This is a genomic window from Arthrobacter sp. M71 S08 (assembly GCF_059089725.1).
Genome location: NZ_JBNHEY010000002.1, coordinates 170,891 through 284,744, shown reverse-complemented (window position 1 = coordinate 284,744; position 113,854 = coordinate 170,891). Strand labels below are relative to the sequence as shown.

The following is a 113,854-nucleotide window of genomic DNA, read 5'->3' as shown; positions in this document are numbered from 1 at the left end:
TTCCACTTTAGGTCCCCCGGCGGAGCGCTCAAAGTTCGATGCCCGATATTCGCTGGTCGATGCGGTCCATCAGGCAAGGAGCCGGCGCAGGCGGGTCTCATCGATTGTCCAGAAGTCGCGTTGGACTCCATCGAGAAGTAGAACGGGTACCTCTTCCGAGAATCGCTCGAGCAACTCGGCGTGGGCGGTGATGGATTCCTCCCGCCAGCTGACGCCAAGGTCGCCGGTGACGCGAGCAACTGTCTCCCGGGCTGCTTCGCACAGGTGGCAGTCGGGCCTGGTCACCAACACGAGGCCGGAGGTCCAGTCCCCCGCCGGCGGCTGGGTCTGCTCATTCATGATCTCCTAAGCCTACTGGCCGCGGGCCGGGCGCAGAGCGAAGCGAAGTGTGGGAGCTAAGGAGGGGTTACGGGCGCGGGCGGGCGCATCGGGTGCCAAGCAGTGATTAGACTCGTGCTATGTCCGCAGCCAGCCTCCGACCCGTCGTCATACCGGGGTCCGCCACGGAGTCCTTGCCGGTTGAAGCGGCATCGCTGGGCGGTCCGACTGGAGAAGCGGCCTTTTTCGACGTCGACAACACCATGATGCGCGGCGCCAGCCTCTTCCATGTGGCCCGCAAGATGTACCAGCGGCGCGCTTTCACCCTGCGCTTCGCTGCAGGGCTGGCGTGGAAGCAACTTCGCTTTACCATGCGCGGCGAGAACATGACTGACATTCATGCGGTGCGGGACGCCGCGCTCGCCTTCGCCATCGGCATTGCCCACGAGGACATCCTGGCCCTCGGCGAAGAGGTCTACGACGAAATGATCGCTTCGAAGATCTGGCCGGGAGCGCGTGCCCTGGCGGAGCAGCATCTTCGGAATGGGCGCCGCGTCTGGCTGGTCACGGGCACCCCGGTGGAGGTGGCCAGTGTCATAGCCAATCGCTTGGGACTTACGGGGGCGCTCGGCACCGTGGGAGAAGTATTTGAGGGTCTCTACACCGGCAAACTGGTGGGCGAGTTCCTTCACGGCCCGGCAAAGGCTACGGTCGTTCGCGAACTGGCCGGGAACGAAGGTCTGGACCTGTCTCGCTGCTGGGCGTACAGCGATTCATACAATGACATCCCACTGCTCAGCCTTGTGGGCCACCCGGTAGCAATCAACCCGGACCGTCGCCTCCGCAAGCACGCCCGTGACGCAAACTGGCCCATCTACGATTTCCGAAGCGGCCGTCGTGCAGCCACCCTTGGTCTGAAGGCAGCAACCGGAGCGGGGGCCGTCTACGGTCTGTGGCGCGGCTTCACCAGGATGAGGGGCTAGCCCTTAAATGCAAAACCGGTCCGCCTGACTGGCGGACCGGATGCGATGCTACTTTTTGTTGCGGCGCTGGTGGCGGGTCTTGCGAAGCAGTTTGCGGTGCTTCTTCTTCGCCATCCGCTTGCGGCGCTTTTTGATTACTGAACCCATAAAGTCCTCACAAACTATTGATTCCGGTTCCGGACAACCTCTACCGCATCAACTGCGACAGGGACGCTCGAATCTGACAAAAGACGTACATCGCGATGACGTACATCATGCGGCCGTGCGAACGGCCGCCTACGCAAAACGCTTCTTAACAGAGTACCCGCTCAAACCGGCCTTCCTGACCGGCCTCAGCCGGTACCCCTAGCCGGTACCCGACTCGCCCTCCACCGTAGCGGAGCGCAGGTACTGCTGCACCGCGGATTCAGGCACCCGGTATGAGCGCCCGAACTGGACGGCCGGCATATCCCCCGAGTGCACCAACCGGTACACGGTCATCTTCGATACCCGCATTACTTTCGCGACCTCCGCGACCGTCAGGAAGCGCACGTCGGAAAAGTTGCTCCCGCTCGTCATCTCACCACTGTCCTTATTCTCTGGAGCTAACCCTGAGATGGCGTCCACCGAGAACAGATGGGACGCCGGACGGCGTGTCGCCTTGAGACCGTAGGATTATCCGTCTAGGGAGATACTCTAGTGGGTGGTGTGACCAAAGTGAAAGCTGAGGCCGGTCACGATTGGCCAACACTACGACGGCGGCGCGCTCCCCTCGCCAGATCACCCAGCACCGAAGCCGTGACGCCCCATCCCATGCACCCATCGGTGACGCTCTGGCCGAAAACAAGCTCGCCGCGGGCGCTCACATCAAGCTTCTGTGCCCCCTCGACGAGGAAACTCTCCAGCATGACGCCGGCGATCCTGTCCGTGTCTGCCACGGCGTCTGCCAGCTCCCGTGCGACCTCCGCCTGCCGCCTGTGATCCTTGCCGCTGTTCGCGTGGCTCGCATCGACGATCAGCTTCTCGTTCAGACCCGCCGCTGCCAGTCTGGCTGATGCGTTCGCCACGTCACCGGGGCCGTAGTTCGGACCGTCGGACCCGCCTCGCAGGATCAGGTGTGTGTCGGGGTTTCCGGTGGTCGAGACGAGGGCTGCCCGTCCGTCGTCGTCGACGCCGAGGAAAGCCTGCGGCGCACCGGCGGCAGCGCACGCATCCAGTGCCACAGTGATACCGCCGTCGGTGCCGTTCTTGAATCCCACCGGCATGGACAGGCCGGAGGACAGCTGCCGATGGACCTGGCTCTCCGTGGTCCGTGCGCCGATCGCGCCCCAGCTGACCAGATCCGCAATGTACTGGGGGCTGATCGGCTCAAGGAACTCCGTGCCCAGCGGAAGGCCGAGGGCTGCGACATCGTGGAGGAATCCCCGGGCGGCACGCAGGCCGGCGGCGATATCGTGGCTGCCATCGAGGTGGGGGTCATTGATAAGCCCCTTCCAGCCCACAGTGGTTCGGGGCTTCTCGAAATAGGCCCGCATGACCACCAGCAGATCCTCACGGTGCATCTGGGCAGCATCGGCAAGTAGTCGGGCGTACTCGAGGCAGGCATCGGTGTCATGGATGGAACATGGGCCGACGATGACGAGGAGGCGGTCGTCGACTCCATTGAGTACGGCCCTGATCTCTTCACGTGAACGGCGAACAGAATCAGCAATCTCGTCGGTGCCTGGCAGCTCGGCAATCAATGCGGCCGGCGTCGGCAGCGGTTCAATCCCGCGGACGTTGACGTTGGAGGATGCTGTGGCGAGGGTTTTCATGGGTCCCGGCTTTCGAAGAAGGTTCTTCGGCGGGACTGTCCTGCAGAACCCGCCGTGGAAACGACGAAGGGCAGGAAGCGTGTCCTGCCCTGTTGGCTCTGAAGGTGTTGGTCAGCGTACTAGGCCGCGGGCTCCTCCAGAGCCAAGGCAAAATACGCATACCAACGGGTTGTCATGGGAATGAGCGTAGCGGTCGCGCTGCGGATCACCAAACGCCGGTGCCCCATTGTGCCCGCGGAGACGTCATACAGCCTGCGGCAACAGCTACTCCTTGCGGCGTCGCAGCTTGGGAAATTGGGACAGGAGGTCCGCGGCACGCTCAGCAGCCCTGCCCACTGTTCGCCCGAACGGCTGCGTACCATCGGGTTGGGCCAGGGCCGGAGTCACGGGGACGAGTTCTCCGAGGTCGGGTTCAACGACGGCCGGCGCCAGAGACGAAGTGACCTGCGGAACGGTCAACTGGAACTCAGCGAGCCAGGAAGCGACGTCCTGCAACGGTTCCGGATCGAGGGAGTAGAAGCGCTTTTGACCCTGCGCCCGCATGGTCACAAGCCCTGCTTCCCGCAGTACTTTGAGGTGCTTGGAAACCGTGGGCTGACTGACCTCTAACTCCAGAACCAACTCGCCAACCGCTTTGTCCCCGTCTCGCAGCGATGTCAGAATCTGACGGCGAGTGGCTTCGGCGATGACGGCGAACACATCATCCATGACCATCCCATTACCATAACCGTATATATCGAAAGCGGCATCCCTCGATGCTCGGGGAGTTCAGTCGAACCAGGGATCCAGTCCGTGGAGGGGGAAAACAGCCTTGCGTGTCGCCATGACCGAACGATCCAGATTCTCATTGGGGTCGAACCCGGCTTCCCACGACTGCCACCACGTGTCGGAGCCGTCGCCCATCAATTCGGGCGCATTGCGGCCGAAGCGCTCGACGACGTAGGACCGCCAGGGGGCGGGCACCGGCGTCGTCAGGGTGATGTCGGCACCGGCGGCTACGGCCGTAAGGAGGGTCCACGAGCGCGGGACCACCGACGTTATGTTGTATCCGCCGCCACCCGTGGCGATCCAGCGTGCTTCGCAATACCGTGAGGCGAGCTCCCGGACGGCGACGGCGGCCGCGTGCTGGGCATCCACGGTGATCCGCAGGTTGGTGAGCGGGTCCTCCACATGGCTGTCGCAGCCGTGCTGACTCACGATCACCTCGGGTTCGAATGCGGCGGTCAACTGCGGCACCACCGCATGAAAGGCACGCAGGAAACCCGAATCGCCCGTGGTTGTGGGCAAGGCGACGTTGACTGAATACCCGGACGCCGCCGGTCCGCCGATCTCGTTCGAGAAACCGGTCCCGGGGAAGAGGCTGATGCCGGTCTCGTGAATGGAGATGGTCATGACGCGCTTGTCGTCCCAGAAGATCTCCTGGGTGCCGTCTCCATGGTGGGCATCGACGTCCAGATACAGGACGCGCTTCACGCCGCCGTCCAGCAACCGCTGCACCGCGGCGGCCGCGTCGTTATAGATGCAGAACCCGCTGGCCCTGGCGCGGCCGGCGTGGTGCAGTCCCCCGCCGAAGTTCACCGCGTGCTGAGCTTCGCCGGAGAGAATCGCATCGGCTGCGGCGAGGGAACCGCCAACCAACCGGGCGCTGGCGGAGTGCATGCCTGCGAAGGCCGGGGTGTCGTCTGTTCCGAACCCTGCCGCTCCGTCGGCGGCGTCCGGGTCGGCGTCGGCTGCCTTGACCGCCCGTATGTAATCGGCGTCATGCACCGTGAGCAGGCTGGCGTCGTCGGCCACCTGCGGCGCCTCGACTGCGACCTGCGGAAGATCGAAGAGACCAACTGCCCGGACAAGCCGCGCAGTAAGGTCAAGCCGCTGCGGGTTCATCGGGTGATGGGCGCCGAAGTTATACGCGAGCATGGAGTCGTCCCACACCACCTTGGTTGCAAAGGCAGTTGCACAGGCGGGATCGGAGATACTGGCCACTCCTGCAGGCTACGCGATCCGCGCCGCTCCTGCCCACAGTCCTTGGCCGGAAGTGATTTACTACTCGGAGGACTGTCAGCGGTAACCCACCTGAATCGGAGCGGAACAGCAAGGATGGCACGAGAACACCCCTCGTGGTTGGGAGGGGACGAAAAGGTCCGCCTGCGATTGTTCGGCAGGGCGCGTGACTTCATCGACGGCATCGTCAACAGTTCTCCCGCACGGGTTTCCCTGCTGGTCTTCTTCGTAGTCGTACTGATCTTCACCGCGCTGCTGAGCCTGCCCTTCGCAACACAAACGGGCCAGGTGGCGCCTCTCCACGATGCTCTATTCACCGCGGTTTCCGCGGTGTGTGTCGTCGGATTGACCGTCGTGAGCACCCCGGACTACTGGTCTTTCTTCGGCCAGGTGATCATCCTGATCGCCATCTTCGTCGGAGGCCTTGGCACAATCACCCTCGCCTCACTGCTGGCTCTGGTCGTGAGCAAGCGCCTTGGCGTGCGGGGAAAGCTCCTGGCGCAATCTGCCCTGAACAACGCGAGCCTGCTGGGCGAGGTAGGCACCCTGTTGCGGATCGTCATCACTACCTCTGTCGTGATGGAACTTGTCCTGGCGCTGGCGCTGATACCTCGGTTCATCATTCTTGGCGAACCGTTCTGGGAGGCCGTGTGGCACGGGAGTTTCTATGCCATCTCCGCCTTCAACAACGCGGGATTCGTTATCCACTCCGACGGCCTGCTCTCGTACGGCACGGACCTCTGGGTCCTGACGCCGATCATGGTCGGCGTCTTCGTCGGCAGCCTCGGGTTCCCTGCGATTCTCATCCTGGTGCAGTACCGCCACCATGTGCAGAAGTGGACTCTGCATACGAAACTGACCGTCAACGTCTCAGTGATCCTGCTCGTCATAGGAGCGGCACTGTGGGCAGCAATGGAATGGACCAATCAAGACACGATTGGGACCTCAAGCGCGAGCGACAAGATGATCCACTCCGTTTTCGCATCGATCATGACCCGCTCCGGTGGATTCAATACGGTGGACCAAAGCCTCATGGAGCCGACGACGATGCTCCTGACGGACGCGCTCATGTTCGCCGGTGGTGGGTCGGCGTCGACAGCGGGCGGTATCAAGGTGACGACCATCGCCGTGATGTTCCTGGCAATCGTTGCAGAAGCCCGCGGCGATTCTGATGTCAGCGTCTACGGCCGGAAGATCCCGCAGGGTGCCATGCGGGTGGCTATTTCCGTCATTTTCACGGGTGCCACCATTGTCCTCGTTGGGACCGGCCTCATCCTGTGGATCTCGGGAGTAGAGCTGAACCGGGTACTCTTCGAGGTGATCTCGGCATTTGCCACCTGCGGTCTTAGCACCAACCTCAGCGCTGAACTCCCGCCAGAGGGCAAGTACGTTCTGTCAGCCCTCATGTTCGCCGGTCGCCTCGGAACCATCACCGTTGCTTCCGCGCTCGCCCTGCGCCAGCGCAGTACGCTCTACCACTACCCGGAAGAGAGGCCCATCATTGGCTGAAAAACCAGCACACAACGCGCCCGTGCTCGTGATTGGACTCGGACGTTTCGGTTCCGCCACCGCGGCACAGCTCGTGAAGCAGGGGCGCGAGGTTCTCGCAATCGAGAAGGACCAGGAACTGGTCCAGAAGTGGTCCGGAACCCTGACCCACGTGGTGCAGGCTGACGCCACAAACATTGATGCCCTCCGCCAGCTCGGCGCGCAGGAGTTCCCCGCCGCCGTCGTCGGGGTTGGCACCTCGATCGAGGCGAGTGTCCTCATCACTGCGAACCTTGTGGACCTCAATATTGACAACCTGTGGGTCAAGGCCATCACCCCGTCGCACGGCAAGATCCTCAAACGCATCGGTGCGAATCACGTTATCTACCCCGAGGCGGACGCCGGCCAGCGGGCCGCCCACCTGGTGGGCGGCCGGATGCTGGACTTCATCGAATTCGACGACGGCTTCGCCATCGTGAAGATGTTCCCGCCGAAGGAGACCCAGGGCTTCACCCTCGGCGAGTCAGCGGTGCGTTCGAAGTACGGCGTCACGGTGGTCGGCGTGAAGTCACCGGGCGAGGACTTCACCTATGCACGGCCTGACACCAAGGTCACGAGCCGCGACATGCTCATCGTTTCCGGGCACGTGGATCTCCTCGAACGGTTCGCCGCGCGGCCTTGAGAAGGGTTATCCGCCGAGCTCGCGCGTGATCGCAGCGGCACGTTCCGCCGCTGCACGTGCCCCGGCAGCGACTATGTCGGGCAGTCCCTGCTCGTCGAAGGTCGCAATGGCGCGCTCGGTCGTACCGTTAGGGCTCGTGACAGCCTTGCGCAGGGCGGTTGCGTCGGCACCGTCCTCCGCGAGCATGAATCCGGCGCCCGCGACTGTGCGGGTGGCCAACAGTTTCGCGAGCTCCTCGTCGAGGCCAAGCTTCATCCCGGCGGCGGCCATCGCTTCGGCGAGGTAGAACGCATATGCCGGGCCCGAACCGCTCACCGCCGAGAGCGCGTCGACCTGCTCCTCCGGGATTTCGACGACGGTGCCCGCGGCACTCAGGATAGTGCGCGCCTGATCCATCAGCTCTGAGGTCGCGTTGCTTCCCGCAGAGATGGACAGCACCCCGCGGCCGAGGCTGGAGGGCGTATTGGGCATGCAGCGGATGACGGGCTGACCCTCGGGCAGGGCTGCCTCGAGCATGTCGATCGAGATGGCGGCCGCAACGCTGATTACGACGGTTCCAGGCTTCAGCGCGGGTGAAATTTCCCGGGCAAGGTCGAGGATTCCGACCGGCTTCACCCCCAACAGCACGACGTCGGCTTCAGCCGCCGCTGTACGGTTGGCGCCCGGATCTTCAGTGGAGGATAGAACGGACACCCCGTGCCGTTTTGAGAGATTCGCAGCCTTCTCAGGATCCCGCACGGTAGCTGTGACCTGCGCCGAAGGTAACCCGGCAGCCAGCAGGCCGGTGAGGATCGCGCCGTTCATGGAGCCGCAGCCGAGGAACGAAATGTGCTGTGGAATGTTGATAGCCATCGGCCCATCGTGTCATGGCTGAACGATTCCCAGCATCCTCACAGGTGTTTTCTTGGGTGCACTTTCACGAAATAGCAGTACAGTCGTTATTACCTCATGTAGGTGCGAGTGATGAGGCCGGGCTCTCCCTGGCTCGGTCAGTGCCGGTGAGCCGCAGCAGTGTTTTCCCCCAATCACGCTGACGGCTCGCCGGCACTTCTTTTGCCGTCTCAAACATGGTCCAGCGGCCGCCGGCTAGCCGCTCAGGGCGCTCCCAGACGCACGTGCCCTACCCCGACGGACGGCATGGGCTCTTCCGCCTCGAACATGAGCGTGTCGAAGCGCCGCAGGATCAGTCCTTCGCGCAGAGCCCATGGGCAGATGTCCATTTCCTTCACATTGAAGACCTCGAAGGCTGCCTCCGCGACCAGCGCCCCGGCGAGCACCTGACGCGCACGCAGCTCGGAGACGCCGTCGAGGTTGGCCCGTTCCGCGACGGACATCGCCTCCAGCCGTTTCGCCCACAGGGCGAGGTCCCGGAGTCGAAGCGTGCGGCGGACAAACGGCCCGGCCGCCGATGGCGCCGCCCCCGCGATGCGCGCCAGGGAACGAAAGGTCTTAGACGTCCCGGCAACGAGGTGCGGGTCTCCAAGGCCGGTGAAGCTGCCGACGGATTCCTTGAGCGTCTGACGGATGTAACGGCGCAATTTTTTTACGTCGCGGGGCGCCGGCGGATCGCCGGTAAGCCATTCCCGGGTGAGTCGGCCCGCGCCGAGAGGCACAGAGCGCGCGACCTCGGGGAGTTCATCGTGCCCCATGGCCATTTCGAATGAGCCCCCACCGATATCCAGGTTGAGGATGGACCCGGTGCTCCAGCCGTACCAGCGCCGCACCGCCTGGAACGTCATGGCGGCTTCTTCGTCTCCGGTGAGCTCCTGCAGGGCCACCGAGGTTTCAGTCTCCACACGCCTCAGGACTTCCTCACCGTTCCCGGCTTCCCGAATTGCCGAGGTACAGAAACCGAGGAAATCCTCGGCGCGATGATCGGAGGCGAAGGCGCGGGCCTGACGGATGAAGCCGACCAGCTCCTGCTGGCCTTTATCACTAATTCTGCCCTCGGAATCGAGGAAGCTCACCAACTGAAGTGGCCTTTTATGGGACGCGTAGGGCACCGGCCGTGCCCCGGGGTGCGCATCCACCAGAAGGAGATGCACCGTATTGGATCCGATATCAAGGACGCCTAGCCGCATGATCCCATTATGTCGCGCGCCGGTTCGACAGACTCAATCGACCGGCAGGTCACCCCGGAACGGGCTACCTACTTCCGGGCGGTGGCCTTACGTTTGGCCGGCGCGCGACCGCCTGACTTGCGGGGCGCCGGGCCCTTTGCGCGCTTTTCAGCCAGCAGCGCCACGGCGGTTTCGCGGGTCAGTTCCTCGATCGCAGTAGACCGCGGGACGGTGATGTTCGTGACGCCGTCCGTAATGTACGGACCAAAACGGCCTTCCTTGACCACGATCGGCTTCTCGGACACGGGGTCGTCACCGAACTCCGCGAGCGGCGGGGTTGCGGTCCGTCCGCCACGCTGCTTGGGCTGGGAGTAAATCTCCAGCGCCTGTTCCAGCGTGATAGTGAAGATTTCCTCTTCCGAGCCGATCGAGCGAGAGTCCGAGCCCTTTTTCAGGTATGGCCCGAAACGCCCGTTCTGGACCGTAATCTCGTTGCCTTCAGCATCCTTGCCCAGGACGCGGGGAAGGTTCATGAGTTTCAGTGCATCCTCAAGGGTGACCGTTTCCACGGACATCGACTTGAACAGGGATCCGGTACGAGGTTTCACCTTCACAGGCTTCTTGGGCGGCTTGGGCTTGCCGTTCTTGTAGTACTCAATCGGCTGGTTCGCCAGGTCCTCGGCCGTGGGCTCCGGGATGATCTCGATGACGTAGGGACCGTAGCGCCCATCGCGAGCCACGATGTCCCGCCCGGTCTCCGGGTCAGTTCCCAACACGCGTTCCTCGGACGCGGGGCTGTTCATCAGCTCCACGGCTTTCTCGGCCGTCAGTTCGTCCGGCGCAAGATCTTCAGGCACGTTGGCACGCTGGGGCTCGGTGCCTTCCGGTGCGTCCTCCGGCAACGGCTTCTCCAGGTAGGGCCCGAATTTACCGACGCGCAGGACGATGCCATCCGCGATTTCCACCGAGTTGATGCGGCGGGCATCGATCTCGCCGAGGTCATTGACGATGGTGCTCAGTCCGGTTTCCTTGCCATCACCATAGTAGAAGTGGTTGAGCCACTGAACGCGGCTCTCCTCGCCGCGTGCGATGCGGTCGAGGTCTTCCTCGAGCTCGGCGGTGAAGTCGTAGTCGACGTAGTCGTGGAAATGCTCCTCCAGCAGGCGGACCACGGAGAACGCGATCCAGCTTGGAACGAGGGCCTGGCCGCGTGTGCGGACGTAACCCCGGTCCATGATCGTGGAAATGGTGGCGGCATACGTAGAGGGCCGCCCGATTCCACGTTCTTCCAGCACCTTGACCAACGAGGCTTCGGTGTAGCGCGGCGGTGGTGAGGTCTCGTGGCCGATCGGTTCAATGGAGTCGGCGCCCAGGGCGTCACCGGCGGCGAGGTTCGGCAACCGCCCGCCCTGTCCGGACTGATCGGCTCCGCCTGCGGCGTCATCCTCGTCGCGGGAGGCGTCCCGGCCCTCCTCATAAGCGGCCATGAAGCCGCGGAAGGTGATGACCGTACCGGAGGCCGAGAACTCGGCGTCCTTCCCGTCAGGCGTGCGCGCTCCGAGGCGGACCGACGCCGTCGAACCCTTGGCGTCTGCCATCTGGGAGGCGACTGTGCGCTTCCAGATCAGTTCATAGAGCCGGAACTCGTCTCCGTGGAGTTCCTTGGCTACCTGCGCCGGTGTGCGGAAGGAGTCGCCCGCGGGGCGGATAGCCTCGTGTGCTTCCTGCGCGTTCTTCGACTTTCCCTTGTAGACGCGGCGTGCGTCAGGGACATACTCGGCGCCATACAGTTCGGAGGCCTGACGGCGGGCAGCGTTGATCGCCTGATCGCTCAGCGCCGGCGAATCCGTACGCATATACGTGATGTAGCCGTTCTCGTACAGGCGCTGGGCAACCTGCATGGTCACGCGGGAGGAGTAGCGCAGCTTGCGGGCGGCTTCCTGCTGCAGCGTCGAGGTGGTGAACGGTGCGGCCGGACGGCGTGTGTACGGCTTCGTGTCGACGGAGCGGACCTCGAAGGCCGCCTGCTGCAGGCCTTCGGCCAGACTCCTTGCGGCTGCCTCGTCAAGGAGGGCAACGCTCTGCGACTTCAGCTGACCGAGGTCGCTGAAGTCCTTGCCGGTTGCCACGCGGGTTCCGTCAACGGAGACGAGCTTCGCGCTGAAGGACTCGCCCTTCGTAGCATCTTCCGGCGAAAAGGTGCCGGTGAGGTCCCAGTACGACGCCGCGCGGAAAGCCATGCGCTCACGCTCACGTTCGACAACCAGCCGCGTGGCGACGGACTGGACGCGTCCGGCCGAAAGTCCACGCGCAACCTTGCGCCACAGGACGGGTGAGATTTCGTAGCCGTACAGGCGGTCGAGGATGCGCCGGGTTTCCTGTGCGTCCACCATGGGGATGTCAAGGTCGCGCAGTTCTTCCATTGCGCGCTGGATGGCTTCCCTCGTGATTTCCGGGAAGGTCAACCGGTACACGGGCACCTTCGGCTTCAGCACCTCAAGGAGGTGCCACGCAATGGCCTCACCCTCCCTGTCACCGTCAGTTGCCAGGTAAAGTTCGGTGGCGTCCTTGAGCGCAGCCTTGAGCTCCGCGACACGCTTCTTCTTGTCCGTCGACACGACGTAGTACGGCTCGAAATCATTCTCGATGTCCACGGCGAATTTGCCGAGCGAACTCTTCTTCAGCTCGGCGGGCAGATCCGAAGGCTGGGGAAGGTCGCGAATATGGCCCATCGATGCGGTGACCTCGAAGCCTTCACCGAGGTAGCCCGCAATCGTCTTGCTCTTGGCCGGAGACTCGACGATTACGAGTTTCTTGCCGGGCTTCTTGTCCGTTGCCTTAGCTGGCACTTCACTCCTCGATACAGGTGCTTCTTAAACAGCAGAACAACCGCTCATTCTGAGCTCAATATTTGTATTGGTGGGCGTCCTGCCCTTCACAGTATGCGGTATGCCTACCTGCACTAGGGTAACGGCTTGACCGGAGGCACCTCGTCACGGGGAATCCCACTGTGCATAATCCGACCACATCGAACCCGCCCCCGGACGGTCGCATCAGCGGCCGTTGGACACCGAAACCGGGACCAGGAAACCATCCGCGACCAGGTTTCGCACCTCCGCCAGCAGTGCGACCTGGAATTCTTCGTCGTCGCGGTCCAACAGCGCCGCGAGGGCACCGGTGATCTGGCCGGCGGTGAGGTCGCCGTCGCACGCGGAAATGAAACCGGCCAGCTCCGTGCTGAGCAGGGTGGTGCGGCGGAAACCGGCGCCCTGCCGCAGCAGGATAACGCCCGGGTGCTCGGCTCCGGGGCGTTGATGCCGCTCCTCGGTGACGTCGTCGGCGACGAGCAGATGCTCGGCTGACAGATCCTGGCAGGCACCGAGCCAGTCGTGTCGCGCGACTGCCGTGCTGACGTGCGGACCGATGGGTTGCTCAAGGTCGTAGGTGATCTCTTCGAAGCGGCGAAGGGTCGCCGGGTTGTCGGAGTTCCGTAACCACACCATGCCGAAACCGACGTGCTCGACTGAACGGGATGCGAAGTCGGCCAGGTAGGTGCTGAAACGCTCCGCGAAGCGGGCCGGGTTCCGGTTCTCAGCGGCGTCACGGAGCCACGTCTCTGCGTAATGGGTGGGCGTGACCTGCTCGCGTTGGATCACCCAGGCGTCGGCGGTGTCCGGCAGCCACCCCGCAACCCGGGTTTCCCAGGATTGCCCTTCCGGGACTTCCCAGTTTCCGAGAAGCTGCGCGGTCCCACCCGGTGACAGGACCGCCGGTATGGCGTGGAGAAGGGAGGAGACGATGTCGTCGCCTGCGAGGCCGCCGTCGCGGTAGGTGAACTGATCCTGAGCCGTCTCACCGGCGCTGCGCGGGGTGATCACAAACGGCGGGTTGGACACGACCTGGTCGAACGTCTCCCCCATCACCGGCTCCAGCAGGCTCCCAAGACGCAGCGAGACGCGGGCCTCAAGGTTCGCCGGATCGATCCCGAGCGCCGAGGCATTCAGCAGCAGGTTGAACCTGGTGATTGCGAGCGCACGTTCGGAGATGTCGGTGGCCGTGACGTGCCGGGCATGGGCGAGCAGGTGGAAGGTCTGGATTCCGCAGCCGGTGCCCAGGTCCAGTGCCCGATCCACCGGAGCGCGCACCGCGAACTGGGCGAGGGTCAGCGACGCCCGGCCGATTCCGAGCACGTGATCGGTTCGAAGCACTCCCGGCCGGACGTGGGAGCCGAGGTCCGATGTCACCCACACGTCACCGCCGGTGTCCGACGAATAGGGGCGGAGGTCCACCGAGGCGCAAAGGCCGCCGTCGTACTCCTCCATCAGTCCCAGCGCGAGCAGACCGGCGGTACCGACCGAAGGGAGCGCGCCGTCAATCGACGCGGCGGACACCGTCTCACCAAGCAGGAAAACAAGCACGACGGCGGCCAGACGGCTTTGGGGGCCGGTGTTCCCCGCCGCACGGGCAGCGAGGAGGGCAGGCACCGCCTGGTCGCGTTCGAGCGCTGCGTAGGCGTCGGCACCGACCAGATTCGCGACGCCGTCGACGGTGTAGTCCGCCGTCCGAAGGTCCGCGGCGAGACGGTTCAGCAGGTCCTGGTCGTCGCTTCGCGGGGCGTCGGGGACAGCGGCAAGGTTTATCACTGGGCAAGTTTATTGGCGAACGGTCGGTCCGGTTTGCCTGGCCTCCTCGCCGTCCACTTTCTCGGTCGAAAACGACGACGCCGCCCGATCATCGCGCGAAGGCGAACGTTTCGCTCGAAAATGTCCTCGCGTACCATGGACCCATGCACGCAAATCAGCGATTTATCAGCCCCGGCCGCCTGTCGGCCGTGAGGGCTCTGCGCTGCGCGTCTAATTCCAGCTAGGTCCACACGGTGTCCGCGGCCGGGGTTCTCTCTTACGAACTCTTCCCCGACACTTTCCGAAGGACCAGCCATGTATCTCACCATTCCGCAGCTCACGTCCGCCCTGTCTGTCCGCGATCTCACTGACCCCGGACAGGGTCCGCATGCGATGCAGGAACTGCTCGCCGGCGTCGTCACCCGGTTGACGCAGGTCTGGAGCATTCCCGCCACCGTGCACCGGACCACTCCCCTCGTTGCAACGGCAGACAACTATGACCGCCTGGGCTACGCGCCCGACGACGTCACCCGGGACGCGCGCTACTCGCGCCATGCCAGTCCCACCGTCATGCTCCGAAGCCACACTTCCGCGGGAGTCCCCGCGGTGCTGGATTCGCTCGCTCCGATCCGGGACCCGTATGACCGGCTTCATGTCCTCCCCGGGCTGGTCTACCGCCGCGACGCGGTGGACCGCACCCACGTCGGCACTCCACATCAGGTAGACCTCTGGCGGTTGAAGGCCCGCGGCCTGCTCAATGAGGAGGACCTGCACAGCATGGCCGCGGCCGTCGTGGAAGCGGTGCTGCCCGGCGCCCGCTGGCGTGCGGTGCCGGCCACCCATACCTACACCTCGCACGGCATGCAGGTCGATGTCGAGACACCCGCCGGGTGGCTGGAACTGGCGGAATGCGGCCTGGTGCGCGCCGGTATTCTCCGCAACTCCGGCCTGGATCCCCGGCGCTGGAGCGGCCTCGCGCTCGGGATGGGACTGGACCGGGCTCTCATGCTGCGCAAGGGCGTGGATGACATCAGGCTGCTGCGCTCGCCCGATCCCCGTGTCTCGGTGCAGATGCTCGACCTGGAGCCGTGGCGTCCGGTGTCGCTTATGCCTGCCGTCCGGCGGGACCTCTCCGTGCTGTGTGGGCCCGATGCGGATGAGGAGACACTCGGGGACGCCGCCCGGGAAGCGCTCGGGATGGACGCCGACGTCCTGCAGTCGCTTGTGATCCGCACGCGGACGCCGGTGGAGCGGTTGCCGGCCGCCGCCGTCGTACGTCTTCAGGCCCAGCAGGGACAGGTGAACCTGCTGGTCCGACTCACGCTGCAGGCACTGGACCGCACGCTGACTGACGCCGAGGCGAACGTGCTGCGGGACCGTGTGTACCTCGCACTCCATGAGGGGCCGGTCCTCGAGCTGACCGGCTGAGGTCAGGCGGCGCCGACCGCGGTGGCTTCGGCCTCGTCCGATTCGCACCCCTGCGGGCAGCGCAGTTTGGCGGGATCTGCGGCACAGTCCGCGCAGTACAGGGTGAGATTGCGGCAGCTCAGGTTCGAGCAGTTCTCGAACTTGTTGGTGGGCGCGGAGCAGCGCACGCACTTGCCGATCGTCTTCGCGTCCTTGGTGAACTCGACGTGCATGCGCTTGTCGAATACGTATAGTGAGCCTTCCCAGAGGCCTGAATCGCCGTACGTCTCGCCGTAGCGCACAATGCCGCCCTGCAACTGGTACACCTCGTTGAATCCGCGGTTGACCATCAGGCTGGAGAGCACCTCGCAGCGGATGCCGCCGGTGCAGTAGGTGACCACGGGCTTGTCCTTCAGGTGGTCGTACTTCCCGGATTCGAGCTCACTCACAAAGTCATGGGTGGTGTTCACATCCGGGACGATCGCATTCCGGAACTTCCCGATCTGCGCTTCCAGGGCGTTGCGGCCGTCGAAGAAGACGACGTCGTCGCCGCGTTCATTGACCAACTGGTGCAGTTGCTCCGGCTTGAGATGTGTACCCCCGCCGACGACCCCGTTCTCATCAACCTTCAGCTCACCGGGCGCGCCGAAGGACACGATCTCCTCGCGGACCTTGATGCTGAGCCGCGGGAAGTCCTCGGCGCCGCCCTCCGACCATTTGATATCCATCTTCTTGAAGGCGGGGTACTCGCGCGTTGCCTTCACGTACTGCTTGACGGCGTTCAGCTCCCCGCCGACAGTGCCGTTGATGCCGTCCTTGGAGATGAGGATGCGTCCGCGTAGCCCCAGCTTCTCGCACAGGGCGCGCTGCCACAGCCGGATGGCTTCGGGATCGGGCAACGGAGTGAACGCGTAATACAGAACAATTCGGTTCATTGACACGCATTAAAGGGTACCGGCGCGCACGCGTCAGGTCTCAAATCGGCAACCTCTTGGCTTAGCTATGTTCAACCGGCCTGCCCGCCACTATCGTTCAGGCATGGGAGCCGCTCTTTCTGAAGAACTCGTCCGCACGTGGGTTTCCGGCTGGGCTAAATGCCGGGGCTATAAGACCCAGGACAACGGCCGCAGCATGTCCGTTCTTCTCGCCGACCAGCAGGACGACCTGGAGACCATCGTCTACGAGCCCACCATTGGTGAGTACCTCGAACTCGCCAATCAGACCCGCGAGGATTCCTCCCGTGTGCTCACCGTCGTCACGAACCGCATGCACGACCTCATCAATGCGTCCTCTCCCCTTCACATGCGTATCACCGACTATCAGCAGGCCCTGATGTGCGCGGACATGGATGGACAGGACGTGGAAGACCCGCGTCATCCGGACGACGCGTTCAAACTCGAGCACATCCGGGAGGCGGACTGCCGACGCGTATCGGTGACGGTGAACGGCGAAGAGGTGGCACGGGGTTCGGTGGCCAAACAGGATGCTCACGCAGTCTATGACCGCATCATCACTGACCCGGACTACCGCCGACGGGGCCTGGGCAGTTTCGTGATGCGCGCACTGACAGCCGCGATCCTCGAAGACGAGGTGGAAACGGGGCTGCTGATGGCATCCGAAGACGGACGCCACCTGTACCAGTACCTGGGCTGGACGTATCTGGCTGATGCCTTCGTGATCCGTCGCTGACCCTCGGTAGCTGGGCGGCGAAAGCCGGGCTGATTTGTGCCGGGGTGACAAAATAGCCGAGTGGCTGCCCATGATTCCCTGATTCCGCTTCTTGGCGGCGTGGATCCTGAGCAGCTTGTTCATGTCCGGCATCTCCCCGCCCGTGACGCGGTGTACAGCGCCTGGCCGGAGTGGGTCCATCCCGATGTGGTGGAGGCGTACCGGGGACGGGGAATCCAGGAGCCGTGGAAGCACCAGAGCGCTGCCGCGGATGCCGCTCACGCAGGCTCGAACGTCGTCATTGCCACGGGCACTGCGTCCGGGAAGTCCCTCAGCTACCAACTGCCTGTCCTCGATGCAATCCACCGTTCCGCACTGGCGGAGAAGATCTCGCTTGAGCCGACCGGCGCCGTCGCGCTGTATCTTTCCCCGACGAAAGCGCTGGCTGCGGATCAGCTTTCCGCCATCTCCTCCCTCGGGCTGGCTACCGTCCGCGCAGACACGTACGACGGCGACACCGACCCGGGCGCGCGACGCTGGATCCGCGACCACGCCAATCTGGTACTGGCGAACCCGGACATGCTCCACTACGGGATCCTTCCGAATCACGCCTGGTGGGCGCGGTTCTTCCGGCGTCTCACCTACGTGATCGTGGATGAAGCGCACAGCTACCGCGGCGTCTTCGGATCGCACGTTGCCAACCTGCTGCGAAGGCTGCGCCGCGTGTGCGCGTACTACGGCGCGGAACCGGTGTTCATCGGGGCGTCCGCGACCTCCGCTGCGCCGGCGGAGTCCTTCGGGAAGCTCATCGGCGCCCCGGTCAGTGCTTTCACCGAGGACACGTCGCCGCACGGGTCGACGACGGTGGCCTTCTGGGAGCCGCAGCTGACCGATCTTCGGGGCGAGAACGGCGCCCGGCAGCGCAGGACAGTCATTGCTGAGACGTCCGATCTGTTGGCAAACCTCGTGTCGGCGCAGGTTCGGACGATCGCCTTCATCAAGTCCCGGCGGGGCGCGGAAAGCATCGCCGCGAACACCAAGCGGCTGCTCAGTGAGGTGGATGCGAAGCTGCCGCAGCGTGTTGCGGCCTACCGATCGGGATACCTGCCCGAGGAGCGCCGTCAGCTGGAGGCGGCGCTGCGTTCGGGCCGGCTGCTGGGGGTCGCGAGCACGTCCGCGCTGGAGCTTGGGATCGACATTTCCGGCTTGGACGCGGTTCTGGTGGCTGGCTGGCCCGGCACCCGTGCGTCGCTGCTGCAGCAGATCGGACGGGCGGGACGTTCCGGCCAGGACGCGCTTGCCGCCTTCGTTGCCAGTGATGATCCTCTGGACACCTACCTGGTCCATCACCCGGAGTCGGTGTTTGATGTTGGGGTCGAGGCAACGGTGTTCGATCCCGCCAATCCCTATGTCCTTGGACCGCATCTGTGCGCAGCCGCCGCAGAGCTGCCGCTGACAGTCGAGGACCTGCCGCTCTTCGGCGAGACCGCACCGGCGCTGCTGGATCAGCTGGTGGATCAGGGGTTGCTGCGCCACCGCCCTGCAGGCTGGTTCTGGACACATCCCCAGGGCGCTGCCGGCATGGTCAACCTGCGCGCCGACGGCGGTGGACCAATCAACATCATCGAGAGCGACACCGGGACCGTACTCGGGACCATGGACTCACCGCAGAGCCACTATCAGGCGCACACCGGTGCTGTGTACGTGCACCAGGGCCAGAGCTACGTTGTGGATGAACTGAACGAGCAGGATCATTGCGCGATGGTGACACGTTCCAACCCCGACTACTACACGCAGGCACGGGACGTCACGCAGATTGAGGTGATCTCCGAGCAGCGCAACGTGCCGTGGGGTCCTATCCGCGTGTGCTTCGGGGAGGTGAAGGTAACCACCCAGGTGATTTCCTTCCAGCGGAAGGCCTTTGTCTCCAACGAAATCCTTGGCGAGGAGCCGCTGGATCTCGGGGCACGTGATCTCTTCACGAAAAGCGTGTGGTTCGAGTGCGACAACCAGCTGCTTGAGCGCAGCGGCATCACAGCTGCGGATCTTCCGGGCGCGCTTCACGCCGCTGAACACGCAGCCATCGGTCTGCTGCCGCTGGTTGCGTCGAGCGACCGATGGGACATCGGCGGGGTTTCGACGGCGCTGCACGCTGACACCGGGCTGCCCACGATCTTCGTGTATGACGGCCATCCCGGTGGTGCCGGCTTCTCCGAGCGGGGTTTCGAGGCTGCGAAAACGTGGCTCAGAGCAACGGCGGAAGCGATACGGGCGTGTGAGTGCGATGCCGGCTGCCCCTCCTGCGTTCAGTCGCCCAAGTGCGGCAACCGCAACAACCCCCTGAGCAAGGCCGGCGCTCTCGCCCTGCTCGACATGCTGCTGGCGCAGGCTCCGGACGGTGAGCCCGCGCCAGGCAATGGCATGCTCGACGTGTAATCCTCCTTTCAATCAGGGAACGGACGGCGGTGGGCCTGCTCGTGCCCGCCCCGAGGCCGGGGGCAGCGCCGGGATGGAGTCCACCTCGGTGCGAACCCGGACTATGTTTCCGGATTCTCCTTCAACCGAGCACCCGATGAGCCGGGCGTCGTGATGCCGGGCTACCTCCGCGGCCACCACGCACGGACTCCCATCGCGGAGCCCGCGCGCGGCATCGGCCGCCGCGAGGGCTGACAGGTCTGCTGCCGTCGCCGCCCTTGATGCCGCTACCGACGCTTGGGCAAACAGGATGACAACCGAGAGCAGCAGCAGCGCGGCCATCGCGACGCCGGCCATCAACGTTGTGCCGGCCCCCCTTTCCCGGCCGGGATAGCAGCAAGTCATTTCTGCTCCGGTACGGCAACTGCGCTAGCCGAGAGGTCGACGTCGAACAGTTCCAGCACGGGCACAGTGGTCGATACGGTCACCGTGTTGAGGGTGTCCCCGGCCAGAACAGCGATGTGCGCCTCTTCTCCGGCGATACGGCGGACAGTCGCCTCAACGACGGCGGTCGTCTCGCCTCGCATGACTTCACGGGCCCCCGCCCTTGCGGCTTCCTCGATGCGCAGCTGGGACAGCCCGACTGCCGCAGCAGCGAGGACAACCGCCAACAGTGCAACCACCGCCGGAAATGCCACTGCCACCTCCGCTGTCACGGCTCCGCCCTCGGCAGGGTTCCTCCCCTGCGATCCTGTCCGCCGCACGGACGTCAGCCGAAGCTGAGGGCGTTGGTGATCAGCGACATGAGCATGCCGCGGATCTCCCCGCTCGACAGTACGGCGACGAGCAGTGCGGCGAAGCCGACGGCAGCCAGCGTTGCGATCGCATACTCGGCGGTGGCCAGGCCTGCCTCTGATCGCATGAGCCCGGACCTCATGCGGCCGGATGAGATCGTCTCGGGCCTCAGGGAGGTCACAGTCGCCAGTGGCGGTTCCTGGACCGGGGATTCCTGCCGGTCCTCGAAGGCGGTTGTTGCTGCGGTGGTGGGACGTGTCATGACAACTCCTTGGGTGATCGCTCTTGTCGGTACTTCCGGGCTGCCGGGACAGCGTGTGCCGTTCCGGCCGAGCCGCATCGGCGGCTGTTTCGAGTGTTTCGCGAGGTCGGACTTCGGGTGGATGGAGAGGACGGTAAGTGGACAAACGCAGGCATTCCCGTGGGCTGTGGAGCACCAGACGTAACGGAGGCGTTCTGTTGCAGAGTTCGTCCCGACGCAAAGCGTCAGGTGAAGGCGGGAAACAGACCGACCAGGATTGGGATGACGCCAAGGCACACGAATGCCGGCAAAGAACACAGGCCCAGCGGCACGACCAGGCGGACTCCGAGGGCGGCAGCGCGCTGCTCCGCTTCCCGGTTCCGCCTGCGCCTGAACTGTGCGGCCTGCGCGGTGACGACGGCGGCGGACGGTGCTCCTGTTGTTCCGGCGAATCGCAGGGCAAGCCCGAGTTCATGGGCGGCCTGGGCGCTTCCGCTGGAAGGGACCGCTGCCCAGGCCACCTCCCAGGACGCGCCGAGGTCCAGTGCTGTTTTGACTGCGGTCAGGGCCGCGCTGACCGGCGGTGAGGATGAGCGCGCGAGGACATCGAGCCCGCGGTCCAGTGGTGATCCGACGGCGAGCATGGCTGCCATGAGATCCATCATCAGCGCCGGATCGTGGAGCCCTTCCTGTTCAATCCCGGCGGGATCGCTCTGCATACCGGCTGACCATCGATGCCCGAGCGGGGGTGAGCGGTGAAGCAGCCAGCAGCCGGCCCAGAGTAGCGCCGCCACCAGTACACCCGTCATGCGGGTTCGCCTGCGGCTGCCCGAACGAGTCGGCTGGACCAGATTCTGCCTGCCACCATGAGTACGAACCCGGCGCATAGCGCTGCGCTGCCCGGCACGGAACCGAGGAGGACCGCGAGCGGGTCGACCCCGATCAGGTAGCCGACTGCCAGTCCGAACAATGGCAGCCAGGAGAGAAGCCGGACGGTGGCACGGGGACCTGCGAGCGCGGTGTCGCGGGCAGCATCAGAGTCCAACTGGGACTCGCGTTGCACCGCATAACGGGCAAGGACGGCTGCCAGGGGCGCCCCGCTGCGCTCGACAACCTCCTGGCAGGCCGCCAGATCCTGCCAGAGCGTCCTCAATGCAGGATCACGGGTGCGGGACGCAGCGTCGCGCAAGACCTCCGGGACGCTGAGGCCAAGCTGCGCAGCCTGGTGCGCCGACTGGAGCGTCGGCCTGATTGCAACCGAGAACCCTGATCCTGTATTGCCGTGAACACCTAACGCATCACCCCACAGCTGCGCGGGCGTCCGTCCGGCTTGAAGAAGGCCTGTCAGCTGGTGCACGAACAGGGGAATCTCATGTGGGTCAGTCTTCGGACCTTTCTTCCGGAGGGAACTCCGGGTGAGCGCAATAAAACCCCGACGCCGCGTCGCCGGGATAGGCACCGGGCGGCGCGGCAGTGCGAGGACCCAGCTGGCGACGAAGAGCAATCCGGCTACGATTGCGCCGCTCACGTCAGCGGCCCCGGTCAAGCTTCGCCGCCAGCGTCTCCCACGCCGGTCCACGGTCCGACGTGCCACCGTTTCGTGTCAGGGCTGCCCGCACCACCAGGTCACCGCCCGGGGTCATTTCGACAACACCGATCTCCGAAACGGTCCGTCCGGCTCCGGCGCGGATGACATGGACGACGACGTCGAGCGCATTGGCTGCCTGCAGCGCCAACGGTCCCGCCTCCATGCCGGCAAGGGCTGCGAGCGCCGACAGCCGGGCAGGGACACTCGTGGCCGAGTTCGCGTGAATCGTCCCGCCCGCGCCGTCGTGGCCGGTATTCATTGCTGCCAGCAGTTCACGCACCTCGGCGCCGCGGCATTCACCGACGATGAGCCGGTCGGGTCTCATCCTGAGGGCCTGCCGGACCAGTTCGGCGAGGTCCACCGACCCGTTGCCTTCCACATTGCCGTGCCTGCTCTGGAGCCCAATGACATGGGGATGGGCGGGACTGAGCTCAGCGGAGTCCTCGACCGTGACCAACCGCTCATCGGGTCCACTCTGCGACAACAGGGCGGCGAGCAGGGTGGTTTTCCCGGTGCCCGTGGCGCCGCTGATAAGGAAGTTCAGCCGCTTCCCCACGATCCCGCGCAGGGCCGCGGCCATCTGGTGGTCCAGCGCGCCCGAGGCCACCAGTTCGTCGAAGGAGAAGTGGCGTTGCCGCTGGATGCGAATGGACAGGATCGTCCCGGCCGTGGAGAGCGGCGGCAGAACTGCATGCACCCGGAAACGGTCCAGACGCACGTCCACGCACGGATTGCCGTCGTCCAATCGGCGCCCGCCGGCGGCGATGAGCCGGGCGGCGAGTGCACGCACTTCCGCGTCGCTCGGGAAGGTGAGGTCGGTGCGCTGCAGGCCGGTGCCGTCGTCCACCCAGACGGCGCTCGGACCGTTAACAAGAATGTCCGTCACCGCCGGATCCTCCGCGAAGCGCTGTAACGGACCGAGCCCCTGTAGTTCAGCGCGGACGCGGTCCAGGGTGCGGAAGGCTCCCTCGGAGCCGAGTAGGCGTCCGGTGGACTGCACGGCGGCGGCAAGTCGTGCTCCCGTAACCGGTGCAGACTCGCTCAGCACGGCATCCCGAACCTGTGCGACCATGGCCGCATCCGAGGGCTGAGTGGTTTGACGGAGCCGGCGCGTCCTGACTTCTCGATTCATGCGGCCACCTTCAGCGTTTCGGGCAGCACAGCGTCGAAGACGGAACGCCCGAACGAGCGGACGGCCCGGTGACGTGCCAGTTCCAGGACCCTCCCCTGGTTTTCGCTGGCCGCAGCGGCGCGAAGGTGAGGCAGGTACCCGGCGCCCGGCACGCCGACGGCATCTGCAACCCTGCCGGGGTCAAGATTCGGACCAAGCGGACCCCGAATGACGGCCCGGACGGGAAGCGGCTGGAGCTGCGTTACCAGAGACCGGGCGGCCGAGATTGCCCGGACACGACCAGGAACCACAAGAAGGATGCTGTCGCAGTAGGGAAGCAGTGACCCATCCGCTGACCAGCCGCGCGCAACATCAACCACCGTGAGTTCGAATGCGGACCGCGCCGCCTCCATGATCGGGGGTACCGCGGCGGATGCCAGGACGCCTGGAGCCGGTGGTTCGGTGCCCATCGACAGTAGTGAGAACCCGTCCATCGACGGCAGTGCGTGAACCAGCTGGTCCGGGTTCAAAGTACCGCGAACCTCACCGAGGTCCGGCCACCGCACGCCGGAACGCCCTTCGCCGCCGAGGGCCAGTTCCAGACCGCCGCCGAACGGGTCACCGTCGACGAGCAGCAGGTGCAGGTTCCGCGCTGCCGCACATGCGGCAAGCCACACGCTGATGGTGCTTGCGCCTACTCCCCCGGCCGCACCCAGCACTCCGACGACGGTTCCCTCATCCCGGGCCCGCTGCAGCATGCCGAGATGTTCGGCCAACCAGCCGGAAGCCTGTGGCAGGATGGCTACTCGATCGGCATTGCACCGCGCAGCCGCCGTCCACGCATCTGCTTCCTCGCCATCGAGGCCGACCACGATGACCGCACACCCCGCGACAGCGTGCCTCGCGCTGTCGCTGTCCAGCAGCATGACGGCGGGGCGCATCGCCAGGGCGTCACTGACCGAGGCAGCGCCGGCCAGTGTCAAACCCGCGGCTACCGCAACCCTCGCCACCTCGTCGCGAATGCGTTGCGAGGAGCTGACCAGCACGACGGCGGCCGAATCTGCGGCCGGAATCCAGGAAGACATAGAGCAAGCCTGCGCCCAGGAGACGCCACGCCACGGGCGTGCACTGCGTATGTGGATATCTTCAGCAGAAGTGCAGGAAGGGTCGGCGCCTCCGGTGGGCAACAATAGGAGTCGTGTACATCGTCCTCGCGCCGCCATCGAATGCGCAGCGCATCAGCGGAGCGGACGGTGCGCAGGTAGCGTTCCTGCCGGTGGACCCGACGGGAGCCCCGACCCCGGACCCCGTCGTCGTTCCGGCAGACCGGCAGGCCGAGACGGTCCGCGAGCTGCAGCGTCCCGAAACCCGGTGGGTCTGGGACAGCACCCGGGCCTGGTATCCCGGCCTGCTCGCCGCCGGTATCAGTGTTGAGCGCTGCCATGACATCGCGCTCAGCCGCGAGATCATGCGCCACTCCCCGGACTGCGCCGAGACCGACTACGGAAGCCACCTGCAGTCACGGCCGGACGAGGCCGAGGACGCGAATCCCGGCCGTGCCCTGCCGCCCGTGGCGCCGTCACCGCTACAGGGCAGCCTGTTCGAGGCCGTTCAACCCGCCGCCGGCGCCGATGTACTCGAGGTCGCGGAGGAATTCACGGCGCAGCAGCACGCGCTCAGGAGCAGCCGCCGTCCGGCCCAACTGGCCCTGCTGCTGGCGGCCGAGTCCGCCGGCACCCTGATCGCGGCGGAGATGGAGTTCCACGGGATCCCGTGGCGCGCAGACATACACAACGACCTGCTTGAATCGCAGCTCGGACTCCGCCCGAGGGAAGGCCATCGCCCGGCTGAACTTGAACGGCTTACCGGTGAGCTCCGCGCAGCCCTCGACAATCCGCGTTTCAACCCCGACTCCCCGCAGGAGCTCCTGCGCGCACTTCACCGGGCGGGCATCGAGGTGTCGTCCACGCGGTCATGGGAGCTCCAGCGCCACAATCACCCCGCAATCGCACCGCTGCTGCAGTACAAGAAGCTCTCGCGGCTCCTCACCGCGAACGGCTGGTCCTGGCTGGACACCTGGGTGCGCGACGGCCGGTTCCGGCCCGAGTACGTGGTGGGCGGCAGCATGTCCGGGCGGTGGGCTTCACGCGGCGGTGGTGCTCTGCAGATCCCCCATCAGGTGCGCGACGCCGTCCGGGCGGACCCCGGCAACGTGCTCATCGTCGCGGATGCCGCGCAGCTGGAACCACGGGTGCTGGCCGCGCTCGGCCGGGATTCTGCCCTTGCGTCAGCCGGACGCGGCCTCGACCTCTACCAGGGAATCGCCGACCAGGGATTCGGCGGTGACCGTGCCAAGGCGAAGGTCGCGATGCTCGGCGCGATGTACGGCGCAACCACCGGCGAATCCGGCCGCCTCATGCCGCAGCTCACGCGCACCTACCCGCAGGCAATCTCCGTGGTGGAGGCGGCGGCACGAACGGGCGAGGCGGGCGGCGTCGTCGCAAGCTTCCTCGGTCGCGGCTGCCCACCGCCGTCGGACCGGTGGCTCGCTGCGCAACGCACCAGCAGCGCGGCAGAACAGCAGCGCGCTGACTCCCTCGCGCGTTCACGCGGCCGCTTCACACGCAACTTCGTTGTCCAGGCAACTGCGGCGGAATGGGCGCTGTGCTGGCTGGCCGAATTACGACGCCGGCTGCGCGCCGACTCTGCCGTCTTCGCCCGTGCGCACATCGTCTTCTTCCTGCACGACGAGGTGATGCTGCATGTGCCGCGTGAACTCGCCGACCAGGTGTCCGCCATGGTCACCGAGGCAGCCCGCTCCGCGGCGCGGCTGATGTTCGGCGAGATCCCGGTGGAGTTCCCGGTGAGCGTTGTTGTGGTGGACTCCTACGCTGAAGCGAAGTAGCTGATGCCGGCTAGATGGGCGCGTCGCGTTCCCTGGTCTCATCCCAGGGCTGCGTCCAGCCCAACCCGTCGAAAAGCCTCGAAAGCAGCAGACCCGTGAAGCCCCAGATCGTGATCCCGTCGATGGTGAAGGCCGGTGTGCTGTGTGTTCGTCCATTCCGTCTAACCACCGAAGTGAAGCGCACATCCGGTGAGAGCAGCTCAGCGACCGGCGCACGGAAGACGTGTGAGGATTCGGCGTGGTCCACCACGCGTACCGGCGTAGGCGAGGCCCACCACGCGAGCACCGGAGTCACCAGGTAATTGCTGACCGGGAGGCTGACCTCCGGTAGGGCACCAAGGATCTCGACGCCGGCGGGGTCAAGCCCAGTCTCCTCCTCCGCCTCGCGCAACGCTGCCGCGGCGGGATCGGCGTCGCCGTCGTCAATCCTCCCACCGGGGAAGGCCACCTGGCCGGGATGGCTGCGCAATGTTCCGGCGCGTGTCACGAACAGGACGTCGAGATCGTCGGGCACTGCGGTGGAGTGGATCCTGGCCGGCCGATCATCAAGGTGCCCGAAGAGAATGAGGACGGCCGCGGGCCTGGCAGTTGCGATGTCCATGCCCCGCAGCTGCCAGGACTCGGTGGTCTCCGCACCCGGACCGATGGGCGTCGACCGCTGGGCGAAAGCCTTCAACTCGGCGTAGGCGCTCATGGGCTCAGCGTGAACCCGGCGGCCAGGAGCTCGGCACGCGAGGCGCCCTCCCGCATACGGCGGTGGAGCTCCTCGCGGCCCGGGGCTAGCTCGTACTTGAGCAACTTTTGTGCCTTCTCCGGGTCGACCTCCCCCTCGCCGTAGGAGGGGCAGAGCGCCGCCACCGGGCACGCGCCGCAGGCCGGTTTCTTGGCATGACAGATGCGGCGTCCGTGGAAGATCACCCGATGCGAGAGCATGGTCCAGTCTTTCCGCTCGAACAGAGCAGCGACGTCGAACTCCACCTTTACCGGGTCATCTTCCATGGTCCACCCGAAGCGGCGGGACAGCCGTCCGAAGTGCGTGTCAACGGAAATGCCGGGTACTCCGAAGGCGTTCGCGAGCACCACGTTGGCAGTCTTGCGACCTACACCGGGGAGGGTGACCAGGTCCTCCAGACGGCCGGGCACCTCACCGTCGAAGTCGTCGACGATCCTGGTGGCGAGCGCCAGCAGGCTCCGTGACTTCGCCCTGAAGAACCCGGTGGGACGGATCAGGTCCTGTAGTTCGTCTTCGGGTGCTTCGGCGAGACTGCGTGCATCGGGATAGCGTGCGAACAGCGCCGGCGTGGTCAGGTTGACCCGGACATCCGTGGTCTGCGCCGACAGGACGGTTGCAACCAGCAGTTCGAAGGGGTTGCGGAAGTCGAGTTCGGCGACAGCGTAGGGATAGGTGTCGGCGAGTTCGCGATGGATCCTGCGCGCGCGGCGTTTCAGAGCGATAGGCGATACGTCCACGCTGACCCGTCTTCCTTTTCGTTCCCGCCGACCCGTTCCGTGGGGCTAGCCCTCGGTGGGAGCGCGCTCGATGTTCCGCAGGTCCCGCATCACACCGATACGGCCCGTGCGCTTGTCCTGAACCAGGAATTCGTGTCCGCGGTCCTCAATACCGACTTCCCAGTCGCCTGGCTGCAGGACAAACAGCGGTGCTCCCGTCTGCTCGTCGACCACTGAACGCGGTGTTCCGACGGCGAACCAGAAGGCTTCAAGCACGGGCTCGTCGTCATCGGCGTCCCGGGTAGCCGAAATCGATTCCGTACGCGGGTGTGCCGCCTGCTCCTCAGTATGTGCAGCCTGCTGGGCTGACTTCTGGGCGGTGTTCATCCCGGACGACTGCTCAACCTTGGGCTGAGCCATGGTAGCGGCAGGGCCGGCGGACTCGGCGGGAGCGTCCGCGCTGGTTTCAACCGGCCCGGCCTCCGCCTGAGCGGCGCCGGCGCTGGGCTGCGCGGCCGTTGCCTCGGCAGGGGTGGGCTGCACGGCCGTCGCCCCACCGGGGGCAGGTTGCGCTTCGCGGGTCTCTTTCTGCGCCGGAGCGGTCTCGGACTGCGGTGCACCGTCTTCATGCTGCTGCTCGGCGGCGGGGCTCTTCGAAGCACCTGCTCCCTGACCTGCCGCACCTGCCGCGTAGCCCGCGACGGCGTAACCGGCACTGTAGCCTGTGCTGCTCGGACCGCTCGTGACGGCTGCATCGGACGAGTGCGAACTGTTCCAGCCAGTGACCGTTTCTGCGGGGACCGGCTTGGGCGGGCGGGGCCTGGCCGGCAACACCTCGCGGGCGATTCGGTGCGCAGACGAGGACGGACGCCCGGCGAAGTCGGGCTTGAAGACCCCAAGGTGGGGGCCGCCGACCGTGGCGACGAAGAACACTACCGAGCCGAGCAGCGCAACGAATTGGCCGATACCGAACGTAGTGACCGTCTGCAGGAAGAAGAAGGCAGTGGCAAACGCCGCGGTCACGGAGGCGAACTGGTCCACGGACAGCGAACCGACGCGCAGGCCTTTCGCGCCGAGCCTGCGGCCCACCAGCAACGCCAGTGCGGTCACCGGCAGGAGAATTCCGATACCGAGGAAAAACAGGGAGAACGTGCGCCAGAGATTGACGCCGTCCACAAAGGGCAGGATGGTGCCGACAAATATCACCAGCACAGAGACGCCGATGACTGTCTCGCGAAGGGTGAAGGGCCCGGCTACAGCCTCCGGCCCGGTGTGCGCGGCGGACGTGGAGGCATCAACAGGTGTCTCGGACCGGCCGGATTGCTGCACAGGCGAGCTATGCGCGGTACCTGCGCCGCCGTCGTACTGGCGCTGTTCGGTCATGTCTGGATTCTCCGTTTCGAAACGGCGGCGCGTGCCGCAGTCAGGGTGCCGAGGGCGTTGCGCCTGATTCGGATTTCTTTGACAACCCTAGTCAACGCCCACTTCCTTTCATATCAATGATGGGACATGTCGGCGTCGTGCGCTCACCGCTCACCGCAGAATCAGTGCCTTTCGCATCTGTCTTGTGACCACTGGCACACCGTTCGGGGGACGGCGCTACTAATGTGGGACACAGCACATTCGCGGGCCGTTGAAGTCTGTTCAAGTCCGCCTGAAGCACCGATTGGCTAAGGGGTTCACAATGTCTGAAGACACCCAGATTCACGCGGGTGACGCATTCGAAAATCTGCTGCATGAGGAACGTCGTTTCCCGCCGAGCGAGTATTTCAAGGCCAGTGCAATCGCCACGGCCGACCTGTACGAGCAGGGTAAGGAAGGCCCGGAGTTCTGGGCCAAACAGGCACGTGAACTTCTGACCTGGCACGAGGATTTCTCGCAGGCCCTCGACTGGTCGGAAGCCCCCTTCGCCAAGTGGTTCGTCGGAGGGAAGGTCAATGCGGCCTACAACGCGCTGGACCGTCATGTGGAGCAGGGCCGCGGTGACCGGGTTGCCATCCACTTCGAGGGCGAGCCCGGCGACACCCGCACGTACACCTACGCCGAACTCACCACGGCAGTGAAGAAGGCCGCCAACGCTTTCGAGTCCCTGGGCGTCGCCAAGGGCGACCGCGTAGCCGTTTACCTGCCCATGATCCCCGAAGCCGTGATCACCATGCTGGCCTGTGCACGCATCGGGGCCGTCCACTCCGTGGTCTTCGGCGGGTTCTCGGCCGAAGCCCTCCGCAGCCGGATTGACGACGCGGAAGCAAAGCTGGTGGTCACCTCCGACGGCACGTACCGCCGCGGCAAGCCAAGCGCCCTGAAGCCCGCCGTGGACGGCGCCCTGGAGCGTCCCGGGCACACCGTGGAGAACGTGGTTGTGGTCAAGCGCAACGGTGAACCGGTCGAATGGGCCGAAGGCCGCGACGTGTGGTGGGACGACGTCGTTGGACCGGCTTCCGAAGAGCACACCGCCGAGGGACACGATTCCGAGCATCCGCTCTTCATCCTCTACACCTCGGGCACCACCGGAAAGCCGAAGGGCATCCTGCACACCACCGGCGGTTACCTGACCCAGACGGCGTTCACCCAGAAGAACACCTTCGACCTGCACCCCGAGACGGACGTTTTCTGGTGCACCGCGGACATCGGCTGGGTGACCGGCCACAGCTACGTCGCGTACTCCCCGCTGGTCAACGGCGCCACCCAGCTCATGTACGAGGGCACTCCGGACACCCCTCACCAGGGCCGCTGGTGGGAGCTGGTCGAGAAGTACAAGGTCTCGATCCTGTACACCGCGCCCACAGCCATCCGTACCTTCATGAAGTGGGGCCGCGACATCCCCGCGAAGTTTGACCTTTCCTCCATCCGTGTTCTCGGTTCGGTCGGTGAGCCCATCAACCCTGAAGCCTGGATGTGGTACCGGGAAATCATCGGCGGCAACGGAGGACGCTCGGAAACCCGCGCACCAATCGTCGACACCTGGTGGCAGACCGAAACCGGCGCGCACATGATCGCACCGCTGCCCGGTGTCACGGCGTGCAAGCCGGGATCCGCGCAGGTCCCCATGCCCGGCATCGCTGTGGATGTCGTGGATGAGATGGGCCAGTCCGTTCCCAACGGGTCCGGCGGCTATCTGGTGATCCGTGAGCCCTGGCCGGCGATGCTCCGCGGCATCTGGGGTGACCCGGAGCGGTTCAAGGACACCTACTGGTCCCGGTTCGACAACATGTATTTCGCGGGCGACGGTGCCAAGCGCGACGAAGACGGTGACATCTGGCTGCTCGGCCGGGTGGACGACGTCATGAACGTCTCCGGACACCGCCTGTCAACAACGGAAATCGAGTCGGCGCTGGTGAGCCACCCGTCGGTGGCGGAGGCCGCCGTCGTCGGTGCATCGGATGAGACCACCGGTGAAGCGGTGGTTGCCTTCGTGATCCTGCGCGGCTCAGCGGTTCAGGACGACGACGTCGTCACCACTCTGCGCAACCACGTCGCCAAGGAGATCGGACCGATCGCCAAGCCGCGCAACATCCTGGTGGTTCCGGAGCTGCCCAAGACGCGCTCGGGCAAGATCATGCGCCGCCTGCTCAAGGACGTTGCGGAGGGCCGCGAGGTGGGCGATGCCACCACGCTGTCCGATCCGACGATCATGCAGCAGATCGCAGCGTCACTGCGTAAATAAGGTTCTGCCGGGATCCCTGTCGCCCGGCAGCCGCTCGATTCGAAGCGGCAGCCGGGCGACAGCACTGTGAGCTGGGTCAACCAGGCCTGTGACGTTGCCGGAAAATGCTGGCCGGGCGGGGTGGGCGGCGAGGACAATTTCGAAGCGTGTCCACCTCTACCGCATCCCGCCCGACGCCGGCCGTCCGCCCCGGAATGGCACGGAAGACCGCTGCCGCGTCCTTCGTGGGAACATCCCTTGAGTCCTACGACTTCTATGTTTTCGGCACCGCCGCCGCACTTGTCTTCAACGAAGTTTTCTTCACCTCGCAGGACCCGCTCGCCGGGACCCTGTCGGCGTTCCTGATCTTCGCGATGGGTTTCGTCGCCCGACCGCTCGGGGCCATCCTGTTCGGCCACCTCGGTGACAGGATCGGCCGGAAGAAAACCCTAATCTGGACCATCCTGCTCATGGGCCTCGCCACAGGCTCCGTGGGACTTCTTCCGGACTACAGCGTCATCGGCGTGTGGGCGCCCATCATCCTGACCGTCCTGCGCCTGCTCCAGGGTCTGTCGCTGGGAGGCGAGTGGGGCGGATCGATCCTGATCGCCACAGAACACGCGAGCGACCGCAAACGTGCGCTGTACGCGGCCATCCCCCAGTTGGGTTCCCCGGTGGGCACCATGCTGATCTCGCTGATCTTCCTCATCCTGGCGGTGACCGTTCCGGATGTCATGACCACCTGGGGTTGGCGCATCCCGTTCCTGCTCGCCTTCCCGTTCCTCGCAGTTGCGCTCTACCTTCGGCTGGCGATCGACGAGACGCCGGTCTTCCGGACCACGAAGAAGGTGCGCGTACCGCTGCTGAGCGTGCTGCAGTCCCAGCCGGTCGCCGTCGTTGTGGCCACGGCGTCGGCTGTCCTCGGCATCGGCTCCTACTTCCTCATGGTTTCCTACACGCAGGCATACGGGACGGAGCGGCTGGGCCTGTCTGAAGCAACGGTGCTGAACGCCGCACTCATCGGTTCGCTGCTCCAGCTTGCGACCATTCCGGCGTTCGGCTGGCTGGCCATGAAGATCGGTTCGGCGAAGGTCGTGGCGGGCGGTGCGGTTGGGACCGCGCTGATCAGCTTCCCGCTGTACTGGGTCATCAGCATTGCGGACGCTCCCCTGTACGTCGCGACGATCCTGCTCGGCGGCATCCTGCCGACCGCCAGCTGGGCCGCTCTCGGAGGACTCATGGCCGACCTCTTCGAACCGAGCACGAGCTTCACTGCCCTGTCCTTCTCCTACAGCATCGCCGCGATCGTCGCCGGTTTCGCACCGTCAATCACCCAGGCATTCGGCGAGGCGACGGACGGCGCGTGGTGGCATCCCGGCGTCGTGCTGGCGCTCATGAGCCTCGTGACGGTTGCCGGTGCGACAGCGGCGGTGCGCCTGCGCCGACCGGTGCCGGCGCGGGCCTGACAGCCGGCGAACGCGGCCGGGCGGATCCCCGGCATCGGGCATAGTTAAGCCATGGCGACCACTACCCTGCTGATCCTCAACGGCCCGAACCTGAACCTGCTTGGCACCCGCGAGCCGGACGTGTACGGATCACACACGCTCGACGACGTGGAGGAGCTCTGCGCCTCGGCCGCCGGCGCGCACGGGTGGGCCGTCAACTGCAGGCAGTCCAATCACGAGGGCGAGCTGGTTGACGCCATCCAGTGTGCGCCGGGAACGGCGGACGGCATCATTATCAACGCCGCTGCCTACACCCACACCTCGGTTGCGCTGCGGGATGCGATCAGCGCAGTAAACCTGCCCACCGTCGAGGTGCACATCAGCAACGTGCACCAGCGGGAGGAGTTCCGGCATCACTCCTATTTGTCGGCAGTGGTGGATGCCGTCATCGTGGGGGCGGGCGTGGACGGTTACCGGCTGGCCATTGACCACCTTGTGCGGAAACTGACGCGGCACGACCTGATGACCGGCGGTTATGAGGCACGATAGACCTATGACCGAAATCACCTCAATCGACAGTGTCGTCGATGGCGCCGAAAACGCTCCCATGCTTCAGGTGAAGAACCTGGCAGTCAGCTTCCGCACCACGTACGGCGAGGTATCCGCCGTCGAGGAAGCCAGCTTCACTCTGCACCGGGGAAAGACGCTGGCGATCGTGGGCGAGTCAGGTTCGGGGAAGTCGACGACGGCGATGGCCTGCATCGGCCTGCTGCCCGGCAATGGTCGGGTCACCCGCGGCAGCATCCTGTTCGAGGGCCGGGATCTGGTCCCTCTCCCCGAATCGGCGATGCGCACCATCCGGGGCCGCGCGATCGGCCTGGTACCGCAGGATCCCATGTCCAACCTCAACCCGGTGGCCAAGATCGGCACGCAGGTGGCCGAGACGCTGATGGTCCATGGTCTGGCGAACAAGAAAAACGTCAAGGAGCGCGTGGTTGAGGTGCTGTCTGCGGCAGGCCTGCCTGATGCCGCCGACCGCGCGAAGCAGTACCCGCACGAGTTCTCCGGCGGCATGCGTCAGCGCGCACTGATCGCCATCGGTCTTGCGTGCCGTCCGCGCCTGCTGATCGCCGATGAGCCCACCAGTGCCCTCGACGTCACGGTCCAGCGCACCATCCTGGACCAGATCGACACCATGACGGAGCAGCTTGGAACCTCGGTCCTGCTCATCACTCACGACCTGGGTCTCGCAGCAGAACGCGCGTCGGAGCTCGTGGTGATGCACCGCGGCCGCGTGGTGGAGACCGGGCCCGCGGCGCAGCTCCTCAACGACCCCCAGCATCCCTACACGCGGTCTCTGGTCCGGGCTGCGCCGAGCGTAGCGGCCGTCCGACTGCGCCCCGGCGCCTATCACGAGGACGCCGCGAAGCGGACAGCCGCGGCTCAGGCCGCCTTCCAGGAGCATCAGGCGGACGCCGACTCGGTCGAGGAAGCGGCTCCGACGGACAACATCGTCGAGATCCGTGACCTGACCAAGATCTACAAGCGACGCGGCAGTTCCGAAGATTTCTACGCGGCGAAGAACGTCACGCTGGACATCCCACGTGGGCAGACTGTTGCTATCGTCGGCGAATCCGGTTCCGGCAAGACAACGACGGCGCGGATGCTCCTCAAGCTCATCGAACCTACCTCCGGCACCATGACCTTCGACGGCATGGACGTGGCAACCCTCGACAAGGCGCAACTCGATGACTTCCGGCAGCGTGTACAGCCCGTGTTCCAGGACCCGTACTCGTCGCTAAACCCGATGTTCACCATCGAGCGCATCGTGGAAGAGCCGCTCAACGCGTACAAGCGTGGTTCAAAGAAGGAGCGGTCAGCCCGGGTTCGGGAGCTGATGGACCAGGTGGCCCTGCCCCACAACGCCCTGCGGCGCTACCCGTCGGAGCTCTCCGGCGGTCAACGCCAGCGCGTCGCCATCGCCCGCGCCCTGGCGTTGAAGCCAGAACTGATCGTGTGCGATGAGCCCGTCTCAGCCCTTGATGTGCTGGTCCAGGCGCAGATCCTCAAGCTTCTCGGCGACCTGCAGTCAGAGATGGGCCTGAGCTACCTGTTCATCTCCCACGACCTCGCCGTGGTCCGGCTCATCTCGGACTATGTGTGCGTGATGAAGGACGGCGAGCTGGTCGAAGCGGCGAGCTCGGAGGAAGTGTTCCAGAACCCCCGCCATCCCTACACGCGGAAGTTGCTGGCCTCCATCCCGGGCAACGAACTCAACATCGCCTGATCCCGCCCGGATCAGCCACGGTACGACGACGGCCGGTCACCCTTCCTTGAGAAGGTGACCGGCCGTCGTCGTACCGTTCAGGGCGCAGGGGCTACTTTTGCCGGGTCTTCGGGTCCAGTGCCTCGCGCAGCGACTCTCCCAACAGGGTGAACCCGAGTGCGGTGATGGCGATGCACGCACCGGGCAGGAATGCCAGTGACGGGGACGACGCCAACTCCGCCTGCGCGTAGGTCAGCATGCGGCCCCACTCAGCTGTCTGCGGGAGCCCGCCGCCGAGCCCCAGGAAGGACAAGGCGGCAGCGTCGATGACGGCTGTGGCGAGGGACAGCGTCGCCTGCACAATCACCGGACCGACGCTGTTGGGCAGCAGGTGGCTCATCGTGATGGTGCGCTTGCTCAGGCCGAGCGTCTGCGCGGCGAGAATGTAATCCGACCCGCGCTGCGAGAGCATGGAGGACCGGAGCAAGCGTGCGAAGATCGGCAGCTGTGAAACACCAATCGCGATCATCACCGCGTACGGCCCCTGCCCCAGGATCGCCGCGATGCTCACAGCGAGCAGCAGGTTCGGGACCGACAGCAGGATGTCCACAAAGCGCATGATGAGGCTGTCCACCCAACCGCCCAGGCCGCCGGCCAGCAGCCCGAGCAGCATTCCACCGGCCAGGCCGATCGCGGTTGAGATGACACCGATCAGCAACGAGGCCTGCGCACCCCAGATCAGTTTGCTGAGCACATCGCCGCCGAACCGGTCGAGCCCCAGCGGATACTCCGGGAGCTCACCGGGCCCCGGAATGTTGATGGGTGTGATCTGGGTCCGGCCGGGCAGCGATTCCCCCCCGTATGGCGCCAGGAAGGGCGCCAGTGCCGCGACCAGCAGGAAAAGGCCGATGATGACGGCGCCGGTGATGGCTTGCGGGTTCCGGCGCAGCCTGTGGAATGCGTCTTTCCACAGACCGGTTCCGCCGCCTTCGCTGAGGGTCGGCTCCGTTGTGGACGGCGCGGCTTCTCCGCCTGCTGCTGCGGGGGGCAAAATGTTGCTCATTGCACACGCACCCTTGGATCGATGATGGTGTAGGAGATGTCAACGAGGAGGTTGATCAGCGCGTACAGGATGGCGATGAAGATGATGAAGCCCTGCAGCACCGGGTAGTCGAGCTCGAAGATCGCGTCCCGAAGAAAACGTCCGATGCCGTTGAACGCAAACACGGTCTCCGTAAGGACCGCACCTGAGATAAGGAGACCGGTCTGCAGACCGATCGTCGTCACAACGGGCAGCATGGCGTTGCGCAGGATGAAGCGGCTGCGGATGGTTTTCTCCATCAAGCCCTTTGCGCGTGCCGTCCGCACATAGTCAGCGTTCTGCACTTCGAGCACCGAAGCACGCGTGATGCGCACGATGATGGCCAGTGGAATGGTTCCGAGGGCCAGCCCCGGAAGGATCAGATGCTGGAAGGCGTCCCACGCGGCGTCGAACTCTCCCGTGAGGATGCCGTCCAGGACGTAGAAGTCCGTGAAATGGGTGGCATTGATCCGGGGATTCTGTCGTCCGTCCGGCGGCAGGATGGGCCACTGGATGGCAAACAGGTACTTCAGGATGAAGGCTAGGAAGAACACCGGGATGGTGATGCCGATCAGGCTGAGGACCACAGAACCGTGATCCAGGAACCGCCCGTAATGGCGTGCCGCGAGGTAGCCCAGCGGGATACCGATGCCGATCGCGAAGATCAGCGCGACGATGCTCAGTTCGATGGTTGCCGGAAAGCGGGTGGCGAACTCGGCGAGGACCGGCCGTCCGGTGATGATCGACGTACCGAAATCACCCTGCAGCAGCTTTCCCATGTAGGTGAAGTACTGCAGGATGAGCGGCTGATCGAACCCGTACAGTTCGTTGACCCGGGCGACCGCTTCGGGGGTTGCCCGCTCGCCCAGCAGAGCTGTGGCGGGACCGCCCGGCAGTGCCCTCACCCAGAGGAAAAGCAGGACGGAGAGTCCAAACAGGGTGGGAACCAGCAGGGCGAGACGTTTACCAATGACGCGAAGCACGGTGTCCTTTCAACAGTGCGGTACCGAAGCGAACGAGTGCAGACAAAAGCGGTGGGACCAGTGCTACCGGCCCCACCGCCAATGTAGTTACTCGTTCAGCTCGATCATGTTGAAGACTTCGTCATTGACCGGGCTCGCCGGGTAGGACTCCACCCTCGGAGCGAAGGCCAGCGACGGCGCCGGGTGGGCCAGCGGGATCGCCGGGTTGAACTCCGCGATCTGCTGGTTGATCTCCTCGTACATTTCGGTCTGTTCCTCGCGATCCGTCATGCCGCGGGCCTCGTCCAGTGCTTCGAAGAGTTCGGGGTTGTCGAAACCGAACTCCATCTTTTCCTGGCCGAAGAAGACGCCGATGAAGTTGTCGGTGTCGTTGTAGTCACCGGTCCAGCCGAGCAGGTGCAGGCCGTGGTTCTCCGTGCCCTGGATGCGGTCGAGGTAGTCAGGCGTCCAGACATCGGGCGCCGGAGTAACGGTGATGCCTACTTCTTCCAGCTGGGCACTGATGTTGGTGAAGACCTGCTCAGGGGTCGGCATGTAGGGGCGGGAAACGTCCGTCGGGTAGTTGAACTGGACCTCGAACCCGTCCGAGTATCCCGCTTCAGCGAGCAGTTCCTTCGCACGCTCAGGGTCATACTCATACGTGGTGACGTCCTCGTTGTACCCGTCCACGACGTCCGGGATGAACTGGGTGGCCAGCTGCGTGCCCTCGGGAAGCGTCTGATCGATCAGCGCCTGCTTGTCGATTGCGTGGTGGATCGCCTGGCGTACCAGTGGATCGCTCAGTTCTTCGACGGCGTGGTTGATGCCGAGGTAGAGGATGGTGAACGGATCGCGCGGAACGATCTTGTAGCCGGCTTCTTCAAGGACCGGGATATCGGCGGGTGACACGAGGTCGAAGCCGTCGATGGTTCCGGCCTGCAGGGCCTGCGTACGTGCCTGCGGGTCGTCAATGATCCGGAAGATCACTGTCCGGACATCGCCCTGCTCGCCCCAGTACTCCTCGTACGCGGAAACCGTCAGGTCCTCGCCCACGTTCCAGGAATCGAACTTGAACGGTCCGGTGCCCACGGGGTTCCCCTGCGCGTACTCGCTCAGCTGGGGTGCCTCCGCGGAGCCGCCGATGTCATCAGCGTTGAACTCCTCGAGCGCGGTGGGGCTCTGCATGGAGAACGCGGGAAGCGAGAGTGCGGGGACGAAACCGGCAAACGGCTTGGCCAGCGTGACCGTGACCTCCTGGTCACCGTTTACCTCGCAGGACTCGTAGACAGCGGCTTCCGGTGAGTCCGCGAAGCCGCGGAAGAGGTTGTTGTAGTAGTAGGACACCGACGGTGCCTGGGCCAGGCCGGTGAAGTTGTACCAGCGATCAAAATTGAAGCAGACGGCTTCGGCGTTGAACTCGGTACCGTCGTGGAAGGTGACACCTTCCTTCAGCTGGAACGTGGTGGAGAGTCCGTCCTCGGAAGTTTCCCAGGACTCGGCCAGCAGAGGCGCCGGGTCAGCAGTGCCGGGCTCCACACCGACGAGACCTTCAAAGATCTGCCGGCTGACGCGGAAGGACTCGCCGTCGCTTGCGAATGCCGGGTCAAGCGATGCCGGGTCGGACGATGCCGCGAACACGAAGGTCGAGTCAACCTCTCCCTCCGCACCTGCACCGCCGCCTTCTTCGCGTTCGCTCTGGACGCAGCCGCTGAGCAGCATGGCGCTGATTGCGGCGCCGGCAGTGAAGGCGGCAGCACGCGTCCTTGTGGGATGCGTCCCCCGCGCCGTTTTGCTTCTGAACATAAGTGCTCCTGGTGGTCTGGTACCGGGCGGACACGTCACTGTGTCCGTGTGGCGCACGGCATGCCGTGTTACCTCGTGTGACGAGCCTAACTCTCGGTAATGACGCTCGCAGTATTTCCCGCCAGCAAGCCATCACGATTTGGTTACGCGGTCGGGGTCCCGATCAGTCACAGGGTGTTGCGGGGCTAGCGTTCGGTGCACTGCCCGGCGGAGACCGTCTCGTTGAGGGCCGCTGCCTGTTCGACGACGGGGCGGAGTTCGTCAAGCGTGAGCGCATATCCGACGGGGACGTCCGCAGTGGACTTGGCGAAGACAAGGCCGGCAACCCGCCCCTGCATGTCCAGCAACGGCCCTCCGGAGTTTCCCTGCTGAACGTTGGCGGCGAGGGAATAGACATTGATTGCCGTAGGGTCGGCACCGTAAATGTTCTCGACGAGCACGTCGGACCGGTTCTGGACGCTAGCCGGCTGAATCTGGAACGGCCCGCCGGCGGGATACCCCGCAAACGCGGCTGTGTCACCTGTCTCGAGCCCCTCCCCGAGCGCAAGCGGAGCGCGGTCGAGTCCATCCACCGCGATCACGGCGAGATCCCTCACCGGGTCGAAATAAACAACATTGCCCGGCATTGCGTCGGCTCCCGGGACCTCCACCACGGGCTGGTTCACACCAGCGACTACGTGCGCGTTGGTGACGACCCTGCCGGGTGCGACGACGAAGCCTGACCCGGTCTGGTTCTGGCCGCATTGGAACGCCGTACCTGCAATCCGCAGGACGGACTGCGAGGCAGCGGCAAGTTCCGGAGTATCCACGGACGCGTCCGGTACCGGTGCGGGCGTAGCCGGCGCCACACCCTCGAGGAGGGTCGGAATCCCGTCAGCGACCGCGATGGAACGGATCTCCGCCATCCAGGCGCGCACCGGGGACGGCGTGAGGGTATCGATACTGTCCAGCACCTTCGACGACGCGATGGCCTGGGACAGGAACGGCACACCCATGGTGCTGATGCTGAACGCGAGCATGGCGATGACAAGCGCGGCCACGACGACATTGGTGACGCCGCCCAGCAGACGGTCGATGACGCGCACGGGCACCGACCCGGCCCTGCTGCTGAGTGCACGCCCCAACCCGGCGCCAAGCGCCTGGCCGATGATGACCAGGATCAACGCGGTGGCGATCACCGCGGCGAGCCGCCAGGCGTCTTCTGACACCCAGGCGCTTACCAGCGGAATGGCGAAGAAGGCAGCAACGGCACCGGCTGCGAAGCCGATGATGCCTCCGAGGGTAACGAGGAAGCCGTTCTTCAACCCTGCGATCAGGTACCCGATTAACATCAGGATCAGGATGATGTCCAGGAGCGTAAAGCCGAACACTCCACTCCCCTCCCAGGAAGCGCGGTACTTCCCCTGCTGAGCTTCGATTCTACGTTCCCCGCCTGACAGTGCGCAGAGAAGGGCTCGGCGTGATTTCCCCTACCCCAAGGGCGAACACGCGTGTAGCAGGTGTCACAACGTGTCTGCGTACGGCAAGATGGGAAAAGACGGGAAACTGGCTGGTTTGCATCATACATAGGAGATTTCATGGATATCGAGGTACTGCGCAGGGCGCCCCTATTCGCTTCGTTGGGCGACGAGGTCTTTGCGGCACTCACTGACGAGCTGACCGAAGTGGATCTGTCCCGCGGCGCGTCGGTCTTCCGGGAGGGTGACCAGGGCGACCAGCTCTACTTCATCGTCTCCGGAAAGATCAAGCTGGGCCGCACCGCGCAGGACGGCCGCGAAAACCTGCTGGCAATCCTCGGCCCCGGCGAGCTGTTCGGCGAGATGGCCCTGTTCGACCCCAGTCCCCGCACCGCCACGGCCACGGCTGTGTCGGAAACACGCCTCGCAGGACTGAAGAACGAGAATCTCCGCGCACTGCTGGAGACCCGCCCCGAGGTGTCTGCCCAGCTGCTGCAGGCTCTGGCCCGCCGGTTGCGCCGCACCAATGAGTCCCTCGCGGACCTCGTCTTTTCCGACGTTCCGGGGCGCGTTGCCAAGGCCCTGCTCGACCTCGCGGACCGATTCGGCCGGCCCGCGACCGACGGCATCCTCGTGGCGCATGAACTGACCCAGGAAGAGCTCGCACAGCTCGTTGGAGCCTCCCGTGAAACGGTGAACAAGGCCCTCGCCGAGTTCGTGCAGCGCGGTTGGCTGCGCCTGGAGGCACGCGCCGTCGTCATCCTCGACATCCAGCGCCTGCGCCAGCGGAGCCGCTAACCCCGGTTGGTCTTCTACAACGACGGCGGGTGGTCACCATGGTGACCACCCGCCGTCTTCGTTATGGAGTTCTTACCGGCCGCGCTGCTCGGAACCTTCCGTAGCGGTTGAGCACTCGACCTCTATCCTGGGCTCACCGTCCGCCTCGATCAGGCGGGGCGAGTACACCTTCATGGGCCGCTTGTGGGACAGGTAGGCGATGCAGCCCCGCGAGGAGCCGATTTTCTCGAGGATCAGCTCTACGGCGGGAACGGTCAACTCGCTCAGGGTCCGGCCGACCGTATTCGGCTGGCCGATCTCGTCACCGAGTGCGGTGGTGTTCCGCTGCATGATCTCCTCAGCAGACCATCGCCATTGCCCCCAGACACCCTTGCTCGCGAGCAGGGTGGGCTCCTGATTCACTGGCTGTGCCGCCGCGAAGTACCGGGTATCGAAGCGGCGATGCGCGAAGTCGGGACTGAGCCAGGCTGAAAGCGGCTTAATGAGGTCAGTGCGCACGCCCAGTCCGCGCTTGCCGAGGATCTCGGCGAAGGTCTTGTCACCGGCGGCCATGGCTTCCCGTGCCTCCATCCACTGGGGATGGCGGGTTCCTTCAACCAGGCTCGAGGCATCCGGTCCGGCCAGCAGGACGCCGGTCTCTTCGAACAGCTCGCGGATTGCGGCGACGACAAAGCGCCGGGCGACATGGGAGTCTTCCGTTGCAAGCGCCGCCGCCCACTGAGCAGGCGAGGGACCAAACCAGGTGATGTGGTCGTCGTCGTTCTCTTCCACGCTGCCGCCAGGGAACGCCACCACCCCGAGCGGCGACTCCCCGCGGCGATACGAGAGGTACACCTCGGTGCCCGCCGGAGCATCACGAATCAACACGACCGACGACGCCGGTCGCGGCTTCATGGGGGTGCGCTCGCCGTGATCGATCCAACTGCGCGCGGCGCTCTGCTGATCGTCCGGGACGGGAAACAGCCTGGTGCTTGAACGGTTCACGAAACTAGATGAACTCCGCGATAATTTCGACTTCGACGGGCGCATCCAATGGTAGTACGGCGACGCCGACGGCGGAACGTGCGTGTGCGCCCGCCTCACCGAAAACCTGCCCGAGCAGCTCGGAAGCTCCGTTGATCACCCCGGGCTGGCCCGTGAAGGAGGGCTCCGATGCGACGAACCCGACAACCTTGACGATCCGGCTGACCCTGTCCAGGTCGCCGATCTGGGACTTCACGGCGGCCAGGGCATTCACCGCGCAGGTCGCCGCATATTCCTTGGCCTGCTCCGCGCCTATATCACTACCGACCTTGCCCGTTGCTGGGAGTTCGCCGTTAATAAAGGGAAGTTGACCGGAGGTGTAGACGTAGTTGCCCGACACTACCGCGGGGACGTAGGCCGCTACCGGGGCTGCCACGGCCGGAAGGGTGATCCCCAACTCCCGGAGCCTGCTCTCGACAGCTGATACCGCTTCATTCGCGCTGGTCATCAGGCGTTCTTCTCACGCTTGAGGTACGCAACGAGGCCGTTGCCATCGGGTCCTGGCACCACTTGCACAAGCTCCCAGCCATCCTCACCCCATTGGTCGAGAATTTGCTTGGTTGCGTGGATGATGAGCGGAATTGTGGCGTACTCCCATTTGGTCATGCCTCACAGGGTAGCGCGTGCTAGTAAACTGGAGTACATGGCTGCTCGTAAATCACCTTTCTTTGACACGGCAACCACCCTTGGGAAGATCATTGCATTTCTTGGAATCAGTGGATTGAGCGGGGTGCTTGCTGCGGGCCTTCTGGTGCCCGTGGCTGCTGCTGCCGGAACCGGAGCATCCGCTTCGATCCAGTTCTTCGAGAACCTTCCGGCTGAGCTTGAGCGCGGCGCGCTGGCGCAGCCCTCCAAGATTGTCGCCTCCGACGGTTCGCAGATCGCCACCCTGTATGAGGAGAACCGCCAGCCCGTGACGCTGGATGAGATCTCCGAGAACATGACGGATGCGCTGATCGCCATCGAGGACGATGAGTTCTACAACCACGGCGGCGTAGACCTGCAGGGCATCATCAGTGCTGCAATCAGCAACATCAGCAGCGACACCACCCGCGGCGCTTCCACCATCACCCAGCAGTACGTCAACAACGTACTCATCGACGCCAGCATGCAGAGCGGCGGGGACATCACCTTCAGCGGTCAGAAGACCCTGGGCGACAAGATCCGCGAAGCCAAGCTCGCCATCGCCGTGGAGAAGGAGCTGAGCAAGGATGAGATCCTGGCCGGCTACCTCAACATCGTGCCGTTCACCGGCAACACCTACGGCGTCCAGGCTGCTTCCAAGTACTTCTTCAACGTCGAGGCCAAGGACCTGAACATCCAGCAGGCCGCCCTCCTGGCCGGAGTGGTCAACGGTCCCACCTTCTACAGCCCCGAGTTGTACCCGGAGCGTTCGCTCGAGCGCCGCAACCTCGTCATCGGCCGCATGCTTGAAACCGGGAAGATCACGCAGGAAGAGCACGACGCCGCAGTCGCCTCCGATCTGGGCCTCGCCATTACCCCGGTCCTCAATGGGTGCGTCGGCGCTGAGCAGGCACCCTACTTCTGCGATTACATCACCCACCTGGTCCTCAACGATCCTGCCTACGGCGAAACCCGCGAGGATCGCGAGAAGCTCCTGTACCGCGGCGGCCTCACCATCAAGACAACTCTCGACGCCCGCGCGCAGGCCGCTGCCCAGACCGCTATCAACGAGACCGCGAACCGGGAAACCACCGATCCTGCGGTGGGCCACGCGATGGTGAGCCTGCAGCCCGGGACCGGAAAGATTCTGGTCATGGCACAGAACACGCGCTTCATGCCTGGTGAGACCACAGGTGACTCCGTTCTCAACTTCAACGTCGACCAGTACGCAGGCGGAGATCCGAACAGACCCCTCGGCGGCCTCGGCGGCTATCAGCCCGGATCAACGTTCAAGCCTTTCGTTGTGGCGGCCTGGCTTGAGGATGGCCGTTCCCTCGGCACCGTCGTGGACGGCAGCAAGAAGAAATACCCGCAGGGAGAAACGTGGGAAGCCAGCTGCCTGCCCGGCGGCGAATACGTTCTTCCCGATGCCGAAGGTTACGAACCGCAGAACTACGGCGATATCAACTACGGCAACTACACGGTGCTTGAAGGCCTCGCACAGTCTTACAACACCGTGACCATGTACACGGCGAAGCAAGTTGATCTCTGCAAGCCCTTCGAGATCGCGTCGAAGCTGGGCGTCCATGACGGCAAGAGTGCCAGCGGCGAATACTCACCCCTGCAGGTGCAGCCCTCTGCCCTGATCGGTGGCGGCAGCGAGGTTGCCCCCATGTCGATGGCAACGGCGTTCGCCGCCCTCGCGGCTGAAGGTCTCACCTGCGAGCCCCTGGCTCTTGTGGAGGTCACCGCCGTCGACGGCAGCACGTTCCCGGTACCGCAGCCCAAGTGCGAGCAGGTTATCCCCAAGGAACTGGCTCGCGGCGTCAACTACGCCACCCAGGAAGTGATGGAGCGCGGCTCAGGTCAGCTGCTTGAATTCGGTGACGTTCCGATGGCAGGCAAGACCGGTACCAACGACGCCCGGTCGCAGACCTGGTTCGTAGGCTACAACTCGGCCATGGCCACCGCGAGCTGGGTTGGCAACTGGAAGGAAAACAGCACCTCGCTGTCTGCCCTGAAGATCGGTGGACGTGTGTATGAGGAGATTGACGGCGCGTTCGTTGCCGCGCCGTCCTGGGCCCGTTACATGCAGCAGCTCCAGGGTTCGTACAAGCCGAAACCGTTCGCTGACCCGCCGTCCAACATGACCGACAACCGTCCAATGGACCGGTCGCGACCCGATCAGTCATCGAACAATTCAGGCAACAATGGAAATGGCAACGACAACGGCAATGGTGGAGGCAACGGCTGATCGTGGGGACAACTAAAGCGAGTTCGCGTACGGGCGCTGCCGTCACGCTCGGTCTGACTGCAGCGACCGGCGTCGCCACTTTAGGGTACGCAGCGTTGGTCGAAAGAAACCTCTTCGGCCTCCGAAGGGAGACCCTCGCAATCCTTCCCCCGCGCAGTCGACCCCTGCAGATCCTGCACCTGTCGGATATTCATATGGTCCCCCGCCAGGACGCAAAGTCGAAGTGGCTGCAGGACCTGGCCGAACTGCAGCCGGACCTCGTGGTCAACACGGGTGACAACCTCAGCCATCCCAAGGCCCTGACTCCCCTGCTGGACGCACTGGAACCCCTTCTGGATTTCCCCGGTGTCTTCGTGCCCGGATCCAACGACTACTACGCTCCCAGCCTGCAGAATCCATTCAGGTACCTTGGTGGACCGTCATCCCACAACGGAAGCAAGCCACGGAAGGAACTGCCCTGGCAGCAGATGTTCGCACGGTTTGGCGCTGCCGGCTGGGTTGATCTCACAAACAGGTCGCAGTCAGTCGCTGTCCGCGGAGTGCGCCTCGATCTCAGCGGCGTCGATGATCCGCACCTGAATCGGGACAGGTTTGTCGGGTTCCCCTCGGGAAGCAGCACGGCAGCCGAGGCACCGCATCTCCGTGTCGGCGTCGCGCATGCCCCGTACCAGCGCGTCCTCGACACTTTCACCAATGGCGGAGCGGATCTGATCCTGGCCGGTCACACACACGGCGGACAGGTATGCCTGCCCGGGTACGGCGCGCTCGTGAGCAACTGTGACCTGCCCACCTGGCGTGCGCGGGGCCTGACCCGGTGGGAGAACAATGGCAGGTCTGTCCCGCTGAATGTTTCCGCCGGCATCGGAACGTCGCGGTTTGCACCAGTCCGTTTCGCGTGCCGCCCCGAAGCAGTATTGCTGACGCTCACGTCTCGCTGAGTGCCAGGTACCCACCGGCACCCCTGACGCGCGTCAAGCACGGTCTAACATAGGATTGTTGCTGGGGGACACGAAATTATCGGCTCCCTCGTATCTTCGAGTTTCGAGGGAAGAGCATGCCGACGCAAACAACGCTGTGGGAGTCTCTCAACCGACTGTACCCGCACCTGAAACCGATCATTCCGCGACTGGTTCTCGGGCTTTTCGCCGCGCTCGGCGCCAGCATCATGGTCCTAGCCATCCCGCAGGTGTTCCGCGTCCTCGTCAACGACGCCCTCGCTGAAGGGCAGTCCACCTCGACCGTATGGATTGCGTCCGGAATCGTTCTCCTGCTCGGCGTGCTCGAAGCTGCGTTTGTTGCGCTGCGGCGGTTCTTCGTCATCAATCCCGCCACTACCGTCGAAACCAACCTGCGCACGTCGTTCTATCGGCATCTGCAGAACCTCGCGGTGGCTTTCCATGACCGTTGGGGAAGCGGTCAGCTGCTTTCCCGCGCGATGACCGACCTGAACCTCATGCGGCGGTGGATGGCATTCGGCGCCATCATGCTCGTGGTCGACGCTCTGACGGTGACTGCAGGCGTGGCCATCATGTTCTTCATGAGCTGGCTCCTGGCGCTGATTTTCCTCACGGCCGCGATCCCCGTGATGATCTACGGGTTCCGGTTCCGCACCTCCTACAGCCGGGTTTCGCGCAAGAGTCAGGATCAGGCCGGTGATCTGGCCACCACGGTGGAGGAATCAGTCCACGGTATCCGCGTGCTGAAGGCCTTCGGGCGGAGCAGGGAGGCCCTCGACGCGTTCAGCGACCAGGCCGAGGAGCTGCGTGAGACCGAGATCCATAAGGCCAGGAGCCTGGCAACGTTCTCGCTCATCGTCACGCTGCTGCCGGAGCTGGCACTCGGTGCTTCGCTGGTGACGGGCATCCTCCTGGCTGTGAATGGTGATGTCAGCATCGGTGGCCTCGTCGCCTTCTTTGCAACCGCCGGCGTGGTCGCAGGACGCGTCGAGTTCATCGGCCCTCTGCTTGCCATGACGTTCACCGCCAAGACGGCGATTGACCGGCACTACGAGGTCATGGAGGCCGAGAACACCATCACCGACCCTCCCGATCCGCGGGTCCTGCATGATCCGCGTGGAGAGGTAACCTTCGACGACGTTCATTTCCGCTATCCCGACGCCGAGGACACGTCCACCTCCGTCATCGACGGCGTCAACCTCACACTGAGAGCCGGCGAAACCATGGCGCTGGTGGGTGTGACCGGTTGCGGCAAGAGCACCCTGCTCCAGCTGGTCCCCCGGCTCTACGACGTCACCGGCGGTGCCATCCGGATCGATGGAATCAACCTACGCAAGCTCACCCTTGATGAACTTCGCCGGCACGTGGCAGTGGCCTTTGAGGACACCACGCTGTTCTCAAACTCGGTCCGCGAAAATGTGCTGATGGGTGCGGATGCGAAGAACGACGGCGACGCCGAGGCAATCCTCGCCGAGGCCCTTGACGTGGCTCAGGCCCACTTCGTGTATTCCCTTCCCGACGGTGTCGATACCCTGATCGGTGAAGAAGGTCTGAGCCTCTCCGGCGGGCAGCGGCAGCGGCTCGCGCTCGCCCGGGCCATCGCTGCCAAACCGAAGGTGCTGGTCCTCGACGACCCGCTGTCCGCGCTGGACGTGCGCACCGAGGAACTGGTTGAGGAACGGCTGCGCGAAGTCCTCGCCGACACCACAACGCTGATCGTGGCGCATCGCCCCTCGACCGTTGCACTAGCCGACCGGGTGGCCCTGATGGAGAACGGACGCATCGCGGACGTCGGCAGCCACACCGAACTGCTGGCGCGCAGTGACCACTACCGCTACGTCATCGCGAGCCTGAGCGAGGAGCCGGTGGATCTGGACAGCGAGCTGGAAGAGCTGGAGCACAAAGACCAGGAGGCCCGCGCATGAGTACCTCACCGAAGCCGGACAGATCCAAGTCGCCGTCGTCGTCGGGCATTTCCTCCGGAGTCCACAACGAAGACGAGGTGATGCTCGACCGGGCACAGAACAAGTCGGTGCGGTCGCGGTCCTTCAAGCTCCTCGGATCGCTGATCCGTCCCAACCGCAGGCAGTTCATCTGGACCGCATTCCTGGTGGTCTTTTCGCAGATTGCCCGGGTGGCCGGACCCGCCATCATCGCTTTCGGTATCGACCACGCGCTCCCCTCCCTGCTGCAGGGAGACTCCGCGCTGCTCTGGGTCACGGGCATCACCTACCTTGTGGCGGCCGTGCTGGCGGCAACGCTCACCGCCGGTTATGTCCTCGCGGCAGCAAGGCTGAGCCAGGAGATGCTGCTGGATCTGCGCCTGCGCGTCTTCCGGCACACGCAGCGGTTGAGCCTCGAGTTCCACGAGAAGTACACGTCGGGCCGCATCATCTCGCGGCAGACCTCGGACCTCGAGGCGCTGCGCGAACTGCTCGATTCCGGTGTGAGCTCGCTGGCTTCCGGCGTGATGTACATGGCGTTCACCGCCGTCACCATCTTTGTGCTCGACTGGCCCACCGGACTGCTGATCCTCGTCGCGGCCATTCCAATGACGTTCCTGGCCCGCTGGTACCAGAAGCATTCCCAGATCGCGTACCGGTCGTCGCGGGTGGTCTCGGCCAAGCTGATCGTCCACTTCATCGAGACCATGACCGGCATTCGCGCCGTGAAGGCCTTCCGCCGGGAGAAGGTCAACGCAGACCGCTACGACGAACTCGCCGAGGACTACCGCCGTGTGACGGTGCGCTCGATCAACCTCAACGGTGTCTTCCAGCCGGGCCTGGTGCTGATCGGCAACGTGACCGTCGCTGCGGTGCTGCTGTTCGGCGGTTTCCGCGTCCTCGGGGGGTCCCTGGAGATCGGCGCGCTGCTGGCCCTGCTTCTCTACAGCAAGCGCTTTTTCCAGCCAGTGGACCAGATGGCGATGTTCTACAACTCCTTCCAGTCGGCTGCCGCAGCCCTCGAGAAGGTATCCGGGCTGCTCGAGGAAGTACCGACCGTGCGTCCTCCGAAGAACCCGGTATCCCTGAAGAACGCACAGGGCAGGATCGAGTTCGACGGCGTCGAGTTCCGTTACGGGGATGGCCCGGTCATCCTTCCCCGCATGGACCTCACCATCCCCGCCGGTCAGACGGTTGCACTCGTCGGACAGACCGGTGCTGGAAAGTCGACGCTTGCCAAGGTGATCGCCCGGTTCTATGACGTTTCGACCGGACGCGTCACGCTCGACGGCGTCGACCTCCGCGAGCTCGCGCCGGCGGACCTGCGCCGCGCCGTCGTCATGGTCACCCAGGAGGCGTTCCTGTTCAGCGGCAGCGTGGCGGACAACATCGCTCTCGGCAAGCCCGAGGCGAGCCGGGAGGAGATCGAGGCCGCGGCCAGGTCGGTGGGAGCACACGAGTTCATCACCTCGCTGCCCGAGGGCTATGACACCGATGTGAACAAGCGCGGCGGACGGGTCTCCTCCGGGCAGCGGCAGCTCATCAGCTTCGCCCGGGCCTTCCTTGCCGATCCGGCAGTGCTGATCCTGGATGAGGCGACGTCGTCTCTGGATATCCCGAGCGAGCGGCTGGTCCAGCAGGGCCTGCAGAAGCTGCTGGGCAACCGGACCGCGCTCATCATTGCCCACCGGCTCTCGACGGTGGAGATTGCCGACCGCGTTCTGGTGGTGCACGACGGCACCGTGGTCGAGGACGGGACGCCGGCCGACCTCATCACTGGTAACGGCCGATTCGCCACGTTGCACGCTGCCTGGCGGGACTCGCTGGTCTAGTTCTGTTTCTGCCGTCGGCTAGTTGGCGTAAGTTCGTAACTGGCGACTTTCTCCGTTATCCTTGAGAGGTTGCTTTCGCAGGTTTATGGTGCGGAAGACATCGGGGTGTGGCGCAGCTTGGTAGCGCGCGTCGTTCGGGACGACGAGGCCGCAGGTTCAAATCCTGTCACCCCGACACAGAAAAAGGTGCCCGCTGGTGCGGGCACCTTTTGTGTTTCCGGAACACTGTCTCCGGAACGATCTAGACGAACTTCTCGCCCGTCAGCCGCTCATAGGCCTCGATGTACCGGGCCCGGGTCTTCTCAACCACGTCGACCGGCAGCGCGGGCGGTTCGGAGACGCGGTCCCAGCCGGCGTCGTCGGACGTGAGCCAGTCGCGCACAAACTGCTTGTCAAAGGACGGCTGCGCCTTGCCCGGCGAGTACAGCGCAGCGTCCCAGAAACGCGACGAATCCGGCGTCAGCACCTCGTCCCCGAGGGTCACTTCTCCCGTGCGGGACATCCCGAACTCCACCTTGGTGTCCGCGAGGATGATCCCCCGATCCCGCGCGATGGACTCCGCCCGGGAGTAGATGTCGAGCGTGAGGGAGCGCAGCTTGGCCGCCAGGTCATCCCCCACCATCATGACGACGGCGTCGTAGCTGATGTTCTCGTCGTGCTCGCCTACCTCCGCCTTGGCCGACGGCGTGAACAGCGGCTCCTCCAACCGCGAGCCGTCCACCAAACCTTCGGGCAACGGCAGCGAACACACCGTCCCCGACGATTTGTACTCCAGCAAACCCGTGCCGGTCAGGTACCCGCGGGCGATGCACTCGACGGGGTACATCTCCAGCCGCTGGCAGATCATGGCCCGCCCGGCAACCTCGGCGGGAACGTCGGTGGACAGGACGTGGTTGGGGATACCGGACAGTTGCTCGAACCACCAGAGGCTCAGCTGCGTCAGCACCCGTCCCTTGTCCGGGATTTCGGAGGACAGCACGTAGTCGTAGGCGCTGATCCGGTCACTGGCGACCACCAGCACGCGATCGTCCTCACCCGTTTCCGGCTCGTAAAGATCCCGCACCTTACCCGAGTAGATGTGCCGCCAGCCCGCAAGTTCCTGTGCCATGCCTATGCCTCGCCCGTCACTGAAGCTGCCTGCGAAACAACAACCTCGCTGCGCGCAGCTTTCGCAGCGATATCCGTGCGGTACTGGCCGCCTTCCAGATCAAGACGGCTCACGCCGTCGTACGCCTTGTCACGCGCTTCGGAGAGATCCTCACCGAGCCCGACGACGGCGAGCACCCGCCCGCCGGCGGACACCACCGAGCCGTCCTCCCCGAGCGAAGTGCCGGCATGCAGGACGTGCACGCCCTCCAGGGCGGCGACGTCGGCCAGGCCGTTGATGGGATCGCCGGTGCGCGGAGTATCGGGGTAATTCGCAGAAGCAAGCACGACGGCGACAGCCGCCTGGGAGGACCAGTTCAGGTTGTCGACGGTGTCCAGTTCGCCCTTCGCGGCCGCGAGGAGAATTCCTCCCAGAGGAGTCTTGAGGCGGGCGAGCACGGCTTGGGTCTCGGGGTCGCCGAACCGGGCGTTGAACTCAATGACGCGCAACCCGCGCGAAGTCAGCGCCAGTCCACAGTAGAGGACGCCGGTGAACGGGGTGCCGCGGCGTGCCATCTCGTCGATGGTGGGCTGCGCAACACGCTCGATCACTTCCTCGACCAATCCGGCGGGCACCCACTCCAGCGGCGAGTAGGCCCCCATGCCGCCCGTGTTCGGCCCTTCATCATTGTCGAAGATGCGCTTGAAGTCCTGTGCCGGCGCGAGGGGCACCACGGTGGAGCCGTCGGAGAGGACGAAGAGGGACACCTCGGGGCCGTCGAGGTACTCCTCGATGACCACCGAGCCGCCGGCGTCGAAGCACGCCTGCGCATGTTCGAGTGCGACAGTGCGGTTCGAGGTCACCACAACTCCCTTGCCAGCTGCCAGCCCGTCGTCCTTGACGACGTACGGCGCGCCGAAGGAATCCAGCGCTTCTTCAGCTTCGGCGGCGTTCGAAGCCACCTTCGCCATCGCCGTCGGAACCGACGCGGCGGCCATGACCTGCTTGGCGAACGCCTTCGATGCCTCGAGCTGCGCCGCGGCTTTCGTCGGCCCGAAAACGGGGGTGCCGGCTGCGATCAGCGCGTCTGCCACACCCGCGGCGAGCGGCGCTTCCGGCCCCACGACCACCAGGTCGGAACCCAGCCGGGCAGCCAGCTCCGTCACGGCGTCGGGGTTGTTCGGATCAATCGCGTGTACAGGTACGTCCTGGGCCATTCCGGCGTTGCCGGGAGCCGCGTGCACCTCGCTCACGAACGGATCAGCCAGGAGCGCTCGGACAATGGCGTGTTCGCGGCCTCCGGGGCCTATCACAAGAACCTTCACAGTAGTTCAGGGTACTGGGTTGCTCCCATGCCCAACTACTGCGCGGGACCACTATGAAGCATTACGCTGGTCCCGGACCACCAATACTCCGACTCGCTCTCTCCGAACACTCAGTATGAAAACCGTTCGCACGTTCAGGCGCAGCGCCTCGTCACTAGCGGTACTGCCGATGTTTGCCGGAATTCTCGCGGCAGGGCTGGTGCTGGGCGTCGCTGAACTGATCGGTGCGTTCTTCTCACCCCGGTCCGCGCCGCTGATCGCGCTGGGCTCGACCTTCATCGACTTCACGCCGTCGTGGCTGAAGGACTTCGCGATCGACACCTTCGGCACCAATGACAAGCTCGCGCTCTTCGTCGGCATGGCAGGAACGATCATCGTCCTCGCCGCCGTCCTTGGCTACCTGGCCTGGCGGCGCTGGATCTTCGGCGTCGCGGGTGTCCTGCTGATGGGCGCAGTGATGGCCGCCGCCGTCGTCTCCCGCGCCGGAGCCTCCCCGCTCGACGCGGTGCCGTCGATTGCGGGCACACTGGCCGGTCTGGGCGCGCTGTGGTGGATGATCCGGAAGCTGCACGCTTCCCAGCCCTCCACCGCCGCGGAAACAACGACCAACGACGACGGCGCCTTCAGCACCGCTCATGCGGTCCGCGGGCGGGACAGAGGTAGCGTCAGCAGGCGAGGATTCTTCGCCGCCGCGGGGATCACTGCCGTCGTTGCCGCAGCCACAGCAGCGGGAGGCGCAGCAGTCAGCGGAATCCGCAACACCGTAAACGTAGCCCGCGAGCGCCTGAGGTTCCCGGCGCCTGCAAGCCCGGCGATGCCGGTCCCGGCCGGAGTGGAGGTGGACCTTGACGGGGTCGAACCGTGGGTCACACCGAATCCCGACTTCTACCGGATCGACACCGCACTGCAGGTGCCCGCCATCGACGTCGACACCTGGGAATTGCGCGTCCACGGCATGGTGGAGGAGGAAGTACGTATCGGTTTCCAGGACCTGCTGGACTCGGCACTGATCGAGCGGCACATCACCCTCACCTGCGTGTCCAACCCGATCGGCGGGGACCTGGTTGGCAACGCCAAATGGCTCGGCTACCCGATCCGCAAGCTCCTCGAACGCGCCCGCCCGACAGAGGGCGCGGACATGGTCCTGTCCACGAGCACCGACGGCTTCAGCGCTTCCACTCCCCTGCCCATCCTGCAGGACGACCGCGACGCCATTCTCGCCGTCGCCATGAATGACGAGCCGCTTCCGCTCGAACACGGCTACCCGGTCCGAATGGTGGTCCCCGGGCTGTACGGGTACGTCTCGGCGACCAAGTGGGTAGTGGACCTTGAGGTGACCCGGTTCGCCGATGCCACGGCGTACTGGACCGACCGCGGGTGGTCCGAGCGCGGTCCCATCAAGACGCAGTCCCGTGTAGCCGTTCCGCGTGCCTTCGCGAAGATCCCCGCCGGAGCGCTCCGGGTCGGCGGCACCGCCTGGGCGCAGAACCGCGGGATCGACAGGGTGGAAGTACAGGTCGACGACGGACCCTGGGAAGAAGCCACCCTGGCCGCCGAGTACACAGTGGACACCTGGCGGCAGTGGACACACGAGGTGCAGCTTGAGTCCGGTTCACACCGGATCCGTTCACGGGCCTATGACCCGGACGGCGTCCAGACGGAAGAACGCGCGGACACCGTTCCGGACGGCGCCTCGGGCTGGCACACGGTCCAGTTCTCGGCAGAGTGACCGCTCCACCTGACTTGTGCCCACCGGATGACCCTCCACCGGTGGGCACGAGACACGTCCCGCGGATGAGCAACGCATGATGCGCAATACTGGAAGTATGCCCTCCACCTTCACCTCCTCCAGCGCGGTTGATCTCGCGGTCCTGGAGCGCAACGGCTTCATCGAGTCCCGCCACATCGGCTCCGCCGTCGTCCTCGCGGCGGACGGCTCCATCGTCACGGAACTGGGCGACGTGAACACGCCGATCTTTCCGCGCTCCACCCTGAAGCCGTTCCAGGCCCTGGCGGCCATGCAGGCGGGTGTTCCACTGCGTGGACCGCAGGTGGCCCTGGCAGCGGCCAGCCATGTTGGCAGCCACGAGCACATGGATGTCGTGAAGTCCATGCTCAGCGCAGCTGGTGTCACCGAGGATGATCTGCAGTGCCCGGCCGACTGGCCCCAGGACGAGGAAGCCCGCCACTGGCTGATCCGCACCGACAAGGGGCGCCAGCGCCTGGCGTTCAACTGCTCAGGCAAGCACGCCGCGTTCCTGTGGGCCTGTAGCGAGAACTCGTGGGATCACAAGACCTACCTCGACCGGGATCATCAACTGCAGCAGCGGATCGCCGGCGTCATCGAGGAATACACGGAAGAGCAGATTCAGCACTGGGCGGTTGACGGGTGTGGCGCACCGCTCGGTGCCGTGTCCCTCACCGGGCTGGCGCGCGGTATCGGCAAGATCGCCAAGGCCCCCTCGGACAAGAACGCAGACGCCCGCGCGGCCACAATTGCAACAGCCATGCTCGACTACCCGTGGGCCGTCCACGGACACGGCCGCGAAAACTCCGTGGTCATGGAGGACCTTGGGATTCTCGCGAAGAACGGCGCCGAGGGTGTCCTCGTGATGGCCGCACCCACCGGCGTCTCCATGGCCCTCAAGGTCCTGGATGGCAATATCCGGGCCACCACCCTCGTGGGGCTGACCCTCCTTGCCGCCTCCGGCGCACTCGACGCCGAATCGGTTGCTCCCGTGCTCGAGAAGGTTGTCCAGCCCGTGCTCGGCGGCGGCGAACCCGTGGGCAAGCTGCGCCTCGCCTCTCCCGTCATGGCCCTGCTGGACTGACCATGGCACGACGGCGTATCCCTGCGGCAGCCGGTGACGCTGCGGTCCGCGCGGTGGCCGCCGGCAGCAGCGACCGCACTGAACGGACGACGGCAGTGCGCTACTCCCTGGAGGAGCTCACCGCCCGCGCACCCGGCAACAGCGTGGAGGTGCGGGTTCCCCCACTCGGCGTCACGCAATGCGTTGAAGGCCCGCGCCATACCCGCGGGACTCCGCCCAACGTCATCGAAACGGATGCTGATACCTGGCTCAAGCTGATCACCGGCGAACTCGGCTGGGCGCAGGCGGTTGCATCCGGCGCGGTCCTGGCCTCGGGCCAGCGGGCCGACCTGTCCGCGCTGTTGCCCCTCTTCCCGCGCACAGCGCCCTCCCCCGCTTCAGGTCCGCCATGATCCTCGAGCGCGAGCGCTCTACCCAACCGAACTTCCTGGTCCGGGAAGTACGCCGCGTACTCGCCGCTATCCGGCGTCAACCGATCGAGGCGTGGGCGGTTGCCGGAGTGGTCACCGCCCTGTACACGGTATTTTCCATTGCCCAGTGGAACAGACTCGACACCCCGTCCTGGGATTTGGGCATCTTTACCCAGCTCGCGAAGGCGTATGCCGGATTCGAAGCGCCGATCGTGCCGATCAAAGGGCACGATTTCAACCTCCTCGGTGACCATTTCCATCCGCTGCTCATCATTCTGGGTCCTGCGTACGCGGTCTTCCCGTCGGGGCTGACCCTGCTCATCCTTCAGAACCTGCTGGTGGGTTGGTCGGTCCTTATCCTCACGCGACTGGCCGTACGGCATGTCGGACGCGTTCCGGGTCTTTTCCTCGGAACGGCCTACGGCCTGTCCTGGGGGATCCAGGGCGCCGTCGCCGTGCAGTTCCACGAGATAGCACTGGCGTTACCCCTGTTGGCGCTGGCGCTGGAGGCATACATCGAGGGCCGGCTCCGCACCGCCGTCGTCGCCGGTGCCCTGCTGGTGTTCGTGAAGGAGGATATGGGACTGACCGTGTTCGCCTTCGGGCTCGTGCTCGCCTGGCGTTTTGGTGACCGGTTCCAGGCGGGCCTGTGGTTGGCGCTCTGGGGGCTTGCCTGGGTTGTCCTGTCCGTGGGCGTCATACTCCCGGCATTGAACAGCGGCGGAACGTACGACTACTCCGACCGCATCGACGTCGCGGCGCTTCTGGCCGACCCTGTCAGCACCATCTTCGCCATGCTCGCAGCCGTGGAGAAATACGAAACGCTGTGGCTGCTCCTCATTGCCGGCGGGTTCCTGTTTCTGCGCTCGCCGTTGGCCCTCGTGATGCTGCCCACGCTGGTGTGGCGCTTCGCGGCCGAGAATCCGTCCTACTGGGGCCCGGACTGGCACTACAACGCGGTGCTCATGCCCGTTCTGTTTGCCGCACTCGTCCACGCGATCCTCGCCGCCCGCCGCAGCAGGCGACGCTGGCTGCGGTCGTATAGTGCCGCCGTCGTACCGGTTGTCACTGTGGTGGCGCTCACGCTCCTCCCCGGCCAGCCGCTCGGCGCGCTTGGCAAGCCTGCAACCTACGAGCAGTCACCACGCTGGGACGCGGCACACCGGATGATGGACCAAATCCCGGCCGGATCGACTGTAGAGACCGGCGTGGTGCTCATGCCGTACCTCGTCCCGGATACCGAGGTGTACTGGATCGGCAACGAGAACCCGGCGCCGGACTACCTCGTAGTCGACGCCGACGACTGGAGCTGGGGGCCTACGCGCCCTGCCAGCGCGGAGCAGTACGCCGAGGAAACCTACCCGGATGAGGACTACACACTCGTCTTCGACGAGGCCGGTTACCAGCTGGTCAAGCGCGCGAGCTGATCCCGGTAGCCTTTAAGCATGAGTTCGCAGCAGCCTCCGCAGCGCCGTCAGGTCACCATCCGGCGGGCCCCAAAATTCGCTCCGTTCATGGGACTGGGAGCGTTGCTCGGGTTCATCGCGGCGCTCATCGTGGCCTACACCGGTCCTGCTGATCCCACGCTGACCCGCGAGTCTGTGCTTGGCTTCTTCACCGTGGTGTTCGCGGTCCCCGGGCTCCTTGCCGGCGGACTTGTGGCCCTGCTTCTCGACCGGATCAGCGTCCGCCGCATGAAGCACGCGACGGCGGAGCGAACCAACGACGACGACGTGTGACTCACCGCTCCGCTATGTGACGGAGACACGAGATGGAGCACCATTACGCCGTGAGAGAATAGAGCAATGGTGCGCGGTGACGGACAGCTTTCCCACGATCTACTCCCCGGCGAAAAAGGCCCCCAGGATGCCTGCGGCGTCTTTGGCGTATGGGCTCCCGGCGAGGAAGTCGCCAAACTTACGTATTACGGGCTCTACGCCCTCCAGCACCGCGGGCAGGAGTCAGCGGGCATAGCCACCAGCGACGGCACCCGCATCAACGTCTATAAGGACATGGGTCTGGTCTCTCAGGTATTCGACGAGGCAACGCTGAACACCCTCACCGGCCACATCGCCGTCGGCCACTGCCGCTACTCCACCACCGGCTCCTCCAACTGGGCCAACGCGCAGCCCACGCTCGGCGCAACCGCCGTCGGAACCGTAGCTCTTGCCCACAACGGCAACCTCACCAACTCGGCAGATTTGTACCAGATGGTCCTCAAGCGCCACGGCAAGCCTCGCTCCGGTGAAATGGCGCAGGGCAACACCTCCGACACCGCGCTGGTCACCACCCTGCTCGCCGGCGACGACGGCCGCTCCCTCGAGGACACCGCCATGGAACTGCTGCCCACGATCGAGGGCGCGTTCTGCTTCGTGTTCATGGACGAGGGCACGCTGTACGCCGCCCGCGATGCCTACGGCGTACGCCCGCTGGTGCTCGGCCGGCTTGAGCGCGGCTGGGTTGTCGCATCGGAGCAGGCGGCGCTCGCTACCGTCGGCGCCAGCTTCATCCGGGAAATCGAACCGGGTGAGTTCATTGCCATCGACGAGGGCGGCGTCCGCTCGCGCCGCTTCGCATCGACGACGGCGGCCGGTTGCGTCTTCGAATATGTCTACCTCGCGCGCCCCGACGCCGCCATCGCCGGCCGCTCGGTGTACGACTCCCGCGTGGAAATGGGGCGCCAGCTCGCCCGGGAGAATCAGGCGGAGGCCGACGTCGTCATCCCCGTTCCCGAGTCCGGCACACCGGCAGCAGTTGGTTTCGCGGAGGAATCCGGTATCCCCTTCGCGCACGGGTTCGTGAAGAACGCCTACGTGGGACGCACCTTCATCCAGCCCAGCCAGACGCTCCGGCAGCTGGGCATCCGGCTGAAGCTCAACGCGCTGGAATCGGTGATCCGCGGGAAGCGGATTGTCGTCGTCGATGACTCCATTGTCCGAGGCAACACACAGCGCGCCGTAGTTCGCATGCTCCGCGAGGCCGGCGCCGCCGAAGTACACGTAAAGATCTCCTCCCCGCCGGTTCGCTGGCCGTGCTTCTACGGCATCGACTTCGCATCGCGCGCCGAGCTGATCGCCAACGGTGCCGCCGTCGACGAGATCAGCAAGTCCATCGGTGCGGACAGCCTCTCCTACATTTCTGAAGACGGCATGATCGAGGCAACGAAGCAACCGCGCGAGCGCCTGTGCACCGCATGCTTCACCGGCGAATACCCCATCGAACTGCCCGAGGAAGACCGCCGCGGAAAGAACCTCCTTGAGAGGGTCGATCCCGCGGAGAAGCCGGGCGCCACCGGATGTGACCCCGGGCCCGGCAACGAACTTGAAACCCTTTTGACCGAAGCTGACAAGAAAGAGCGGGTATGACCTCTTCTGACCCCATCACCTATGCAAGCGCCGGAGTAGACGTCGAAGCCGGCGATCGGGCGGTGGAGCTCATGAAGGACGCCATCAAGGCCACCCACTCGGCCAACGTGGTGGGCGGCGTCGGCGGTTTCGCTGGTCTCTATGACGTTTCGAAGCTCCTGACCTACCGCAAGCCGCTGCTCGCGACCTCCACTGACGGGGTGGGGACCAAGGTCGCGATCGCGCAGGCCATGGACATCCACGACACGATCGGTTTCGACCTCGTGGGCATGGTCGTGGACGACATCGTCGTGGTCGGTGCCGAACCGCTGTACATGACTGACTACATCGCCTGCGGCAAGGTGGTCCCCGAGCGCATCGCCGCGATTGTGCGCGGCATCGCCTCGGCCTGCTCCGTTGCCGGCACGGCCCTGGTGGGCGGCGAGACCGCAGAGCACCCCGGACTCCTGGGTGAACACGAGTACGACGTCGCGGGCGCCGCCACCGGTGTGGTGGAAGCGGACGCCCTTCTCGGCCCGGACCGGGTGCGTGAAGGCGACGTCATCATCGGCATGGCCTCCTCCGGCCTGCACTCGAACGGCTACTCACTGGTCCGCCGGGTGATCAACCAGGCCGGCTGGGCACTGGACCGTCAGGTGTCCGAGCTCGGGCGCACCCTCGGTGAGGAACTCCTCGAGCCCACTCGCGTCTACGCGGCCGACTGCCTCGACCTCGCCCGCCACTTCCCCCTCGATTCCGACGGCGCTGTGCACGGCTTCAGCCACGTGACCGGCGGCGGCCTCGCTGCCAACCTCGCGCGGGTACTTCCCCGCGGACTTGAGGCAACCGTGGACCGCTCGACCTGGTCACTTCCGCCGGTCTTCAGCCTGGTCTCAGAACTCGGCAGCGTACCCCTGCCGGACCTGGAGCGGACATTGAACCTCGGGGTTGGGATGGTCGCCGTAGTCTCTGCCGCGGGCGCCGACGACGCCGTGGCGCGCCTCAATGAGCGCGGTGTACCCGCATGGGTTATGGGCCAGGTGGCCAGTGCCTCCGGCGAAAGCACCGACGGGCCTGACTACGTACAGGGAGCCAAGGGCGTCGACGGCGGCGCAGTGCGGCTGGTCGGCGCGTACGCCTGACCGTCCCTCGACGACGCCCGGGAGTGATTCCCGGGGCACAACAAGAACCAGCGGCCTGACAGAATCCTGTCCTGGCCGCTGGTTCTCAACGTATTAGGCGAGCGTTCAGCTCAAGAAGAAGGGGCTTTTAGCCGATGCGGCGGGAGCTGCCGTCGTCCTCTTCATCATCGAACTCGTCCGCGTACTTGTCCTCATACGCCGAATAATCCGGTTCAACCGGGTCATCACGGCGGGAGGCGCGACTACCGGGGCCTGTGAGCTCACGCTGCAGCGCCGAATAGTCTGTGGCCGGGCTGAAGTACTTCATGTCCCGTGCCTGCTTGGTGGCTTTCGCCTTCTGACGGCCGCGCCCCATGGCGTGACCCCCTTTTGTGCGTCGATCCGGAGGTGGTCGCCGGGCCTTGAGAAGAAAGGCGCAACGAGGCCCCGGAGTATCCGGTCAATGTGTCGTACGTATAGGTTACATGGTTTCACAGGTCCGACGTGCTGGCCGACCCGGTTGTATCCGGCAATAGTTGCGCGGTTATCCACCGTCCATGCGGAATAGCCCCATAGTTGGCTAGAGTCGTGGGGTAATTGGACCAGAATCAGTCCGTCACCGCGGCTGGCACACGAAGGGGCAGTTCACTATGAGCGATCAGCCGGACAAGCCGGAGGATGGCGATTCCGCACCGGAGGAAGCCGCCATACCGGAACCGGAACTCCTCAGCGCTGACGACGTCCGCCTCTCCGACCCGGACGTCTCCGCTGATGCCGTTGAGCCGACCCTCAACACAACAGCGGAAGAGGTCCGCCTGAGCGAACCGTCCCTTGAAGGAGCGGAGATCAGCGACGACGCGGCCGCGGCCGCTTCGCTGGAGGAAGCAGCCGCGGAAGCCAAATCGGTCGCCCAGGAAGCCGAGAATGTCGGCACGCTCGTCGCCGGCCCCCGCCCGGCCGATGACCCGGCTGAGGTTGCCGCACCCTCGGGCACTGCACCCGCGGGAGGTACTGCCGGTGATGCGGCTTCCGAAAGCACTGCCGGTGATGCGGCTGACTTGTCCGACTCCGCGTCGATGGACGCACCGGGACTAAAGAAAGACACGGCTGACGCTTCGGCTGACGAGGAAGCGGACGCCGACGGGGAAGTGGACGCCGGTTCTGAGGCGCCTGCTTCCGGGGCTCCTGACGGCGCCGGTGAAGGCACCACCAACTCTCTGCCTGTCGGCATCCCCGCGCCGCCTGCCGATGCTCCGGGGAATGTCGGGCAAGAGAAGGCCGCAGAGCAGGCGACCTACAGCCCCCGAGCCTCCCCCGCAGCCGACACCTCAGCCGCGCCGGAGGGCACAGCACCGGAAGACACAGCACTGGAGGCCACAGCTCCGGAGGAAAAATCTCCTGACGCAGCCTGGGCGCAGCCTCTCCCTCGTCCTCACCCGCAAGCTCCGGGAAGTCCCGTGCCGCCTGTCGGCGGACCCTACGGCCTGCCGCCGGCGAGCCCTGATTCCCCTGCTCCCACCCGGAGTCGCGCGCGTGCGGTGGGAAGATCCTCAAGCGGATCGAAACGAAAGATGCTGATTCTCCTCGGCATGGTAGGCCTGCTGGTGCTAGCCCTCCTGATCTTCGCGATCATAAGCATTGTCAACGCTTTTGGATCAGGCGATTCGGCGGCAGGGTCCTCACCGAACACCACCCCGGGCGCGGACGGGATCATTGCCGAGAACATCTCGCCGCTGGACCTGGGCGCCGGTGCCTGCATTCTCGGATTCGATTCGGCCGATGTCAGTGCAGATGTCACGACTGTCACCTGCACCACGCCGCACAACGCCCAGCTGCTGGCGACCACCAGCTTCCCCGAGGATGCCGATTTCCCCGGGGAAGCCGCGCTGACTGCCAGCGGCGACGACCTGTGCAATTCGGTGCTGATCGACGAGAACGCGGCCGCTGACTACTCCGAGCTCACGCTCACCCAGGTCACCCCAACCTCGGGGACCTGGGCGGAGGGCGACCGCCGCGTTGACTGCTTCGTCGTTTCCGATGAAGGCAACGTCATTACGGACACCCTCCTCGCCGGGTAACCCGGCTCACGCCGGGCAGAGGGGCTGTAGAACCGGCGTTACCCTGTGACGCCGGTAACCGTCAGTCCTTCTGCGCCTTCCGCTGGGCGATCCACACGGACCTTGTCGCCGTCGTTGATCTCCCCGGCCAGCAATCCGCGGGCCAGGCGGTCGCCGATCTCGCGCTGCACCAAGCGGCGAAGCGGCCGGGCACCGTAGGCGGGGTCGAAGCCCGTGAGCGCCAGCCACTCCCTCGCTGCATCGGTGACGTCGAGTGTGAGTCGGCGATCCTGAAGGCGACCGGCGAGAGACTGCACCTGAAGGTCCACGATTCGCGAAAGCTCCTCGAGGCTCAGTGCGTCGAACATGATGATGTCGTCGAGCCGGTTGAGGAACTCCGGCTTGAAGCTCACGTTCACCACGGACATGACGGCATCCCTGCGGGCCGACTCGTCGAGTGTCGGGTCCACCAGGAACTGCGAGCCCATATTCGAGGTCATCACCAGGATCACGTTGCGGAAGTCCACTGTGCGTCCCTGTCCGTCGGTGAGCCGGCCGTCGTCGAGCACCTGCAGGAGGATGTCGAAGACTTCCGGATGTGCCTTCTCCACCTCGTCAAGCAGCACAACGCTGTAGGGCCGGCGCCGGACCGCCTCGGTCAGCTGGCCGCCTTCGTCATAACCGACATAACCCGGAGGCGCCCCCACCAGCCGCGCGACCGAGTGCTTCTCGGAGTACTCGGACATATCGATCCGGATCATGGCGCGCTCGTCATCGAACAGGAAGTCCGCGAGTGCCTTGGCGAGCTCGGTTTTGCCGACACCGGTGGGACCAAGGAACAAGAACGATCCGGTGGGACGATCGGGGTCGGAGATTCCAGCGCGGGCACGGCGCACAGCGTCGGAGACGGACGCGACCGCTTTCTTCTGCCCGATCAGGCGCTTCCCGAGGTTCTCTTCCATATGCAGCAGCTTTTGGCTTTCGCCCTGCAGCATGCGGCCGGCCGGAATCCCCGTCCACGCCGAGATGACCTCAGCAATGTCCGACGCAGTGACTTCCTCCGCAACCATCAGGTCCGGCGAGTCTGCGGACCGCTCCTCCTCAGCCTGCGCAGCTTCCAGCTCCCGCTGCACCTGAGGGATCTCACCGTAGAGAATGCGCGAAGCAGTCTCAAAGTCGCCCTCGCGCTGGGTGCGCTCCTGTTGCGAACGCAGCTCATCGAGTCTCGCCTTCAGGTCACCGATGCGGTTCAGCCCGGCTTTCTCAGCCTCCCAGCGGGCGTTCAGCGCGGCAAGCTGCTCCTTGCGGTCCGCCATGTCCGCGCGGAGAGCCGCAAGACGCTCCACCGAGGCCTCGTCGGATTCGCCTTCGAGCGCCAGCTCCTCCATGGTGAGGCGGTCGACGACACGGCGCAGCTGGTCGATCTCCTCCGGGGCGGAGTCGATCTCCATGCGCAGGCGGGACGCCGCTTCATCCACGAGGTCGATCGCCTTGTCCGGCAACTGCCGGCCCGTGATGTACCGGTTGGACAGCGTGGCGGCCGCAACCAGCGCCGAGTCGGCAATCGAGACCTTGTGATGCGCTTCGTAACGCTCCTTGAGCCCACGCAGGATTCCGATGGTGTCCTCGACACTCGGCTCACCGACATAGACCTGCTGGAAGCGGCGTTCCAGCGCGGCGTCCTTCTCGATGTTCTCGCGGTACTCATCGAGCGTGGTTGCGCCGATCAGCCGCAACTCACCGCGGGCAAGCATGGGCTTGAGCATATTGCCGGCATCCATGGACCCCTCGGACGCGCCGGCTCCGACGACGGTGTGCAGCTCATCAATGAAGGTGACGATCTGGCCGTTGGAAGCCTTGATCTCTTCGAGTACCGCCTTGAGCCGCTCCTCGAACTCGCCACGGTACTTGGCACCGGCGATCATCGAACCAAGATCCAGGCTGATGAGCGACTTCCCCCGCAGCGACTCCGGTACGTCACCGGCAACCATGCGCTGGGCCAGGCCCTCCACGACGGCGGTCTTGCCGACGCCCGGTTCACCGATCAGCACAGGATTGTTCTTGGTACGGCGCGAGAGCACCTGCACCACGCGACGGATTTCGGTATCGCGGCCGATCACCGGGTCCAGCTTGCCCGAGCGGGCGATCTCCGTCAGGTCCACGCCGAACTTCTCAAGCGCCTGGAAGGTGTTCTCCGGATCGGGACTGGTCACGCGCCGGTCACCCCGCACCCCGGGAAGCGCAGCGAGAAGGGCCTCCCGCGACGCGCCTTCTTCACGCAGGATCTTCCCGGCGGCGCCGGAGTCAGCGGCAAGTCCGAGCAGCAGGTGCTCGGTGGATACATACGAGTCACCGAGTGACTCCGCCTCCTGCTGCGCGGCCGTGATGACCTGCAGCATGGGCCGTGAGAACTGTGCCTGCGCCACAGACGAGCCCGACGACGACGGCATGGCCTTGATCGCGGTGCTCGCCTTGACGCTGACGCTGTCCGCGCTGATACCAGCCCCCGAGAGCAGTGCGACAGCCACGCCTTCGCGCTGGTCCATCAGCGCCTTCAGCAGATGCGCCGGCTCCACCTGCGGGTTGCCCGCGGTGGAGGCATTCATAGCGGAAGCGTTCAGAGCTTCCTGACTTTTGGTGGTGAACTTTGTGTCCATGCTGGCCTCCCTGCAATACCACGACGACTAAGTTGAGTGTACTACGCTCAACTTTCGTGCGCAGCGCCGGGAGCCCGTTTTCACTTCAGGCGAACCCGCCTTTATGCTCCAGTCCCGCTCAGACCTCCCTGCCCTTGGAGACCCAGTTGGGGTCGGCGCTGCGCTCCCCCACGACGAGGTCGGCTGCGGCGTCCAGCACGTCGCAATCCGCCTCAGAGAGGATGATCGAAAGAGCACCGATGTTCTCGTCAATGCGCTCAGGCTTGCGCGTGCCCGGGATCGGTACCACCGGGAGCCTGAACCTGCGACCCTGCGCCGTAAGCCAGGCAAGCGCGACCTGCGCCGGCGTAGCGCCGGTGCTGACCGCCACCGACTGGACGGCCTCCTCCACGGCGGCATTGGCCTGGATCGCATCGGCGCCGAATCTCGGGACGCGATGCCGAAAATCATTCTCTGACAGGGACTGGGACTGAACCGTGCCGGTGAGGAAGCCCCGCCCGAGCGGCGAATAGGGCACGAACCCGACACCCAATTCGGCGGCTCGCGGCACAACCTGGCGTTCGACGTCCCGGCTCCAGATCGACCATTCACTCTGCACGGCAGCGATCGGGTGCACTGCGTGGGCGGCGGCGAGCTCGTCCGCAGTGACCTCGGACAGCCCCAGGTGGCGCACCTTCCCCGCCGCAACGAGGTCAGCCATCGCCCCAATGGTCTCCTCGATCGGCACCGAGGTGTCGCGTCGGTGCATGTAGTAAAGGTCGATGACGTCCGTTCCCAACCGCCGCAGGCTCGCATCAGCCGCGCTCCGGACATAGGCCGAATCACCGCGTATGCCGGTGTAACCCGCAGCCGGGCTTCCCTCGATGCCGAACTTGGTGGCAAGTTCCACCTCATCCCGTCGTTCGGCGAGCAGCTTGCCCACGAGCTCCTCATTACTTCCTGCGCCGTAGATGTCTGCCGTGTCGATGAACGTCACCCCTGCATCAACGGCGTGATGGAGAGTCTTCAGTGCCCGCTGCTGGTCGAGTCCTCCGTAGACCTCGGTCAGCGCCATGCCGCCGAAACCTTGTGCGCTCACGGTGAAGCCGGCCGCCAGTTCAGTTCGCGTAAGGGTCATGCTCTCGATGGTATTCCTGTGGTGCCCTACCCGACAGAGCGCGGAAAGCCGCTGTCTTAGGCAGGAGCGGCAACCCCGTGCGCGATAATGGAGCGCATGGGGAAAGCCGAAATCACCTCCGTCCTGACCATCGCCGCCATGGTGCTGGCGCTGACCGCCTGCACGCAGGACGGCCCTACCGCCGAAGATGCAGCAACATCGCTCGCCGAAGGCCTGACGAACACGGACCTGACCGGCGTTACTCTCGATTCAGTCTCTCCCGAAGAGGCCACAGCCCAACTGGAAGAGATCACCGCTGCCCTTGACCCGGTCTCGCCCACAGTGACCGTCGCATCAGTCGAATCCACCGGCGAGGACACGGCTACGGCCCAGCTCAACCACGTATGGGACCTCGACGCGAGCGACGAGGACTGGACCTACACCACTACGGCGGAACTGGCCCTTGTCGACGACGTCTGGCAGGTGGGTTGGGATCCCTCCGTCGCGGTCGACGGCCTGGGCGAGGAAGCCTCGCTTGTGGTCTCCAGGACTCCGGCCGAACGCGGGGAGATCCTCGGCGCGGGCGGCGAGGTGCTGGTCACTGACCGGCCGGTCATCCGGGTAGGAATCGACAAGACCCTTCTTGACCCGTCCGAGCTGGAATCTCCCGCGGCTGCGCTGGCTGAACTGGTGGGCATCGACTCCGCCGCCTATACCGAACAGGTGGTCGGCGCCGGCGAGCAGGCGTTCGTCGAGGCGATAGTCTTCCGTGACACTGAGGACCGCCCCGTCTCCGCCGAAGAGCTGAATGCCATCCCCGGCGCCGCCGGGATCCCGGACACCATCCCCCTTGCCCCCACCCGCACCTTCGCCCGTGAACTTCTGGGCTCCGTCGGGGCCGTAACCGCCGAACTGGTGGAAAAGTCAGAAGGTCGGCTCAAGGCCGGCGACGTTGCCGGACTGTCCGGCCTCCAACTGCAGCATGACCAGAAGTTGGGGGGATCCCCCGGATCGCTCATCGAGGCCGTGACCGGAGAAGGTGAAGCACGCAGCAGCGAGGTGCTGTTCGAGAAGGAGCCTGTGCCCGGGGAACCGCTGGAGATCACTCTCGATACGGCGCTGCAGACACTCGCTGAGAACGTACTGGCGGAAGAACCCTCGGCCTCCTCCATCGTTGCCATCCGCCCGTCCACCGGGGAGATTCTGACGGTCGCCAACGGACCGGGAAGCGAGGGATTGCAGACGGCACTGCTCGGTCAGTTCCCGCCCGGATCCACCTTCAAGGTGGCCACGTCGCTCGCACTGCTAAGGAACGGCTTCACTCCGGAAACCACCACAAGCTGCCCGGAGGAGCTGGACGTCGAGGGCCGCGCGTTCAGGAACGTACCCGGTTACCCGGCGGAGTTCACTGGTGATATTCCCCTCCTGCAGGCGCTCGCACAGTCCTGCAACACGGGATTCATCTCGCAGCGCGATGTAGTTTCCCAGGAGGCACTCGCGTCGGCTGCTGAGGACCTCGGGATCGGGATCGACGTTCCCATCGGCACTCCGGCGTTTTTCGGCTCTGTCCCCGCGGAGGCGGACGGAACCACCCATGCCGCGTCGATGATCGGGCAGGGCGAGATCCTGGTCTCGCCCCTGTCGCTGGCCATCATGGCGGCGTCCGTCGGAGCGGGCGAACGGGTGGCTCCGACGCTCCTGGCGGCTCAGGAGGAGGCGTCGTCGTCAGCTTCTGCAGAAGCATCGCCGGAGGTTACGGCCACGCCGGAAGAAACGCCGGCACCCAGCAACCTGACCGCCGACGAGTCGGCAGCGCTGAAGGAGATGATGGGCGCCGTCGTCACTGTGGGAGGTGCGCAACTGCTGGCGGACATCCCGGGTGAACCCGTTCTCGCCAAGACCGGCACCGCTGAATTCGGCACAGAAGACCCGCCGCGAACCCATGCCTGGGTGGTGGCCCTGCAAGGCGATCTCGCCGTCGCCATCTTTGTCGGGGAAGGCGAACGCGGGTCCATTTCCGGTGGCCCGCTGATGGAGGAATTCCTCCGTGGGGCCGGTCGGTAGCGTTACCGCAGCTGCTGCGGCAGCCGGGTGCCCGACGTCGGAACGATCTCCTTGCCCAACGGCATGAGTGACACCGGGATGAGCTTGATATTCGCGATACCCAGCGGGATTCCGATGATGCTGAGGAACATCGGAATTGAGGTCAGCACGTGGCCAATGGCAATCCAGACGCCTGCCACCACAACCCAGACGACGTTGCCCAAGGTGGAGAAGAAATAGGTGCGCCCGCCGCGGTCCACCACTGACCGCCCAAACGGCCACAGCGCATAGGCACCGATCCGGAACGATGCTATTCCGAAGGGGATGGTGACGATGAGCAGGCAGCACACAAAGCCTGCCAGGAAATAGCCGACTGCCAGCCAGATTCCGCCGAAGAGAAGCCAGATGATGTTCAGGAGTGCATTCATGGGTCTATTCTTCCTGCCTGGAGCATCGAAAGACCATGAGGGTCTTCCCTGAACTATCTTCCAAACCTGTTCAGGAAACAACGATGCCCACCGGCCTGGTTCAGCTCGGTGGGCATCGTTTTGGCTTGTTACCTAGCGGCCGCGGCGCTCGTTGGAGGCCGGTGCACCGGCCCGGCGGGGGCCGGAACCGCGGGTCCCGGCCGGACGGCCGGACGACGACGGCGCGTGGCTGCGCTGACCCGAGCCCGGCTGCGCCTTGCCCTGCGTGCCGCGGCTGGCCGTGGCGCTGTGGGCGGCGACGTCACCCGAGCGGGCGGGACGGGGGCGGCGCGTGCGGTTGCCTCCGGTTGCGGCACCCTCACCGGTACGACGCTCGCTGTCAGTTCCGAAACGAGGTGCCTGCGGCTGGTCCTTGCGTCGCTCGGCGCGATTGCCCTGGGGCTCCGCTGCAACGCGGCCTCGACCGCCGCGGCCACCGCGGCCGCCGGCGGCGGGAGCCGCGCGTCGGGCGCGCTTGCGCTCAGCGTTGGCGCCGGTCGAGGCGCCTGCACCGCGCGGGGTCTCGCGCTGCGCCAGGAGGGCGGCCCGGGTCCGCGGGTCGATCTTTTCTGCAGCCTCGCCGATCAGCTTGCCCACGAGCGGGGAGGTCGCTGTGACGTTCTCGAACCCGACGCTCACGCCTGCGGCCTTCATGAGTTTCTGCACTTCGCCCTTTTGCTCGGGCAGGGTGATGGTCACGACGGTGCCGTCGGAACCGGCACGGGCCGTGCGGCCGGAGCGGTGCAGGTACGCCTTGTGCTCCGTGGGCGGATCAACGTGGACCACGAGCTCGACGTCGTCCACGTGTACTCCGCGGGCTGCGACGTCGGTGGCGACGAGCACGCGCACATCGCCGGTGGAGAACTCAGCCAGGTTGCGGTCGCGTGCATTCTGCGAAAGGTTGCCGTGCAGGTCAACGGCCGGGATACCGGCGTCGGTCAGGGTCTTGGCAAGCTTGCGGGCGTGGTGCTTGGTGCGCATGAACAGGACGCGCTTGCCCTTGCCGGAGGCGAGCTGCACGATGAGCTGCTTCTTCTGGGTCTGGTCGCCGATCAGGAGCACGTGGTGCTCCATGGTGGTGACCGAGGCCTGGGTTGTGTCCACCGAGTGGGTCAGCGGGTTGGAAAGATACCGCTGCACGATCTTGTCCACGCCGTTGTCCAGGGTGGCCGAGAACAGCATGCGCTGACCTTCGGTCGGCGTGGTGTCCAGGATCCGCTTCACGACGGGAAGGAAGCCGAGGTCGGCCATGTGATCGGCCTCGTCCAGCACGGTGATCTCCACCGACTCGAGCGTGACCAGCTTCTGGCCCATCAGGTCTTCAAGCCGGCCGGGGCAGGCAATGACAATGTCGACGCCGGCGCGCAGCGCCTTTTCCTGGCGTGCCTGGGAGACGCCACCGTAGATGACGGTGGTGTTCAGGCCGAGCTCGGCGGCCAGCGGCTCCACGGTCGCGTTGATCTGTGTGGCAAGCTCACGCGTGGGAGCAAGGACAAGCGCCAACGGGCGGCCCGGCTTGCGGCGGTAGGCTGCCTCGCGCTCGGCAAGGCGCGACACCATGGGCAGCGTAAACGCGAGGGTTTTACCGGAGCCGGTACGGCCGCGGCCAAGCACGTCCCGGCCCGCAAGGGTGTCGGGGAGGGTCTTGACCTGAATGGGGAACGGTTCAGTGATTCCCTGGTCGGTGAGGGAACGGACCAGCGCTGTGGGCACGCCAAGCGCAGCAAAGGTAGTCATGTAAAGTACACGAACTTTCTTCTCATCTTCCCTGCGCACCGGTTGGTGCCCAGAGTCCGCCGAAGGAAAGTCAGACAGTGTCAACCGCTCTCACGATCTTGGGAGATAGCGCGGGACAAAAGAATGCGTTCATCGACGCAGGCTGCGGCTGAAGGTTCTCGAAAAAAGCTTCATATGCCGCAAGCAAGTGGATTCAGTCTATCAGTGGTCTGGTTGCGCTCCTGACGGCCGTTGGTGAGGATGGGGATTGTGTGAGCAAGCCCACCATGCGTGCCGCACTGACAACCTCACCACACCGCAGGAGGAACCATGTCCACCGCCGCTGCTATCCGCTCCCACGCTGCAGATCTTTCCGGGGAAGTAACTGAGCTGCGCCACCGGCTGCACCAGGAACCGGAGGTCGGCCTGCATCTTCCCCGGACGCAGGAGAAGGTGCTGGAAGCGCTCGACGGGCTTCCCTATGAGGTGAGCGTGGGCAAGGACACGACGTCGGTGACCGCTGTTCTGCGCGGAACGGCACCATCGTCGGATGGTCAGAAGCCAGTGGTTCTGCTGCGCGGCGACATGGACGCTCTTCCCGTGCAGGAGCAGACCGGAGTCCACTACACATCCCGGATTGACGGCGCCATGCACGCCTGCGGCCACGATCTGCACACGGCGATGCTCGCCGGAGCCGCGCGGATCCTTGCTGACCGGCGCGAGGAGCTGGCGGGCGACGTCGTACTGATGTTCCAGCCCGGCGAGGAGGGTTTCGATGGCGCAGGGGTGATGATCCGCGAGGGCGTGCTCGAGGCCGCAGGGCGGCGGCCGGACGCGGCATACGGCATTCATGTTGTTTCCTCGTTGCTTCCCAATGGCCTGTTCGCCAGTCGGCCCGGCACACTGATGTCGGCGTCCAATTCGCTGGATGTGACCGTCCACGGCGTCGGCGGCCACGGTTCTGCACCCCACCGCGCCAAGGACCCCGTCACCGTTGCGGCAGAGATTGTGACGAGCCTGCAGACCATGATCACCCGGCAGGTCGACATGTTCGATCCCGTGGTGCTGACCGTCGGGCTTCTGCATGCGGGAACCAAACGAAACGTCATCCCGGAATCCGCGCGCATCGAAGCGACGATCCGGACGTTCTCCGAGCAGAACCGCGAGCTGATGCGAACCGCGATCCCGCGCCTGGTGAACGGCATCGCCGAAGCGCACGGACTCTACGCAACGGTGGAGTACGAGACGGAGTATCCGCTGACGGTTACGGACCCGACGGAGACCTCGAACCTTGAGAAGCATGTCCGTGAATTGTTCGGTGACGAGCGGTACACCCAGATGGCCAATCCCCTCAGCGGGTCCGAGGACTTCTCCCGGGTGCTGGCAGCCGTGCCCGGGAGTTTCGTATTCCTGTCCGCCGTTCAACCGGGTGTGGATCCGGCGGGAACCGCGTTCAACCACTCCCCCTACGCCACCTTCGACGACAGCATCCTCGCCGACGGCACGGCCCTCTATGCGCAACTGGCGATTGCGCGGATCGCCGAACTCTCGGGCGCCTGACCCGTCCGGACCGAGAGCTTGGCGCGGATCGCTACGCTTGTACCGATGAGCACGCACCCTGAGCCCCAGCCATTCCCCACCCAGCCCGTTTCCTTCGTGCGCCGAGGCTCACGGCTGCAGGGACGTCGTCGTGATGCGTGGGCGGAGCTGTCCGAGGGCCTCGTGGTGGAGGTTCCGCGCAGTTCCGCGGCGGACACCTCCGTGGACGCCACGTGGGAGTACGACGCCGCTGCCTCCTTCGGGCGCGAAGCGCCACTGGTGATCGAGGTCGGGTCTGGGTTGGGTGAAGCGGTGGCACATGCCGCAGCCGAGCACCCCGAGCGCAACTTCCTCGCCCTCGAGGTGTACAAACCGGGGCTCGCCCAGACCCTGCTTCGGATTGACCAGCGAGGATTGACCAACGTGCGCGTTGCGCAGGTGAACGCTGCGGAAGCGCTGGCCACGATGATCCGCCCCGCCTCGGTCGCAGAACTGTGGGTCTTCTTCCCCGATCCCTGGCACAAGACCCGCCACCACAAGCGCCGGCTCGTCAAGGACTCCTTCATCGAGCTGGCCGGCCGCGTGCTGGAACCCGGCGGCATTCTGCGCCTCGCCACCGACTGGTCGGACTACGCGGCGCAAATGCGCGAGGCCGCCAACGACTCACCGCTGTTCGAGAACCTGCACGAGGGCGAACGCGCCGGCGCGGACAACCCCCTGACCCAGGTGTGGGCCAGCGGCGTCGAGCACGAGGTCGGCGGAACGCCCCGCCGTGAAGGACGCGAGCCCGCCGGCACAGCCTCGGCCCGCGAAGGCGAGGACACGATCGGAGGGTGGGCCCCGCGGTTCGAGGGCCGCATCCTCACGAGCTTCGAGAACAAGGCCCACGACGCCGGCCGCATGATCTTCGACCTGGCGTACCGGCGGGTCTCCTAGCCGCTGCCCTCAGGCGCGGACATCGTGAAGGTGATGGACGACGTCGTGCAGTCCGTACTGCGCAAGGGTTGCGACAGTGAATGACGACCCGTTGCTTCGACGCCCTCCACGGTCCCAGTCCGTCACCGAATCCAGCAGCGCGGTGTAGGCCTCGCCGGCGTCCGCAAGCTCGCGCTCAACCCTGGTCGGATCCTCGGCGGCGTAGTTCTTCTCCTGCGCCGTGCGGTCCTGGTCCCAGTTCTGGAAGAGCGGGTCCTCCTGCGCCAACATCAGCTCAGTGCGTTCAATGAACAGCACATAGACGTCCCGGACGTGGGCAGCGTATTCAAGCGCTGACCAGGTGCTCTCGTCGGGGCGCACGCGCACGTCGGGCCTTTGGAGGACAGTTCGCCACTGGGTCAGATCCGCCCTGTGCTGATCCGCGATGCGATCGGGCGGGTAGTCCGCCGGGTTGAATCCGCATTCGGTGCAGGGGCGCTCCAAGACCCAAGTCCAGTCCTTGGTATCCGGTTCAATTGCCATGATCGAAGCGTAGCCGGGGCCGGGTGGTGAGGCGACCTAAGCTCACTCAGTCAAATGACGACGACGGCACGTCCCGCTCCCCCGCAGCTATCGCGTCAACGATTCGGCGGGCTACGGCATCCGGGTCCTTGCCCTGCGGCAGGCGGGGTGCCAACCCGTCGATGGGACGGTTGGCCAGCCCGGTTTCGGTGTGCGGCGGCCGAACATCTAGGACGCGCACCCCGCGACGGCGCAACTCAAGCGCGGCAGCCTTGCCGAACGCGCTCAGAGCCGCCTTGCTCGCAGAGTACGCGGCCATGCCCCCGGTGGGACTCTCAGCGACGACAGCGCTGATCTGCGCCACCACAGATCCCTTGCCCAGCCGTGGGACGACCGCTCGAAGGAGCCGGGCGTAGCCCACGAAGTTGGTGAGCAGCAACTCGTCCAGGGTGTCATCGTCAAGCTCGGTGAGGGAACCGAAGGCCACGACGCCCGCAGCATAAACCATGCCGTCCAGAGTCTCGTCATTCAACGTATCGGCGATGCTGGCGGGCCCGCCGGGCAGCGTCAGGTCTGCGGCAACGGAACCTGCACCCAGCCGATCGGCGACTGCGCGGAGTTTCGCCTCATCGCGTCCGCTGAGGACCAGCCGCGCTCCCCTTGCTCCCAGTTCTGCCGCTATGCGCGAACCGAGCTGGCCCGTTGCTCCTACTACCAGGAACTGTTTGCCACGGATGTCTGCGCCGTTGATCTCGCTCATGGGCTGAGCCTGGCAACCGGCGCTGATGCTTCCCTCACGGGGTCTGCGGGCCTACGCTTGCCCGCGCCGGCGGCCCTGCGCCCGTTCTTTCAGCTGCCGGAGTTCCTGCTCGGCTGCCTCACGTGCTTCGAGCTCGCCGAACGCCTGTTCGAGCTTCCCGGAGGACGGGTCGGACCAGGTGAGTTCCTCCTGGGCGGCCTGCAGATGCCTCAAACGCCTGGCTTCCCGTTCCGCCTCGCGCGCGGCGCGCGCGGTTTCCACGCTGCTTCCCGCTGAAGCGGACACCGCGCCCTGAACGTCCAGCGCCGCCTGGGTGGCGCCGTGCTGCGCCTTGAGGGATTCGTAACGGACTGCGTTTTCCTGCAATGAAGTTTCAAGCCGGTACAGGTCCGCTTCGAGGGCGTGGAACTGCTGATCGACGCCGTCGCGCTGGCGGGTCAGCGTCTCAAGTCTCTTCTGCACTTCCAGTGCCCGGCGAAGCGCAGCCCGGGCGGCGTCGTCGTTGTTGTTCGCAACAGCGCGTTCCGCCTCGCGGTTGCAGGCGTCGAGGTCTGCCGCCGCCTGCCGGGCGAGGCTGTCGACCCGGTGCCGCACGGCGGCGAGGTCGGCAACACTGCGGCGGGCGCGGTCGAGGTTTTCCTCCTGTTGCCGCTGGGACTGGCCGAGCGCGGCAATGGGATCAACCGGTTCAGCGGCGTTGCGGCGCGAGGAAAGGATGCGTGAGATGCGGCGACGTACAGACACTGGTGCTAGGCCCGCCGCGTGCCGGTGCCGTAGGCGGCGTTCCAGGTCCTCAGAGCACCGATTTCCGTGGTGAGGCGTGAGGTGGCGCGCTCAAGCTGCCTGCTGCCGGAGACCTGATGAACCTCGAGAAGGGCTCGACGCAGCTGAGCTGACAGTTCGCAGAGGGAGTTGACCTGCTCGCCGATACCGCGGGCAAGGTCTTCGCGGAGCGCCCTGTTCGGTTCCCGTTCGGCAAGGGCAAGGCGTTCGCCGAGTACGGTTTCGGCCCGGGTGAGGTCCTCCGCGGTTGCGGCCAGGTCTCCCGTGGGAGAACCCTGTGCGATAGCCGCCGCAACGGAGCGACGGGTGGCATCCGTGGAGCGCTCGAGTTGGAGCCGGAGCCTTGCGAGCTCCCGTGCCGATGCATCCGAGGAGAAGGACCGCAGACGGCTGGACCCGCGCTCGATCCGGCGGCGGAGGACTCCCGAACGGCGGACGCGGCGCACGATCAACCAGGTACCGGTTGCCGCGCCGATGGCTAGAACACCCAGAACCGCTCCACCAAAGAGGAGGAGCTGAAGAACACCCTCCAGCAGGACTTCCGCGGCGTCAGCGAACTCTGATTCAGGCATGTATATAAGTGTGCCGTGGAATTGAAGGTTGCGCTACGTCGGCGGGACTCAACGGGAAGGATCCCCGCGCCAGATCATGAGTGCCTGGCTGCGCGGGCGGGGACGCTGGCCCCTGGCGAGGGTGACGACGTCGCCCGCGAGACCGGCAGCGAAGACACGGCTGGTCTCCGGCTTCCGGCGCTGCGCCAGCTCTTCCGTGAGTTCGCTGACCCTGTGCTGGAGCGCCATGACCTGATTCTCCAGTTCCAGGATGCGCCGGATCCCCTCCAGAGAGACGCCCTCGTGGGACAGTCGCTGAACTTCGCGCAGGACATTGACATCCCGTTGGGAATACCGGCGGGCCCGCCCGGGCGCCCTGCTGGGGGTGACGAGACCCAGCCGGTCGTACTGACGCAGCGTCTGGGGATGCATGTCTGCGAGCTCCGCCGCCACGGAAATCACATAGATCGGCATATTGATATCAACAGACATGGTGTCGCTCCCCTCTGCTGTCTAGATTCCCTACACCCTAAAGCCGCGCCTTTTCGGCGAGATTGTTGCGCGGGTCGGCATCCTTCGTGGCGCTGGCGAATGCCTCGACGGCGGCCGCCGCGTCCTTGTTCAGATTCTGCGGAACGACGACGTCGATGGTCACCAGCAGATCGCCTGTGCCCTTCGAAGTCTTCACTCCGCGGCCCTTGACCCGAAGGGTCCTGCCGGACGGAGTACCCGCCGGCACTTTCACCTTGACGGTCTCACCGTCCAGGGTGGGCACCTCCACCTGCGCACCGAGCGTAGCCTCGGGGAAGGTGACAGGTACGTGCACCCGGATGTTGTCGCCGTCGCGCTGGAAGAACGGATGCGGCTTCACATTCACCGTGACCATGAGGTCACCGTTTCCTGACGGCCCCGACTGGCCCTTTCCGCGTACACGGACCTTCTGTCCGTCACGGATACCGGGAGGAATACGAACGTCGATCACCTCGCCGGACGGTTCACGCAGACCGATCGTGGTGCCGCGGATGGACCCGGCGAAGGAGATGCTGGTGCTCGCCGTCCGGTCTGCGCCCTTGCGTGGCGGTGCCTGATACCCAGGGAATCCACCGCCCCCGGGAAATCCCCCACCGGAAGAGTAGCCACCGCCTCCCCCGAACAGATCGGCGAACTCCGGAGGCAGGTTGCTGCCGCCACCGAAACCTCCGCGCTGGCGGCCCGCGGTCTGACCGAAGAGGTTCCCGAACATGTCGTCAAAGCCGGCGCCGCCGCCTGCCCCGCCCGGACCGCCGGCGGTGAAACGCGCTCCGCTGCCCATGGCGCGGATCGCGTCGTACTGCTGACGTTGCTCGGGATCGGACAGCACCGAGTACGCCTCGGAGATGTCCTTGAACATCCTGTCCGAGCCGCCGGTGCTCTGGTTCTGGTCGGGGTGATGCTTGCGCGCGAGCTTCCGGTAGGCCTTCTTTATGTCGGCGTCGGAGGCGTCCTTGGGCACGCCAAGGATCTTGTAGAAGTCCTTGTCGACCCAATCCTGACTAGCCATCTGACCCCTCCTCTCTCTAAATCTTTAACTTGTCCTGTTCGTGGAAGCCTTGCGTCCTTCCCCTCCGCTAAAGGGGGTTTAATATTCCGAAGCGAGCTTTGCGAGTCTCGGAAGTTCGTTGCCCCGGAGGGGAAGGACGCGCCCAGCTACTCAGGAACCGCTACGATCACCTGGGCTGCGCGCAGGACGCGGTCGCCCTTCTTGTATCCGGCGCGGAGGATCTGGCTGACGCTGTCGAACTGGACGTCCGGGCTCGGCTGCTGAATGAGCGCTTCGTGAATGTTCGGGTCGAACTCCACGCCGGTCTCATCGATGCGGGAGAGGCCGTAGGTCTTCAACGCGTTCTCCAGCTTGGTGGAGATAGCGGCGAAGGGCCCGTCCGCAAGGTCGCCGTGCTGGCGGGCGGCGTCTATGTCGTCGAGCACCGGCATGAGCGAGTTCAGTACCCCGATCACTGCCATGTCCCGTGCGACGTCGCGGTCCCGCTCCACCCGCTTCCGGTAATTGACGTACTCGGCCTGAAGCCGGAGCAGGTCATTCCGAAGCTCGGCCTCGACGTTGGTGGACGCTGGAGGAATCTCTTCCCCGCCACCAGCCTCATTGAGGATCGCTTCCGCCTGGGCCAACGCATCAACACCGGCGTCCGCTCCGTCCGGGTGCGCAGAGTCCGACGCATCCTGTGCGGTTCCGGCGCCGGGCTCCTGGCCGGCACCCGCGAAGGGGGCCGAACCAGGGGTACCCGTGCCGTCTGTTTCGGCTGTGCCTTGCTGCCCACGGATCTCCCCAGTCTCCGGGTCGATCTTCCGGTTATCCCGGAAGCTCACTGGCTCTGAGTGTTCTTCTTCGTTTCCGTGGTGCGGCATGGCTACTTCTTCTCGTCTTCGTCAACGACCTCGGCATCGACGATGTCTTCGTCGTCAGCCTTGGATCCGTTCTCGCTGGGCTCACCGGTGGGGGTAGCGCCGGGACCGGCGGCACCTTCCTGCTGAGCCTGGGCGTAGATGGCCTCGCCGAGCTTGGTCTGGGAGGTCTGCAGCTTCTCGAAGGCAGCCTTCACCTCGTCATCGTTGTCCTGCGACTCCAGAGCCTTCTTCAGTGCGTCAACGTCGCCCTGAACCTCGGTCTTGACTTCTTCGGGCAGCTTGTCGGAGTTGTCGTCGATGAGCTTGCCAACGGAGTAGGCCAGCTGCTCGGCCGAATTGCGGACATCCGCAGCCTCGCGGCGCTTCTTGTCCTCGGCAGCGTGCTCTTCAGCCTCACGGACCATGCGATCGATGTCTTCCTTCGACAGCGCGGTGCCGCCGGTGATGGTCATCGACTGCTCCTTACCGGTGCCCTTGTCCTTGGCGGACACGTGCACAATGCCGTTGGCATCGAGATCGAAGGTGACCTCAACCTGCGGAACACCGCGCGGCGCCGGTGCAATACCGGTGAGCTCGAAAGTGCCCAGGGGCTTGTTGTCACGAGTGAATTCGCGCTCGCCCTGGAATACCTGGATGGCAACCGAAGGCTGGTTGTCATCTGCGGTTGTGAAGGTCTCGCTGCGCTTGGTGGGGATGGCCGTGTTGCGCTCGATGAGCTTGGTCATCACGCCGCCCTTGGTCTCGATGCCCAGCGACAGCGGGGTCACGTCGATCAGGAGGACGTCCTTGCGCTCACCCTTCAGCACACCGGCCTGGAGGGCAGCGCCGACGGCGACAACCTCATCCGGGTTCACGCCCTTGTTGGGCTCCTTGCCGCCGGCCAGTTCCTTCACCAGTTCCGAAACAGCGGGCATGCGGGTTGAACCGCCGACAAGGACGATGTGGTCGATGTCGGAAACCTTGATGCCGGCTTCGGCGATGACGTCGTGGAACGGCTTCCTGGTGCGGTCAAGCAGGTCCTTGGTGAGGTCCTGGAACTTGGCACGGCTCAGGTGCTCGTCGAGGTGCACCGGTCCGTCCGGAGTGACGGAAAGGTACTGCAGGGAGATGTTGGTGGAGCTGGCAGAGGACAGTTCCTTCTTGGCCTGCTCTGCAGCTTCCTTCAGACGCTGGAGCGCGATCTTGTCCTTCGACAGGTCCGCGCCCTTGGCCTTTGCCTGGGCGAGCAGGAACTCCACGACCCGCTGATCCCAGTCGTCGCCGCCGAGGCGGTTGTCACCGGAAGTGGCACGAACCTGGATGGTGGAGAAATCATCCTCATCCTTGCCGACTTCCAGGAGCGAGACGTCGAACGTACCGCCACCGAGGTCGAACACGAGGATGAGCTCGTCTTCCTTACCCTTGTCCAGGCCGTAGGCCAGGGCTGCGGCGGTGGGCTCGTTGACGATGCGCAGGACGTTCAGGCCTGCGATCTCACCGGCTTCCTTGGTGGCCTGCCGCTCAGCGTCGTTGAAGTACGCCGGTACGGTGACGACGGCGTCTGTGACCTTCTCACCGAGGTAGCTCTCGGCATCGGTCTTCAGCTTCTGCAGGATGCGGGCAGAGATTTCCTGCGGCGTGTAGGTCTTGTCATCGATCTGTTTGGTCCAGTCAGTGCCCATGTGGCGCTTGACGGAGGCAATGGTGCGGTCGATGTTGTTGACGGCCTGGCGCTTCGCGATCTCGCCGACCAGAACCTCGCCACCCTTGGAGAAAGCGACGATGGACGGGGTGGTGCGTGCGCCTTCCGCGTTGGCGATAACGGTGGGCTCGCCACCTTCAAGCACGGAGACGACCGAGTTGGTTGTACCGAGGTCGATACCTACTGCACGTGACATGCGTGTTCCTTTCGACGAGCCGCCGGTCAACGACCGGTGGCTGGTTTTGTCAGGTTCCGCTCACATTGAGCGTTCTGCACTCAACTGTACGCTTGGCTACTCAGGAGTCAAATCAGAGTTGAGCCGCTGTGACTCAACTCTGGTCTGGAGGCATACCCAGGCGGGTACCGTTCTTACAGGCAGCGTGGCTGGAATGCGGGATCCGCGGGACCGTCCTGCGTCAGCGCGTGGGACACGAGCCGGTGCACCACTGGGTCATTGGGCGCCTGGTCGTGTTCAATCACGTTCAGTGCGCACTTGTCCTGGATGGTGATGTTCGTTACCTGGCGTGCGGACCCGTCGAGGAACTGGCTTGTGTAGGGCGTGACAACTTCGTCATACCTGGTGCTGATGACCGTGTAGGACGGCCCATTGACGGTGTCACCGATCGAGTTGAGTTCGGTCAGGAACGGGGAACCGGCCTCCTGGTCGGCACAGGCCTGACAGAGGAAACCGGAATCCGAAGCGGTCAGCGGAGCATCGCCGCCGGAAGGCACCAGGACTCCCTCGGTGCCGTGGTTCGAGGACGCTATGCCGACCAGGTGGTTGACCTTCTTCGCACCACCGAGGAAGCCGAGGTAGTAGCGCGGCATCATGCCGCCCTGGCTATGCCCCACCAGATCCACCTTTCGTGCCCCGGTGGCGCCCAACACGGCGTCGACGAAGGTAGCAAGTTCCACGGCAGAATCAGCCACGGGACCGGTGGCGTCGATGCCGTCGGTGGTTCCATAGTTGAGGGCGAAGACGCAGTAACCCTGCTCGGCAAGCACGGGCGACAGCGTGGACCAGTTCTTCAGCATGCTCTCGAATGTTCCCGGCACGAGGATGACCGGATGGGGATGCTCATCACTGGGCTTGCAGGACCAGTTGTTCGACCCCGGCGGAGAAACATCCTCGGTATCCGCCACTGCGGGGGCGGCACCGGCAATACTTCCGGTCAGTAGCGCTGCTGTGGCAAGGATCGTCGACAGGCGGCGTGACATATGTGAAACCTCTTCGTATCATCGAGGCCCCCGGGCGGGAGCGTGCATCGCAAAGACGCTAGCTACCGCCTGCTCAATCGCGCAACGACTATGAAAATATGTGCACAACTCCTGCCGTCCCCATCAGCTCTACGCCCTATGGGCTGGTACCTTCCGTTCCGTACGCCCAACTGAACCAATGCCGGAAGGTAACCTTCCGTCGTGCCGTGAGAGTGCGGACGGCCACCAGATCTTGGGGCCGATGTCGTAGGCGAGCGCCGGAACCAGGAGGGATCGGACGATCACGGTGTCCAGCAGCACACCGAACGCCACGATGAAGGCGATCTGCGCCAGGAACAGGATGGGGATGACACCCAAGGCCGCGAACGTCGCCGCCAGCACGATGCCGGCCGAGGTGATGACACCGCCGGTCACGCCCAGCCCGCGGAGGATGCCGGGCCGCGTTCCGATACGCAGCGATTCCTCTCTCACGCGGGTCATCAGGAAGATGTTGTAGTCGACGCCCAGCGCCACCAGGAAGACGAAACCGAAGAGCGGCACGGAAGCGTCTGCGCCGTCGAACCCGAGGAGGTTGTTGAACACCAGCGCCGACACACCAAGCGCCGTCGCGTAGGACAGCACCACTGAACCGATGAGGAGCACCGGCGCCAGCACGGACCGAAGCAGCAGCATCAGGATCAGAAGAATGACCACCAGGACGATCGGGATGATCTTCGCCAGGTCAGCCTGCGCGGTCACATTGGTGTCCAGGGCCACCGCGGTCACCCCGCCCACCAGCACATCCGGGCTCACGGCATCCAGGTCCACGCGCAGCTGCTTGACCAGTTCCTCCGCTTCGGCGGAGTCCGCCTGGTAATCAAGTGTCGCCCGGACGAGCACGTTGCCGTCGCGTACGACGTCGCCTGCACCATCGGCGACCACGGTAGCCTCTGTCACTCCCTCCTGCTCTTCGACGACCTCAAGCACGCCATCCTGCCGGCTTTCGGGAGCAACGATCGTGACCGGACTGCCGGCGCCTGCGTCGAAGTGGCGTGCGAGCGCGTCCTGACCGTCCACGGCGTTGGACGGAGCCAGAATGAGGGACGACTGCGGCACACCCGACGCCTGCAGCTGGAGCAGCCCCAATGAACCGGCGGCCAGCACCAGCAGGGACACGATCCACACAGGCCGGGAGAACCGTGAAATGAGACTGCCGACGCGCTTCCAGATGCCACGCAGACCCTCAAGGCCGGTGACGTTGCGCTCATGAACGCCGACGGGGTGGGTGCCTACCTTGGGCCGCAGCGGCCAGAACGCACTCCGGCCGAAGATCAGGAGGAACGCGGGGAGGAGGGTCAGGGCGGCAAGCAGGGAGAAGACAATGCCGATGGCGGCAATAGGACCCAGGCTGCGGTTGGAATTTAGGTCAGAGAAGAGAAGGCACAGCAGCGCAAGGATCACCGTCGCCCCCGAGGCGATGATGGGCTCCACCGAGGCACGATAGGCAGCCTTCATCGCATCCCACTTGGAGCTGAACTCCCTGAGCGTCTCCCGATACCGGGCAACCAGAAGCAGCGCGTAGTCCGTAGCCGCGCCGATCACAAGGATCGACAGGATGCCCTGGCTCTGGCCGCTCAGCTCAATCCAGCCCCACAGGGCAAGGCCGTACACAAGCAGGATCGACGTGGCAAGCGCAAAGACCGAGGTGAGAAGCACCAGGAACGGCAGGATGAGGGCACGGTAGACGGCCAGGAGGATAAGGAATACGGCACTCAACGCGACTGCCAGCAGGATTCCGTCAATGCCCCCGAAGGCGCTGACCAGGTCCGCGGTGAATCCGGCCGGACCGGTGACGTAGCCCTCAGTGCCCGCGGGCAGTTCCGCCTCGAGCACCTCGCGGAGTTCGGCCACAACCTCACCCAGCTCACCGTCGTCGGAGACGGAGGCGATGTACTGGACGGCAAGGCCATCCTCGGAAGGAATGGGGCCGATCACCGCCGGCTGCCCATCCGAGGCCGCTTCAAGTCCCGGTACCTTCTCCAACTCCCCCGCGAGCTCCTGGTATTGCGCCAGTTCCTGCGGCGGGATTTCCGTCTCCGACTCGACGACAATCACGGCGGGCAAAGCCGTTGACTCCGTAAATGCCTCCTGCAACTCTCCGGCCTCCGTTGATTCGGCATTGGCCGGAAGGAAGGACGCCTGGTCATTACTGGAGACGCCCTCCAGCTTCCCGAAGGTGGGCCCGCCGAACCCGGCGCCGATGAACCACAACACCACAATGAACGCCGGGAGAATTACCCGGACCCACTTCCTCTTGAACATTCGTAACCTCCCTGAAGTATCTCTGTTAGCTACTATATCTATCATAGAGATAATTGGCAGTATCCTACTCTGTTAGATGAAGAGGAGAAATATGGCCGCCACCGCACCACGTGAGTTGATGTCCCTGTTGCAGCAGTTCACGGTCGAGACCGACCGCTACGTGGACACCATCAGCGTTCGGGATGCCCTGCACCGGACGGACCTCAACGCGCTCGGAATCATGATGGGCGCTGCCCGCGCTGGTGCAACGGTGACGCCCGGAATGCTGCGCCAGGCCCTGAACCTGAGTTCGCCGGCCACTACCGCGCTCATCGACCGCCTGGACGAGGCAGGTCATGTTCGCCGCTCCCGCAGCTCCGTTGACCGCAGGCAGGTTCACCTCGAAATGACGGAGAAGGCCCTCGCGACGGGGTCACGCCTTTTTGCACCGCTGGCCCACGAAGTGGAAAAGGCGCTGTCTGACTTTTCCGCTGAGGAGCTTGAGCTGCTCAGCACCATGATGCGCAAGGTCACCGACGCCACAGTGCACGCGCGCCAGCGGGCAGTGGAGGAACCGCCGGAGTAACCTGACGGTCATGAGCGATGAGGTCTACTCCCACGGCCACCACTCCAGCGTGACCGGCGCGCATGCAACGCGCCGCGCGGCGGATTCCGCCTCGTACCTTCTGGAGCACCTCTCCTCCGGAATGGACATGCTCGACGTCGGATGCGGACCCGGCAGCATCACCGCCGACTTCGCGGCACTCCTGGATCCAGGACAGGTACTCGGCCTGGACCGTTCCGAGGACGTTGTGGCCCTGGCCGAGCGGACCTACGCAGGAGTTGAGAACCTCTCTTTCCGGGCCGGCAACGTGTATGACCTCGACCTTGACGACGAATCCGTCGACGTCGTCCACGCCCACCAGGTACTGCAGCACCTCACCGACCCGGTGGCCGCCCTCCGCGAGATGCAGCGGGTAACGCGGCCCGGTGGCATCATCGCCGTCCGCGACGCCGACTATCACGCCATGGCCTGGTACCCGCCCACGGCGGAGCTCGACGAATGGATGGAGACCTACCAGGGGCTTGCCCGCAGCAACAGGGCAGAGCCCGACGCCGGCCGACACCTCCTTGCATGGGCTCACGAGGCGGGCCTGACTGAGGTGGAGGCGTCGTCGTCGAACTGGTTGTACGCCACTGAGGAGCGCCGTCGTTGGCACGCGGACGCCTGGGCGGAGCGGGTCCTGAGTTCCGGTTTCGCCGAGCAGACCCTGGAGCGCGGACTGGCCGACCGAGCATCGTTGGAGCGGATGGCAGCAGGATGGCGGCGCTGGGCCGAGTCACCGGATGGCTGGTTCCTCATTCCCTGCGGTGAACTCATCATTCACTTGTGAAAGCGACTAGGGTGAGGCGATGATGAGCCGGCCCCGGTCACCTGATTCTGAACATTTCGACGTCGTTGTGGTCGGCGGCGGCCACAACGGGCTGGTGGCGGCGACGTATCTGGCTCGCGCCGGTCGGTCCGTGGTGGTCCTTGAGCAGCAGGATCATGTGGGCGGAGCAGCAGTCTCCGCCGAGGCGTTTCCCGGCACCGGCGCACAGCTATCCCGGTACTCGTACCTGGTGAGCCTCCTGCCACAGCGGATCATCGATGACCTGGACCTTGACCTGCAACTGGTACGACGGCGGTACTCCTCCTACACGCCGCTGCCCGGCTCTGATGTTGGGTTGCTGATCGACCAATCCGACGACGAGGCTACTCGCGCCAGCTTCGCTCGCATCGGTGCGCGGGGCGATGCGGGCGGGTTCGCGTCGTTCTACCGGAGCACGTCATTACTTGCCGAGAAGCTGTGGCCGACGGTCACCGAGCCACTGCTGCGCCGGTCCGAAGCACGGATTCTGGTTGGCAACGACGCTGTATGGGAGAGCTTCATCGAACGCCCGGTGGGAGAGGTCATTGAACGCCATGTCGAGCATGACCTGGTGCGCGGTGTTCTGTTGACCGATGGTTTGATCAGCACCTTCGCCCGGGCTCACGACGCCGACCTGCAACAGAACAAGTGCCTGCTCTACCACGTGATGGGCGGGGGAACCGGCAACTGGGATGTACCCGTCGGAGGCATGGGCGCCGTCTCCGACGCCCTTGAACGGGCCGCCCGGGAAGCGGGCGTGGTGATCCGCACCCGAGCGGAAGTGACTGCTGTGGGCCCCGCGCTAGGTGAAACAGCGGTCGTGCACTACAAGCAGAAGCGCGGCGAAAGCTTCCCACTCGCCGTGGGCGGTGACTATGTGCTCGCGAACGTAACGCCTGACGTCCTGCGTCGGCTGATGGGCTGCCCGGACGGGTCGGACTCCCCACCGTCGTCGCAGCAGGCCGCCGAGGGCGCGCAGGTCAAGGTGAACATGCTGCTCTCACGGCTTCCACGGCTCAAGGACCCGCAGGTGAGTCCGGAACAGGCGTTCGGCGGCACGTTCCATATCAACGAAACGTACTCCCAGCTCGAACGAGCTTACGACGCGGCGTCAGCCGGCAAAATCCCCGATCCACTGCCCATTGAGATTTACTGCCACTCGCTGGCGGACCCGTCGATCCTGTCGCCCGAGCTGCTGGCGTCGGGCGCGCACACCCTCACCGTCTTTTCGCTGCAGACTCCGCATCGGCTGATCGCATCCGGTGACCACGCTGCACACCGCGCCGCGCTGCAGCGGGCTGTACTCGCGTCACTGAACAGCGTCGCCGCCGAGCCGATCGAGGACTGCCTGCTGGCCGGACCGTCCGGTGAGCTCTGTATCGAGACGAAGACCACTCTTGATCTCGAAGAGACCCTCGGCCTTACAGGCGGGAACATCTTCCACGGCCCGCTGTCCTGGCCGTTTGCCGACGACGATGAACCGTTGGACACTGCAGCCCGCCGATGGGGCGTGTCCACGGACCATCCCCGGGTCCTTTTGTGCGGAGCGGGATCTCGGCGCGGGGGCGGTGTGAGCGGGCTCGGCGGGCACAGCGCGGCGATGGCGGTATTGGAGGACGAGTAGCGCGCGGGCAATCTAGGATTGACCCATGTACCGGATCGTCACTGTCTGCACCGGCAACATCTGCCGCTCCCCCATGGCCGAAATAATGCTCAACCGTGCTTTCGAGGAGGCCGGACTGACCGAGGACGTCCTGGTGGACTCCGCCGGCACCAGCAGCTGGGAGACCGGCAACCCGATCGACGAGCGAGCCGCCGCGAAGCTCACCGAACTGGGCCTGCAGAGCGAAACACACCGCGCGCGGAAGTTCGATCCAACCTGGTACGCGGAGCGGGATCTTATTCTTGCGCTCGACGTGGACCATTATGAGGATCTGCGGCTCGAAGCCCCTGACGCCGACAGTCGCAGCCGCGTGCGGCTGCTTCGCGAGTTCGATCCGTCCACCGCCGGCACGCCGGTCTCGGAGCTCGGCATCTATGACCCGTGGTACGGGGATGGCGCAGATTTCGAAGCCACCTGGCAAATGATTCACGACGCCGTTCCCGGCATTGTCCAGTACGTGCAGGAGGACCTCGCGCGGGGTCGCGCCGCTCGGTAAGTGCCGCTCGGCAATTCAGGCGTAACTACTACAGCGCCACAATGCCCTTCAGCACCAGCACGTGCTGCTCGAATAGCTCCTCCGGGACCGAGAAGGTACCGGCGCCGTACTGGCCGAAGACTTCGAAACTGACAATGCCAAAGAGGGCCGCCCAGACGAGCGTGCCGCGCGCGATCAGGTCATCGCTGGCCGCCAGGTCCAGCTCTTCCCGAATGCGCGAAAGATCCACGGACAGCCGGCCCTGATTGGACGTGCCCTGCGGGATATCGGGCAGTGCCTCACCTGTACCGGATCGGTAGGCGTCGTCGAATATCCGAACGAGCGCCCTGATGACGCGCGTGCCGGGCCCGGTGGTTTGCTCCGCGGGTGCGTGATAACCCGGCACGGGGCTGCCGAAGAGCAATGCATAACGGGCCGGCTCCCTCAGAGCCCAGCCGCGCACCGCATGTGCGAGCGCGAAGAACCGTCCCGCGTGATCGGAGGCAGCTGCCTGCGAAACGGCGTAGTCGACTTCGTCGCCGAGTTCGGTATAGGCATCCACCACCAGGAGTGTCAGGAGTTCATCCCGGCTCTTGACGTACCGGTACACCGCCGAGGACACCAAGCCCAGCTCCCGGGCGATGGCCCTCAGCGACAAGGCGGCAGCTCCATGAACGGCGAGGTGTTCCCGTCCTATCCGGGTGATGTCCTCCATGGTTTGGGCGCGGGCACGTTCACGCGGTGTGGGAGCCATGCACCAATGCTGCCGAAGCAAGAGAGCAGTGTCAACTTAAGAGAGCTGTGCTCTTGACACGACGGAGGGGGCCCGCACATACTTGTTTCGAGAGCAGTGCTCTCACTTTGCATCCGTCAAACCAACGATTGTCCAGGAGAAGAGAAATGGCACAGCTGTACATAGTGACGGGAGCCGGCCCGGTCGGCTGGACCGTGGCGGAACAACTGGCGGACCAGGGCGCAAGCGTTCGGGTCCTCACCCGCTCTGGAAGCGGTCCGGACCGTGCCGGCATCCAGCGTGTCCGCGCCGATGTGTCAGACCCGCGGCAACTGGAAGCAGCCTTCGACGGGGCGGCAGCCGTCTTCCACTGCATCCACGGTTCTGCCTACACCGCTGCGGCGTGGGAAGCGGAACTGCCCCGGGCCGAGCAGGGTGTGCTCGAGACGGCAGGGAAGGCGGGCGCCGTCGTCGTCTTTCCGGAAAGCCTGTATTCGTACGATCAGCCGGGTGAGGTCATGACCGAAGACTCTTTCCGGACGGCGTCCGCCGGCAAACGTGGAGTGCGCGCCAGATTGCTGCAGCAACGGGAAGCCTCGGCCACGGCGACGGTCAGCGTGGTCTCATCGGACTTCTATGGACCCCTGGTTCGCACCTCCCATGCCGGCGAGCGCGTGGTCCCACGGGTGTTGGCCGGGAAGACCATCCGGCCGTTGGGGAACGCGGACGTACCTCACTCCTTCACCTACGTTCCCGACCTCGCGGCAGCCATGATCGCGGCGGCGCGGCGCGAGCATGTCTGGAACTCCGTACTGCACGCACCGACAGCTCCCGCGCCGACACAACGCGGGATCGCCCAGGAGTTCGCGCGCGCCGCCGGCGGGCCGGAGCCACGGGTCCGCCCGATTCCGGGCTGGATGGTCCGCTCACTCGGAAGAGTCTCGAGCGACATGCGGGAGCTTGCGGAGATGCTGTATCAGTTCGAGAACCCGTTCGTGATGGACTCAGCGCGCAGCGAGGCACTCCTTGAACTCCGGCCTACTCCTCTTCGGGCCGGCGCGGCAGCGACTGTGAGCTGGTGGCAGGCGCAGGGGCAGGAGGTTGCGGCGGACGCCCCTAAGATTATTCAGTGACCCTCTCGATTTGGCTGGCGCTGGTCGGCGCCCAGACGCTCATCAGCTTCACTCCGGGAGCCGGTGCCGTGAATACCATGAGCAACTCCCTCACGGTCGGGTTCCGGCGTTCCATGTGGGGCATCCTCGGCCAGCAGGTGGCCCTGCTCGTGCATATTGCCGTGGTGGCGGCAGGGGTCGGGCTGCTGGTGGCCGGGTCGCCGCTGGCGTTCAACATCATCCGCTATGCAGGTGCCGCCTACCTGGTGTACCTCGGCATCCGGAAGTTCATAGAACCTCCGATTCCCGCCGAGGAGGCCGCCACGCTCTACGCCGAGGGCGCGGCGTCAATGTTCCGGCGGGGGCTCTGGGTGAACCTGCTCAACCCCAAGGCAATCGTGTTCTTCCTGGCGTTCGTGCCGCAGTTCATCCGACCGGAGCAGGAGCTTCTGGGCCAGTACGGTGCCCTGGCAGGCACCGTCGTCGTCATCGATGTTCTGGTGATGTGGCTCTTCTTCGCCGCCGCGGCCCGCTCCTTCAGCCGGTTCACCAGCGGACCGCGCGGACAGCGCCTGCTCAACCGCATCTTCGGCACGCTGTTCGTCGCCGTGGGCGCACTATTGGCATTCTCCTAAGTCATGGCACACAAGCCAGTGAACGCCGTCGTTCCGCTCATCATTGCCGTCGACGGCCGGTCGGGAGCAGGCAAAACCACGCTGGCTGTGGAACTCACAACACTGCTGCGGGAACACCACACCGTGAGCCTGTTCCACCTTGAGGACATCTACCCCGGCTGGGACGGCCTTGCCGACGGCATGGAGCGATACGTCCGCACAGTTCTCACCCCGCTCGCGTCCGGGGTGGCCGCCCGCTGGACGGCCTGGGACTGGACCGCGAACGACGACGGCGACACCCGCCTCACGCAACCGGCGGACATTGTCGTGGTTGAGGGGGTGGGTGCGGCGTGCGAAGCCGCGCGTGAGTTCCTCGACGTCGTCGTCTGGATCGACGCTGACGAGGACCTCCGACGCACTAGCGCGCTGACGCGCGACGGCGACACGTACACTCCGTTCTGGCAGCGCTGGTCGGACCAGGAGGAACGCTGGCTCGCGGACGACCATCCCGCACCCCACGCCGATCTGCTGGTGCAGGGTCACCGCGGAAACGCCGTTCCGGATCAGCTTCGCCGCGCCCTGAGCGGGTTGCCCCAGTGCGAGTTCCTGATGTCGATGGAACGGGCGGCTCGCCGCGGCCTCACCCTGCAGGTCGAAACCCTCGATACGATCCCCGAGGCCGCAGCGGTGTTCGGCGCGCTCTACGGGGCGGCTAGGTCCGCCGCCTGGTTGGACAGCTCCACCACCGAGGACCCACAGGGCCGCAGCCGTTTCTCGATACTGGCGGACGACGGTGGCCGGTTCGGGCAGCTCGCCCAGCACACCGACGGCACCACCCTGGTCACCGGCGGTCCGGTCACCGCGCGCGTCCCCGGGCCGTTCTTCCGCTGGCTCGACGGCGTGTGGGGCAGACGGGCCGTCCGGGTCCCCGACAACTACCCCGGCCCGTTCGCCCTCGGATGGCTCGGTTACCTCGGCTACGAACTGAAGCGGGAGACCGGCGGTTCCACAACACCGCACACCGACATGCCCGGCACGGTCCCCGATGCCTCGCTGCTCTTCGCGGGCCGCGCCGTCGTCCTCGATCACCATGACCGGCGCACCCACCTCCTGACCCTACGTGACGGCTCCCGCGACACTGACGCGGACGCGGATGCCTGGCTGGAACGGGCACGCGCCGTCGTGCTGTCGGGCGGAACCGCTCCGGCTCCGGCAATGCCGCCGGCGGCTCCCCGGTTCTCCGTGCGGGATACACGCGAGCAGTACCTGGAAAAGATCCGCGCGGCCAAGGCGGAGATCACCGACGGCAACTCCTACGAGGTGTGCCTGACAACCGCCCTGACCGCTCATGCAGAGGGCCCGGTTCGGGCGTTCGAGGCGTACCTCGGGCTTCGCCGCGTCAACCCCACGCCGTTTGCGCACTACTTCGCGTTCCCCGGCCTTGCTGTCGCCAGCACCTCGCCGGAGCGCTTCCTCCGGCTCGACTCCTCCGGCGGGATGCGGGCCGAACCGATCAAGGGCACGCGGCGCCGCTCCGCCGACCCTGACGAGGACGCCGCCCTGCAGGCCGACCTGCGCACCAGCGTCAAGGACCGTGCGGAAAACATCATGATTGTGGACCTGCTGCGCAACGACCTCTCCCACCTGGCGATCCCCGGCACCGTGACGGTGAGCCGCCTGTGCGACATCGAAACGTATGCAACGGTGCACCAGATGGTCAGCACCATCGACGCTCAGCTTCGGCCCGGGTCCTCCCGCGCCGAAGCAGTCGCCGCCGCGTTCCCTGCCGGTTCCATGACCGGCGCACCCAAAATCAGCACCATGGCCATCCTTGACCGGCTCGAAGGCGGGCCGCGCGGCGTCTATTCCGGTGCCGCCGGGTACTTTTCCCTCGATGGGGCGGCGGACCTCGCCGTCGTCATCCGTACGCTCGTGATGGAGAACGACGACGACGCCACCCGCCTTACGCTCGGTGTGGGCGGCGCGATCACGGCCGATTCCGACCCGGCCGAAGAGTGGGAGGAAGTGCGGACGAAAGCGTTCGGGGTGCTGTCCGCGCTGGGCTCGTCCTTCCCCCAATAGTCCGCACTGCTGGCTGCGCGGCCTTCCGTCACCTCATCCTTCTGTGGAAGCATTGAACAGGCCACCGGGACTGGGCCCAGCGTGGCCTGAACGAGGAGAGCAATCCGGATTCGCGAGCTTCGCCCGCCCCGGGGCCCCCGGTCGCTAGGCTGGTGCCCATGACTGTTCTGGTGTTCCTGGACCCCTCCTCCCCCGACGGCCGCATCGCGGACGCGACGCAACCGCAGCTCAAAGTCACTGACACCGGGATCACCCGCGGCGACGGCATCTTCGAGACCATGCTGGCGGTCAAGGGCGCGCCACGTAAGCTTCAGGCACATCTCGCCCGGCTGGCGACCTCTGCCGAGGCGCTCGAACTGGAGGTCCCGCCGTCGGACGCGTGGGAACGCGCCGTCACCACTGCGCTGAAGGAAGCCGACGACGACGGCGAACTGGTGGTCAAACTCGTCGCCACCCGCGGGGTGGAAGGCGCCGGGGCGACGGCCTGGGTGCTGGTCTCACCACTACCCAAGGGGCTGCGCGGACAGCGCCTCTCGATCCTCCTCCTGGACCGCGGTTATGACAGCGCCGTCGCGCAGCGCGCGCCGTGGCTGCTGATGGGCGCCAAAACTCTCTCCTACGCGGTGAACATGGCCGCACTCCGCTACGCCCGCTCCCACGGCGCCAACGACGTCATCTTCACCTCCTCCGATGGCAAGGTGCTCGAAGGCCCGACGTCGACGGTCCTGATCGCCCGGGTGATCGACGGCGTCAAGCACCTCATCACCCCGCAACTGGAGAGCGGGATCCTGCCCGGAACGTCTCAGGGGGCCTTGTTCGAGACCGCCCGGAATTCGGGCTGGGAACTCGGATACGGTCCCCTCGTGCCGGAGGACCTGTTCAATTCCGACGGCGTCTGGCTCATTTCGAGCGTCCGCCTCCTCGCCGAAGTCGAGTCGATCGACGGGAAGCCGGTCACTGTATCTCCGGAACTGACCGCCGAACTCGGAGCCCTCGTGGAGTCCGTGTCCTGAAGCGGGAGCATTTAGCGCGAGCACAGGCGTTACTGCACGTTACGGCCCAGCGTGGCAGACCGGGCGCCGCCGGTGCTACGTTCAATCCGGAGTAACGAGCGCCAGCGCCAAGCCCTGACTTGCTGGCCGGCAACCCTCTTTCACGGCGGGGTGCCTCAGGTGACTACTCGGCACCCCGATCAGGATCCACGATCACCAGCGTGCACAGCGTGAGGAGACACAGTGTCACAGCATTACACCCCCCATCAGCAGCCAGGCAACGGCTATGCCGGCGACATCACGCCACGCGAAGCGGTGGAACGCGTCAGCAAGGGCGCCGTCCTTGTGGATGTCCGCACAATTGAGGAGTGGCAAAGCGTTGGCGTCCCCGATCTCACCGACGCCGGCACCGCCCCCCTCTTTCTGGAGTGGAACCGCTCCGACGGCACCCGCAATGTCTCCTTCCTCAACCAGCTGAACGGCCTCAAGGGCAGGGAGCTACTGTTCCTCTGCCGCTCGGGTGTCCGCTCGGTTGCCGCGGCGCAGAGCGCAACTGCTGCCGGGCACACCGCCTACAACGTGCTGCACGGTTTCGAGGCGAACGGCGGCTGGCGCTCAAGCGGCCTTGCCACCACCACGCATGCTGAATCCGGCACCCCTGAATCCGTCACTGCCGAACCCGGTGCTGCCAGCCCGGCGAACGGCCAGGGCGACGCCGGTGAGTGAGTCCACGCCGCCGTCGTCGTTCTCTCCGGCAGCCGGTCGGGAGCCGATCGCCGGCAACGGCGGATACCCACGGATCCAACGTCCGGACGACGACACCGCCGCCTGGTCGCCCGACACCCTCGCCGTGCGCGGTGGGCTGGCACGGTCCAATTTCGAGGAAACCTCCGAGGCCCTCTTCCTGAACTCAGGATTCGTGTATTCCTCCGCCGCTGCGGCGGAGGCCGCGTTCACCGGCGATGTCGACCGCTTTGTCTACTCCCGGTACGGCAACCCCACGGTCGCCATGTTCCAGGAACGCCTGCGCCTTCTTGAAGGTGCAGAAGCATGCTTCGCAACCGCCAGCGGCATGTCCGCCGTCTTCACGGCGCTCGGAGCGCTCCTGGCTGCCGGTGACCGCGTAGTCGCCTCCCGCAGCCTGTTCGGCTCCTGCTTCGTCATCCTGAACGAAATCCTGCCCCGCTGGGGCGTGGAGACGGTCTTCGTGGACGGCTGGGACCTCAACCAGTGGGAAGAAGCGCTGAGCGTCCCTACCACCGCGGTGTTCTTCGAGTCGCCTTCGAACCCGATGCAGGAAATCGTCGACATCAGGGCGGTCGTGGAACTCAGCCACGCCGCCGGTGCGCAGGTCGTCGTCGACAATGTCTTCGCCACGCCGCTGCTGCAGCGGTGCACGGAACTGGGCGCCGACATCGTCGTCTATTCCGGAACCAAGCACATGGACGGCCAGGGCAGGGTCCTGGGTGGCGCAATTCTCGGCCGCAGGGAATTCATCGAGGGTCCGGTGAAGACCCTCATGCGGCACACCGGTCCGGCGCTGTCCTCCTTCAACGCCTGGACCCTCCTGAAGGGGCTGGAGACGCTATCCCTGCGGGTCAACCACTCCTCATCCTCGGCGCTGACCCTCGCCCGCTGGCTGGAAGCCCAACCGGCAGTGACCTGGGTGCGCTATCCCCTGCTCGAATCGCACCCGCAGTTCGATCTTGCCGCTGCCCAGATGACGTCCGGCGGCACCGTGGTGACCTTCGAACTGGACGCCCCCGAGGGCCGGGCGAAGGAGCGGGCGTTCGCGCTGCTCGATGCGCTGGACATCATTGACATCTCCAACAACCTGGGCGATTCCAAGACACTGATCACCCACCCTGCCACCACGACGCACCGTGCCATGGGACCTGAAGGACGCGCGGCCATCGGGCTGTCGGACGGCGTTATCCGGCTCTCGGTGGGCCTTGAGGACGTAAGTGACCTCCAGACGGATCTCGGCAAGGCCCTCGCCTCAGGCTGAAGCTGTGATTCACCTGTGAGTTCGGCCGCACATTGAACCATTCGGGGTAGCTCCAGCGTCTTCCCGGTAGAGGGGTCGAGTGGCCACTTCCACCCCCGGCGTCCAGGGGGTGATCACGGGAGGAATGACCATGAGTAAAGCAATGCGCGTCCTGTTCGCCGCCATCGCCATCTGCCTGCTGGCGCTGACCGGCTGTGGCGGCGCAGACACTGAAAGCGAGAACATTCCCGCCGGTGAAGAAACCGCCGCGGAAGCACCGCCTACCGAGGACCCCGCCGAGGTGGAGCCCACCGTGGAGGCAACGGATGGCGCCACCGACGGGATGACCGGCGAAGCCACAGAAGAACCGACCGGTGATGCTGCCGGCGGAGGAACAGTCGGAACGCCGCTCGGGGTAGCGGAAACCGACCTGGGCGAAGTGGTCGTCGACGCCGAGGGCATGGTGGTCTACGTCTTCACCAACGACGAGCCGGGTTCCGGAGTCAGCGCCTGTGAGGGTGGCTGCCTGGAGGCATGGCCGCCGGTGCTCAGCGACAGCGAGTCGCCCGAGGTGGAAGGCGTCACAGGAGAAGTGGGCACCATCGAAACGCCCGACGGCGACATGCAGGTCACGATCAACGGCATGCCGATTTACTACTTCGCCGAGGACGAGGCCCCAGGCGACACCAAAGGCCAGGGTGTGAACGAGGTCTGGTACGTCATCGCTCCCGACGGCACGATGATCCAGTGACGGTGGGACAGGCCTAACCTCCCGAGACCACATCCTGGGCAAGCAGCGCTGTCTTCAGGGAGCGCAGCGCGTAGTGAAGACGGGATTTCACGGTCCCCACCGGTATGGAGAGGGCCCGTGAAATCTCAGCCACCGTCTCGCCGCGGAAGTAGAAGTGCAGCACCACGTCACGGTGCTGCGGCGAGAGTTCATTGAGCGCATCCGTCAGCAACCAGGAGGTGAGAAGCTGCTCCACCTCGTCGTCGGAAGGAGTTTCCGGAACCTCGTCCACGTCGAACTCGTGGCGGCGGAAGCCGCTGCGGAACGAGTCAACGAGGATGTTCCGGGCAACCACAAAGAGCCAGGCGCGGATTTCAAGCTCGCTGTGTCCGCGCATGACCGGATGCTCCCAGGCCCGCAGCAGGGTCAGCTGGACCACCTCGTCAGCCAGGAAGGCGTCCGGGGTCAGGCGGCCGACGAACCGCCGCAACGGGCGCAGGTGGTTGTCCCTGATGACGTTGAGCCAGTCCGGCTGTCCATCGGCCATGTTCGTTCCCCACACTCGACATCGCTAGACATCACACCGCAGTACCAACAATTCATGCGGTGCAACATTGGGAAAAACCTGCTGCCTCCCGCAACGCTCTCTTCATGATGCACCTCCGAAGCGCGTTACGAACAGGGCAGGCTAGCCGAGAATGAAGTTCCAGGTCCCCGCAAGTACTGCCGCGGTGACTGCGAGTCCTGCTATCAGCAGGCCCACCAGGACAACGACGACGTCGACACTGCTGAATGTGCTCTCCCGCGCCCACGTGCGCGGACCTGCGCCGAAACCTCGCGCCTCCATGGCCACCGCCAACCTGGTGGCCCTCCGGATGGCCTGAACCATGAGCCCGAACGCCTGCCCGAGGAAGTTCCCTAAACGCGCGGCCGGATTGCCCTCATGGCTCACGCCGCGCGCATGCCGGGCGAGACCGAGCGTCCGCCATTCCTCGAACAGGAGCCCGACCAGCCGCATTCCCGCGAGCGCTCCCAGCACAAACCGGTGCGGTGCCTTCAGCCGCTGGGCGAGCGCGTCAGCGAGGTCCGTCGGGTCTGTGCTGGCGAGGAGGAAAAGCCCGGGAAGGGCGATCGCGAGCCCGCGCAGTCCAATGGCCATTCCGGCGTTGACCGAATCCTGCGTGAATAGCACGGGCCCCAGCTCGAAGAGAACCCGTCCCGTCTTCTCGGCGAGCAACGCGGTGCCATACGCGGCGACGATCGCTGCGACAACAAACGGCCACGTCCGCAGCAAAAGCCTGCGCACGCTGATTCCCAGCAACGGCAGCAGCAGCAGTTCACTGGCGAGAACGACGCCGGCACTCACCCAGTCCACGCTCAGCATCACCACCACGGTGATCACCACCGCGGCGAAGAGCTTCGAGAGCGGGTTCGCCCTCGGGAGCACCCGGCCGGTGATCTCGGGATACAGGACGTCGGCGCTCACGCCACCACCTCCAGCGTCGCGGAGGTTCCGTCCACGGCCACCACCCGGCTCCCCAACGCAGCCGTGTACTCACGGTCATGGGTCACCGAGACCACGCAGGTGCCTCCCTGAATGAGTTCGGCGAGCAGGGCAACCAGCTCGGCCCAGGTATTGGCATCCTGGCCGAACGTCGGTTCGTCCAGGATCAGGATGTCCGGGTTGGTGGCGAGCATTGTCGCAACGGACAGGCGCCGTTTCTCACCTCCGGAGAGAGTGTAGGGATTCGCCTTCAGCAGCCCGGTGAGGCGCAACCGCTCCGCGATGGGATCGATACGGCGTCGGATCTCTGATTCGTTGGAGCGGGCAACCCGGCGTGGGCCGAACTCCAGCTCCTCGAGCACCGTGTTGGTCAGGAACTGGTGCTCGGGCTCCTGAAAGACCGTACCGATCCGGCTCACCAGTTCGGCGGACTTCCACTCGCTCGGCTTGGTCCCGGCACCGCGGGCGAGCGGTTCAAGGGCGGTGAGCGTCCCGCCGCGGGGCCTGAGCAGTCCGGCGAGGGTGAGCGCGAGCGTCGACTTTCCAGCCCCGTTCGGTCCGAGCACACTGACCGCCTCCCCCTTCCGAAGGGTGAGGTCGACGTCGTCGAGCACTGCCCGTCCGCGCTTTGACCGTGCGACGGCCAGCCCGTCCGCCTGCAGCAGGTCAGACCCGGCGGATATTTCGACGGCGGGCGTTTCCGGCCGGTAGCCCGGCACCCAGACACCGGCTTCGATGAGCCTCGCCCGCGTAGCCTCGTGCCGGAGCGCTGCGTCCGGCTCGCCGTCGGCGAGGATACCGCCGTCGGAGTCGAGCACCACGACGCGGTCCACCACGTCGGCCCACACCTCAACCCGGTGCTCCACCACCACGAGCGTGGCTGAAGTCCGGTCGAGCACGCGGACGACGGCGTCCCTCACCTCGAGCACCCCGGCGGGGTCAAGGTTGGCGGTCGGTTCGTCGAGGAGCAGCAGCCCCGGCTGCATCGCGAGGACCGCTGCCAGGGCCAGCCGCTGCTTCTGGCCGCCGGAGAGTGCCGTGGTGGGACGATTCAGCGGGACGTCGAGGCCGACGTCGTCGAGGGCCTGATGCACGCGCGGCCAGATCTCGGTGCGTGGCACCGCCAGGTTCTCGGCACCGAAAGCTACCTCGTCACCCACCCGGGCGAGTACCAGCTGGGTGTCTGGATCCTGGAGGACCAGGCCGGAACGGCCGCGCGCAGCCGCCGGCCTGACGCCGTCGACCGTGAGGTCGCCGGCCTGCTCACCCTCGTCCTGGTCACCCACAACTCCCGCCAGTCCATGCAGCAGCGTGGACTTCCCCGCGCCGGACGCACCGAGAAGCAGCACGCGCTGGCCCGCCTCGATGGTCAGGTCAATATCCCGCACTGCCCAGCGCACCCGCCCGGGGTGGCGCCAGCCCCAGCCCCGGGCCGTGATCGAGGCCGGGGCGGACACCGCCGTCGTGCCCATGCTAAACGTCAGCCGTGCGGCCCGCGGCGAAGGATGACAGCGCACCGGTCTTCGCGAGCCCGCGGGTGGCGAGCCAGGGCAGCACACCGGCGAGCACCACACCCGAAATGGCGGCGAAGACTCCGTACATCAGCTTGTATTCCATGGCCCACTCGACGTTGTACATGATGTTCTCGCTCACCGCGAGGGCAAGACCTGCGCTGAGTCCCGCGAGGACCGCCACACCGATATTCCAGCGCCGGTAGAGGAACAGCGCGAAGACAAGCTCAGCGCCGATGCCCTGCACCAGGCCGGAGAGGAGTACCGCCATACCGAACTGCGTGCCGATCAGCGCCGACACGGCCGCTGCCAGTACCTCGCAATAGATCGCGGCACCAGGTTTGCGGATGATGAGTCCGCCCAGCACGCCGGCGATGAGCCAGCCGCCGGAGTACAGTCCGGCCAACGGCGGGTACGCAGCGGTCACCGCAGCGATACCGCTGTAACCGGCTGACCAGGCAAAGAAGATGACACCCACGGCCACCGAAATGACTGAGGCGACCACGATATCGACCACGCGCCATTCGTAACGGCGGCGGGATGTGGACGGTGTAGGACTCTGTGTTGCAGTCATGATTGTTGATCCTCCTGGGTACAGGAGGGGAAGGCCTTCCGGCAGGGCGCCGGTCGCCCTGAGAACTCGACTCCCTTCGCCGGTACTAACCGGATCAGGTTCGAGGGTCTGCGGTGGTCCGCACTCTCAGCGCCCACCACATGCGTGGCTGCGCTCCCCTGTCGTTGTTTTGAGCGATACCAACTCTACACCCGCGAGGCGTGGTACCGGCGTCGTCGCAACCTGCTGCGGTATCTGCTGCAGAAACTGCTGCGCTGCCCCGCCGGCGGCGTCCATTGATGGTCCCGATAACGCTAGGCTGGGACCAAAACTAAGCCGACTGAAGGAGGCACAATGAATGTGATCTTCAAACTGATGGGTGTTGGACTGGGCCTCGGGGCGGGCATCGTAGGCACGCAGGTGGTGGACTTCATCTGGAAGCGGGTGACGGGAAACGAGCCGCCGAAAGACGCGGAAGGCCTGGAGAACAGCCTGCGGTCAGCGCTCGTGTTCGCCGTTATTTCCGGAACGGTCAGCACCACCATCCGCGTGCTCACCAACCGCACCACGCAGCGCGCCATCCGCCGCTACGAGAACACGCGTCACATCACGTAAGCGTCAGTCGCCGGACGCGCGGTCGCCCGCTTCACGGCGTCGGGTGGCCGCGTGTTCCACGACCTCGTCCAGCTCATCCATGCTGAGCAGGTCCTTGCGCAGGTGCCTGGTGCGGTAACCCGCGCGCCCCACCATATGCGCCGAGACCGGCGCCGTGAGCAGCTGAAAAATCCAGCAGACAACCAGCACGGGCACAACCGCCCACGAGCGTTGCTGCACTGCAATTGCCAGCAGGAACAACAGCAGCCCCAGAACCTGCGGTTTCGTTGCCGCGTGCATCCGGCTCAGCAGGTCAGGAAACCGCATAAGCCCGACGGCGGCTGCCAGCGACATGAGCGCCCCGCCAAGGAGCAGCACCGCGGTAAGAATATCCAGGGCAGCATCCATCAGCGGCTCACTTCCTTTCAATGACGAATCGGGCGACTGCCACCGAGGCGATGAAGCCGATGAGGGACGTGGCCACCAGGATCACCAGAGTGTTGGTGTGGCCGTTGAACACCATGTCCGCGGCCAATGCCCCGCCTACGATGGCCAGCAGCACATCTACGGCAATGACGCGGTCCAGAATCGTTGGTCCGCGAGCCGCCCGGTAGATGGCGCAAATCGCTGAGACGCCGAGAACCGCAGCGATGATGCCGAGCATGACGCTCATGGGCGACCCCTTCCGTCGAGGTGATGAGGGGCGGCGGTGTGCAGCAGTGCGAGGTCCTCCCGGGTTCCCATCACCCGGATGAGCCATTCCTCGGTGCGCCGGACATTCTGGCGCACCTTTTCTGCGTCATCGGGGCCGGCGACATTCAGGCAGTGCAGATAGAGGGTGGAAGTGGAGCGGTCCACTTCGATCACAAGAGATCCCGGAATCAATGAGATGGCATGTCCGGTGGCCGTGACCAGAAGGTCGGATGGACTGCGCAGGCGTACCGCAACCACGGCGTTCTTCAGCCGCGGGCCACGGGTGAGTGCCAGCCAGAACACCTGGAAGCTCGCCAGCACCAGCTGGTACACGAAGCGAACGGCGAATCCGGCAGCGTAGAACACATTGAAGCGTCCGCTGAGCTCCACCGGCGGCAGGTAAAGCAGGTTCGCAACAGCGAACGCGATAATGGCACCGAACAACAGGTTGCCCGGGCTGAAGTCCTGCCAGAGCGCACCCCAGACAAGAATGAGCCAGACCAGCAGCGGCAGTTCGACCCGGAGCGGGATTCGTTGTCTTGTCATGGCGTGGCACCCGCCGCTTCGGTAGCACCTTCGCCAAGCACAGCGTCGATGTAGGGGGTTCGTTCAAGCATTTGTTGTGCTGCCTGGTCACTCAGGGCGAAGAGCGGCCCTCCCATGAGGGTCAGGCTGACGCCTAGCAACACCAGGCCGGTGGTGGCTCCGACCATCGACCGAGGGAGCAGGTTCACCGGGTTCCTGCCCGCGAACCTTCCGGTGCTGTGTCCCGAGACCCTCCGCGAGGTGGTGACGGCGGAGCCATCGTGCGACGTCATCAGCAGAATCGGGTCCGGGTGTGTGGCGTCCTCCGGCTGGCGCCAGAATGCCCGGTTCCACACGCGTGCAACCGCCAGCAGCGTGAGGAGGCTGGTCAGAACGCTTGCCCCGACCAGCACGAAAGCCAGGGGTGTCCCCAGCTCCACGCCTGCCTGAAGCAGCCCTAGCTTCCCAAGGAAGCCGGAGAACGGCGGGATGCCCGCAAGATTCATGCCCGGAATGAAGAACAGCAGTGCCAGGAACGGGGAGAGCTTCGCAAGGCCGCCGAGGCGGTCCATGTTGGCCGTTCCCCCTCGTCGCTCGATCAACCCGGTCACAAGGAACAGGCTGGTCTGCACGATGATGTGGTGGGCAACGTAGTACACCGCGGCGCCGAGGCCGATCACCGTTGATACCGCGAGCCCGAAGATCATGTAACCGATGTGGCTGATCAGGGTGAAGGAGAGCATACGTTTGATGTCCGACTGCGCGAGGGCACCCAGAATCCCGACGATCATGGTAAGCATCGCGACGACCATGAGCAGCGTATTGATGCGATCTCCGGGAAACAGGAGGGTTTCGGTCCGCACCAGCGCGTAGACGCCGACCTTGGTCAACAGGCCCGCAAACACGGCAGTCACCGGGGCGGGCGCGGTCGGATAGGAGTCGGGCAACCAGAAGGCCAGCGGGAAGACCGCAGCCTTGATGCCGAACGCGACCAGGAGCATCAGATGCAGGACCATCTGCGTTGCATGGTCGATATCCGCGAGCTTCAACGCCAGGTCAGCCATGTTGATTGTGCCCGTGGCCGCATAGATCATGCCGATGCTGATCAGGAACAGCAGCGACGAAACCACGCTCACGACGACGTAGGTTACGCCCGCGCGGATCCTCGGCGTGGTGCCGCCAAGGGTCATGAGCACATAGCTCGCGGTGAGCAGGATTTCGAACCCCACGTACAGGTTGAACAGGTCACCGGCAAGGAACGCGTTCGAGACCCCGGCCACCAGAATGAGGTAGGTGGGGTGAAAGATCGAGACCGGGGCGTCCTTATCGCCGTCGGTCATGCCCTGCCCTGTGGCGTAGATCAGGACGGCGAGGCTCACCGCGGAGGAAACGACCAGCATCAGGGCCGAGAACTGGTCCACTACCATCGTGATGCCGAACGGCGCGGCCCAGTTGCCGACGAAGACCGCCGTAGTGCCCCTCCCGCTGGTATCAACGAGAAGGAAGATTTCGATCAGCAGTGTCACACAGAGCGTCGTGATGCTGACCGTGCGCTGCGCCCTGGAATGACGAATAAGTACGAAGGCCAGCGCCGCGCCAAAGAAGGGCAGCACTACTGCCAGAGGTGCGAGGTTCACAATGTTCATCGCTCCTCCGTCCGAGGTTTGCCCGTTCTTCTGCCGGTTGCCGTTCGCTGGGCACCGGGCGCTTCCTCGGCCTCTTCGACCGGCGTGAACTCCGTTGTTTCGATGGGTATGTCCGCGTCGTCCTCAGCATCAAAGCTGCTCTGGGACGCCACCCGCCGGTCTTCGATGTCGTCCTGTACTTCGTCCTGCCGCCCGAGAATCCACGACCGGTAGATGATGCCGAGCACGAAGGCAGTCACGGCGAAGGAAATGACGATGGCCGTCAGAATCAGTGCCTGGGGAAGCGGATCGCTGTAGTCCTCGGCAGGGATATCCGACGCGTATAGCGGGGCCTTGCCCCCTGTGCCGCCGGCGGCCAGAAGCAGCATGTTTGCCCCGTTGGCGAACAGGATCAGGCCCAGCAGAACGCGGGTGAGGCTACGTTCAAGGAGCAGGTAGATTCCGGCGGCGAAGAACCCGCCCATAACGACCAGCAGCGTGATGTTGACGCTCACGGAACCACCTCTTCTTCCGGGTCCCGGTATTTCTCCGGCTCTCGGGGCCCGGCGTCCATGGTTGCCGTTGCTCCCTCGCTGCGCTCGTCGATCTCTGATCCGAGACTGCGCAGCACGTCAAGCACCAGACCGACCACAACCAGGTAGACGCCGATGTCGAACATTGTGGAGGTGACGAACTTGATGTCTCCGAAGATCGGCCACGTCATCTCGATGATCGCGCTCTGGAACACCACGCCGCCGAGGAACAGCGGCACGATTGCTGTAAGCGCGGCGGTGGCCAGACCGCCGCCGAGCAGCAGGCCTGCGCTGATGGGAGTCGCCTCAGCGAGCTCGAAGCGGCCGCCTGCCAGATAGCGGATGGTCAGCGCCAGGCCGGCCATGAGCCCGCCGGCGAACCCGCCGCCGGGCAGGTTATGACCGGCGAGCAGGAGGTAGATCGAGAAAACAATGATTGAGTGGAACAACAGCCGGGTAATCACCTCGAAGATGATCGAGCGTCGCTCGGGCGCCAGCGTTCGCCCGGCCACGAGCCAGGCATCGTTGGCGGAACTTGCGAACTTCTTGGCCAGCTCAAGAGCAGCGGCCTCCCGGCCGTACGCATCGGACGGTTCCCTGTTTCGGCCGACGGTTCCGCTCTCCACTCCGTCAGCGCGCACCCGTCCGTCGCCGCGGCCCCGGATGAAAATCAGACTTGCCACGCCGGTTGCCGCGATAGCGAGGACGCTGACTTCGCCAAAGGTATCCCAGGCCCGGATGTCCACGAGGGTGACGTTGACGATGTTGGCGCCGCCACCGTCGTCGTAGGCCAGCGACGGGTAATTCAGGGAGATGGGGTCCGCAACCCGGGATGCCATCGCAGACATTGCGATGGCGACCATCACCACACCGAAGGAAATACCCAACACAGCCCGGAGCACCCGGTGCCGGACTCCCGGTTCCCGCTTGCGCAGGCGTGCCGGAAGGGACCGCAGCGCGAGCACGAATGCGACCAGCACGATCGTTTCGACCAGCAGTTGGGTCAGCGCGAGGTCGGGGGCACCATGGAGGGCGAAGATCATCGCCATCCCGTAACCGGTGATTCCGACCAGAAGGACGGCCATGAAGCGTTTGGTGGCGCGCAGTGCCGCGACGAGACCGAGGAGGACCGCTGCGCCGGCAATGAGCTGGGCGGGGGAATCGGCCAGATGCCAGGCCTGTGGGACCGGTGCGTCGAAGATGAGCAGTGCCGAGAGCGGCGCGACGATCGCCATCGACAGGATGATGAACAGGTAGAACGCGAGGGAACCACGCTGTGTGCGGCCGGTGATCCACACTGCGACGTCGTCGAGCACGCCGATGACGCTCTTGTAGTTCCGTTCCGCGTCGATGTCCGGAGCGATCCGGGTCTGCATCCGCTCGAAACGGTCACGCATCAGGAACAGCGCGAGGCCGCCCGCGATCGAGAGCAGGGAAAGGAACAATGCCGGCGTGACCCCGTGCCACAGCAGCAGGTGCGGCGTCTCTTCCGCAGCCGGGAAGGTACTCACGTAGGGCTGGATCGCCGCATCCAGCGGAGCGGGCAGCAGACCGAAAACAACGGAGGCGACGGCAAGCAGCGCCGGGGCGAACAGGAAGGACGGCTCAACGCGTTCGAAAGGGGTGGGCGTAGCGGACTTCCGCGCGAAACCGCCCCAGATGAAACGGGCGCTGTAGGCCAGGGTCAGCATGGAGCCGAGGATGATTCCCACGAGTCCCACCACTCCCAGCGGACCTTCCTGACCGTGGTGGATGAAGGCTTCGAGGACCGACTCCTTCGCTACGAAGCCCAGGAGGGGTGGGATGCCGGCCATCGACGCCGCAGCGATGATGGCGACCGCGGCCAGCAGGGGCGCGGACCGGCCAACCCCGCAGAGCTTCCGGATGTCTCGCGTACCCGACTGGTGGTCGATGATTCCGACCACCAGGAAGAGTGTCGCCTTGAAGAACCCGTGCGCGAGCAGGAGCCCCAGCCCCGCGAGCGCCGCTTCCTGCCCTCCCTGGCCGACCACGATGGTCAGGAAGCCGAGCTGGCTCACCGTGCCATACGCGAGGAGCAGCTTCAGATCGTGCTGGCGAAGGGCATGCCATCCGCCGAAGATCATGGTCGCGAGCCCGAGGCCAAGAACAATCGGGGACCACAGCAGGTTCTCGGAGAAACCGGGCGCAAAGCGCGCAATGAGGTAGATGCCGGCCTTCACCATGGCGGCGGCGTGCAGGTAGGCACTCACCGGCGTCGGGGCCGCCATGGCGCTGGGGAGCCAGAAGTGGAAGGGCACAAGCGCTGACTTGGAGATGGCGCCGACGAGGATCAGGACGATCGCCGCTTCGATGGCCGGGCCGGCGAGGGAATCGGCGCGGGCGAGGATATCCGACAGGCGGTAGGTCTCGGCTGACTGTCCCAGAATGATCAGGCCGACGAGCATGGTCAGGCCGCCGAGCGTCGTGACGATGAGTGCCTGCAGTGCTGCCCGTCTGGCCGATAACCGGTGCCGTGAGTAGCCGATCAGCAGATAGGACAGAACCGTTGTCAGTTCCCAGAAGATGAACAGGAGGATGAGGTCGTCGGCGATGACGAGGCCGAACATTGCGCCGGCGAAGGCCAGCAACTGGGCGCCGAAGGGGCCCATGTCGGCGTCGTCCTGTTTGAAGTAACGGGCGCAATAGAACAGCACGAGGGATCCGACGCCGAGCACAAGAATACTGAGCACGGCCGACAGCGCGTCCATGCGGAAGGCCAGTTCCAGCTGCAGTTGCGGAATCCAGGAAACGACGACGGACGGCGGCGCGTTGGGCTGGCCGTTGGCAATGACCTGTGCAGCTCCGGTGTAGTCAGTGAACGTTGCAAGGAGCCAAACGAACCCGGCCGCAGGTACGGCGGCCAGGACATAGAACGCCGAACGGCCTATCAGGCGGAAAATCAGGGGCGCGATTGCGGCCACCGCAAAGAGGGCGGTGAGCACAAGCAGCACGATGATCTCCTGATCTCTCTGTTCGAGACGGTCAGCTGACGGTCAAGGGCGTAAGTTCATTCTACCGGTGGCATACACTGCTCTCCCGGCAGGTTACGCCCTCCGCGCAAGGCCCAAGGCGCGCGGAATAAGCGACGGCTCGAATGGGTTGTTAGTGCGCAACAGATAGCATGCAGCCTATGAGCTCGGACTCCGCACAGCACACTGGACGCCTCCTGACGAAACCCGTTCTCGCGTGGGCATCATGGGACTGGGGCTCCGCGGCGTTCAACGCCGTCATGACAACGTTCGTCTTCACGGTGTACCTGACTTCGGATGTCTTCGGCGGGGAGGCCTATGCCTCCGGGGTGCTCGGCTGGGGCCTGGCCATCGCCGGCCTACTCATTGCCGTCCTGGCTCCCGTGACGGGTCAGCGGTCCGACGTCGGCGGCCGCCGGAAGCTCTGGCTGAGCGTGCACACACTCACGGTGGCCGTGCTGACCGCGCTGTGCTTTTTTGTGTTCCCCCGTCCCGAACTGCTGATTCTCGGGGTTGCCCTCATTGCGGCAGCAAATATCTTCTTCGAGTTTGCAGGTGTCAACTACAACGCCATGCTGACGCAGATCTCTACTCCGTCCACCATCGGCAAGGTCAGCGGGTTCGGTTGGGCCATGGGTTATGTGGGCGGCATTGTGGCCCTCGTGATCGTCCTGGTAGCCTTCGTGCAGCCTGTCTTCGAGTGGTTCGGCTCGAGCACCGAGGATGCCCTGAATATTCGGCTGGTGGCTGTGTTCTCCGCGCTCTGGTTCTTCACGTTCGCGCTCCCGGTGATGTTCGCGGTGCCCGAAGTTCCCCGGCAGCGGAATGCTGACAGGCTGGGCTTCCTTGCGTCCTATGGACTGCTCTTCCGGCGCATCAAGGCGATCTACCGGACAAGCCCGCACACCATCTTCTTCCTGCTCGCCAGCGCGATCTTCCGCGACGGGCTCGCCGCCGTGTTCACCTTCGGCGGGATCATCGCGGCCGGCACGTTCGGGTTCACGCTCAGCGAGGTGATCCTGTTCGCGATTGTCGGCAATGTCATCGCAGCGGTCGGAGCCGTAATCGGCGGATTCTTCGACGACCGGGTGGGACCCAAACTGGTCATCATTGCGGCGCTCATCGGACTCCTGATCTCGGGCACGGCCGTGCTCGTGCTCGGAGCGGCGGACCATCAGGTGTTGGGGCTGCAGTGGAGCGGTGACACGACGTTCTGGGTCTTCGGACTCCTGCTGACCCTCTTTGTCGGTCCGGCCCAGGCCTCTTCGCGTGCGTACCTGGCACGCCTGTCGCCTCAGGGCGAGGAAGGCGAGATGTTCGGGTTGTATGCCACGACCGGACGAGCCGTGAGCTTCCTCGCTCCGGCCCTATTCTCGCTGTCCATCGCGGTATTCGGGGAACAGCGGTTCGGGATTCTCGGGATCCTGATCGTGCTGCTGGCCGGTCTGCTGGTGCTGCTCCCGGTGAAGCCGCCCGCGAAGGTGGCTCCCGCCGTCGTCCCCGCTCCCTGAAGCGCTCCCTGAGGGTGCGCTAGGCGCTCGTGGAGGCCTGCTCCGTTGAGCCGTCGGAAATCTCCGTCCGGTGGAAGTTCAAGTGGCTCCGCGACGCCGTCGGGCCCCGCTGCCCCTGGTAACGGTTGCCGTACTGACCGGAACCGTAGGAGTGCTCCGCCGGGGAGGTGAGCTTGAAGAAGCAAAGCTGGCCGATCTTCGAGCCCGGCCAGAGCTTGATCGGCAACGTTGCCATATTGGAAAGCTCAAGCGTCACGTGTCCCGAGAACCCCGGGTCAATGAAGCCTGCGGTCGAGTGGGTGAGGAGGCCGAGGCGTCCCAGCGAGGACTTGCCCTCGAGGCGCGCCGCGACGTCGTCAGGGAGCGTCACCATCTCGTAGGTGGACCCGAGCACGAACTCCCCCGGGTGCAGGATGAACGGCTCATCCGGTGCCACTTCCACCAAGCGGGTCAGGTCAGGCTGGTTCTCGGCCGGATCGATGTGCGCGTACTTGTGATTGTCGAAGAGCCTGAAAAACCGGTCGATGCGGACGTCCACGCTCGAAGGCTGAACCATTGCGGGGTCATAAGGGTCGAGGACAATTCGCTCGGCGGCAATTTCGGTTCGGATGTCGCGGTCGGAGATCAGCACCGTCTAAAAATACCGTACGCAGTTCCTGCCGATCTCATCGGCCTGCGTCAGCGACCGATCTCTGTTCTCACTGCGAACAGTTCCGGGAAGAACGTCAACTCCAGCGCCTTCTGGAGAAACCCGACCCCGCTGGACCCGCCCGTTCCGGTCTTGTGGCCGATGGTCCGCTCCACCGTCTTCAGGTGCCTGAAGCGCCACAACTGGAAGTTGTCCTCCAGGTCCACCAGTTCCTCACAGGCCTCGTAAACGTCCCAGTGCCCAGCAGAATCCTCATAGACCTCCTTGTAGACCTGCACGAGCGCGGGACTGAACTCATGGGCTTGCGTGACATCCCGCTCAAGCAGGTCCCGGGGAACGCTGTAGCCACGCCGTGAGAGGTAGCGGATGAATTCGTCGTAGACGCTCGTTTCCTCGAGCAGGCCGGACAGGAGGTCCAGCGCCTGCGGATCGCTATCGAAGACCTGGAGCATCGCCGCGTTCTTGTTGCCGAGCAGGAATTCGACTGCGCGGTACTGGTAGGACTGGAATCCGCTGGCCGCCTTGAGCGCGCCGCGGAATTCCGCATACTCCGACGGCGTGAGCGTCGCCAGCACCGACCACTGCTCGGTCAGCGAGCGCTGAATGTGCTTGATCCGGGCGATGCCCTTCATTGCCGCCCGCAGATCGTCCGCGCGCAGGTGAGTCCTCACGGCGCCGAGCTCGTGCAGCACCAGCTTCAGCCAGAGCTCAGAGGTCTGGTGCTGGATGATGAACAACATCTCGTCGTGGTGCTCGGGCCTGCTGACGGGGTGCTGCGCGGACAGGAGCGTGTCCAGGTCCAGGTAGGACCCGTAACTCATCTTCCCGGAAAAGTCCTTCTCGATGCCTGCTTCAAGGTTGCGGGTGTTCCGCTCCACGCTCATGCACTCAGCGTAGTTCTTCACCGCTCCCTCCGTCCGTCGGCCCATGTCAGAGCGTTCTGGCAATTCATTGGAGAGTGTCAGAGATGGCCAGTAGGTTTGAAGGAACCAAGGAGGCAGCTTGAACCCACGCGCAGATGCACCCATCCACTGCGGCATTGTTCCGCCCTATCTGTTGGCCCGGCTGGCCAGTCTGGAGGACCCGGCACACCGGAGCGCTGCTGCTGCCGCCCGGCGGGCGCTGGTGGAGCTGGACCCGATCCATAGCACGCGGGCAACCGCTCCCCGGGATACGTCGCGCGGGGCCGGCACCGCCGTCGTGCTGGCTCTTCGCAGGACAATTTCCGACGCTGGCTGCTCTGATTCCCTGCCGGGAAAACCGGTCCGCCGCGAAGGCGATCCATCCACCGGTGACGTCGCGGTGGATGAAGCGTATGAAGGTCTCGGTGCGACATACTCGCTTTTCAACGAGGTGTACGGCAGGGCGTCCATTGACGACGCCGGCCTGCCGCTCGATGCCACGGTTCATTACGGCCAGAAATACGACAACGCATTCTGGGACGGCTTCCGGATGGTCTTCGGTGACGGCGACGGCGAAATCTTCGGGCGTTTCACCGCCTCGCTGACGGTGATCGGCCACGAACTTGCCCATGGATTCACCCAGTACTCCTCGAACCTGCGGTACCAGGGCCAGTCGGGGGCTCTCAACGAGTCCATCTCGGATGTGTTCGGTGTCCTCGTGGAACAGCGCGTGCGCAGTCAGACAACCGACGCCGCCAGCTGGCTGGTCGGTGAGGGCCTCTTCACGGACCAGGTGGAGGGGCGTGCCCTCCGCTCCCTGAAGGCGCCCGGAACCGCTTACGACGACGACGTCCTCGGCAAGGACCCTCAGCCCGGCACTATGGCGGATTATGTGGACACCACCTCTGACAACGGTGGTGTGCACATCAACTCGGGCATTCCCAATCACGCGTTCTACATCGCGGCGACGCGGTTGGGCGGCTACGCATGGGAAGGCGCGGGACAGATCTGGTATGACGCCGCGACCGGAGGCCGTATCCCTACCGATTGTGACTTTCCCCTGTTTGCGGACGTGACGATCGAGGCCGCGGAAGCCCGTTTCGGTGAAGGTTCGGTAGCGGCGAAAGCGGTCGACTACGCGTGGCGGGAGGTGGGCGTGCTGTGACGCGCATTGAGGTCTCGCGTTCTGGGGGCTTCGCCGGGATGACGCGGACGTGGAGTGTCGAGGTGAGCCCTGCAGAGGCTGAGGAGCGTTGGCTGCCCCTCCTCGAGGAGGCAGATCCCAGCGAGGCTCAGGGCGCGGAACGCGACCGCTACGTTTATCACATCGCGATTGGCTACCACGAGGTGACGGTTACCGAAAGCGCGGTGCAGGGCCCCTGGAAAGAACTGGTGGAACGGGTCAAGGACGCCTCATCCAGCGAGCCCGGGACCGGACCCGGCGAGGGCCCCTGCTGACGCCCGGGCTGCAGAGCTCCCCTCACTCGCACGCGTCGTGAAGGCAACGAGGAGATGTTGTAGTGTTTATGGAGCGGTTCAGTCCGCATTGCGGGCGTAGCTCAATGGTAGAGCGCTAGCTTCCCAAGCTCGATACGCGGGTTCGATTCCCGTCGCCCGCTCCGCTTCGGTTCCGTTCAGCCCGTCGGGCGCGGACCGAACTCCGGCCTTGGCGACGAACCTTCGGTCTAAGCGGCAATACCGCGAGGGTGCGCAACGCCACATGGCAGGCCTGGCGGCGCCAGCGTAGACTTGACGCGATGAATCGCACAATGTTCAAGTCCAAGATCCACCGCGCTACGGTGACGCACGCGGACCTTCACTACGTGGGTTCCGTGACTGTTGACCTGGACCTCCTGGACGCCGCAGACATCCTGCCCGGTGAAATGGTGTCCGTCGTGGACGTCACGAATGGCGCGCGGCTGGAAACCTACACCATTGCCGGTGAGCGTGGTTCCGGTGTCCTCGGAATCAACGGTCCGGCAGCGCATCTGGTGCATGAGGGTGACACAGTCATTCTCATCACCTACGCGGCGATGACCACGGAAGAAGCGCACTCCTATGTGCCCACCATCGTGCACGTCAACGCTGACAATCGGATCATCGAGCTGGGAACTGACCCGGCCGAAGGTCTGACGGAAGGCCTCCAGCGTCCCCCGTTCGCGTTGAACAACGCCGCGCTCCTTTGACTCGCGCTCACTGAACAAACTTTCAGATGGCCCCGCTACTTCTGCGGGGCCGTCTTTGTGTCTCGAATTGCCCCGGTCGAGGCGCAACCGCACGGCGATTTTCCTAGCGCAAATTACTCCCAAGGCTTAGGGTCAAGAAGACAAGGTTGCTCTGGCCCCCTCGACTGCAATCAGTGTCCGGGCCGGAGCCGCTTACGCTCGATGTGGAGGCGGGGTACGTATGCAGGGAATTCGCAGGACCAACCAGCACCAAAAGCGGATTCGGAAGCATCCCGGTGCAACAGCCGTTGCCTCCCTGGGCCTTGCTTCCCTCCTCCTCAGCGGATGCGGACCGGCAGACTCCGGCACCCCCACGCTCACGTGGTACATCAACCCCGACGCCGGCGGGCAGGCAGCCCTTGCGCAGCGCTGCACCGAGGAGGCAGGCGGCGAGTACCGGATCGAAACCTCGCTTCTCCCCAATGATGCGGCAGCGCAGCGCGAGCAGCTCGCCCGCCGGCTGGCGGCGAATGACGCTTCCCTGGACATCATGAGCATCGACCCGCCCTTCGTCCCCGAACTGGCCACCTTCCTCGCGCCGGTCCCTGAAGAAATCGCCCAGAGCACCACCGAGAACACTCTCGAAGGCGCCTTGCAGGGTGCAATGTACGAGGACGAGTTGGTTACCGTCCCGTTCTGGGCCAACACGCAGATTCTCTGGTACCGCGAGTCGGTTGCGGAAGAAGCCGGGCTCGACATGTCGCAGCCGGTCACCTGGGATCAACTAATGGAAGTGGCAGCAGCCCAGGACGTCGAATTGGGAGTTCAAGGCTCTCAGGCGGAATCGATGACGGTCTGGATCAATTCCCTGGTTGAGTCAGCCGGCGGCACCATCCTGGAGAACCCGGAGGCGCCCTCCAATGAGATTGAGCTCGGCCTGGTCAGTGAGGCAGGACGTGAGGCCGCGCGGATCATCGGGGCCATCGGCGAGCAGGGACTCGGTGGAGCCGGACTGGCGACGTCCACGGAAGCTACCTCCCTTACCGAGTTCCAGGGTGATAAAGGCTCTTTCATGGTGAACTATCCGTTTGTCTGGCCGGCAACCCAGGGCGCTGTCGAGGGAGGCTCCCTCGATCAATCCCTCCTCGATGACATTGGCTGGGCACTCTACCCCCGGGTTTTCGAAGACCAGGAAACTGCGCCCCCTCTTGGCGGCATCAACCTCGGTGTCGGCTCAAGCAGCGAAAACCCCGAGCTTGCGTATCAGGCGATCGAATGCATCGTGCAGCCGGAGAATCAGACCGAGTACTTCCTGACCAACGGCAACCCGCCATCGAATTCGGAAGCCTACGAGGATCCGCGGATTGAGGAGCAGTTCCCCATGGCGGATACCATCCGTGAATCCCTGGAGAATGCAGCACCGCGCCCGCAGACTCCGTTCTACAACGAAATTTCGAGCGGCTTGCAGCAAACATGGACCCCGCCGGACGAGGTGTCGCCGGAAACCACGCCGGAGCAATCCGCTGACTTCATCACCGCTGTGCTGCGAGGGGAGAGGTTGTTGTGACCAGCGCTATCACCAAAAACCCGGAGGCCATGAAGACCAACGGGCGCAACAATGATTACAGTGACAGGGCGAAGGCTGAGCGTCGGCTCGGCTGGATGCTCGCGGGACCCGCCTTCATCATCATGCTCGCGGTCACCCTCTATCCCATCATCCAGGCGTTTTTCGATTCCCTCTTCGCCTTCCGGCTGACGGCACCGGACGAGCGTCAGTTCATCCTCTTCCAGAATTACATGACCGTGCTCAGCGACCCGGTCTGGTGGCGCGACCTCCTCGTGACTCTCCTGATTACCGTCGTAACGGTCGCCGTTGAACTGGTCCTCGGTTTCGCTCTCGCGCTGGTGATGCATCGGGCGCTCAAAGCCGTTCGGGGCTGGCTACGCACGGCCATCCTGGTGCCCTACGGCATCATTACCGTGGTCTCGGCGTACGCCTGGTTCTACGCGTTCGACATCAGTTCCGGTTACGTCAATTCGTGGTTCAACTGGGTGCCGGGGATCGATCAGGACCTGAACTGGTTCGCGCAGGCGAGCACGGCGCTGCCAGTCATCATGGCTTCGGAAATCTGGAAGACCACTCCGTTCATCTCGCTCCTTCTCCTTGCCGGACTGGCGCAGGTTCCGGACGAACTGACGGAAGCCGCCAAGGTCGACGGAGCTACCTGGTGGGAACAGATGCGCAAGGTCATCATCCCGAACATGAAGGCGGCCATCATGGTTGCGGTCCTGTTCCGGGCATTGGACGCCTTCCGGATCTTCGACAACGTCTTCATCATGACCAATGGGCAGTACGGCACGGAAGTGCTCTCACTCCTCGCCTATCGAACGTCCATCAGCAGACTGGAGATCGGCCTCGGGTCCGCGGTTTCGGTTCTCCTCTTCGCGTGTGTCCTTTTGATCAGCTTCATAGCGATCAAGGTGTTCAAGGTTGACCTCGCCGGATCAACAGGAGGAAAGCGATGAAGTCGAGTGGCCGCGAGAAAATCGTCTGGACGATCATCGGGATCTTCGTCCTCGTATATGCGCTGTTTCCGGTTGCGTCCATCCTCGCCACCTCATTCAAGACTCCGGGAGACCTGACCAGCGGAAGTTTCCTGCCCTCCCCCGGCCTGGCGACGCTCGCTAATTATGAGCAGATCCTTGTCGGTGACGCGCAGGGTCTGTTCCTCTCCGCCCTGTGGAACTCGATCGGAATCTCCCTGATAGCGACCTTCATCGCGGTCATACTTGCCACGCTGTGCGCCTACGCTATCGCCAGACTCGACTTTCCCGGCAAGAAAGTCATCCTGACGACGGCGCTGGCAGTGTCGATCTTCCCGGTCATCTCGATCGTGACCCCGCTGTTCAACCTGTGGCGGAACATCGGTCTGTATGACACCTGGCTTGGCCTCATCATCCCGTACCTGTCGCTCACCCTCCCTATTTCGATCTGGACACTGGCGGCGTTCTTCCGTCAGATCCCCTGGGAGCTCGAGCAGGCCGCGCAGGTGGACGGCGCCACAACCTGGCAGGCGTTCCGCAAGGCAATCGTGCCGCTGGCTGCACCCGGTGTATTCACGACGGCGATCATCGCCTTCTTCATCGCGTGGAACGACTTCGTGTACGGCATCTCGCTGACGTCGACGGAAGCGGCGCGGCCTGTACCCGCGGCACTTGCGTTCTTCACCGGGGCTTCACAGTTCGAGTCCCCCACCGGCGCCATCTCGGCGGCGGCAATCATTGTGACCATTCCGGTTGTGCTGCTGGTGTTGCTGTTCCAGCGGCAGATCGTTTCAGGCCTGACCCAAGGCGCAGTCAAGGGTTGAGAACCGAAAGAAGAGGATCCAGAACATGGCTTCTATAACGCTGAAGAACCTCGTCAAAAAGTATGGGGACGGGTTCCCCGCCGTCAACGACATCAGCATCGATATCGAGGATGGCGAGTTCATCATCCTGGTGGGACCCTCAGGCTGCGGCAAGTCGACTCTGCTGCGCATGATCGTAGGGCTCGAGGACATTACGTCCGGCGATCTCTATATCAATGAAGAGCGTGTGAACTCGAAGGCACCGCGCGACAGGAACCTCGCAATGGTGTTCCAGAACTACGCGCTCTATCCGCACCTGACCGTGTTCGAGAACATTGCCTTCCCGCTGCGCCTCGCCAAGGGCAAGCACAGCGAGGAGGAGGTGCAGCGCCTGGTGACGGGGGCGGCCGCGACCCTGGAGCTGACCGACCACCTGCAGCGTAAGCCGGCGAATCTTTCGGGTGGCCAGCGGCAGCGGGTTGCCATGGGCCGGGCGATCGTCCGCCAGGCTGACGCATTCCTGTTCGATG

105 protein-coding genes, 2 tRNA genes and 2 riboswitches (1 of these 109 only partly in view) are annotated in these 113,854 nt (G+C 65.0%); of the genes, 49 read left to right on the top strand and 58 right to left on the bottom strand.

All coding sequences use genetic code 11. The annotated features are described in order from the left end of the window. Window positions 1-69: 69 nt before the first annotated feature. On the bottom strand, window positions 70-339 hold the full coding sequence (locus AC5RTB_RS05195) for a glutaredoxin family protein (protein ID WP_494060014.1): 270 nt from the start codon (window positions 337-339) through the stop codon (window positions 70-72). Window positions 340-458: 119 nt separating this feature from the next. On the opposite strand from AC5RTB_RS05195, the gene AC5RTB_RS05190 reads away from it, so the two are divergent. After that, window positions 459-1,301 (top strand): HAD family hydrolase, encoded by an 843-nt coding sequence (locus AC5RTB_RS05190; protein ID WP_494060013.1) that lies wholly within the window; start codon window positions 459-461, stop codon window positions 1,299-1,301. 48 nt (window positions 1,302-1,349) lie between these two features. Here the strand turns inward: AC5RTB_RS05190 and AC5RTB_RS05185 are convergent, their stop codons facing one another. The 5 genes from AC5RTB_RS05185 to AC5RTB_RS05165 all read right to left on the bottom strand — a co-directional run bounded on the left by AC5RTB_RS05185 (window position 1,350) and on the right by AC5RTB_RS05165 (window position 5,011). Next, window positions 1,350-1,448: a 30S ribosomal protein bS22 gene (locus tag AC5RTB_RS05185; RefSeq protein WP_003792170.1), complete on the bottom strand. Its 99-nt coding sequence runs from the start codon at window positions 1,446-1,448 to the stop codon at window positions 1,350-1,352. 198 nt (window positions 1,449-1,646) lie between these two features. Then, window positions 1,647-1,859: a helix-turn-helix domain-containing protein gene (locus tag AC5RTB_RS05180; protein ID WP_490889962.1), complete on the bottom strand. Its 213-nt coding sequence runs from the start codon at window positions 1,857-1,859 to the stop codon at window positions 1,647-1,649. 155 nt (window positions 1,860-2,014) lie between these two features. Beyond that, window positions 2,015-3,094: a 3-deoxy-7-phosphoheptulonate synthase gene (locus AC5RTB_RS05175; protein ID WP_494060012.1), complete on the bottom strand. Its 1,080-nt coding sequence runs from the start codon at window positions 3,092-3,094 to the stop codon at window positions 2,015-2,017. A 264-nt stretch (window positions 3,095-3,358) separates the two neighbouring features. Further along, the gene (locus AC5RTB_RS05170; RefSeq protein WP_494060011.1) at window positions 3,359-3,808 is read right to left on the bottom strand and encodes an ArsR/SmtB family transcription factor; all 450 of its coding nucleotides are present in this window, start codon (window positions 3,806-3,808) and stop codon (window positions 3,359-3,361) included. Window positions 3,809-3,862: 54 nt separating this feature from the next. Continuing rightward, on the bottom strand, window positions 3,863-5,011 hold the full coding sequence (locus AC5RTB_RS05165; RefSeq protein ID WP_494060407.1) for an acetoin utilization protein AcuC: 1,149 nt from the start codon (window positions 5,009-5,011) through the stop codon (window positions 3,863-3,865). Window positions 5,012-5,191: 180 nt separating this feature from the next. Between AC5RTB_RS05165 and AC5RTB_RS05160 the strand changes: the two genes are divergently transcribed. Further along, window positions 5,192-6,604, top strand: coding sequence for a TrkH family potassium uptake protein (locus tag AC5RTB_RS05160; protein WP_494060010.1), 1,413 nt, complete (start codon window positions 5,192-5,194; stop codon window positions 6,602-6,604). A 22-nt stretch (window positions 6,605-6,626) separates the two neighbouring features. Then, window positions 6,627-7,265, top strand: a complete 639-nt coding sequence (locus tag AC5RTB_RS05155; protein ID WP_494060406.1) for a potassium channel family protein — start codon at window positions 6,627-6,629, stop codon at window positions 7,263-7,265. A gap of 6 nt (window positions 7,266-7,271) precedes the next feature. Here AC5RTB_RS05155 and proC read toward each other — a convergent pair whose 3' ends face one another. The 4 genes from proC to AC5RTB_RS05135 all read right to left on the bottom strand — a co-directional run bounded on the left by proC (window position 7,272) and on the right by AC5RTB_RS05135 (window position 13,968). Then, window positions 7,272-8,105, bottom strand: coding sequence for a pyrroline-5-carboxylate reductase (proC, locus tag AC5RTB_RS05150; RefSeq protein WP_494060405.1), 834 nt, complete (start codon window positions 8,103-8,105; stop codon window positions 7,272-7,274). Window positions 8,106-8,359: 254 nt separating this feature from the next. After that, the gene (locus AC5RTB_RS05145; RefSeq protein WP_494060009.1) at window positions 8,360-9,346 is read right to left on the bottom strand and encodes a Ppx/GppA phosphatase family protein; all 987 of its coding nucleotides are present in this window, start codon (window positions 9,344-9,346) and stop codon (window positions 8,360-8,362) included. A 68-nt stretch (window positions 9,347-9,414) separates the two neighbouring features. Continuing rightward, the gene (gene topA / locus AC5RTB_RS05140; protein WP_494060008.1) at window positions 9,415-12,174 is read right to left on the bottom strand and encodes a type I DNA topoisomerase; all 2,760 of its coding nucleotides are present in this window, start codon (window positions 12,172-12,174) and stop codon (window positions 9,415-9,417) included. A 204-nt stretch (window positions 12,175-12,378) separates the two neighbouring features. Next, window positions 12,379-13,968 (bottom strand): DUF7059 domain-containing protein, encoded by a 1,590-nt coding sequence (locus AC5RTB_RS05135; protein ID WP_494060007.1) that lies wholly within the window; start codon window positions 13,966-13,968, stop codon window positions 12,379-12,381. Between the two features lie 294 nt (window positions 13,969-14,262). Here AC5RTB_RS05135 and srmL point away from each other — a divergent pair, with 294 nt between their 5' ends. After that, window positions 14,263-15,375 carry a PheS-related mystery ligase SrmL gene (srmL, locus tag AC5RTB_RS05130; protein WP_494060006.1) on the top strand — a complete coding sequence of 371 codons (1,113 nt, stop codon included), beginning with the start codon at window positions 14,263-14,265 and terminating at the stop codon, window positions 15,373-15,375. 2 nt (window positions 15,376-15,377) lie between these two features. Here the strand turns inward: srmL and trhO are convergent, their stop codons facing one another. Further along, window positions 15,378-16,295, bottom strand: coding sequence for an oxygen-dependent tRNA uridine(34) hydroxylase TrhO (gene trhO, locus AC5RTB_RS05125; RefSeq protein WP_494060005.1), 918 nt, complete (start codon window positions 16,293-16,295; stop codon window positions 15,378-15,380). Window positions 16,296-16,392: 97 nt separating this feature from the next. Here trhO and AC5RTB_RS05120 point away from each other — a divergent pair, with 97 nt between their 5' ends. After that, the gene (locus AC5RTB_RS05120; protein WP_494060004.1) at window positions 16,393-17,043 is read left to right on the top strand and encodes a GNAT family N-acetyltransferase; all 651 of its coding nucleotides are present in this window, start codon (window positions 16,393-16,395) and stop codon (window positions 17,041-17,043) included. Window positions 17,044-17,103: 60 nt separating this feature from the next. Continuing rightward, complete coding sequence (locus tag AC5RTB_RS05115; RefSeq protein ID WP_494060003.1) at window positions 17,104-19,458, top strand: DEAD/DEAH box helicase; 2,355 nt, start codon at window positions 17,104-17,106, stop codon at window positions 19,456-19,458. Between the two features lie 12 nt (window positions 19,459-19,470). Here the strand turns inward: AC5RTB_RS05115 and AC5RTB_RS05110 are convergent, their stop codons facing one another. The 7 genes from AC5RTB_RS05110 to ssd all read right to left on the bottom strand — a co-directional run bounded on the left by AC5RTB_RS05110 (window position 19,471) and on the right by ssd (window position 24,257). Beyond that, window positions 19,471-19,794, bottom strand: a complete 324-nt coding sequence (locus tag AC5RTB_RS05110) for an Rv3654c family TadE-like protein (protein WP_494060002.1) — start codon at window positions 19,792-19,794, stop codon at window positions 19,471-19,473. A 44-nt stretch (window positions 19,795-19,838) separates the two neighbouring features. Beyond that, entirely contained in the window at window positions 19,839-20,153 is a 315-nt protein-coding gene (locus tag AC5RTB_RS05105; RefSeq protein ID WP_494060001.1) for a TadE family type IV pilus minor pilin, read from the bottom strand. Between the two features lie 53 nt (window positions 20,154-20,206). Then, window positions 20,207-20,494 carry a DUF4244 domain-containing protein gene (locus tag AC5RTB_RS05100; RefSeq protein WP_494060000.1) on the bottom strand — a complete coding sequence of 96 codons (288 nt, stop codon included), beginning with the start codon at window positions 20,492-20,494 and terminating at the stop codon, window positions 20,207-20,209. 224 nt (window positions 20,495-20,718) lie between these two features. Beyond that, window positions 20,719-21,282 (bottom strand): type II secretion system F family protein, encoded by a 564-nt coding sequence (locus AC5RTB_RS05095; RefSeq protein ID WP_494059999.1) that lies wholly within the window; start codon window positions 21,280-21,282, stop codon window positions 20,719-20,721. Continuing rightward, window positions 21,279-22,001 (bottom strand): type II secretion system F family protein, encoded by a 723-nt coding sequence (locus tag AC5RTB_RS05090; RefSeq protein WP_494059998.1) that lies wholly within the window; start codon window positions 21,999-22,001, stop codon window positions 21,279-21,281. Before AC5RTB_RS05090 ends, AC5RTB_RS05095 begins: the two co-directional genes overlap by 4 nt. A 1-nt stretch (window position 22,002) precedes the next feature. Further along, window positions 22,003-23,193 (bottom strand): TadA family conjugal transfer-associated ATPase, encoded by a 1,191-nt coding sequence (locus AC5RTB_RS05085; protein ID WP_494059997.1) that lies wholly within the window; start codon window positions 23,191-23,193, stop codon window positions 22,003-22,005. Next, on the bottom strand, window positions 23,190-24,257 hold the full coding sequence (gene ssd, locus AC5RTB_RS05080; protein ID WP_494059996.1) for a septum site-determining protein Ssd: 1,068 nt from the start codon (window positions 24,255-24,257) through the stop codon (window positions 23,190-23,192). The genes AC5RTB_RS05085 and ssd overlap by 4 nt, the downstream gene beginning before the upstream one ends. A gap of 113 nt (window positions 24,258-24,370) precedes the next feature. Between ssd and AC5RTB_RS05075 the strand changes: the two genes are divergently transcribed. Continuing rightward, window positions 24,371-26,077, top strand: a complete 1,707-nt coding sequence (locus tag AC5RTB_RS05075) for a bifunctional 3'-5' exonuclease/DNA polymerase (protein ID WP_494059995.1) — start codon at window positions 24,371-24,373, stop codon at window positions 26,075-26,077. Window positions 26,078-26,087: 10 nt separating this feature from the next. On the opposite strand, the gene AC5RTB_RS05070 is transcribed toward AC5RTB_RS05075, so the two are convergent. The 3 genes from AC5RTB_RS05070 to AC5RTB_RS05060 are packed head-to-tail and all read right to left on the bottom strand — an operon-like array spanning window position 26,088 to window position 28,909. Beyond that, window positions 26,088-26,771 (bottom strand): NUDIX hydrolase, encoded by a 684-nt coding sequence (locus tag AC5RTB_RS05070; RefSeq protein WP_494059994.1) that lies wholly within the window; start codon window positions 26,769-26,771, stop codon window positions 26,088-26,090. Further along, the gene (gene nth, locus AC5RTB_RS05065) at window positions 26,768-27,547 is read right to left on the bottom strand and encodes an endonuclease III (protein ID WP_494059993.1); all 780 of its coding nucleotides are present in this window, start codon (window positions 27,545-27,547) and stop codon (window positions 26,768-26,770) included. Before nth ends, AC5RTB_RS05070 begins: the two co-directional genes overlap by 4 nt. A gap of 45 nt (window positions 27,548-27,592) precedes the next feature. Next, window positions 27,593-28,909: a hypothetical protein gene (locus AC5RTB_RS05060; RefSeq protein WP_494059992.1), complete on the bottom strand. Its 1,317-nt coding sequence runs from the start codon at window positions 28,907-28,909 to the stop codon at window positions 27,593-27,595. A 301-nt stretch (window positions 28,910-29,210) separates the two neighbouring features. Here AC5RTB_RS05060 and acs point away from each other — a divergent pair, with 301 nt between their 5' ends. The 4 genes from acs to AC5RTB_RS05040 all read left to right on the top strand — a co-directional run bounded on the left by acs (window position 29,211) and on the right by AC5RTB_RS05040 (window position 34,904). Further along, window positions 29,211-31,193 carry an acetate--CoA ligase gene (gene acs / locus AC5RTB_RS05055; protein ID WP_494059991.1) on the top strand — a complete coding sequence of 661 codons (1,983 nt, stop codon included), beginning with the start codon at window positions 29,211-29,213 and terminating at the stop codon, window positions 31,191-31,193. A 146-nt stretch (window positions 31,194-31,339) separates the two neighbouring features. Continuing rightward, the gene (locus tag AC5RTB_RS05050) at window positions 31,340-32,638 is read left to right on the top strand and encodes an MFS transporter (RefSeq protein ID WP_494059990.1); all 1,299 of its coding nucleotides are present in this window, start codon (window positions 31,340-31,342) and stop codon (window positions 32,636-32,638) included. 51 nt (window positions 32,639-32,689) lie between these two features. Next, window positions 32,690-33,166 (top strand): type II 3-dehydroquinate dehydratase, encoded by a 477-nt coding sequence (gene aroQ / locus AC5RTB_RS05045; protein ID WP_494059989.1) that lies wholly within the window; start codon window positions 32,690-32,692, stop codon window positions 33,164-33,166. A 4-nt stretch (window positions 33,167-33,170) separates the two neighbouring features. Continuing rightward, the gene (locus tag AC5RTB_RS05040; RefSeq protein WP_494059988.1) at window positions 33,171-34,904 is read left to right on the top strand and encodes a dipeptide ABC transporter ATP-binding protein; all 1,734 of its coding nucleotides are present in this window, start codon (window positions 33,171-33,173) and stop codon (window positions 34,902-34,904) included. 91 nt (window positions 34,905-34,995) lie between these two features. On the opposite strand, the gene AC5RTB_RS05035 is transcribed toward AC5RTB_RS05040, so the two are convergent. The 4 genes from AC5RTB_RS05035 to AC5RTB_RS05020 all read right to left on the bottom strand — a co-directional run bounded on the left by AC5RTB_RS05035 (window position 34,996) and on the right by AC5RTB_RS05020 (window position 40,099). After that, window positions 34,996-35,946, bottom strand: a complete 951-nt coding sequence (locus AC5RTB_RS05035; protein ID WP_494059987.1) for an ABC transporter permease — start codon at window positions 35,944-35,946, stop codon at window positions 34,996-34,998. Beyond that, entirely contained in the window at window positions 35,943-36,947 is a 1,005-nt protein-coding gene (locus tag AC5RTB_RS05030) for an ABC transporter permease (RefSeq protein ID WP_494059986.1), read from the bottom strand. Before AC5RTB_RS05030 ends, AC5RTB_RS05035 begins: the two co-directional genes overlap by 4 nt. 87 nt (window positions 36,948-37,034) lie before the next feature. Beyond that, window positions 37,035-38,729 carry an ABC transporter substrate-binding protein gene (locus tag AC5RTB_RS05025; RefSeq protein ID WP_494059985.1) on the bottom strand — a complete coding sequence of 565 codons (1,695 nt, stop codon included), beginning with the start codon at window positions 38,727-38,729 and terminating at the stop codon, window positions 37,035-37,037. A gap of 185 nt (window positions 38,730-38,914) precedes the next feature. After that, a complete protein-coding gene (locus AC5RTB_RS05020; RefSeq protein ID WP_494059984.1) occupies window positions 38,915-40,099 on the bottom strand; it encodes a MarP family serine protease in 1,185 nt (394 codons plus the stop codon). Window positions 40,100-40,306: 207 nt separating this feature from the next. Between AC5RTB_RS05020 and AC5RTB_RS05015 the strand changes: the two genes are divergently transcribed. Further along, the gene (locus tag AC5RTB_RS05015; protein ID WP_026544229.1) at window positions 40,307-40,984 is read left to right on the top strand and encodes a Crp/Fnr family transcriptional regulator; all 678 of its coding nucleotides are present in this window, start codon (window positions 40,307-40,309) and stop codon (window positions 40,982-40,984) included. A gap of 72 nt (window positions 40,985-41,056) precedes the next feature. Here the strand turns inward: AC5RTB_RS05015 and AC5RTB_RS05010 are convergent, their stop codons facing one another. Genes AC5RTB_RS05010 through sp36 form a run of 3 tightly spaced genes read right to left on the bottom strand, consistent with a single transcriptional unit; the run spans window position 41,057 to window position 42,613 of the window. Beyond that, window positions 41,057-41,968 (bottom strand): NUDIX hydrolase, encoded by a 912-nt coding sequence (locus AC5RTB_RS05010; RefSeq protein ID WP_494059983.1) that lies wholly within the window; start codon window positions 41,966-41,968, stop codon window positions 41,057-41,059. A 4-nt stretch (window positions 41,969-41,972) separates the two neighbouring features. After that, entirely contained in the window at window positions 41,973-42,455 is a 483-nt protein-coding gene (locus AC5RTB_RS05005; protein WP_494059982.1) for a RidA family protein, read from the bottom strand. Next, window positions 42,455-42,613, bottom strand: a complete 159-nt coding sequence (gene sp36, locus AC5RTB_RS05000) for a Sp36 family protein (RefSeq protein ID WP_494059981.1) — start codon at window positions 42,611-42,613, stop codon at window positions 42,455-42,457. The genes AC5RTB_RS05005 and sp36 overlap by 1 nt, the downstream gene beginning before the upstream one ends. 37 nt (window positions 42,614-42,650) lie before the next feature. On the opposite strand from sp36, the gene AC5RTB_RS04995 reads away from it, so the two are divergent. From AC5RTB_RS04995 to AC5RTB_RS04975, 5 genes are all read left to right on the top strand, one after another. Further along, the gene (locus AC5RTB_RS04995) at window positions 42,651-44,885 is read left to right on the top strand and encodes a transglycosylase domain-containing protein (protein ID WP_494059980.1); all 2,235 of its coding nucleotides are present in this window, start codon (window positions 42,651-42,653) and stop codon (window positions 44,883-44,885) included. Next, a complete protein-coding gene (locus AC5RTB_RS04990) occupies window positions 44,882-45,823 on the top strand; it encodes a metallophosphoesterase (protein WP_494060404.1) in 942 nt (313 codons plus the stop codon). Before AC5RTB_RS04995 ends, AC5RTB_RS04990 begins: the two co-directional genes overlap by 4 nt. A 116-nt stretch (window positions 45,824-45,939) precedes the next feature. Then, entirely contained in the window at window positions 45,940-47,766 is a 1,827-nt protein-coding gene (locus tag AC5RTB_RS04985) for an ABC transporter ATP-binding protein (RefSeq protein ID WP_494059979.1), read from the top strand. Then, window positions 47,763-49,616, top strand: coding sequence for an ABC transporter ATP-binding protein (locus AC5RTB_RS04980; protein WP_494059978.1), 1,854 nt, complete (start codon window positions 47,763-47,765; stop codon window positions 49,614-49,616). The genes AC5RTB_RS04985 and AC5RTB_RS04980 overlap by 4 nt, the downstream gene beginning before the upstream one ends. A 101-nt stretch (window positions 49,617-49,717) precedes the next feature. Continuing rightward, window positions 49,718-49,791, top strand: a tRNA-Pro gene (locus AC5RTB_RS04975). Window positions 49,792-49,857: 66 nt separating this feature from the next. Here the strand turns inward: AC5RTB_RS04975 and AC5RTB_RS04970 are convergent. Both AC5RTB_RS04970 and purD read right to left on the bottom strand, forming a co-directional pair. Then, entirely contained in the window at window positions 49,858-50,724 is an 867-nt protein-coding gene (locus AC5RTB_RS04970; protein WP_494059977.1) for a phosphoribosylaminoimidazolesuccinocarboxamide synthase, read from the bottom strand. A gap of 2 nt (window positions 50,725-50,726) precedes the next feature. Further along, window positions 50,727-52,028: a phosphoribosylamine--glycine ligase gene (gene purD, locus AC5RTB_RS04965; RefSeq protein WP_494059976.1), complete on the bottom strand. Its 1,302-nt coding sequence runs from the start codon at window positions 52,026-52,028 to the stop codon at window positions 50,727-50,729. Between the two features lie 115 nt (window positions 52,029-52,143). Here purD and AC5RTB_RS04960 point away from each other — a divergent pair, with 115 nt between their 5' ends. The 7 genes from AC5RTB_RS04960 to purM all read left to right on the top strand — a co-directional run bounded on the left by AC5RTB_RS04960 (window position 52,144) and on the right by purM (window position 59,755). Beyond that, window positions 52,144-53,757, top strand: coding sequence for a molybdopterin-dependent oxidoreductase (locus AC5RTB_RS04960; protein WP_494059975.1), 1,614 nt, complete (start codon window positions 52,144-52,146; stop codon window positions 53,755-53,757). A gap of 76 nt (window positions 53,758-53,833) precedes the next feature. Continuing rightward, window positions 53,834-54,859, top strand: coding sequence for an asparaginase (locus AC5RTB_RS04955; protein WP_494059974.1), 1,026 nt, complete (start codon window positions 53,834-53,836; stop codon window positions 54,857-54,859). Beyond that, complete coding sequence (locus AC5RTB_RS04950) at window positions 54,856-55,251, top strand: sterol carrier family protein (RefSeq protein WP_494060403.1); 396 nt, start codon at window positions 54,856-54,858, stop codon at window positions 55,249-55,251. The genes AC5RTB_RS04955 and AC5RTB_RS04950 overlap by 4 nt, the downstream gene beginning before the upstream one ends. After that, entirely contained in the window at window positions 55,248-56,696 is a 1,449-nt protein-coding gene (locus tag AC5RTB_RS04945) for a DUF2079 domain-containing protein (RefSeq protein ID WP_494059973.1), read from the top strand. The genes AC5RTB_RS04950 and AC5RTB_RS04945 overlap by 4 nt, the downstream gene beginning before the upstream one ends. A gap of 18 nt (window positions 56,697-56,714) precedes the next feature. After that, window positions 56,715-57,008 (top strand): hypothetical protein, encoded by a 294-nt coding sequence (locus AC5RTB_RS04940; RefSeq protein WP_494059972.1) that lies wholly within the window; start codon window positions 56,715-56,717, stop codon window positions 57,006-57,008. 66 nt (window positions 57,009-57,074) lie between these two features. Beyond that, window positions 57,075-58,634 (top strand): amidophosphoribosyltransferase, encoded by a 1,560-nt coding sequence (purF, locus tag AC5RTB_RS04935; RefSeq protein WP_494059971.1) that lies wholly within the window; start codon window positions 57,075-57,077, stop codon window positions 58,632-58,634. Further along, a complete protein-coding gene (gene purM, locus AC5RTB_RS04930; protein WP_494059970.1) occupies window positions 58,631-59,755 on the top strand; it encodes a phosphoribosylformylglycinamidine cyclo-ligase in 1,125 nt (374 codons plus the stop codon). Before purF ends, purM begins: the two co-directional genes overlap by 4 nt. Before the next feature lie 127 nt (window positions 59,756-59,882). Here purM and AC5RTB_RS04925 read toward each other — a convergent pair whose 3' ends face one another. Next, window positions 59,883-60,110: a DUF3073 domain-containing protein gene (locus AC5RTB_RS04925; RefSeq protein WP_494059969.1), complete on the bottom strand. Its 228-nt coding sequence runs from the start codon at window positions 60,108-60,110 to the stop codon at window positions 59,883-59,885. Between the two features lie 274 nt (window positions 60,111-60,384). Here AC5RTB_RS04925 and AC5RTB_RS04920 point away from each other — a divergent pair, with 274 nt between their 5' ends. Then, entirely contained in the window at window positions 60,385-61,812 is a 1,428-nt protein-coding gene (locus AC5RTB_RS04920; protein WP_494059968.1) for a septum formation family protein, read from the top strand. Between the two features lie 38 nt (window positions 61,813-61,850). Here AC5RTB_RS04920 and clpB read toward each other — a convergent pair whose 3' ends face one another. Together clpB and AC5RTB_RS04910 are read right to left on the bottom strand one after the other, a co-directional pair. Then, complete coding sequence (clpB, locus tag AC5RTB_RS04915; protein WP_494059967.1) at window positions 61,851-64,448, bottom strand: ATP-dependent chaperone ClpB; 2,598 nt, start codon at window positions 64,446-64,448, stop codon at window positions 61,851-61,853. Window positions 64,449-64,566: 118 nt separating this feature from the next. After that, complete coding sequence (locus tag AC5RTB_RS04910) at window positions 64,567-65,565, bottom strand: aldo/keto reductase (RefSeq protein ID WP_494059966.1); 999 nt, start codon at window positions 65,563-65,565, stop codon at window positions 64,567-64,569. 96 nt (window positions 65,566-65,661) lie between these two features. On the opposite strand from AC5RTB_RS04910, the gene AC5RTB_RS04905 reads away from it, so the two are divergent. Continuing rightward, window positions 65,662-67,608: a penicillin-binding transpeptidase domain-containing protein gene (locus AC5RTB_RS04905; RefSeq protein WP_494059965.1), complete on the top strand. Its 1,947-nt coding sequence runs from the start codon at window positions 65,662-65,664 to the stop codon at window positions 67,606-67,608. Between the two features lie 2 nt (window positions 67,609-67,610). Here the strand turns inward: AC5RTB_RS04905 and AC5RTB_RS04900 are convergent, their stop codons facing one another. Both AC5RTB_RS04900 and AC5RTB_RS04895 read right to left on the bottom strand, forming a co-directional pair. Continuing rightward, window positions 67,611-68,015, bottom strand: a complete 405-nt coding sequence (locus AC5RTB_RS04900) for a YccF domain-containing protein (protein WP_494059964.1) — start codon at window positions 68,013-68,015, stop codon at window positions 67,611-67,613. A gap of 132 nt (window positions 68,016-68,147) precedes the next feature. Beyond that, window positions 68,148-69,791 carry a DEAD/DEAH box helicase gene (locus AC5RTB_RS04895; RefSeq protein WP_494059963.1) on the bottom strand — a complete coding sequence of 548 codons (1,644 nt, stop codon included), beginning with the start codon at window positions 69,789-69,791 and terminating at the stop codon, window positions 68,148-68,150. 309 nt (window positions 69,792-70,100) lie between these two features. Here AC5RTB_RS04895 and AC5RTB_RS04890 point away from each other — a divergent pair, with 309 nt between their 5' ends. Together AC5RTB_RS04890 and trmB are read left to right on the top strand one after the other, a co-directional pair. Beyond that, on the top strand, window positions 70,101-71,330 hold the full coding sequence (locus AC5RTB_RS04890; protein WP_494059962.1) for a M20 metallopeptidase family protein: 1,230 nt from the start codon (window positions 70,101-70,103) through the stop codon (window positions 71,328-71,330). A gap of 45 nt (window positions 71,331-71,375) precedes the next feature. Further along, window positions 71,376-72,245 carry a tRNA (guanosine(46)-N7)-methyltransferase TrmB gene (trmB, locus tag AC5RTB_RS04885; RefSeq protein WP_494059961.1) on the top strand — a complete coding sequence of 290 codons (870 nt, stop codon included), beginning with the start codon at window positions 71,376-71,378 and terminating at the stop codon, window positions 72,243-72,245. A gap of 9 nt (window positions 72,246-72,254) precedes the next feature. On the opposite strand, the gene AC5RTB_RS04880 is transcribed toward trmB, so the two are convergent. The 10 genes from AC5RTB_RS04880 to AC5RTB_RS04835 all read right to left on the bottom strand — a co-directional run bounded on the left by AC5RTB_RS04880 (window position 72,255) and on the right by AC5RTB_RS04835 (window position 82,443). Then, complete coding sequence (locus AC5RTB_RS04880) at window positions 72,255-72,767, bottom strand: DinB family protein (RefSeq protein ID WP_494059960.1); 513 nt, start codon at window positions 72,765-72,767, stop codon at window positions 72,255-72,257. Between the two features lie 46 nt (window positions 72,768-72,813). After that, window positions 72,814-73,506, bottom strand: coding sequence for an SDR family NAD(P)-dependent oxidoreductase (locus AC5RTB_RS04875; protein ID WP_494059959.1), 693 nt, complete (start codon window positions 73,504-73,506; stop codon window positions 72,814-72,816). A gap of 51 nt (window positions 73,507-73,557) precedes the next feature. Beyond that, the gene (locus AC5RTB_RS04870; RefSeq protein ID WP_494059958.1) at window positions 73,558-74,250 is read right to left on the bottom strand and encodes a PspA/IM30 family protein; all 693 of its coding nucleotides are present in this window, start codon (window positions 74,248-74,250) and stop codon (window positions 73,558-73,560) included. Between the two features lie 5 nt (window positions 74,251-74,255). After that, window positions 74,256-74,861 (bottom strand): hypothetical protein, encoded by a 606-nt coding sequence (locus AC5RTB_RS04865; RefSeq protein ID WP_494059957.1) that lies wholly within the window; start codon window positions 74,859-74,861, stop codon window positions 74,256-74,258. Window positions 74,862-74,909: 48 nt separating this feature from the next. Then, a complete protein-coding gene (locus AC5RTB_RS04860; RefSeq protein WP_494059956.1) occupies window positions 74,910-75,332 on the bottom strand; it encodes a heat shock protein transcriptional repressor HspR in 423 nt (140 codons plus the stop codon). A gap of 37 nt (window positions 75,333-75,369) precedes the next feature. Then, window positions 75,370-76,380, bottom strand: coding sequence for a DnaJ C-terminal domain-containing protein (locus AC5RTB_RS04855; protein WP_494059955.1), 1,011 nt, complete (start codon window positions 76,378-76,380; stop codon window positions 75,370-75,372). Between the two features lie 146 nt (window positions 76,381-76,526). Then, complete coding sequence (locus AC5RTB_RS04850) at window positions 76,527-77,243, bottom strand: nucleotide exchange factor GrpE (RefSeq protein WP_494059954.1); 717 nt, start codon at window positions 77,241-77,243, stop codon at window positions 76,527-76,529. Window positions 77,244-77,245: 2 nt separating this feature from the next. Continuing rightward, window positions 77,246-79,120, bottom strand: a complete 1,875-nt coding sequence (gene dnaK, locus AC5RTB_RS04845; protein ID WP_494059953.1) for a molecular chaperone DnaK — start codon at window positions 79,118-79,120, stop codon at window positions 77,246-77,248. 173 nt (window positions 79,121-79,293) lie between these two features. After that, window positions 79,294-80,142, bottom strand: coding sequence for an alpha/beta fold hydrolase (locus AC5RTB_RS04840; RefSeq protein WP_494059952.1), 849 nt, complete (start codon window positions 80,140-80,142; stop codon window positions 79,294-79,296). A gap of 129 nt (window positions 80,143-80,271) precedes the next feature. After that, a complete protein-coding gene (locus tag AC5RTB_RS04835) occupies window positions 80,272-82,443 on the bottom strand; it encodes an MMPL family transporter (RefSeq protein ID WP_494059951.1) in 2,172 nt (723 codons plus the stop codon). A 91-nt stretch (window positions 82,444-82,534) separates the two neighbouring features. Between AC5RTB_RS04835 and AC5RTB_RS04830 the strand changes: the two genes are divergently transcribed. The 4 genes from AC5RTB_RS04830 to AC5RTB_RS04815 are packed head-to-tail and all read left to right on the top strand — an operon-like array spanning window position 82,535 to window position 85,993. Continuing rightward, entirely contained in the window at window positions 82,535-83,008 is a 474-nt protein-coding gene (locus tag AC5RTB_RS04830) for a MarR family transcriptional regulator (protein ID WP_494059950.1), read from the top strand. A gap of 10 nt (window positions 83,009-83,018) precedes the next feature. Further along, on the top strand, window positions 83,019-83,816 hold the full coding sequence (locus tag AC5RTB_RS04825; protein WP_494059949.1) for a methyltransferase domain-containing protein: 798 nt from the start codon (window positions 83,019-83,021) through the stop codon (window positions 83,814-83,816). 19 nt (window positions 83,817-83,835) lie between these two features. Continuing rightward, window positions 83,836-85,458: a phytoene desaturase family protein gene (locus AC5RTB_RS04820; RefSeq protein WP_494059948.1), complete on the top strand. Its 1,623-nt coding sequence runs from the start codon at window positions 83,836-83,838 to the stop codon at window positions 85,456-85,458. A 25-nt stretch (window positions 85,459-85,483) separates the two neighbouring features. Continuing rightward, window positions 85,484-85,993 (top strand): low molecular weight protein-tyrosine-phosphatase, encoded by a 510-nt coding sequence (locus tag AC5RTB_RS04815; RefSeq protein WP_494059947.1) that lies wholly within the window; start codon window positions 85,484-85,486, stop codon window positions 85,991-85,993. Window positions 85,994-86,021: 28 nt separating this feature from the next. Here AC5RTB_RS04815 and AC5RTB_RS04810 read toward each other — a convergent pair whose 3' ends face one another. Then, window positions 86,022-86,726 (bottom strand): TetR/AcrR family transcriptional regulator, encoded by a 705-nt coding sequence (locus AC5RTB_RS04810; protein ID WP_494059946.1) that lies wholly within the window; start codon window positions 86,724-86,726, stop codon window positions 86,022-86,024. A 146-nt stretch (window positions 86,727-86,872) separates the two neighbouring features. Here AC5RTB_RS04810 and AC5RTB_RS04805 point away from each other — a divergent pair, with 146 nt between their 5' ends. The 7 genes from AC5RTB_RS04805 (at window position 86,873) to AC5RTB_RS04775 (ending at window position 94,243) form a co-directional block, all read left to right on the top strand. After that, window positions 86,873-87,838 (top strand): NAD-dependent epimerase/dehydratase family protein, encoded by a 966-nt coding sequence (locus tag AC5RTB_RS04805; RefSeq protein ID WP_494059945.1) that lies wholly within the window; start codon window positions 86,873-86,875, stop codon window positions 87,836-87,838. Next, entirely contained in the window at window positions 87,835-88,452 is a 618-nt protein-coding gene (locus AC5RTB_RS04800; protein WP_494059944.1) for a LysE family transporter, read from the top strand. The genes AC5RTB_RS04805 and AC5RTB_RS04800 overlap by 4 nt, the downstream gene beginning before the upstream one ends. 3 nt (window positions 88,453-88,455) lie before the next feature. Continuing rightward, window positions 88,456-90,513: an aminodeoxychorismate synthase component I gene (gene pabB, locus AC5RTB_RS04795; RefSeq protein ID WP_494059943.1), complete on the top strand. Its 2,058-nt coding sequence runs from the start codon at window positions 88,456-88,458 to the stop codon at window positions 90,511-90,513. Between the two features lie 158 nt (window positions 90,514-90,671). Beyond that, window positions 90,672-91,526, top strand: coding sequence for an aminodeoxychorismate lyase (locus tag AC5RTB_RS04790; protein ID WP_494059942.1), 855 nt, complete (start codon window positions 90,672-90,674; stop codon window positions 91,524-91,526). Between the two features lie 90 nt (window positions 91,527-91,616). Next, a riboswitch (SAM riboswitch) is annotated at window positions 91,617-91,742 on the top strand. A 6-nt stretch (window positions 91,743-91,748) separates the two neighbouring features. After that, window positions 91,749-92,231 carry a rhodanese-like domain-containing protein gene (locus AC5RTB_RS04785; protein ID WP_494059941.1) on the top strand — a complete coding sequence of 161 codons (483 nt, stop codon included), beginning with the start codon at window positions 91,749-91,751 and terminating at the stop codon, window positions 92,229-92,231. Window positions 92,232-92,304: 73 nt separating this feature from the next. Then, window positions 92,305-93,513 carry an O-succinylhomoserine sulfhydrylase gene (locus tag AC5RTB_RS04780; protein WP_494060402.1) on the top strand — a complete coding sequence of 403 codons (1,209 nt, stop codon included), beginning with the start codon at window positions 92,305-92,307 and terminating at the stop codon, window positions 93,511-93,513. 79 nt (window positions 93,514-93,592) lie between these two features. Further along, window positions 93,593-94,243, top strand: coding sequence for a COG4315 family predicted lipoprotein (locus AC5RTB_RS04775; protein ID WP_494059940.1), 651 nt, complete (start codon window positions 93,593-93,595; stop codon window positions 94,241-94,243). A 13-nt stretch (window positions 94,244-94,256) separates the two neighbouring features. On the opposite strand, the gene AC5RTB_RS04770 is transcribed toward AC5RTB_RS04775, so the two are convergent. The 4 genes from AC5RTB_RS04770 to AC5RTB_RS04755 all read right to left on the bottom strand — a co-directional run bounded on the left by AC5RTB_RS04770 (window position 94,257) and on the right by AC5RTB_RS04755 (window position 97,811). Beyond that, a complete protein-coding gene (locus AC5RTB_RS04770) occupies window positions 94,257-94,769 on the bottom strand; it encodes a sigma-70 family RNA polymerase sigma factor (RefSeq protein WP_494059939.1) in 513 nt (170 codons plus the stop codon). A gap of 141 nt (window positions 94,770-94,910) precedes the next feature. Then, entirely contained in the window at window positions 94,911-95,708 is a 798-nt protein-coding gene (locus tag AC5RTB_RS04765) for an energy-coupling factor transporter transmembrane component T family protein (protein WP_494059938.1), read from the bottom strand. Then, the gene (locus AC5RTB_RS04760; protein WP_494059937.1) at window positions 95,705-97,198 is read right to left on the bottom strand and encodes an ABC transporter ATP-binding protein; all 1,494 of its coding nucleotides are present in this window, start codon (window positions 97,196-97,198) and stop codon (window positions 95,705-95,707) included. The genes AC5RTB_RS04765 and AC5RTB_RS04760 overlap by 4 nt, the downstream gene beginning before the upstream one ends. 1 nt (window position 97,199) lies before the next feature. Then, on the bottom strand, window positions 97,200-97,811 hold the full coding sequence (locus AC5RTB_RS04755) for an ECF transporter S component (protein WP_494059936.1): 612 nt from the start codon (window positions 97,809-97,811) through the stop codon (window positions 97,200-97,202). A 54-nt stretch (window positions 97,812-97,865) separates the two neighbouring features. Beyond that, a riboswitch (TPP riboswitch) is annotated at window positions 97,866-97,981 on the bottom strand. Between the two features lie 163 nt (window positions 97,982-98,144). Here AC5RTB_RS04755 and AC5RTB_RS04750 point away from each other — a divergent pair. Continuing rightward, window positions 98,145-98,405 (top strand): DUF4235 domain-containing protein, encoded by a 261-nt coding sequence (locus tag AC5RTB_RS04750; RefSeq protein WP_494059935.1) that lies wholly within the window; start codon window positions 98,145-98,147, stop codon window positions 98,403-98,405. 3 nt (window positions 98,406-98,408) lie between these two features. Here AC5RTB_RS04750 and mnhG read toward each other — a convergent pair whose 3' ends face one another. From mnhG to AC5RTB_RS04720, 6 genes are read right to left on the bottom strand one after another with little or no spacing between them, the layout of a single operon-like run. Continuing rightward, window positions 98,409-98,792: a monovalent cation/H(+) antiporter subunit G gene (gene mnhG / locus AC5RTB_RS04745; RefSeq protein WP_494059934.1), complete on the bottom strand. Its 384-nt coding sequence runs from the start codon at window positions 98,790-98,792 to the stop codon at window positions 98,409-98,411. A gap of 7 nt (window positions 98,793-98,799) precedes the next feature. Continuing rightward, window positions 98,800-99,057 carry an MrpF/PhaF family protein gene (locus tag AC5RTB_RS04740; protein WP_494059933.1) on the bottom strand — a complete coding sequence of 86 codons (258 nt, stop codon included), beginning with the start codon at window positions 99,055-99,057 and terminating at the stop codon, window positions 98,800-98,802. Beyond that, window positions 99,054-99,623: a Na+/H+ antiporter subunit E gene (locus tag AC5RTB_RS04735; protein WP_494059932.1), complete on the bottom strand. Its 570-nt coding sequence runs from the start codon at window positions 99,621-99,623 to the stop codon at window positions 99,054-99,056. The genes AC5RTB_RS04740 and AC5RTB_RS04735 overlap by 4 nt, the downstream gene beginning before the upstream one ends. Beyond that, window positions 99,620-101,248, bottom strand: coding sequence for a Na+/H+ antiporter subunit D (locus AC5RTB_RS04730; RefSeq protein ID WP_494059931.1), 1,629 nt, complete (start codon window positions 101,246-101,248; stop codon window positions 99,620-99,622). The genes AC5RTB_RS04735 and AC5RTB_RS04730 overlap by 4 nt, the downstream gene beginning before the upstream one ends. Then, window positions 101,245-101,742, bottom strand: a complete 498-nt coding sequence (locus tag AC5RTB_RS04725; protein ID WP_494059930.1) for a Na(+)/H(+) antiporter subunit C — start codon at window positions 101,740-101,742, stop codon at window positions 101,245-101,247. The genes AC5RTB_RS04730 and AC5RTB_RS04725 overlap by 4 nt, the downstream gene beginning before the upstream one ends. After that, window positions 101,739-104,732: a Na+/H+ antiporter subunit A gene (locus AC5RTB_RS04720; RefSeq protein WP_494059929.1), complete on the bottom strand. Its 2,994-nt coding sequence runs from the start codon at window positions 104,730-104,732 to the stop codon at window positions 101,739-101,741. The genes AC5RTB_RS04725 and AC5RTB_RS04720 overlap by 4 nt, the downstream gene beginning before the upstream one ends. A gap of 179 nt (window positions 104,733-104,911) precedes the next feature. Here AC5RTB_RS04720 and AC5RTB_RS04715 point away from each other — a divergent pair, with 179 nt between their 5' ends. Next, window positions 104,912-106,261: an MFS transporter gene (locus tag AC5RTB_RS04715; RefSeq protein WP_494059928.1), complete on the top strand. Its 1,350-nt coding sequence runs from the start codon at window positions 104,912-104,914 to the stop codon at window positions 106,259-106,261. Window positions 106,262-106,280: 19 nt separating this feature from the next. Here AC5RTB_RS04715 and dcd read toward each other — a convergent pair whose 3' ends face one another. Then, the gene (gene dcd / locus AC5RTB_RS04710) at window positions 106,281-106,892 is read right to left on the bottom strand and encodes a dCTP deaminase (RefSeq protein WP_494059927.1); all 612 of its coding nucleotides are present in this window, start codon (window positions 106,890-106,892) and stop codon (window positions 106,281-106,283) included. Window positions 106,893-106,939: 47 nt separating this feature from the next. Continuing rightward, complete coding sequence (kynA, locus tag AC5RTB_RS04705) at window positions 106,940-107,794, bottom strand: tryptophan 2,3-dioxygenase (RefSeq protein ID WP_494059926.1); 855 nt, start codon at window positions 107,792-107,794, stop codon at window positions 106,940-106,942. Between the two features lie 118 nt (window positions 107,795-107,912). On the opposite strand from kynA, the gene AC5RTB_RS04700 reads away from it, so the two are divergent. The 8 genes from AC5RTB_RS04700 to AC5RTB_RS04665 form a co-directional block, all read left to right on the top strand. Then, window positions 107,913-108,977 carry a M4 family metallopeptidase gene (locus AC5RTB_RS04700; RefSeq protein ID WP_494059925.1) on the top strand — a complete coding sequence of 355 codons (1,065 nt, stop codon included), beginning with the start codon at window positions 107,913-107,915 and terminating at the stop codon, window positions 108,975-108,977. Next, the gene (locus tag AC5RTB_RS04695) at window positions 108,974-109,270 is read left to right on the top strand and encodes a protealysin inhibitor emfourin (RefSeq protein WP_494059924.1); all 297 of its coding nucleotides are present in this window, start codon (window positions 108,974-108,976) and stop codon (window positions 109,268-109,270) included. Before AC5RTB_RS04700 ends, AC5RTB_RS04695 begins: the two co-directional genes overlap by 4 nt. A 90-nt stretch (window positions 109,271-109,360) precedes the next feature. Further along, a tRNA-Gly gene (locus AC5RTB_RS04690) sits at window positions 109,361-109,431 on the top strand. Between the two features lie 138 nt (window positions 109,432-109,569). Then, complete coding sequence (gene panD, locus AC5RTB_RS04685) at window positions 109,570-109,998, top strand: aspartate 1-decarboxylase (protein ID WP_494059923.1); 429 nt, start codon at window positions 109,570-109,572, stop codon at window positions 109,996-109,998. 220 nt (window positions 109,999-110,218) lie between these two features. Continuing rightward, the gene (locus tag AC5RTB_RS04680; protein ID WP_494059922.1) at window positions 110,219-111,544 is read left to right on the top strand and encodes an extracellular solute-binding protein; all 1,326 of its coding nucleotides are present in this window, start codon (window positions 110,219-110,221) and stop codon (window positions 111,542-111,544) included. A 29-nt stretch (window positions 111,545-111,573) separates the two neighbouring features. Beyond that, the gene (locus AC5RTB_RS04675; protein WP_494060401.1) at window positions 111,574-112,503 is read left to right on the top strand and encodes a carbohydrate ABC transporter permease; all 930 of its coding nucleotides are present in this window, start codon (window positions 111,574-111,576) and stop codon (window positions 112,501-112,503) included. Further along, on the top strand, window positions 112,500-113,345 hold the full coding sequence (locus AC5RTB_RS04670) for a carbohydrate ABC transporter permease (RefSeq protein WP_494059921.1): 846 nt from the start codon (window positions 112,500-112,502) through the stop codon (window positions 113,343-113,345). Before AC5RTB_RS04675 ends, AC5RTB_RS04670 begins: the two co-directional genes overlap by 4 nt. Window positions 113,346-113,370: 25 nt before the next feature. Beyond that, window positions 113,371-113,854 carry the start of an ABC transporter ATP-binding protein gene (locus AC5RTB_RS04665; RefSeq protein ID WP_494059920.1) on the top strand. It continues 857 nt past the right edge of the window, so 484 of the gene's 1,341 nt are visible here — the first part of the coding sequence; the start codon lies at window positions 113,371-113,373; its stop codon lies off the right edge, out of view.

Bases quoted from the DNA above. Each gene is read 5' to 3' on its own strand.
- AC5RTB_RS05175 (WP_494060012.1), bottom strand. From the start codon at position 3,094: ATGAAAACCCTCGCCACAGCATCCTCCAACGTCAACGTCCGCGGGATT.
- AC5RTB_RS04835 (WP_494059951.1), bottom strand. From the start codon at position 82,443: ATGTTCAAGAGGAAGTGGGTCCGGGTAATTCTCCCGGCGTTCATTGTG.
- AC5RTB_RS05145 (WP_494060009.1), bottom strand. From the start codon at position 9,346: ATGCGGCTAGGCGTCCTTGATATCGGATCCAATACGGTGCATCTCCTT.
- AC5RTB_RS04875 (WP_494059959.1), bottom strand. From the start codon at position 73,506: ATGAGCGAGATCAACGGCGCAGACATCCGTGGCAAACAGTTCCTGGTA.
- AC5RTB_RS05005 (WP_494059982.1), bottom strand. From the start codon at position 42,455: ATGACCAGCGCGAATGAAGCGGTATCAGCTGTCGAGAGCAGGCTCCGG.
- sp36 (WP_494059981.1), bottom strand. From the start codon at position 42,613: ATGACCAAATGGGAGTACGCCACAATTCCGCTCATCATCCACGCAACC.
- AC5RTB_RS04960 (WP_494059975.1), top strand. From the start codon at position 52,144: ATGAAAACCGTTCGCACGTTCAGGCGCAGCGCCTCGTCACTAGCGGTA.
- AC5RTB_RS04980 (WP_494059978.1), top strand. From the start codon at position 47,763: ATGAGTACCTCACCGAAGCCGGACAGATCCAAGTCGCCGTCGTCGTCG.
- AC5RTB_RS05095 (WP_494059999.1), bottom strand. From the start codon at position 21,282: ATGACGGGTGTACTGGTGGCGGCGCTACTCTGGGCCGGCTGCTGGCTG.
- AC5RTB_RS04735 (WP_494059932.1), bottom strand. From the start codon at position 99,623: ATGACAAGACAACGAATCCCGCTCCGGGTCGAACTGCCGCTGCTGGTC.
- dnaK (WP_494059953.1), bottom strand. From the start codon at position 79,120: ATGTCACGTGCAGTAGGTATCGACCTCGGTACAACCAACTCGGTCGTC.
- AC5RTB_RS04920 (WP_494059968.1), top strand. From the start codon at position 60,385: ATGAGCGATCAGCCGGACAAGCCGGAGGATGGCGATTCCGCACCGGAG.
- AC5RTB_RS04940 (WP_494059972.1), top strand. From the start codon at position 56,715: ATGAGTTCGCAGCAGCCTCCGCAGCGCCGTCAGGTCACCATCCGGCGG.
- AC5RTB_RS04715 (WP_494059928.1), top strand. From the start codon at position 104,912: ATGAGCTCGGACTCCGCACAGCACACTGGACGCCTCCTGACGAAACCC.
- AC5RTB_RS05085 (WP_494059997.1), bottom strand. From the start codon at position 23,193: ATGAATCGAGAAGTCAGGACGCGCCGGCTCCGTCAAACCACTCAGCCC.
- AC5RTB_RS04995 (WP_494059980.1), top strand. From the start codon at position 42,651: ATGGCTGCTCGTAAATCACCTTTCTTTGACACGGCAACCACCCTTGGG.
- AC5RTB_RS04750 (WP_494059935.1), top strand. From the start codon at position 98,145: ATGAATGTGATCTTCAAACTGATGGGTGTTGGACTGGGCCTCGGGGCG.
- panD (WP_494059923.1), top strand. From the start codon at position 109,570: ATGAATCGCACAATGTTCAAGTCCAAGATCCACCGCGCTACGGTGACG.
- AC5RTB_RS04840 (WP_494059952.1), bottom strand. From the start codon at position 80,142: ATGTCACGCCGCCTGTCGACGATCCTTGCCACAGCAGCGCTACTGACC.
- AC5RTB_RS04985 (WP_494059979.1), top strand. From the start codon at position 45,940: ATGCCGACGCAAACAACGCTGTGGGAGTCTCTCAACCGACTGTACCCG.
- AC5RTB_RS04910 (WP_494059966.1), bottom strand. From the start codon at position 65,565: ATGACCCTTACGCGAACTGAACTGGCGGCCGGCTTCACCGTGAGCGCA.
- AC5RTB_RS05180 (WP_490889962.1), bottom strand. From the start codon at position 1,859: ATGACGAGCGGGAGCAACTTTTCCGACGTGCGCTTCCTGACGGTCGCG.
- AC5RTB_RS04790 (WP_494059942.1), top strand. From the start codon at position 90,672: ATGACTGTTCTGGTGTTCCTGGACCCCTCCTCCCCCGACGGCCGCATC.
- acs (WP_494059991.1), top strand. From the start codon at position 29,211: ATGTCTGAAGACACCCAGATTCACGCGGGTGACGCATTCGAAAATCTG.
- AC5RTB_RS04905 (WP_494059965.1), top strand. From the start codon at position 65,662: ATGGGGAAAGCCGAAATCACCTCCGTCCTGACCATCGCCGCCATGGTG.
- AC5RTB_RS04755 (WP_494059936.1), bottom strand. From the start codon at position 97,811: ATGACTGCAACACAGAGTCCTACACCGTCCACATCCCGCCGCCGTTAC.
- AC5RTB_RS05160 (WP_494060010.1), top strand. From the start codon at position 5,192: ATGGCACGAGAACACCCCTCGTGGTTGGGAGGGGACGAAAAGGTCCGC.
- AC5RTB_RS04890 (WP_494059962.1), top strand. From the start codon at position 70,101: ATGTCCACCGCCGCTGCTATCCGCTCCCACGCTGCAGATCTTTCCGGG.
- AC5RTB_RS05185 (WP_003792170.1), bottom strand. From the start codon at position 1,448: ATGGGTTCAGTAATCAAAAAGCGCCGCAAGCGGATGGCGAAGAAGAAG.
- pabB (WP_494059943.1), top strand. From the start codon at position 88,456: ATGGCACACAAGCCAGTGAACGCCGTCGTTCCGCTCATCATTGCCGTC.
- AC5RTB_RS04680 (WP_494059922.1), top strand. From the start codon at position 110,219: ATGCAGGGAATTCGCAGGACCAACCAGCACCAAAAGCGGATTCGGAAG.
- clpB (WP_494059967.1), bottom strand. From the start codon at position 64,448: ATGGACACAAAGTTCACCACCAAAAGTCAGGAAGCTCTGAACGCTTCC.
- AC5RTB_RS05190 (WP_494060013.1), top strand. From the start codon at position 459: ATGTCCGCAGCCAGCCTCCGACCCGTCGTCATACCGGGGTCCGCCACG.
- aroQ (WP_494059989.1), top strand. From the start codon at position 32,690: ATGGCGACCACTACCCTGCTGATCCTCAACGGCCCGAACCTGAACCTG.
- AC5RTB_RS05100 (WP_494060000.1), bottom strand. From the start codon at position 20,494: ATGACACGTCCCACCACCGCAGCAACAACCGCCTTCGAGGACCGGCAG.
- ssd (WP_494059996.1), bottom strand. From the start codon at position 24,257: ATGTCTTCCTGGATTCCGGCCGCAGATTCGGCCGCCGTCGTGCTGGTC.
- trmB (WP_494059961.1), top strand. From the start codon at position 71,376: ATGAGCACGCACCCTGAGCCCCAGCCATTCCCCACCCAGCCCGTTTCC.
- AC5RTB_RS04880 (WP_494059960.1), bottom strand. From the start codon at position 72,767: ATGGCAATTGAACCGGATACCAAGGACTGGACTTGGGTCTTGGAGCGC.
- AC5RTB_RS04955 (WP_494059974.1), top strand. From the start codon at position 53,834: ATGATGCGCAATACTGGAAGTATGCCCTCCACCTTCACCTCCTCCAGC.
- AC5RTB_RS05120 (WP_494060004.1), top strand. From the start codon at position 16,393: ATGGGAGCCGCTCTTTCTGAAGAACTCGTCCGCACGTGGGTTTCCGGC.
- AC5RTB_RS04850 (WP_494059954.1), bottom strand. From the start codon at position 77,243: ATGCCGCACCACGGAAACGAAGAAGAACACTCAGAGCCAGTGAGCTTC.
- AC5RTB_RS04760 (WP_494059937.1), bottom strand. From the start codon at position 97,198: ATGGGCACGACGGCGGTGTCCGCCCCGGCCTCGATCACGGCCCGGGGC.
- AC5RTB_RS04740 (WP_494059933.1), bottom strand. From the start codon at position 99,057: ATGAGCGTCATGCTCGGCATCATCGCTGCGGTTCTCGGCGTCTCAGCG.
- AC5RTB_RS04865 (WP_494059957.1), bottom strand. From the start codon at position 74,861: ATGCCTGAATCAGAGTTCGCTGACGCCGCGGAAGTCCTGCTGGAGGGT.
- AC5RTB_RS05060 (WP_494059992.1), bottom strand. From the start codon at position 28,909: ATGACCGAACAGCGCCAGTACGACGGCGGCGCAGGTACCGCGCATAGC.
- kynA (WP_494059926.1), bottom strand. From the start codon at position 107,794: ATGAGCGTGGAGCGGAACACCCGCAACCTTGAAGCAGGCATCGAGAAG.
- AC5RTB_RS04805 (WP_494059945.1), top strand. From the start codon at position 86,873: ATGGCACAGCTGTACATAGTGACGGGAGCCGGCCCGGTCGGCTGGACC.
- AC5RTB_RS04730 (WP_494059931.1), bottom strand. From the start codon at position 101,248: ATGAACATTGTGAACCTCGCACCTCTGGCAGTAGTGCTGCCCTTCTTT.
- AC5RTB_RS04825 (WP_494059949.1), top strand. From the start codon at position 83,019: ATGAGCGATGAGGTCTACTCCCACGGCCACCACTCCAGCGTGACCGGC.
- AC5RTB_RS05015 (WP_026544229.1), top strand. From the start codon at position 40,307: ATGGATATCGAGGTACTGCGCAGGGCGCCCCTATTCGCTTCGTTGGGC.
- AC5RTB_RS05110 (WP_494060002.1), bottom strand. From the start codon at position 19,794: ATGGCCGGCGTCGCGATGGCCGCGCTGCTGCTGCTCTCGGTTGTCATC.
- AC5RTB_RS04925 (WP_494059969.1), bottom strand. From the start codon at position 60,110: ATGGGGCGCGGCCGTCAGAAGGCGAAAGCCACCAAGCAGGCACGGGAC.
- AC5RTB_RS04820 (WP_494059948.1), top strand. From the start codon at position 83,836: ATGATGAGCCGGCCCCGGTCACCTGATTCTGAACATTTCGACGTCGTT.
- purM (WP_494059970.1), top strand. From the start codon at position 58,631: ATGACCTCTTCTGACCCCATCACCTATGCAAGCGCCGGAGTAGACGTC.
- AC5RTB_RS04900 (WP_494059964.1), bottom strand. From the start codon at position 68,015: ATGAATGCACTCCTGAACATCATCTGGCTTCTCTTCGGCGGAATCTGG.
- purF (WP_494059971.1), top strand. From the start codon at position 57,075: ATGGTGCGCGGTGACGGACAGCTTTCCCACGATCTACTCCCCGGCGAA.
- AC5RTB_RS04895 (WP_494059963.1), bottom strand. From the start codon at position 69,791: ATGACTACCTTTGCTGCGCTTGGCGTGCCCACAGCGCTGGTCCGTTCC.
- AC5RTB_RS05070 (WP_494059994.1), bottom strand. From the start codon at position 26,771: ATGAGCGCCTACGCCGAGTTGAAGGCTTTCGCCCAGCGGTCGACGCCC.
- AC5RTB_RS05165 (WP_494060407.1), bottom strand. From the start codon at position 5,011: ATGCTCGCGTATAACTTCGGCGCCCATCACCCGATGAACCCGCAGCGG.
- srmL (WP_494060006.1), top strand. From the start codon at position 14,263: ATGTATCTCACCATTCCGCAGCTCACGTCCGCCCTGTCTGTCCGCGAT.
- AC5RTB_RS04830 (WP_494059950.1), top strand. From the start codon at position 82,535: ATGGCCGCCACCGCACCACGTGAGTTGATGTCCCTGTTGCAGCAGTTC.
- AC5RTB_RS04810 (WP_494059946.1), bottom strand. From the start codon at position 86,726: ATGGCTCCCACACCGCGTGAACGTGCCCGCGCCCAAACCATGGAGGAC.
- AC5RTB_RS05035 (WP_494059987.1), bottom strand. From the start codon at position 35,946: ATGAGCAACATTTTGCCCCCCGCAGCAGCAGGCGGAGAAGCCGCGCCG.
- AC5RTB_RS04860 (WP_494059956.1), bottom strand. From the start codon at position 75,332: ATGTCTGTTGATATCAATATGCCGATCTATGTGATTTCCGTGGCGGCG.
- mnhG (WP_494059934.1), bottom strand. From the start codon at position 98,792: ATGGATGCTGCCCTGGATATTCTTACCGCGGTGCTGCTCCTTGGCGGG.
- AC5RTB_RS04670 (WP_494059921.1), top strand. From the start codon at position 112,500: ATGAAGTCGAGTGGCCGCGAGAAAATCGTCTGGACGATCATCGGGATC.
- AC5RTB_RS04855 (WP_494059955.1), bottom strand. From the start codon at position 76,380: ATGGCTAGTCAGGATTGGGTCGACAAGGACTTCTACAAGATCCTTGGC.
- AC5RTB_RS04770 (WP_494059939.1), bottom strand. From the start codon at position 94,769: ATGGCCGATGGACAGCCGGACTGGCTCAACGTCATCAGGGACAACCAC.
- AC5RTB_RS05195 (WP_494060014.1), bottom strand. From the start codon at position 339: ATGAATGAGCAGACCCAGCCGCCGGCGGGGGACTGGACCTCCGGCCTC.
- AC5RTB_RS05040 (WP_494059988.1), top strand. From the start codon at position 33,171: ATGACCGAAATCACCTCAATCGACAGTGTCGTCGATGGCGCCGAAAAC.
- AC5RTB_RS04970 (WP_494059977.1), bottom strand. From the start codon at position 50,724: ATGGCACAGGAACTTGCGGGCTGGCGGCACATCTACTCGGGTAAGGTG.
- AC5RTB_RS04945 (WP_494059973.1), top strand. From the start codon at position 55,248: ATGATCCTCGAGCGCGAGCGCTCTACCCAACCGAACTTCCTGGTCCGG.
- AC5RTB_RS04675 (WP_494060401.1), top strand. From the start codon at position 111,574: ATGAAGACCAACGGGCGCAACAATGATTACAGTGACAGGGCGAAGGCT.
- AC5RTB_RS05025 (WP_494059985.1), bottom strand. From the start codon at position 38,729: ATGTTCAGAAGCAAAACGGCGCGGGGGACGCATCCCACAAGGACGCGT.
- AC5RTB_RS04815 (WP_494059947.1), top strand. From the start codon at position 85,484: ATGTACCGGATCGTCACTGTCTGCACCGGCAACATCTGCCGCTCCCCC.
- AC5RTB_RS05170 (WP_494060011.1), bottom strand. From the start codon at position 3,808: ATGGTCATGGATGATGTGTTCGCCGTCATCGCCGAAGCCACTCGCCGT.